Below are 113789 nucleotides of genomic sequence, written 5' to 3'. Positions count from 1 at the left end.
CAGCCGAGCAGGCTGAGTGCGAGGGCAAAACGACGGCCCATGCTAACCTCCGAAGGGTGAATGAAGTTGGGTTGCCGCCGAGAATATCAAGCCGGTGAAAAAAATGCACTGAGAATGAAAGCGATTATCAATTGCATTGGCTCTGGTGCTTTATTAGAGTATTCGCCATGACAGGAGAGGGATGCAGCACGCATCCCAAGGGAGAACCTATGAGCATTGCACAACGCATTCATGCGCTGCTGGAACAAGACCCCAGCGCCCATCCTTCCACCATTGCCAGCCAGCTGGCGGTCAGCGAGTGGGAGGTGGTACGCCACCTGCCTGCCGAGCTGGTGACCCTGGTGCCCGGCGAGCGGGCCGAAGCCCTGCTGGCGGATCTGGCGGATTGGGGTCAGGTGACCACCATCGTCGAATCCGATGGCTCCATCTTCGAGGTGAAGGCGCCGTTTCCCAAGGGCAAGAGCGCCCGTGGCTACTACAACCTGATGGGGCGCGATGGCGAGATGCACGGTCACCTCAAGCTCGACAACGTGGTCGGCATGGCGCTGGTCAGCAAGCTGTTCATGGGCAAGGAGGGGCACTCCTTCCAGTTCTTCGGCCACAGCGGCCGCTGTATTTTCAAGGTCTATCTGGGACGTGACGAGCAGCGCCAGCTGCTGCCAGCCCAGGTGGAACGCTTCATGGCCTTGCGCCACCAGTATCAAGAGGAAGTCAAAGCATGAGTGAACGTCAGGAGCGTCTGCAGAATCGCCTGCAACCGGAGATCCGCGAGTTTCGCGACGGTTGCCGCACCCTGCAGCTGGCGACGGTGGACAGTGAAGGCAACCCCAATGCCAGCTATGCCCCCTTCGTGCTGCAGGAGGATGGCTACTATGTGCTCATCTCCGAGATCGCCCGCCACGCCCGCAACCTGCAACAGGTGCCCAAGGTGTCGCTGATGCTGATCGAGGATGAAACCGGTGCCCGCGAGCTGTTTGCCCGCAAGCGGCTCACCTTCGACGCGCTGGCCGAAGTGGTGGCCCGCGACGACGTGCGCTGGGGCCAGGCGATCGCCGCGCTGGAAGGGCGCTTCGGCGACATCGTCAAGGGGCTCTCCAACCTCAAGGATTTCGTGCTGTTCCGCCTCAAGCCCGAGCAGGGGCTGTTCGTCAAGGGCTTCGGTCAGGCGTTTCGGGTCTCAGGTGACGAGCTGGTGGACTTCGTCCACTTGGTGGAAGGGCACAAACGGGTCGACAACGGTGCCGAGCTGACCAGTCCGGCCGATGCGCCAGTCTGACGGTAACCACATCGCATAAAAAACGGGCAGCCTGGCTGCCCGTTTTTTTATTGCGTGTCACCCCTGAGCGCTAGTCCTGCCAGGAGGCCTTGTTGGGGAAGGCATCCCGATCGGCCTGATTGGCGGTCTCGTTGCATTCGCCCCGGATCTTCCAGGAGGTCTGGCTGAGGACGATATAGCCATCGCGGCAATACTTCCGCTCGGCCAGGGTCTGGGTCAACTGTGCATCCTGCAGCGCATCACGCCGTTCCAACAGACTCTTGCTGCGGCTGAGGCGACTGCCGTCGTTCTCCTGCAGCCGGGTGGGCAGGGTGTCGAGCGGCGCGGCTTCGAAGGTGAAGCGCTTGCTCCCCTCTTCGTTGATATGGGTTCGAAACAGGGGGGCCGGGCCAGCCGGCTGCTGCCCCGGCAAACCGGAGCAGGCAGTGATTGCCGGTAACAACAGCATGAATGCAACGGCAGACAGTAGACGCACACAAGACTCCAATCGGGTGATCACTTCAAGAGAGGCAGATTAACACGCCAGCTCGGGCTGGATGGCCTCAAGCAGCTGATCCGTGGTGAGCAGGGTCACGGTTCTGCCCTTTGGCAGGCTCAGATGCTGCCACATCCAGTGGTGGTGCTCGATGATCTTCTCAGCGCTCAGGTGAGGGCGATCCGCCGTGGTGTGGGCATCCGTCACCGCAAACACGTCGAACCCCTGGGCTGCGGCGCTGCGCAGCGTGGTGTCGACGCAAAAATCGGTGGCACAGCCGCTGATCAGCAGCCTGTCCACTGCCTGCTCCGCCAGCAGGAAGCCGAGCTCGGTATCGAGGAAGCTGTCACAGGCGGTCTTGCGTACCCGGCTGTCGCCGCGGCCCGGGGTGAGATCGGCGTGAAGCTGCCAGCCTGCACTGCCGGGTTCCAGTTCAGAACCCGGTGCGTCGTGTTGCACATAGATGACACGCCCCTGATTGGCCCGCACGTTGTCTGCCAAGCGGTTGATGTTGGCGATGACCTGCGCGTCCTGATGGCGGGGGTCGGTAAACAACCCCTGTTGCATGTCGATGACCAGTAACACATCCATATGAAATCCTTAGGCAATTTTCAGGGTTGCAGCCACTGGCTGCAGTCACGGCTTCGGGATTGATGCAGTGCGCCCATATCTTGCTTCATTTCATCGGCATTTAGCCAGCGTTCTGGCAGGGGGCTGATCCGCACCCGGATGTCGGCGGTCCGCCCGGCGGGTGCCTGCGCATCGCTCTGCGGTTCTGTCTCTGGCACGACCAGCGCCACCTTGAGCGCCGGGTTGCGGCTGGCGATGCGGCTGGCGAGCCCCAGCCCCCCCTCGATGTGGAAGTTGCCGGCGATGTGCATGATGCGCTGGCCCGGATGGCTGCGCAGGTAATCCACCATGCTCTCGGCCATGGTGTCGTCCCAGCTGGTCTGGGCGGCGAAGCGGCGGGCATTGCCGTCGGCATCGCCGTGGTGGAGCGAGGCCATGAATTTCTGGCGGTAAGGATCGTCGGTGAGCGTGAGTTCGCGGGCGAGCTGGCTGCGGCGACTGGCGGGCAGCTTGTCCAGCCAGGCGGGCCCTTCCTGGCCGACACAGCTCACCAGCGGTTTGGGGGCGTTGGCGGCGATGACCGGCAGGTGCTGCTCCTTGGCGAACTCCACCAGCGGGCGATAGTCGCTCTGGTAGTTGGGCCAGGCGTTGCCATCGCGAATGAGGGCAGCCTCGCCGATGCGTCCGGCGAGATAGGCGTCCAGCACCGGCTGATCGGCGCGGCTGAACTGCTCCATGGAGAGTGCCAGCCCGCGACCATCGACCCGGGAGGTGTTGGCCAGCCCCGCCAGCAGGCGGGCCTGCAGCAGGTGCACGGCCGGATGGGTATGCAGCTCGCCCACCAGCACTATGTCGGCATCCGCCACCCTGGCCACCGCCTGGGTCAGCGTCAGTTCACCCTGGCCGGCATCGGTCTGGCCCGCGCTGAGCCGATAGTGGTAGAGGGTGCCGGCATCGTCATCGGGCACTGTCGTGCAGGCGGCCAGCAGCAGGGGAAGGGTGAACAGGGGCAGTAATCGAGTCATGGTATCTCACAACGAAGCAGAGCCAGAGCCATACAATGGCAGCATGGCGGGCCGGAAAACAGAGGGGAATAGTGTAGAACCTAATCACGACAAAAGAAAATGAGAATGATTCCGTTTATTATTGATCTTTGTTGCGGGCTGAGTAATATGCCAGCTGTTTGATAACAGTTCTCAATAAGGATTTGCAGTGGCCCATAACAACACCCTATCGCTGGTTGCCCTTGCCGTGGCAGCCGGTCTCGCTTCCCCGGTCTTCGCGGCGGACAAGAAAGCAGATGAAGTCATGGTCGTCAGCGGCTCACGGATGGAGCAAAAACTGGAGGATGTCTCCGGCCCCATTTCGGTGATCACGGCCGAACAGATTGAAGAGCAGGTGGTGAGCAACGTCGCCGACCTGTTCCGTTATGAACCGGGCGTCACCGCCCTCGGCGGCGCCGGCGATGCCCAGACCTTCATCATCCGCGGCATGGGTGAGAATCGGGTCAAGATAGTGCGTGACGGCGTGCGCCAGAACGACGCCTACAAGAACGGCGGCGTGGGCCAGAGCTATTTTGACACCGACATGATCAAGCAGATCGAGGTGGCCAAGGGTCCCGCCTCTGCGGCTTATGGATCCGATGCGCTGGGGGGCGTCATCGCCATCACCACCAAGGATGCCGGCGACTTCCTGAAGGGCCGCGACAGCTATCTGGATGCCACCACCGGCTATGCCTCCAGCAGTCACCAGAAGATGGCCGGCTTCACCGGCGCCCTGCGCAGCGGCGAGTTCGAGAACCTGCTGCGCTACACCTGGCGTGACGGCGGTGTGACCCAGAACTACGACGGCGACAAGAACGAATTCGACATCGCCAGCCAGGCCGTGCTGTTCAAGAGCAAGTGGAACCTGAGCGAGGATCAGTTCCTCAAGCTGACCGTCGACTACTTCAGCGAAGGGCAGGATCCGGATGCCGTCGATCTCACCAAGGCCGCCTCCGTCTTCAATCAGCCGATCACCGACAAGGACACGGACAACCTCTCGCTGGTGCTGGATCACGGCATCGCCCTGAACGCGCCCTGGGTCGATCGCATCGACAGCAAGCTCTACTACGCCCGCACCAAGCAGACCCTGGATCAGTACGCCTCGTCCAAGTACCCGGTCAAGCCGACCAACCCCTATGTGACCAAGAACTCGCTGGACAGCAACGGCTTCGAGCAAAAGAGCCTGGGCGCCCAGGTGAAATTCAGCAAGGCGCTGGCCAGCCAGCGTCTGGCCTGGGGCCTGGAGTATGAGCACACCGACAACGAGCGGACCCGCTTCAAGGCGCCGACCGTGCCGGGGGACTTCGTCGGCTACAACGAGTTGAGCTTCCCCTCCACCACCAGCGAGCACGGCGCCCTGTGGGCCTTCGACGAAATCAAGTTTGGCGAGCGCTGGGTGCTGACCCCGGGTGCCCGTTACGACTATTACCAGATGACGCCGGATGAGGATCCCGCCTACACGGGTGAGAAGCTCAAGCAGTTCTCCGAAGGGGAGTTCTCGCCCAAGCTGGGGCTGGTGTTCAAGGCGCACGAGGCGGCCAACCTGTTCGCCCAGTACAGCCACGGCTTCAAGGCGCCCATGTATGACAACGCCTTCTCCACCCTGAACCATCAGGCGTACGGTTATCGCATCGAGCCGAACCCGAACCTCAAGCCCGAGAGCAGCGACGGCATCGATCTGGGGGTGCGCGGCAGCGCCGGCGGTTTCAGCTATGAAGTGGCGACCTTCTACAACAAGTTCGATGACTTCATCGAGTTGACCGAGATCGGCACCGAGGGCCGAACCGCGCTGTATCAGTACCAGAATCTGGACAAGGCGACCACCAAGGGGGCCGAGGCCAAGGCGGATTACTGGCTCAATGATCTGGTCAACGTCTGGGGCAACCTGGCCTACATCGAGGGCAAGGATGGCGATGGCAACTACATCAACAGCCTGAGCCCGCTCAACGGCAGCCTGGGAGTACGGCTGGAACAGCCCAACTGGAACATCAACACGGCGCTGCGCTTTGCCGACGACATGGACAAGGTGGGCAAGGATGCCAAGGGCAACGACAACATCAAGAGCGCGGGCTGGGGCGTGGTGGACATCTATGCCCAGTTCAAGCCGATGCAGGATCTGCAGCTCAACGTCGGTGTCTTCAACCTGTTTGACAAGGAGTACGTCAGCTACGAGAGCATCACAGGTCAGAGCGCCAGCGCCAACACCAGCAACCAGACAGAGCCGGGCCGCAACCTGAGCGCACGGGTCAAGTACATCTTCTGATCCCACAGCACGGCAGTATATTGAGCAGGGGGCCGTCAGGCCCCTTTTTCATGGGGTGAAACCGGCCCATGCCAGCTAAATGGCAGCCAAAAAGAAACCCGCCGGAAGCGGGTGGAAGGATTGCAACACTAACCAGGAGGAGGTGTTACTCAATAGACACCGGTCTTGCGGCAATAGTTCAATTTTATTGATGTTTTTCATTTCGGCTTGCGCCTGGCTCGCAGGATCCCTGTCCTAAAATCGGTTATCATTTGTGCCCCTTCTGCTCGTTGTCGAGGATCTATGCCCGCCTTCTCCTGGTTAGCCCTGTTCTTTGGCGCCTTCTACTTCGTCTATGGCGCCTACCTGCCGTTCTGGTCGCTCTGGCTGGAGGGCATAGGTGTGAGCGCCGAGATGATAGGTCTGCTGCTGGGGGCAGGGATGGCGATCCGCTTTGCCGGCAACCTCTTGGTGATGGGGCAGATCAAGGGGGCCGGGCACCTGCTGCCGGTTACCCGGCTGCTCTGCCTGCTGAGCCTGCTGGCCTTCCTCGGCTTTTATCTGAGTCACAGCCTCTGGTGGCTGGTGGGGCTGACCCTGGTGGCGAACTTCATCTACCCGACCCTGATGCCGGTGGGGGAGGCGCTGGCCACCCGCATGGTGGTGCAGGCGCACCTCGACTACGGCAAGGTGCGGCTGTGTGGCTCCTTTGCCTTCATAGTCGCGTCGACCCTGGTCGGGGCCCTGGTGGGTAATTTTGGCAGCGACTGGGTACTGCATACCATGGTGGCAGGGCTGGTAATGATGTTGCTGCTCAGCTTGCTGCCGCTGCATCCGGCGCCGCGGGACATTCAGGGGGAGCGGGCGAAAGCCTCACTGCTCGATACCCTCAAGTCCCCCTCGGTGCGCCGTTTCCTGCTGATCTCGGCCCTGCTGCAGGGCAGCCATGCCGCCTACTACGGTTTCAGCGCCATGCACTGGAAGGCGGCGGGTTACAGCGGCACCACCATAGGCTATCTGTGGGCGCTGGGGGTGGTGGCGGAGATCGGCATGTTCGCCGCCGACAAGCGCTTCCTCAACCGGTTCGGCGCCCAGACCCTGTTTCTGGTGGGGGCGATCGGGTGCGTGGTGCGCTGGATCCTGCTCGGTGCCTCCACCGAGATCCTGGTGCTGGTGGCGGGCCAGCTGCTCCACGCGGTCACCTTCTGCGTCAGCCACCTCGGCGCCGTGCGCTTCATGACCCGCCAGCTGCCGGCCGAACAGCTGATCCCCACCCAGGCGCTCTATGCGGCGCTCGGCCTCGGCATGACGGTCGCCGCCCTGATGACCCTGTGCGGCCTGCTGTTCGAGCCGCTGGGTGGCGGCATCTTCTTCATCATGGTGCTGGTGGTGGCGCCCGTCTTCTTCCTGCGGCTGCGCCCTGGCGAGGCGGCGTCAGCCTGAACCGGATGGAAGATGAAGGCGCCAGCCGGAGAAAAGGGGAGCATGTGCTCCCCTTTTTTCATGGTACTTGCGTCACTCCTGTTCGCTCAGATAGCGGCGGATCAGGGATTGCCAGACCTCGTTGCCCAGGGTACCCGCCAGCAGGGTGCTGGAGGAGGCATCGAAGCGGCCGTCCTCTTGCCAGGAGAGGCGTGGCAAGAGTGCCGACAGGGTGCGGTGATGAGGTTGCAGGGCCAGCTCCAGCGCCTCCCAGAAGGCGCTCCCCTTGAGGTAGAAGAGGGGATAGTAGGAGAGATCCCCCGCCTTGACCGCATCATTGGCCCGATAGAGGCCCGCATCGGCATGGGGCAAGCGGGCGCCATGCTGCACCAGCTCGTCGGCGGCCGTGGTGCTGTGCAGGCGGAAGCGGCGCAGCGACTTGATGGCAAGGTACTCCGCCAGGCTCTCGGCGACCCAGGTCGGTCTGGCCCGGGTGTCGAGCATGTGCACCGCCTCGTGGGCACTGGTACGCAGCAGACGCAGTGGGGCATCGGCGGTGGGCTGGTTGTCGCTGACCGGATAGTTGGCGACAGCCGCCCCGGCCCCGGCGGCGCCCCCCAGCGAGTGGGTACTGATGTCGCGCGCCAGCCACACCAGCTGCCAGGGTTGGCGCGCGGGCGGGGCATCGAGCTGGAAGGCGAGGTAATCGACAATGGCCTCCAGCTGCTTTTGCAACTGTGGGATGTCCAGTGCGTCGGCCATCCGATCATGATGAATTTGCAGACGGGATCCCTGCCGCAACCGGGCTGTCGCGGGCAGGGCGAAGGGCAGGATCAGCGGCGGTTCCTTCATGCCGGGCAGGGGGCTGCACCGGCCATCCGGCAGACAGACCCGGCCCGGTTCTGCGCCCTGTTGGCGTGGAAAATCGCCCCATTCGGTGACCAGCCAGCCGCCTTGCGGAAAGTAGAGGTTCTGCTGTGCCGAGGCATCAGCCCCGCTTGCCGGCACGGGCTTGAGCGTTATCTGCCAGCTCAGCTCGCGGCACTTGATGGGCTGATCCGGCGTGACTCTGGCGCCGCTCTCCAGACAGGTGAGGGTAGGCAGCGCCCGCTATGCTGTGCCACTCAGGGTACGGGCGGGCAGCAGGGTGAACGGCTGCGTCCCTTCCGGGGTGAAGCGAACCAGCAGGGTGTCGGGCCTGGCGCCGGCCACGAGCTGGTAGCTTGGGCCAGGGATGCCCCCGGCGGCCGCTCCCCACAAGGGGAGCAGCAACAGACTCTGGATGACGGTATCAAGGGTCATGGCGGTATTCCTGCGGGTTAGCGCTCCTGCTCATAGCCCAGCAGGTCGCCCGGCTGGCAACCCAGCTCGCGGCAGATGGCTTCCAGGGTGGAGAAGCGGACCGCCTTGGCGTGGCCGTTCTTGAGAATGGAGAGGTTGGCCTCTGTGATGTCGACCCGCTGGGCCAGTTCACGGGCTGTCATCTTGCGCTCGGCCAGCAGGGCATCGAGCCGGATTATGATGGGCATGGGATCCTCACACCGTCAGTTGTTGTTCATCGGCCAGCTGTTTGGCCTCGCGCATCACCAGGGCCAGTGCCGAGACAATCAAGCCGGCCAGCAGTAACTGGAAGTCCGATGAGCCTATGTTGATAGTACCGTGCAGCTCGGGGCCTGGCAGGGTGAGCACTGTGTCCAGCAGCGGGGTCGTGATGATCTTGGTGACGAAGCTGGCACACAGCAGCAGGCCGATCAGCCGGTAGCGGCGGATCTGGCTGAAGGTGAACAGCATGGCGTGCCGATAGCCGCGAAACAGCTGGTGCAGTTGCCACAGGATCAGCATGAACACCAGATCCGGCAGCAGCATGACCAGGGTAGCCAGCAGGCGCGTGCCCAGGTCAAGCGGATAGTCGCTGAGCGAGGGGGTGGGGGCTGCCTGTTGGACGGCGGTAGCCTCCCCCATGGTCAGCGGCACGCCGTTGAGCACCTTGTCACCCTCCTGAGCCAGCGCACTGATCAGCTCGTCCTGCAGGTAGTCGCTGCCACCGAGCAGATGGGACCAGGTGCCCAGCACCGTCATGATCGGGGTGGCCAGCAGGGCGAACAGCAGGATCCATTCGATCAGGCTGCTCATGCGTTCGAGCTTGTTGTATTTCATCCTAACTACCTCGTGATAGATGCCATGGGCCGCACAGTGCGGCGTTTGCTTACTGTTTATCGATAACTTGGCGCCAATGTTTATCGTTTTTCGATATTCAGTCAAGGGGTTTTTTATTGAAAAACGATAAGGCGTGATGCACAAGAAGGAGATGACATTTTCCGGGCACCTCTCTAGACTGGCAGCTGCCGCGCTTAAATATTCAACATGGACAAGAGGTTACAGATGCACCAGGGATGGCTGCTGATCGGGTTGTCGCTCGCCTATCTGGGGCTGCTGTTTCTGATCGCTTACGTGGCGGACAAGAACAAGCGCCGCCGCCTCAAGGGGCAACCCCTGCTCTACAGCCTGTCGCTGGCGGTCTACTGCACCTCCTGGACCTTTTTCGGTACAGTCGGTCAGGCCAGCGAATCCCCCTGGTCGCCGGTGCCCATCTATCTGGGCCCCATGCTGGTGTTCCTGTTTGGCTGGCGACTGCTGGCCCGCCTCATCCTGGTGGCCAAGCGCGAGCACATCACCTCCATCGCCGACTTCATCGCCGCCCGCTACGGCAAGTCCCAGCGTCTGGCCATGGTGATCACCCTGATCGCCATCATGGGCATACTCCCGTATCTGGTGTTGCAACTGAAAGCCATAGTGACCGGGCTGGATCTGCTGATGGCCAACTCTGTGTCTGCCGGCCCCACCGGCAATACCGCCGGGCTGGCCCTCGGCGTGGCCCTGCTGCTGGCGCTGTTCAGCATACTGTTCGGTACCCGCAACCTGGATGCCACCGAGCACCACAGAGGTATGGTGGTGGCCATCGCCTTCGAATCCGTGGTCAAGCTGCTCGCCTTCGTGACTGTGGGGGGCTTCGCGCTCTGGCTGATCCTGAGCCAGCCGAGCCAGGCCCGCACCCTGGTGGCCAGCGACTTTCTCGATGCCGTGGTGGCGGTGACGCCGGGCGGTCTGCTGGAGCTCGCCATCTACACCCTGGTCGCCATGTGCGCCGTCATCTGCCTGCCGCGCCAGTTCCACGTGACCGTGGTGGAGAACAATCAGGGCCAGGATCTGCACTGGGCGCGCTGGCTGTTCCCGCTCTACCTGTTCGTGATGGGACTCTTCATCTGGCCGCTGGCGCTGGCGGGCAAGCAGTGGGTGGGGGCCGGCATGGCCTCGGATACCTATGTGATCAGCCTGCCCATGTCGCTCGGTTTCGACGGCATGGCGATGCTGGCGTTTCTCGGCGGCACCTCGGCGGCCACCGGCATGGTGATCGTCTGCACCATAGCCCTGGCCATCATGGTCAGCAACGATCTGGTGCTGCCTGTGCTGCTGCGCCGCTTCTGGCAGCAGGGGCGGGACGAGCGGCTGGTTAGGCTGCTGCTGCAGGTGCGCCGGGGCGCCATCCTGCTGATCCTGCTGGCGGCCTGGGGGCTCTACCTCTGGCTCGGGGATCTCACCAGCCTGTCGCGCATCGGCTATCTGTCGTTCGGCGCCGTGGCCCAGTTCGCGCCGGCCCTGCTGCTCGGCCTCTACTGGCGGCACGGCAATCGCAAGGGGGTCTATCTCGGCCTCGCCCTCGGGGTCAGCCTCTGGTTTGCGACCCTGCTGGCGGAGAGCGGCCTGCTGGCCGGTTCGCCGCTGGAAGCCCTGCTGGCGCCACCCGACTGGCCCGCGGTGCGCGATCTGAGCCTGGGGGCCTGGTGCATCTTCCTGAGCCTCTTGCTCAACCTGCTCGGCTATGTGGCGGGCTCCCTGCTGTCGCGGGCGGCGGTGAGCGAGCGACTGCAGGCGGCCAACTTCGTCGGCAAGCCGAGCCGCGACACCACGGCCCTCTATCAGGCGCGGGTCTCGGTCAAGGAGCTGGAGATGCTGGCGGCCCGTTTCGTCGGCTCGAGCCGGGTCAAGCGCGCCTTCGGCCGCTTCGCCGGCGAGCGGGGCGGCACCCTGGCACCCCAGATGCAGGCCTCGGCCGAGCTCATCGCCCACACAGAGCGGCTGCTGGCCGGGGTGTTCGGCACCTCGTCCGCCCGGCTGGTGCTGGCCTCGGCCCTGCAGGGGCGCAACATGCAGCTCGAAGAGATAGCCACCATAGTGGACGAGGCCTCGGACGTGTTTCGCTTCAACCGCGGCCTGCTGCAGGGGGCCATAGAGCACATGGGGCAGGGGATTTCCGTGGTGGACAGGGAGCTCAAGCTGGTGGCCTGGAACCGGCGCTACATAGAGCTGTTCCACTACCCGCCCGGCCTCATCCAGATGGGGCGCTCCATCGAGGAGATCATCCGCTACAACGCCGAACAGGGGTTGTGCGGCCCGGGCGATATCGAGGCCCATGTGGCGCGGCGGGTCGCCTTCATGCTGCGCGGCAGCCCCCACATCTCGGCGCGGGAGCGCCCCGATGGGCGGGTGATAGAGATGCAGGGCAACCCCATGCCGGCTGGTGGTTTCGTGATGACCTTTACCGACATCACCCCGTTTCGCGACGCCGAGCGGGTGCTGCGCGAGGCCAACGAACACCTGGAGGCGCGGGTGGCCGAACGCACCCACGAGCTCTCCGAGCTGAACCGTCAGCTGCTGCTGGTGAACCAGCAGGTGGAGCGGGCCAACCACTCCAAGAGCCGCTTCCTGGCGGCGGTGAGCCACGATCTGACCCAGCCGCTCAACGCCGCCAAGCTGTTTACCTCTTCCCTGCTGGAGATGCTGCCGCCCCGGGATGAGACGGCCCGCATCGCCCGTCACATCGACGATGCGCTGGGGGCGACCGAGGATCTCATCACGGATCTGCTCGACATCTCGCGGCTCGAGGCGGGCAAGTTCAAGGCTAAAAAGCTCGATTTCGCCCTGCACGACGTGTTCGACAACCTCAAGGCGGAGTTCGGGGTGCTGGCCCAGGCGGGGGGCATTCAGTTCTCTGTGGTTGAGAGCAAGCTGGCCGTGTACAGCGACGTGCGCCTGCTGCGACGGGTGCTGCAAAACTTCCTCACCAATGCGTTTCGCTACAACCCGGGCGGCCGTGTGCTGCTCGGTTGTCGCCGGTTGGGGGACAAGGTGCGCATCGAGGTGTGGGACAACGGTCCCGGCATACCGCTCGACAAGCAGGAAGCGATTTTCGACGAGTTCTCCCGCCTCGATCACTCCCGCACCGCCAAGGAGCAGGGGTTGGGGCTGGGGCTCGCCATCGCCCGCGGCATCGCCCTGGTGCTGGGCCACAACCTGACCCTGCGCAGTTGGCCGGGGGCGGGATCCGTGTTTGCCATCACCCTCAATCTGGCGACCCGCCCTGTCGCAACGACGCAAGTGGCTGCGCCTGCCCTGCGGGACAGCCAACTGGAAGGTGTTCGGGTGCTTTGCATCGACAACGAGGGCGACATTCTCATCGCCATGCACTCCCTGCTGGGGCGTTGGGGCTGCGAGGTGGTGTGTGCCCAAAGCCAGGCTCAGGCGGAGGATCTCATCGCCGGCGGCTTCCTGCCGCAGCTGGTGCTGTCCGATTACCACCTGGATGACGGCAAGACAGGGTTGCAGGCCCTGCACATGCTGCGCCTCGCCCATGGCAACGACATTGGCGGCATCATCATCAGTGCGGATCGCAAGAGCGAGTTGCAGGCACAGATCCGTGAACACGGCTACGGCTACATCAGCAAACCGGTCAAACCGCTCAAGTTGCGTGCGCTGATGAACAGCATATTGCGGCCTGCCAAACTTGATGATGATCACGAAACAAGTAATTCGTCTGATTTTTAATCTCAGCCCCGAGACGTCAAGATCGGCGCTTTCTTACACAACAAAGCGTCTTTTCTTCTCGTTTGGGGCTATTTTCCGATAAAAAGTGGCTTATTAATAACCTGCCAGGGGTTTGCCCTTCCTCGTTTAACTCCTTATATTCAACCGGCGATTATTTTTTGTCGCAAATCAAGTTGTGCAAAAGGCAAACCGGACGAAAGTCCGGGACGCAAAGCTTCCGGTCTAAGGGTCAGCAGTACCTAAGATAGCGGGGCCACCACAGGTTGTTTCGTCCATGGGCCAAGCCATGGCGCGATGTTGTCTGCGTTACCTGTCTGGTTGGCGTTGCCTTTTTCGTTGTTAATTCCAAGAACGAAATAAGGATATTCAACTATGTTAAGTCCAAAACCCTCAGTACTGGCGTTGTTGGTCGGGGGTCTGTGTGCCTCCTCCGCCTTCGCTGCCGCCCCCGGCAAACCCACCATCGGCTGGGGCGAAACCAAGTTCGCCATCGTCGAAGTCGATCAAGCCGCCACCTCCTACAACAAACTGGTCAAGGTACATGCCGATGGTGCGCCGGTCAGTGTGAGCTGGAACCTCTGGTCCGGTGACGTTGGCCAGACCGCCAAGGTACTGCTCGATGGCCAGGAGGTGTGGTCCGGCGCCGCGTCAGCCTCCGGCACCGCCAACTTCAAGGTGACCAAGGGAGGCCGCTACCAGATGCAGGTGGCCCTGTGCAATGCCGATGGTTGCACTCTCTCCGACAAGAAAGAAATTCTGGTGGCCGACACCGATGGCAGCCATCTGGTGCCGCTCAAGGCTCCGTTGCAGGAGAACAACAAGCCTTACGCCAACAAGTCCGGCAAGGTGGTGGGGGCCTACTATGTGGAGTGGGGCGTCTATGGTCGCAAGTTCACCGTGGACAAGGTCCCGGCCCAGAACCTGACCCACATACTCTACGGCTTTACTCCCATCTGCGGCGGCAATGGCATCAATGACAGCCTGAAAGAGATCGCGGGCAGTTTCGAGGCGCTGCAACGCTCCTGCGCCGGGCGCGAGGACTTCAAGGTCTCCATCCACGATCCCTGGGCCGCCATCCAGATGGGGCAGGGCAATCTCACCGCCTATGACGAGCCCTACAAGGGCAACTTCGGCAACCTGATGGCGCTCAAGAAGGCCTATCCGGACCTGAAAATTCTCCCCTCCATCGGCGGCTGGACCCTCTCCGACCCCTTCTTCTTCTTCGGTGACAAGACCAAGCGCGACACCTTCGTCGCCTCGGTGAAGGAGTACCTGCAGACCTGGAAATTCTTCGACGGGGTGGACATCGACTGGGAGTTCCCGGGCGGTCTGGGGGCCAACCCCAACCTGGGCAGCGCCTCCGATGGCGAGACCTATGTGCTCCTGATGAAGGAGCTGCGCGCCATGCTCGACGAGCTGAGCGCAGAGACCGGTCGCACCTACGAGCTCACCTCCGCCATCAGCGCCGGCGGTGACAAGATTGCCAAGGTGGACTATCGCGCCGCCCAGCAATACATGAATCACATCTTCCTGATGAGCTATGACTTCAACGGCGCCTGGACCAATACCGGGCTGGGCCACCAGACAGCGCTATATGAGGCGAGCTGGGATCCCAACACCAAGTACACCACCGACAAGGGGGTCAAGGCGCTGCTGGGTCAGGGCGTGGATCCGGGCAAGGTGGTGGTGGGTGCCGCCATGTATGGTCGCGGCTGGACCGGCGTCAGCGGGTATCAGGGCAACAACCCCTTCACCGGCACCGCCACAGGCCCGATTGCGGGGACCGAGGCGGAAGGGATCTGGGAGAAGGGGGTCATCGACTACCGTGGCATCGCCAAGGGCAAGATGGCCGGCGATTGGCAATACAGCTATGACGAAGTGGCCGAGGCACCGTCCGTGTTCAAGGCTTCCACCGGCGAGCTCATCACCTTCGATGACGAGCGCTCGGTCAAGGCCAAGGGGCAGTACGTGCTGGCCAACCAGCTCGGCGGCATGTTCGCCTGGGAAATCGACGCCGATAACGGCGACATTCTCAACGCCATGCACGAGGGGCTGGGCCACGGCGATAGCACACCGCCGGTCAACAAGCCGCCTGTGGCCAACGCCGGCACCGATCTCGCGGTGACCGGGCCAGCCCAGCTGGTGCTGGACGGCTCTTCTTCCCGCGATCCGGAAGGGGCCGTACTGAACTACAGCTGGACCCAGATCTCCGGTCCCAAGGCGACCCTGAGCGATGCCAGCCAGGCCAAGGCCAAGGTGAGCGTCGATGCGGTCAGCCAGGATGTGAATCTGGTGTTCGAGCTGACGGTGACCGACGATCACAACCTCAGTGCCAAGGATCAGGTGGTGGTGACCAACAAGGCGCCGCAACCCAACCTGCCGCCTGTGGTGACTGTGCAGGACAAGGTCTCGGTCCAGGCCGGCAAGCAGGTGAGCATCACAGCCAGCGCCACCGACCCCAACGGTGACACCCTCAGCTATCAGTGGAGCGTGCCGGCCGGGCTCACCGCCAGCGGTCAGAACAGCAAGACCCTGGTGGTGACTGGCCCTGCCGTGACAGTGGAGACCGGTTATGACCTCACCGTCACAGTGACCGACGGTGCCCTGGATGCCCAGGGCAAGACCCGCCTCACCGTGACCCCGGTCAGCGGTGGCGGCGACTGCAACGCCACCGATCCCGATGCCGCCAACTGGCCGGCCTGGAAGGCCGCGACCACCTACAACGGTGGCGAGAAGGTGAGCCACAACCAGCTGGTGTGGCAGGCCAAGTACTGGACCCAGGGCAATGAACCGAGCCGCACCGCCGATCAGTGGAAGCTGACAAGCCAGGTGCAGCTGGGCTGGGATGCCGGTGTGGCCTACAACGCCGGTGACCTGACCACCCACAACGGTCGCAAGTGGAAGGCCCAGTACTGGACCAAGGGCAATGAGCCCGGCAAGCACGACGTCTGGCAGGATGCAGGCGCCGCCAGCTGTAATTAACTTCTTTGTCAACTAGCCTTTCTGTGAACCAACCGGGGCATGCTTGCATGCCCCTTCTTTTTCCCACAACAACAGCGAGCGTCATGATGACCATACACACTACCCGTATTGCCAGCCTGATCACCGCAGTGCTGGCAAGCGGTTCTCTGCTGGCCGCTACTCAGGCTGTCCCTGCCCTGATCTTCGACGGCACCCAGCCACAGAACGATCTGCAAGGTTCGCTGGCCGCCAGGGTGCAGTTTGCCCAGAGCCAGATCCTGCCCGCCCATCCGCGTGAGGGGGACAATCAGCCCCATCTCACCGCCCTGCGCAAGAGCCTGTTGCTGGTCAGACCGATGCAAGCCGACAGCACAGCTCCCATGGTGGTGATGGCCTATGATGGGACGGGTAAGTTGCTTGGTTCTATGGGTCTCAATCCACCCTCTCGACTACCCAAAACCGCCTACTACCTGGAAGATTCTCCCGAGGAAGGGGTCGATTTCACTCCGGGCCCCGGTACCACGGGCGTCATCAACAGCAGCAGCGAACTGGCAAAGCTGGGTGATCCGGGCGGCGCCTTCCTGCTGAGCAAGTTGCGACTCCATGCGCTTGTGTCCATCCAGACCGCAGACGGGCGCTGGGTGCGCAACATGTATCTGCCAACGGATGGGACGCTGGAAGGCAAGATGGTGCGCCTCGCCTCCAATGCCGGCTACGACTCGACCGTCTTTTTCAGTGGCCGCCAGGTGACCCTCTCCCGCGGCCAGAGCCAGCAGTTCAAGTTCGTGCGTGGCCAGTGGATCCGCGATGGTGAGCTGGAAAACAACGGCATCACCTACGCCAGCGATGCCTGGAGCGGGGTATTGCCCTCCAAATGGATAGTACCTGGACTCAGCTTGTGGTTCAGTCATAACCAGCTTCACGGCGAGCTGACGGACCTCAAGGTGGGGGCGCCGGGTGAGCTGCTGATCCACACCATAGACATCGGCATGCTGACCAGTCCGCGCGACCAGTTTGCCTTTGCCAAGGACAAAGAGGCCCAGCGGGAGTATTTCCAGACCATTCCCGCCAGCCGCCTCATCGTCAGCCAGTACGCGCCCCTGTCGCTGCCGGAGGTGATGCTGCCGGATGGCACCCTGCTTACCGACTTCGATCCGAGCGAGGGGGGCTGGCATGAGGGCACCATGCGTCAGCGCATCGGCAAGGAGCTCATCTCCCTTGGCATCGACAATGCCAACTACGGCATCAACAGCACGGCCGGTGAGGGGGAGAGCAGCCATCCCTATGTGGTGGCCCAGCTGGCCGCCCACAACAGCCGTGGCAAGTACGCCAACGGGGTACAGGTACACGGCGGCTCCGGCGGGGGCGGCATAGTCACCCTGGACGCATCCCTTGGCAACGAGTTCAGCCACGAGGTGGGCCACAACTACGGCCTCGGCCACTATGTGGGGGGCTTTGCCGGCTCTGTGCATCGCAGCGCCGACCAGATCAATGCCACCTGGGGCTGGGATGGCGACAAGAATCGCTTCATCCCCAACTTCTTCGCGACCCGCAGCGGCCAGAGCACCTGCCTGGAGGGACAATGCCAGGCCCCCTTCCATGACCGCACGTTTGGCCTGGATGCCATGGCCGGCGGGGCGCCGCTCTCCGGTTTCAACCGCTTCACCCTCTACACCCCCAACTCGGCGGCTATCATCCAGCGCTTCCTCGAGAGCAAGGCGGTGTTCGATGCCGGCTCGCCCACAGGTTTCAGCAAGTGGAACGAGAGCCAGGCCAGGATGGAGCCTTACCGGCACAGGGTCGATCTCTCCGAGCAGATCACGGCACCTGTGAGCGATCTGGGCGAGGTGAGGCTGGCGGCCCTGCTGGCCGAATACGATCTGGTCAAGGTGGCCATGTGGGATGGCAACTGGACCCGCAACATCCAGTTGCCGCCGGCCTCGGCGGTCAATCGCGGCCGCGTCGTCAGCATCGATCACGACGCCGGCTACAACAGCACCCTCTTCGTCAATGGCCAGCAGATCACCGTCTCGCGCGGCTTCAAGAAGAGCTACCGCTCGGACGGCAGCCGCTGGAACGAAGGGCCGCCGGCGGACTTGGCGGTGGATCGCAAACCCGTGGCCTTCGGGGTACCGGTGACGACCCTGGTCGGTTATTACGATCCGCAGGGCCAACTGCCGAGTTACCTCTATCCGGCGCTGCACGGCGCCTACGGCTTTGCCTATGGCGATGACGGCGAGCGACTTGGGACGGGGGATTGCCAGCTGCAGGTGGAGACCCGCGATGGCCTGCTGCGCTTCCGGCTCGCCAATCACCGTCTGAGCGCCAACGTGATGAACAAGTTCCATGTCAACGTGCCCACCGCCAGCGAGCCGCGTAGTGCCAGCCTGCTGTGCCGCAACCAGCAGCAGAACGAGGCCCAGCTCGCGCCGGCACCGGCCGGGCTCGGCTACACGGTCAACGGCATGCCGCTGGCGGTGCGCTGAGACGTTTTTTTCTCGCGCAACGCGAGGTGCCACTGGCGGGGGCCAAGCCCCGCCTTTTATCTAGCAAGAGGTAACGATGATGATAAGAAAGTCCTCTGTGGCCAGCCTGCTGGCCGGACTCTGTCTGAGCGGTCAGCTGTGGGCCGCCGCCCTGTATGACATCAATCAGGGATACGGTGGCGGCAGCCAGGTCAGTTTCAACGGCAAGATCTATGAAGCCAAGTGGTACGCCAATCCGGGCCAGAGCCCTGGGCTGCAGGTCGCCAACGAGTGGGACTCTCCGTGGGCCCTGATGGGTGACGGCGAGGCGACCCCGCCCGATGGCGGCGCTGGCGTCACGCCCCCGGCGGAGGGGGGCAGCGGTGCCACCGAAGGCTCGCCCGTCTACCTGAGCCAGAGCGAGCTGGATGCCAAGGAGAAAGCGCTCACCGACTTCCCGGCCATGGCGGCAGTCAAGGCCTCCATCGCGACCCGTGACAACGCCGTGGTCGAGGCGGTGGCCCCAGGGTTGCCGCTCAATCCCGCCAACGTCAAGCGGGTCGAGGGGTTGATCAGCGAGTCGCAGTTCAACTTCCTGTTCCCGCTGCGGGCCCCGGAATACACCTATCGCGGCTTCCTGCAGGCGGTGGCCAAGTTCCCGGCCTTCTGCGGCGACTACAGCGACGGGCGCAACGCCGAGGCCATCTGCCGCAAGTCGCTGGCCACGATGTTCGCCCACTTCGCCCAGGAAACCGGCGGTCACGAGAGCTGGCGACCCGAGCCCGAGTGGCGCCAGGGTTTGGTGTGGGTGCGGGAGATGGGCTGGACCGAGCAGATGCGCGGCGGTTACAACGCCGAGTGCCGGCCGGATGTGTGGCAGGGCCAGCAGTGGCCGTGCGGCAAGTTCGAGAACGGCGAGTTCAAGAGCTACTTCGGCCGTGGCGCCAAGCAGCTGTCGTACAACTACAACTACGGTCCCTTCTCAGAGGCCATGTTCGGCACAGTGCGCACTCTGCTGGACAACCCGGAGAAAGTGGCGGACACCTGGCTCAACCTGGCCAGCGCCGTCTTCTTCTTCGTCTATCCGCAGCCGCCCAAGCCCTCCATGCTGCACGTGATCGACGGCACCTGGCAGCCCAATGCCCACGACCGGCAGAACGGCCTGGTGCCGGGCTTCGGGGTGACCACCCAGATCATCAACGGCGGGGTGGAGTGCGGCGGCGCGGCCGAGCACGCCCAGTCCCAGAACCGCATCAATTACTACCAGGCCCAGGCCCAGTATCTGGGGGTACCCGTGCCGGCAGACGAGGTGCTCGGTTGCAAGAACATGAAGTACTTTGACGAGGCGGGCGCCGGCGCCCTGCCCATCTATTGGGAGAACGACTGGAGCTATGTGCCGGGCAACCCCAACGGCGGCAAGAGCTACGCCTGCAAGCTGGTGGGCTACCAGACCCGCTTCAGCGCCTTCAAGGCGCGGGACTACAGCCAGTGCGTGCAGCACTTCTTCCCCGAGGTGGTGATCGAGGACAACGGCGGTGGCACCAACCTGCCGCCTGTGGCCAATATCAGCGGCCCGAGCGAGGCGCTGGGCGGTGCCACAGTGCTGCTCTCCGGCCAGGGCTCGAGCGATCCGGAAGGCAAGCCCCTCAGCTACGCCTGGACCCTGCCTGCCGGGGCCAGCGCCTCGGATCTGAGCCAGTCCACCCTGAGTGCCACCCTGCCGGCTACCCCGACCAGCGACACCCGCTACGGCTTCGTGCTCAAGGTGACCGACGAGAAGGGGCTCAGCCGCAGTGCGACCCACGAGATCCTGATCAAGGGCAGCGGCGGCACCACGCCGCCCGATGGCAACCCGCCCTACAAAGCAGGTACTGCCTACAAGGCCGGTGACAAGGTGAGCAATCTGGGGGGCAACTACCAGTGCAAGCCGCACCCCTACACCGGCTGGTGCGCGGGCGCTGCCTGGGCCTATGAGCCCGGCAAGGGCACGGCCTGGGGGGATGCCTGGATCAAGCTGTGACGTCTGTATTCGTTCAATAAAAAAGGCCCGTCAGGGCCTTTTTTCATGGGAGGGATGCGCCATCAGAGCGGTTTTTGCCACAGGCTCAGCAGCAGATCCTGTTCCAGCTCGTCCGGTCCCTGCTGGGTAAAGGCGTGGCGCTGTTCACCGCTGGCGCGCCAGCCGAGCCGGCTGGTTTCCAGGATGAAGCTGCGCAGGGACTGATCCATGGTCATGGCGAACTGGCAACGCTCCTGACCCAGGGGGGTGAGACCGCCGAGGGTGGGCCAGCTGAGGGGGTGTTCCATGCTCACAGGGTTGAGGCTGACCCTCAACTGCCACTGGTGGCGCGGGCCCGGTTGCAGGTAGAGCAGGTAACCGCCCGGTGCCAGCCAGCTGACCAGCTGCTCTGTCTTGACCTTGAGGTCGTTGACCAGCAGCACCTGGGCCGTACCCGGCAGGATAGGGGCGCGGGCCGGATCGGCGATGACGAACTGAGCGTCCGGCTGCGCCTTGTTGGCGGCGAAGATGGTGTTCTTGGCGATGTCGACGCCGGCAAATTGCCAGCCCGGCAGGCGCTCGGCCAGGGCGCGGCAGTAGTAGCCTTCGCCGCAACCCAGGTGGATCAGCTCGCGGGGGCCGAGCGGGGCGAGCAGGGCCGCCATGGCATCCACCAGTGGCGCCTGGTGACCCTGTTCCAGGAAGTTGCGCTTGGCGCGCATCAGGGCGCGGCTGTCACTGTCCTTGGGGTTCTTCTTGCCGGGAATGAGATCCAGATAGCCTTCCGGAGCCGGATCGAAATGGTGCTTGTTGTCGCAATAGACCCCGCGGGATGCTTCGTGAAGATGCAGGGGACTGCGGCAAAGGGGACATTGAAGATGCATACACACTCGCTTGGTTGAGGCCGGGGAAGGGCGTGCAGGATTATAGGGGAGACGATCAGAAAAGGCTGCCGTGGCAGCCTTTTTTATCCAACGGCCCTGTGCTGAGCCGTCAGGGAACCCTGTCAGCGGGTGCCAAACACCACTATGGTCTTGCCGTGGGCGGAGATCAGCTCCTGCTCTTCGAGCATCTTGAGGATCCGGCCTACGGTTTCGCGGGAGCAGCCAACGATCTGGCCTATCTCCTGACGGGTGATCTTGATCTGCATGCCATCCGGGTGGGTCATGGCATCCGGCTGTTTGGCCAGATTGAGCAGGGTCTGGGCGATCCGGCCGGTGACGTCCAGGAAGGCCAGGTTGCCGACTTTCTGACTGGTGTGCTGCAGTCGAGTCGCCATCTGACCGGAGAGACGCATCAGGATTTCCGGATTGACCTGGATCAGCTGACGGAACTTCTTGTAGGAGATCTCGGCTACTTCACAGGAGCCCTTGGCGCGCACCCAGGCGGAACGCTCCGGATTCTCGCTCTCCTCGAACATGCCCATCTCGCCCAGGAAGTCGCCCTGGTTCAGATAGGAGAGGATCATCTCCTTGCCTTCATCGTCCTTGATCAAGACGGCCACAGTGCCCTTGACGATGTAGTAGAGGGTTTCCGCTTTCTCACCCGCATGGATCAGGGTGCTCTTGGCGGGATACTTATGAATGTGGCAGTGCGACAAGAACCATTCCAGGGTGGGATCGCTTTGCGGTTTGCCAATGACCATGAGAATTCCTCTGTAGTGTCTTTTTATGGACTCGTGCGTCCGGGCAAGCTGCCAACCTTGCCATTCCTTGTATTAGTCGCAGTAGGATAAGAGCCTTTGTCTGTGCTGACAAGGCTTTGAGGGCTTTTGCCAGATCCCCTTGTTGCCTGCTGCGCTATCCCGCCCATTTTAGGGAAGATGGCGGCATCAGATGTTGATTTTGATCTAGTTCGCCTGCAAGTTCGCGAAAATGGCTGACATGTGCCGCTATAGCTCCGTCTGGGGTATGCTATGTCAGTCAGATCTGTCGTCATTAAGAGGAAATGTGAGATGAAAGCCAAGGTCAGCTGGGTGGAAGGCATGAAGTTTGTCGGCGAGAGTGAGTCCGGTCATCAGGTGACCCTGGACGGCGCCAACCCCGGCGAAGGTGCCAGCCCGATGGAGATGATCCTGCTGGCGGTGGGTGGTTGCAGCTCGATCGACGTGGTCTCCATCCTGGAGAAGGCGCGTCAATCCGTGACCGCTTGCCATGTGGAGCTGGAAGGGCAGCGAGTGGAGTCGGTGCCGCGGGTATTCGAGAAGATCCACCTCAACTTCGTCGTGACCGGCAAGGGACTGGCGGAGAAACAGGTGGCCCGCGCCGTGGATCTGTCGATGGAAAAGTACTGTTCCGTTTCCCTGATGTTGGAAAAAGCGGTAGAAATTACCCATAGTTATCAAATTCTTGAAGCCTGATAGCCGTGACTCTTCCGATTGAATAACACCATGACATAAGGAAAGTGCAATGAAAAACATGATCGTGTTACTTCCCCTGCTGGGGCTGGCGGCCTGCAGCATGCCGCAACCGACCCAGTACCAGTACAGCCAGTACCAGTGCGGGGAAGAGCTGTTGGCCGTGACCTATGATGCCCAGGCCGACATGGTGCAGTTCCCCTATGCCGGCGTGTATCACAAGCTGGGCCGGGTTGAAGCGGAATCCGGTGCCAAGTATTCCGACGGTGTCACCACCTTCTGGAATCAGGAGAAGCAGGCCCTCCTCACGCAAAAAGGGGTGACCCTGCTGACCTGTCAGCGCAAGTGATCGTCATGGTGTGATCGCAACGGCCTGCTCGCGCAGGCCGTTTTGTTTTATGGGGAAGGCGCTGTATCAGCGGGTCGGCAGGGCGTTCAGCATCTGGCTGGCCAGTTGCTGGCTCAGCTGGCGGCGTGACGCCTCCGGGATGGCCACGTCGCTGGCGAGTGAGATGGCGCTGCTCCACACCGCCTGCTGGGTGCGCCGGTCGAGCAGCACTATGGCCAGGGTACCCTTGCGATCGCCGGCCTTGGCCTGCAGCCCGGGCGTCATGCCGAGGCGGGCGAAGATCTCGCCATCACTCAGATCCTTGCTGCCCGCGACGCCGATGGCGACCCAGACATCGGCCTCGGCGAGCGGCACGCTCTGCCAGCCCTTGCTGCCCAGCTCCTGGTTGACCGCCTGCTGCACCGGCTCCAGCCAGCCCTCGGCACTGTCACCCGCATACTGGAACTGCTCGGCCAGCGCATAGCGCGGCGTCGCCCCGAACGGCCAGCTGGCCGCCGGTCGCACCACCATGGTGCCCGACTCGACGGTCGGGGCGGCGGGGCCGCTGCTGCAACCGCCCAGCAGGGCGGCCAATACCACAGAGAGAAACGCTAACCGCATCATAAACTCCTTGGCTCAGGTGATCTTGCCGGTTTCGAGCAGTTGCTGGATCAGCGGGCGCAGGATCAGCTCCATCGCGAAGCCCATCTTGCCACCCGGGACCACTATGGTGTTCATCCGTGACATGAAGGCGCCATCTATCATCGACAGCAGGTAGGGGAAGTCCACCTGCTTGATGCCACGAAACCGTATCACCAGCATACTCTCGTCCAGACTCGGGATCACCTTGGCACTGAAGGGGTTCGAGGTATCCACGGTCGGCACCCGCTGGAAGTTGATGTGGGTGCGGGAAAACTGCGGTGTGATGAAGTTGATGTAGTCGTCCATGGAGCGGACGATCGAATCGGTCACCGCCTCGCGTGAGTGACCCCGCTCCGAGGTGTCGCGAATGAGCTTCTGGATCCACTCCAGGTTGACGATGGGCACAACGCCGATGAGAAAGTCCACGTGGCGGGCCACGTTGTGATCCTCGGTGACCACGCCGCCGTGCAGCCCCTCATAGAACAGCAGGTCGGTGTCGGCTGACAGGTTTTGCCAGGGGGTGAAGGTACCCGGCATCTGGTTGAAGGGCACCGCCTCGTCGAAGCTGTGCAGGTAGCGCCGATACTGGCCGCTGCCGTTCTGGCCGTACTCCTGAAAGAAGCTCTCCAGCAGGCCGAAGTCGTTGGCCTCGGGGCCGAAATAGCTGATGTGGCGCCCCTGTTCGCGCGCCTTGCGGATCGCCACGTCCATTTCCGGTCGGGTGTAGCGATGAAAACTGTCCCCTTCCACCACCGCCGCTTTGTACCCCAGCTGATGAAACATGGAGCGAAAGGCGTTGGTGGAGGTGGAGGTGCCGGCACCGGACGAACCGGTAACCGCAATGATGGGATGCTTGGCCGACATAGAATTCTCTCTTCCTTGGGAGTTCCGTTATAAAGGCATGTTCCGAGTGCGGTCAAGTGCGCCGCTTGTCGGTACTGTCTTGCAACAGGCAGCCTGGCGTGACACTTGTCACCGGGTACTCAGTGATGAAGGGGGAGCGCAGGGGGAGTCGCGACACAAAAAAAGGGCTGACGATGCAGCCCTTATTGAGATGGCGCTGGCGCGCCGTCGTTTCGTATAGCCGGGGCTAGCTGGCGCCTTGCTTGCTCGCCGGTTTTATCCCCACCAGCACGGCCCCCAGCAGGATGAAGATCACCCCCACCGCCTTGCCCGGCTCCAGCGATTCGGCAAAGCTCGGTATGCTGACCGCCAGCAGATAGACCAGCGCATAGCTGGTGCTGAGCAGGGGATAGGCGATGTTGAGCGGAGTGGAATGCAGCGCCGCCAGCCAGCAGAGCAGCGACAGGGCGTAGCAACCCACCCCGGCGAGGATGACCAGCAGCGGCAGCGGATGGGCCAGCATGACGGCGAGATCCGCCTGCCAGGCGGGCAACTGGATCACCCCCCACTTCATGCCGAGCTGGGCCAGGGTCACCAGCAGTATGCTGCCGAGCACATAGAGATAGCCCTTGAGCGCGGGCTTCCCCGTCACCTCAGGTGCTTTGCCAACCCCACTCATAGCAAGCCTCCCAGCAAGAGGGCGCCAATGATGATGGCGCCAGCCCCCAGCCAGTTGTGATAGGTGATCTGCTCGTGAAAGAACAGCCGCGAGCCTATCAGCACCAGCACCAGATTGATGCTGAGCATGGGGTAGGCCATGCTCAGCGGCAGCCGCTGCAGCAGGTAGATCCAGAGCAGCATGCCGCTGCCGAGAGCCGCCACGCTGGCGATCAGCCAGGGTGACAACAGCTTCTGCCAGTGGCTGCAGGGCTGACGCTGCCAACTGATGACCGCCTGCTTTTGCAGCATCTGACCGCCGCAGGTCAGCAGGCACACCAGCAGCAGCAGCAGTATGTCCATCACTGGACCCCGTGATAGATCAGCAGGGTCAGCCGATGACTCACGATCGTCTCGTCAGCGGGGGGAACTGGGCCCGTGTTGCCGTCCCGATCCGTCTTCATCAACAGGGCAACCTGACCTTTTTTGCGCGCCTCTGCCAGCAAGGCAGGGAAGTCGGCGCGCGCCACGTAGCGCCCCTTGGCATCCGGGTAGCCCAGACCGTAATGCACCTCGCCCTTGCTGTCGAACAGGGTGATCTCGCTGCGCCGGGTTTCCCAGGCGAGGGAGGACGCCAGCCCCACATCGTTGGCCAGCAGGGTGGTGGACTGCATCAGCACGGCCTGGTTGGCCTCGATGAAGCGCTCCGGCAGCTTGGAGTCGATCAGGGATTGCGGCAGTGCCCAGGGCAGGCCTATGGCCAGCACCATGGGGCAGAGCGCGCTCAGGGTCCAGCGGCGGCTGACATCCTTCAACTGGATGAAACCGAGCAGAGCCCAGCCGGCAAAGATGACCATGGCCACCGCCAGCGCCCCATGATCCTCTTCGCCGTAGACGGCGTGGCTGGGGGAGAAGGCCAGCACGGCGAGCACCGCCAGGCAGATGAGGCCGAACAGGCCGTTCAGCCAGGCATTGACCCTGAAAGCTCGCTCTTTACCTTCCTTGAGCAGATCGACGGCGCTGGCGGCCATCAGCATGGCCAGCGGGGCGAAGCAGGGCAGAATGTAGGTGAGCAGCTTGCCCTTGGCGATGCTGAAGAAGAGGAACGGCAAGATGACCCAGGCCAGCAGATAGAGGGTCTCCGGGCTTATCTTGCGATCCTGCCAGCCCTTGCGCAGAGCACCTGGCAACAGGCCGAGCCAGGGCAGGGTGCCGAGCAGCCCCATGGGCAGGTAGTACCAGAATGGCGCCTTGTGCTGGGCGTTGTCCGCCGCGAAGCGCTGTATGTGTTCAATCCAGAAGAAGTAGTGCCAGTAGTCGGGCTCGCGCAGGTGCACGGCGATGGCCCAGGGGGCGGTCAGCAGGACAGCGCTCAGGATGGCCAGCGGCCCGAAGCGCACCAGCTCGAGCAGACGGCGTTGATAGAGGACGTAGGGCACTATGACGATGACGGGCACCGCCAGGGCGATGAAGCCCTTGGTGAGAAAGCCCATGCCGCAGGCGAGGCCGAACAGCAGGTAGCCGCCGATCCGGCTGCGTAGCGATCCCTCCTTGCGGATGATGTAGAAGCTGACCATGGCCGCGTTGAGCCAGAGGGTGACCATGGCATCGAGCACGCTGTAGGTGCCTATGCCGTAGACGATCAACAGCGACAGATAGATGAGGCTGGCGAGGAAGGCCTTGCGCCGGCACTGCCAGAGCTGCAGCGCGAACCAGAAGATCAGCACGGCGCTCAGGCCGGTGGCGGCAGCCGAGGCGAAACGCACGGCGAAGTTGGTGTCACCGAACAGCTGCTGGCTGATGCTGTTGAACCAGTAGCCGGCGATGGGCTTCTCGAAGTAGCGCAAGCCCAGGAAGTGGGGCACGACCCAGTCTCCTGTGCTCACCATCTCCCGGCTTATCTCGGCGTAGCGGTTCTCGTCGGGGCTCCATAGCGGCCGCTGGTCGAGCGGCAGCAGGTAAAAGAAGAGAAAGAACAGGGGCAGGGCCCACTTGGTCAACGTCATGACATCCTCTGTAGCATTGTGTGGTGAGCGCAATGGTTCATCATGCCGCCCTCAGGGGCCCGATGTGCTGCGTCATGGTTCATCCTGCCACTGTCTGGTGGCCTGACTTGTTGTGTCTGGTCTATGCGTCGGCCTTGCAGCCAAGCCAGCCCTCTCGCCCTGGCAGGGTGCCGCGTACCAGCCGCCCGGCGCCCAGCTGAGCGGGGTCGGATGGTAACAGATCCCCCAGCGGAACGAAGCGGATGCCGCGCTCCCTGGCTTCGCCGAGCAGGGCATCGAACTGCTCCGCCATCACGATCCCTTCCACTTCGGCGTGAATGGTGTAGACGTGAGGCGCCACCTGCGGCGGCGTGCAGAGCCTGCCCAGGATGAAAGCGTTGAACTGCGCCGCCGTCACCTCGGGGCCGACAACTTCATCGAAGGTGGGCAGATTGACCGGGATCTGCGGCGTACCGAGCCGCCCGTCCTGCAGCAGGGGCCGAAACAGGCCGCTGCCGCGACAGTCGCTGTTGTAGCGAAAGCCGAAATGTTCCTTGGCCTGGGTGGTGAGCGGGTCTGCCCGCCAGCCGGCGGCGGCGGAGCAGTCCACCTCCCGTCCCAGGATCTGGTTGAGCGCATCCACCCCGAGCCGGGTCTGGCGGATCAGTTCGGCCTCGCCCCAGCGTCCTGTGTTGGCCTGCCAGCCGTGGTGATCCCAGGCGTGCAGCCCCACCTCGTGGCGGGCGCTGTCGGTGTCGCGCATCAGGGAGCCCAGCTGTTTGCCGATGGACTTGCCGGGCCAGGCGGTGCCGGCCAGCAGTATGTCCAGCCCATAGAGGGATGCTGCGTTGGAGCGCAGCATCTTCAGCAAAAAGCGGGGTTTGAGCAGGCGCCACAGGTGGCGCCCCATGTTGTCGGGGCCGACCGAGAAGAAGAAGCTGGCCTTGACCTGATGCTTGTCGAGCAGTTGCAGCAAGCGGGGAACCCCGTCACGGGTCCCCCTGAAGGTATCAACGTCGATCCGCAGACCCACATCAATCATGCTCGACTCCCGTGGTGACCGCCCCTTGCAGGAAGAAGTCCAGGGTCTTGCCTATGGTCTCTTCCATTTCGATGGTCGGTTCCCAGTCGATCAGGCGGCGGGCATTCTTGATGCTCGGACGACGGTGGGAGACATCCTGATAGCCATCGCCGTAGAAGGACTTGCTCTCCACCATCTTGAAGCCGGCAAACGGCGGGAAGTGGTGGCGCAGCGGGTGTGCCTCGAACTTGGTGAGCAGCACCTCGGCCATCTGCTGGATGCTGGCCTCGTTGTCCGGGCTGCCGATGTTGATGATCTGGCCATCACAGCGGTTGCCCTTGTTCTCTATGATGCGGAACAGGGCCTCGATGCCGTCCTCTATGTCGGTGAAGCAGCGCTTCTGGGCGCCGCCATCCACCAGCTGGATCGGGGTGCCGTCCACCAGGTTCAGGATCAGCTGGGTGATGGCGCGGGAGCTGCCGATGCGGGCGGAGTCCAGGCTGTCGAGGCGCGGGCCCATCCAGTTGAAGGGACGGAACAGCGTGAAGCTGAGACCCTCTTTCTTGCCATAGGCCCAGATCACCCGATCCAGCAGCTGCTTGGAGACGGAGTAGATCCAGCGCTGCTTGTTGATGGGGCCGACGATGAGGCGGGATTCGTCTTCATCGAAGCTGTGATCGTCGCACATCCCGTACACCTCGGAGGTGGAGGGGAATATGATGCGCTTGTTGTACTTCACGCAGTAGCGAACGATCTTGAGGTTCTCTTCAAAATCGAGCTCGAATACGCGCAGCGGGTTGCGGGTGTATTCGATGGGGGTGGCGATGGCCACCAGCGGCAGGATCACGTCGCACTTCTTGATGTGATACTCGATCCACTCGGTGTGGATGCTGATGTCCCCTTCCACGAAATGGAAGTTGGGGTGGCCGATGAAGCGCTCCAGTGCGCTGGCGCCTATATCCAGCCCGTAGACCTCGTAACGGCCATCCTTGAGCAGGCGCTCGGTCAGGTGGTTGCCGATGAAGCCGTTGACCCCGAGGATCAGCACCCGGGTCAGGCGCTCCTTGCGCAGGGCATTGCTGGCCTTGGGGCCGAGCCGCATGCCGGCCACCAGACCCAGCTCACGGGCGAGCTGGGCGCCACGCACATAGAGGCCGCCTTCCGCCTGGCCGGCCACGATTTCCAGCACCCCTTCACCGCAGGCGATGCGCAGCGGATCCTGGCTGAGGATGGTGCCGGGCAGCTTGTCACTGGTCTGCTCGAGATGATTTGCCTTCCACACCGTCAGTTTGCGATCGCCGGCGAAGCTGAAGGCGCCCGGATAGGGCTGGGTGACGGCGCGCACCAGGTTGTAGAGCGCCTGGGCCGGGTTATCCCAGTGCAGCTCGCCATCGGCCGGGGTGCGGCGGCCATAGTAGCTGGCCTTGCTCTCATCCTGCGGGGTGAGCGAGATGTCGCCGGCGCGCAGTTTCGGCAGCTCGGCCTCCAGCAAGGTCCTGGCGGCGAGGCGCACCTTGCCGTGCAGGGTCAGCGCCGTGTCGGCGTCTTTTATCTCGACGGCCTGCTGAGCGACGATGGCGCCGGCATCGGGCCGCACCGTCATCTGGTGCAGCGTGATGCCGGTCTGGGTTTCGCCATTGACCAGACACCAGTTGATGGGCGCGCGGCCGCGGTAGGCGGGCAGCAGGGAGCCATGCAGGTTGAAGGCCCCGGCCGAGGGGATGTCCAGGATCGCCTGCTTGAGCATGTTGCGATAGTAGAAAGAGAAGAGGGCCTGGGGCGCCAGCTCCTTGATGCGCTCGACCCAGAGCGGATGGTTGACATCCTCGGGGGAGTAGACTGGCAGATCGTGCTCGGCGCAGAGCTGGGCTACCGAGCCGAAGAAGCGGTTCTCGCCGGGATCGTCGGCGTGGGTGAAGACGGCCTGGATCTCGTAGCCTGCCTCGAGGAGGGCCTCGATACCGGTACAACCGATATCGTGATAAGCAAAGACGACAACTTTCATTATTCAGCTTCCTGTTGCGAAGGGGTGGAGGCGGTGCGCACGACCTGATGGATGAAGTAGCGGGGACGGGCGCGCACGTCTGTGTACATGCGGCCTATGTATTCCCCCAGCAGCCCCATGCCCAGCAGCTGTACGCCGACGAAGGTGAAGAGAATGGCAAAGAGCGTGAAGACGCCATCGGCGGCCCAGTCTGCGCCCATCACGAAGCGCATCAGGATCAGCAGGATGGAGAAGGTGAAACCTATGCCCGCCACCACGCTGCCGACTATGCTGAGCAGCCGCAGGGGGGTGGTGGTCATGCAGGTGACCAGGTCATACATCAGGTTGATGAGGTGCATCAGGCCGTATTTGGATTCCCCGTGGGCCCGCTCGGCATGGCCGACTTCCAGTTCTATGGTGCGACGGGCGAAGCTGTTGGCCAGGATGGGGATGAAGGTGCTGCGCTCCTGGCAGCAGAGCATGGCGTCTATGATGTGGCGGCGGTAGGCCCGCAGCATGCAGCCGTAGTCGCTCATGTGCACGCCGGTGGCTCTTTGCACCGATTTGTTGATGAGGCGGGAGGCGGTCTTGCGGAACCAGGAGTCCTGGCGGTTGCGGCGCACCGTCCCCACCACGTCATAACCCTGCATGGCGGCCTCCACCAGACGGGGGATCTCCTCCGGCGGGTTCTGCAGATCCGCATCCAGGGTGATCACCAGATCCCCCTTGGCGGTCTCGAAGCCGGCCATGATGGCGGCATGTTGACCATAGTTGCGATTGAGCAGCACCCCGACCAGCTTGCTGCCGTCTTTGGCTGCGGCCTCGCTGATGATCTCGGTGGAGCCGTCGTGGCTGCCGTCATCGATGAGGATCACCTCGTAATCCTGGGGCAGGAGTTCGCAGGCGGCCGTGACCCGGCTCAGCAGCACGGGCAGGCTGGCCTCCTCGTTGTAGACGGGGATGATCACCGAAACCAGCTTGATGTCTGTGTTGTTCACGTGTCGTTACTCCAATATGTCGATGAGTGCCGCGACCACACGGTCAACGTCGGCCAGCGTCATGTCCGGGAAGAGTGGCAGGGTGCACAGGCGCGATGAGTTCCACTCGGTATGAGGCAGGCTGAGCGTCGGGTAGCGCTCGCGGTAGTATTTCTGGGTATGGGCGGCCCTAAAGTGCAGCCCTGTGCCTATGCCGCGCTCCTGCAGCGCCTGCATCAGCCGATCCCGGTCCAGACCACAGCGTTCGGGGTCGACCCGTACCATGAACAGGTGCCAGGCGTGCAGATGGGAATAGGCGGGCACGGCGAGCGGCATCAGCGGCAGGCCGGCCAGTTTTTCCTGATAGCGGGCCACCAGCTCGGCCCGTCTGGCATTGAGCTCGGGCAGACGCGCCAGCTGCACCAGGGCGATGGCGGCGTTGATGTCGGCCAGGTTGTACTTGAAGCCCGGGGTGATCACTTCCGCCTGCGGCTTGCGGCCCAGGCTCATGCGATCGAAGGCATCCACCCCCAGCCCGTGGAATTTGAGCATACGGGCCTTGTCCGCCAGCGCCTTGTCATCGGTCACCAGCATGCCCCCTTCGGCGCAGGTCAGGTTCTTGATGGCATGGAAGGAGAAGATGGCGGTGCCGGTGGCGCCAATCCAGCGCTCCCGGTAGCGGGTGCCGACCGCGTGGGCCGCATCTTCGATGACGGGGATGCCGTGCTGGCGTGCCAGGTCGAGGATAGGGTCCAGATCGACGGGGGCACCGGCGTAGTGGACCGGTATGATGGCTTTGGTCTTGGACGTGATGAGCGGGGCTATCAGCTCGGCGCTGGTCATCAGCGTGTCCCTGTCCACGTCGACGAAGACGGGTTCGGCGCCGAGCAGGGTGATGATGTTGATGGTGGAGACCCAGGTCTGGGAGGGGGTGATCACCTCATCCCCCGGGCCTATCCCCAGCGCCATCAGGGTGACGTGCATGCCGGCGGTGGCAGAGCAGAGTGCGACCGCATGCTGGCAGCCGAATGTGTCACAGAATTGCTGCTCCAGCTCGTGATTCTTCGGGCCGGTAGTGATCCAGCCCGATTTCAGCACCTCACAGACAGCACTTATCTCGGCATCGCCGATGGCGGGCCTCGAAAATGGCAGAAAATCTTGCATAAGCGATCCAACAATGAATATTAATCAGTGCCCAGCAGGCGGGGCAGCCCTAAAAATGATGCTCAACATATCGTATATAAAAGCGGGCCTGCAATGGGCCAGAAACAGCTGGTAACAATTAACTCATGCTGTCATCTTAGGTAATGTGGTAAATATTTATAACCCCCCAGATTCTTGTTTTTCCAAATTACATCATCTCTGACATTTTGGTTGTATCAATATGAATATTACTGTATTTGGAAGTGGCTACGTGGGCCTGGTCCAGGCCACAGTACTGGCCGATGTCGGCCACCAGGTTATCTGTGTCGATGTCGATGAACAGAAGGTGGCTGAATTGATGGCCGGCCAGGTTCCCATCTATGAACCCGGGCTGGAAGCCCTGCTTCAGCGCAATATCAAGAGCGGTGCCTTGGTGTTTACCACGGATGCCGTGCTGGCCGTCAAACACGGCGAGGTGCAATTTCTGGCGGTCGGCACGCCGCCGGGGGACGATGGTTCCGCCGATCTGCGCCATGTGCTGGCGGTGGCCGAAACCATAGCCCTGCATCGCGATACCCCCGTCGTCATAGTCAACAAGTCGACCGTGCCGGTGGGCACAGCCGACAAGGTGACGGCCAGGGTGAATGCCATCTTGCAGCAGCGAGATGTTTCCTTTGCCTTCGATGTGGTCTCCAACCCCGAGTTTTTGAAGGAGGGCTCCGCCATCCAAGATTGCCTGCGGCCGGATCGCATCGTGGTGGGCACTGCCAACGAGGCCTCTCGCCAGCTGATGCGCGAGCTTTACGAGCCGTTCAACCGCAACCATGACCGCATTCTGTTCATGGATGTGCGCAGCGCCGAGCTGACCAAGTACGCCGCCAACTGCATGCTGGCTACCAAAATCAGCTTCATCAACGAGATGGCCGGACTGGCCGAGCGGGTCGGTGCCGACATCGAGATGGTGCGCCAGGGCATAGGTTCGGATCAGCGTATCGGCTATCAGTTCATCTACCCTGGTTGTGGCTATGGTGGCTCCTGTTTTCCCAAGGATGTCAAAGCTTTGCTGGCAACGGCCCAGGAGCTGGAGTACGACACGCCGCTGATCCGGGCGGTGGAACGGGTCAATGAGCAGCAAAAATCGCGGCTTTTTCAGCTGCTGTCAGAGTTCTTCCGATCCGAAGGGGAGACCCTGTCCGGCAAGATAATCGCCCTGTGGGGGTTGGCGTTCAAGCCCAATACCGATGACATGCGCGAGGCGCCGAGCCGGGCCCTGATGGAGGCGCTCTGGCAAGCCGGTGCCACTGTGCAGGCCTATGATCCCGAGGCCATGCAGGAGGCCCAGCACCTCTATGGCAACTGTGACAACCTGAGGCTGATGGGCACCAAGGAGGCCGCCCTGTTCGGTGCGGATGCCCTGGTGATCTGCACCGAGTGGAACCACTTCAAGGCCCCCAACTTCGTCGCCATCAAGCAGGCGCTGACATGGCCGCTGATCGTGGATGGTCGCAACCTGTTTGATCCGGGTCGCATGAAGGAGCATGGTTTTCATTACTACGGCATTGGTCGCGGCGAGTCGGTAACGAAATAAGGGATGGGTGCGCCGATATGAGCGCCCGCCATTGCATCGCACGCCTGTGATTTACCTATCATCAGGACTCTGCTTGCCATCGATTGCAAATATGGGGGCTGGTGGTGCCGGGCCAGCCATAGATGGACATGAACCCTGTATTGATATGGGGGAATTGTCTTGTCATATTGCGGCAATATTGTGATGAGATTCTCTGTTTCTTAATTATATTTCCGCTATGGATTTTCCCGCCCAGCCGGGAAACATGAACACCCGTTTATATCAGCGTGAACGACATCTATTTTTATTTGGTGTGATCAAGGCTGGCTCTCTATTCATTCAAAATAGAACCGGGATCGCTGAATAAATTCCGCCGCCCAGGCACATAATTTGCCCCAAATGGCCCTCCGATGACTCGGCGGGCCATTTTTATATCCGGGAAATGCGCGGCTCCTGGGCGGGAACTGTCGGGTTCGTGGTGCCATCCTGCTGGTCGCGCTGGCAAGACCCAGATTGGGATGGAAATGGCAGGGCTATTCCGGTATATCGTCCACCGGAGCGCTGCTGAGGGTGGCCTTTGACACTATGTTCACGCTCTCGTGCAGCTCGCTGTAGACGATCACGGCCAGGCCTTGTTGCAACTGTTGTCTGACATCGTCGACCTTGTCAGCCAGACTGACATCATGCTCACCGTACTCGGTGCCTTCCCGCAGTACGAAGTGCTCGAGCAGGCTGTTGAGGGTATCGGAGTCCAAGTCTTGCCAGGGGATAATCATGGGTTCATCTTCAGTTACCAGAGAGTGGATATTGTCTATCTGTTGCCAGCAAGCGCAAGGGATTTATGGGGCTGTCAGCGGGTGTGCACATGCTGTCTGATGAACAACGCCGCCTCTCCACCCACTTCGATCAGCACCTGTGCGAGTCACGCCGTCTGGCCCTGAGCAAGGGGTTGCACTGGTTCTGGGCCGTCAACCAGCTGGCGATCCTGTTCCTGCTTGCCCGCTTCTATGTCTATCGCGATGCCCATCTGGTGATCGCCCGCGTGCTGCCCTGGAGTTACGAGGTGCAGGTTATCCTGATGACCCTGGTCTGCCTGCTGTTTCCGCTGTTCTGGCGCTGGCTGTCCCATCAACCCCTGACTGTCTGGCCGCCCTGTCTGCGGGCTGGCGCCCTGCTGTGGGGGATAGCCTGGGCGCTGCTCGGCTACGCCATCGCCCTGATCGAGCTGAGGGGAGGCTTCAGTCTGGCCTTCGATCTCATCAGCCTGCTGCTGATGGCGGCGCTGGTGGCCCTCTATTGCGAGGTGAGGCTGTTTTACTGTTTCAGTGTGCCTCCCCTGCTTTTCTTGTTGCTGGAGGCCTTGTTCGTCAAGGTTCCTTTCCCTGCGGTGCACTGGCTGGCGGTAGGCTGCCTCATCATCATGCTGGAGACGGGGCGCCGCATGCTGAACGGCTGGTTTGTGCTGGCGGTGTCTCGCGAGCATGAGAACCTGGCGCTGGCTCGTCAGCTCGATGGCATGGCCAAGCAGGATCCCCTGACCGGCTTGGCCAACCGGCGTCACTTTGCCAAGGTCAGCGAGCAGATCCTGGCCGAGGCGCAGCAGCGGCATGGCGAGTTTGCCATCCTGCTGCTGGATGTGGATTTCTTCAAACGTTTCAACGACCACTACGGTCATCTGCAGGGGGACAACTGCCTGATCGCGGTCGCCGATTGCCTGCGGGAGGCGGTGCGGCAGCCGGCCGATGTGGTGGCTCGCTATGGCGGGGAGGAGTTCGTGATCCTGCTGCCCGGCGCCGACGACGGGATCGCCGGACAGATTGCCGGGCGCATCGCCGCGGCCCTGGCCGTGCGCGCCATTCCCCATGCCCTGTCGGAGGTCTCTCCCTGCGTGACTGTGAGTCAGGGCATAGCCCTGTGGCGGGGGCAGGAGTCGGTCGCCGACATGCTGGTGCGGGCCGACGAGGCGCTTTATCGGGTCAAGGAGACGGGGCGCAACGGCTACCTGCTCGCCCCCTGAGTCTGCTCCTTCACCCACTGGCTGATACGCTCCTCCAGCCAGAAGCGGGGGCGCCAGGGCGTGCCGTGCAGGAAGCCCACATGGCCGCCCCGTCGGCTCAACTCGTAACGCACCATGGGTGAGAGCTGCTCCGGCCGCGGGATCACGGCTTCTGTCATGAAGGGATCGTCGGCGGCATGGATCACCAGGGTGGGAATGGGGATGCGGGCCAGCAGCCCCAGGCCGGAGCAGCGCTGGTAGTAATGGTCGGCGCTGGCAAAGCCGTGCAGCGGCGCCGTGACCTGCTCGTCGAAGTCGCGCAGGGTGGCAATCTGTTGCACCTGCTGTGGCTGCCAGCGTTTGCCAGCCTCGGCCTGGTGCCGGATCTTGTTTTGCAGGTTGTCGCGCATGGTGCGCAGCAGATAGCTCTGATACACCCGGGAGAAGCCCTGATTGACCCGATCGGCGCAGCTGTCCAGCCGCAGCGGTGCCGAGATCACCACGGCCGCCTGCAGCTCACGGGGGCAGGCCCGCGCCAGCAGATTGACCAGCATGTTGCCCCCCAGCGAATAACCGATGGCGATCAGTGGCTTGCCAGGAAAGCGCCGGCCCAGTTCAGCGATCAGCGCCTGTGCATCCTCGATGGCGCCGGAGTGATAAGCCTGCAGCAGGCGGTTCGGCTCGCCGCTGCAGCCACGAAAATGCATCAGCACGGCTTCGTCCCCCTGTCGTTGCAGATGGGCGAACAACCCCTTGGCATAGTGGGAGTGGATGCTCCCCTCCAGCCCGTGAAACAACACCATCAGTGGCCGCGCGTTCTGGCTGATGTCGCCGCTCCAGGCAAGATCGACGAAATCCCCGTCCGCCAGTTCGAAACGCTCGGCCACGAAGCGGGCCGGCGCCCGTCGCAGCCACTTTGGCAATATGGTTTGCAGATGGGGATTGCGCGCCCACCAGGGGGCGTGGAAGTGACTCTCTATGAGCATGATGGGGTCCGAAACAGGCATCAGGGCAGTCAAAAAGTGCGGCGAGAAGGGGGGCTTCTCGCCGGCTTGTCAGGCCAGCAGGCTGTCGTGGTGCTCGGCACCGCGCAGCATGGCCTGGATCAGTTCGTTGGCCTCAAACTTGGTCAGCGCCTCGTGGGCGCCCACCTGGTGGGCCCGCTCCACGCTGATCTCGCTGGAGAGCGAGGTGTGCAATATGATGTAGGCCCCCGCCAGCGTCGCGTCGCTCTGTACCTCGAAGGCCAGCTCGTAGCCGTCGAGCCCCGGCATCTCGATATCGCTCACCAGGATATCTATGGGGGTCTTCTGGCTGGCGCGAGCCTGCATCAGGGCCAGCGCATCCTTGCCGTTGGTGCACACCTCGTAGGGGATGTTGATGTAGTCCAGCGCCGCCATCAGCTGGCGGCGGGCGACGGAGGAGTCGTCCACCAGCAGGATCCGCATCGGCTTGATCCGCTCACGCTGCACGTCGGTCAGCACAGGATAGAGGTGGCTGGGATCGTCCGGGTAGACCCGCGACAGTATCAGCTCCACGTCCAGCAGCTGGATCAGCTGGTCGTTGACCCGGGTCACCCCGGTCACGAACACGTTATGGCCGAGCGCGGCGGGCGGGGATTCGATGTCGCGCCAGTTGCACTCGGTGATCTTGTCGATGCCGCGCACCAGAAAGCCCACCAGGGTACGGCGGCAGTCGGTGATGATGATGAAGCAGTTCGGCATCTCCTCCTTGCTGATCGGGCGATAGCCCACCGCCATGGCCATGTCGATCACCGGGATTGTGGTGCCCCGCATGCTGGCTGCGCCGAGCACGGTCGGGTGTGAGTGCGGCATGGCCGTGAGCTGGGTGTAAGGCACTATCTCCTTCACCTTGAGGGTGCCGATGGCGAAGGATTGTTTGGCCGAGAGATGAAACAGCAACATGCCCTGGGATTGGTTGGCTTTGCTTTTCATGGCAGATGTCCTGTGAGTCAAAACGGTATCAGTCAATTCAGGCCCCTAGCATAAAGGATTATAGGAGAAATGACCCTCCCGTTATTAGCGGCCGTTTGCCGCAAAACTGGACTCATTTCCCCCATTTTTCGCCTGGCCGGCCCGGTTTTCGGCCCGCCGGGTCAGGCGGCTTGCTGTGCATCCAGGTTGGCGCCAAGCCAGCGTTGGCAGGCCTGGGCGAGGGCCTCTTCATCCCGGTAGCCGAGCTTGCTCACCACCTGTGCCCGCTTGCTGCCGCTCTTGAGCAGGCGTACCGCCTGCAGCAGCTGCCACTGGGCGCTCAGGGTATCGGCCGCGAGGCCAGGATCCGTGATCCCGCGCTGGGAGAGACAGGCCTGCCAGGCGGCGTCACTGCCCGCTTGCTGGCTGATCAATGCGCGCCAGGCGCCTTGCAGCGGCTGATCCGCGTGTTGCGACAGAGGGCAGGCCTGCAACTCGTCGAGCATCACCTGCAGGCGATGACCATAGGCCCCTTGCCAGTCGCGGGGACGCTGCCACTGGGCCAGGCTGTCGAACAGGGCATCCAGCAGCGGGGTGGGTTGCAACCAGCCCGCCTGGGCTGGCTGGGCAACCCGCAGGGAACAGGTCAGCAGATCATGGTGGCAGCCCGCCAGCGGGCTGAAGGCGGCGAGGGCATCGGCGCAGAGCCAGAAGCTGTTGCCCGCCGTCAGCAGCAATTCATGCTGGCCGAGTCGCAGCAGTGCCGCGCCCCGGGTTATCCGCAGCAACTGGCCCACCGGCGTGCGTTTGCGGCCGCCGACTTGCAGGTACGGAGAGGAAAAATGCTGGCATTCGATGGCGTGATGCATGTAAAAACCCTGATATGATGCTGCCTGGAGGTAACAAGAATGGAAACCAGACGTAAAAAACGCTTCATTGCCGGTGCGGTTTGTCCGGCGTGCGGCAAAATGGACACCATGATGCTGTATATGGAGCATGGAGTCGAGAAGGTGACCTGTGTCGACTGCGGTGATACCCAGGTGCAGACCCAGGCCGAGGTGGACAAGGTGACCCGGGAGACGGAACAGGTGATAGGCGTGTTTCGTCCCGAATGAGGGTCCCACCGCAATACCCGGGGGCGAGGTGCGGGTCAGGCCCATGCCGCTTCACATTGATGACTTTTTCATCACGACTGAGCCGGACCTGCCATATGCTTGGCCGCCTTTTTGAGGTATTCTGGGCCCGTTTTTTTCTATCCGCAGGATCCCTGACATGAAAGTAGCTCCCCTGAGCGTGGTTACGCTGGAATACACAGTCACCGACGAACACGGTGAAGTCATCGACACCACTGTCGGTAAAGAGCCTCTGGTGTATCTGCACGGTACCCGTTATCTGGTCTCCGGCCTCGAAGCCGAGCTGGAAGGCCGTAGTGTGGGCGAGGCGTTCGACGTCACGCTGGCACCGACCCAGGCCTATGGCGAATACGACGAAAGCCTGGTGCAAGAAGTACCTGGCGAGCTGTTTGACGGCATGGAAGTGTCTGAAGGGGATACTTTTGTGGCCGAGACTGACGATGGCCACCGCCCTGTGACCGTCATCGAAGTGTCCGAAGAGTTCGTCAAGGTGGATGGCAACCATCCGCTGGCTGGCGTGACCCTGGGCTTCAAGGTCGAGATCAAGGACGTGCGTGCCGCCACGGCCGAAGAGCTGGCTCACGGCCACGTTCACGGTGCCGGTGGTTGCGGTCACGATCATGGTCATGACCACGACCACGGTCACGACCATGAGCACGGCGGTTGCTGCGGCGGTGGCCATGGCCACGATCACGGTCATGACCACGGCGACGAGCAGGGTCATGGCGGTTGCTGCGGTGGCGGCGGCTGCGGTGGCAAGGGTCACCAGCACTGATCTGTGCCCTGGGCATAGCCCGATAAAAAAAACCGCGCCTGGCTTATATATAGTGCCATAAAGTGTGTACTTATAAGAAAGAGGCAGAGAAATCTGCCTCTTTTTTGACATCTGGAGAATGAGGACTAATAGTGTAAATAGAGTACGTTGTACAATGGAGAATCCAAGTGGTTACATCTGTTAGTGTCAGAGCCACAATCATTGACGACAACACTGGGATCAAGACCCAGTTGCCCATTGTATTGACTGAAGAGGGTGAGTTATCAATAGTCACTGAGTACCTTCTGAAAAGACGTGCAGAGGGGGCTAGTGACTCAACACTCCGCCGTTGTGTTCAATCTGTATGCCTACTCATAGATTACTTGGATGCTAATCACGCTTGTTTTAGTGATCCGAAAAGGTTGTTTCAGTCCTTCGTGCAGCGTCTCTATGGAGGGACTATTGGTAGTGAGAGCGGATTAGATCCATCAGGTTTATATTGGGTTCCATCATCTGAGGCGACTACCGACAAACTGGTTCTCAGCCTAGTCAAATTGAGTGATTGGATCGCTAATAAATTGGGAGTTGAACCCCTAAATCCATTATGTAATGCCACTTCTCACGAACAGAGACTCAATTACGCTGCGTGGTTTCGGCGCAATCAAAATGACTATCTCGGCCATATTAAAGATAAAAGCCAAGAACCGGTTGTGAAAAGAGCGCGCACTCTAAGACAACGCCATTCACGCAATTCCTTCCATTCAAATGAAGATACCCCCGCCTTCCCTGAAAAGGAATGGCCTCAATTCTTCAAATCTGGAATCGGAGAGACGAAAGACCCTCGTGTTGCATTGAGAGATAAACTGGTCTTATTACTAATGCATGGAGGTGGTCTACGTGAGAGCGAGGCACTAACCCTTTGGGTTACTGACGTTTTTGAAAACCCTGAAGAGCCTGACTCTTCTATTGTTAGAATACATCATGAGATTGATGGTACGGCACCTAATGACTGGAAAAGCCGCCGGGGTGTATGTACTCGTCAGGCATATTTACAGGAGGAATTTTCTCGTGTTCCTCGGATCAATATGGTGGGAACACAACATCTGGGGTGGAAATCACGGATATTTGACAATAGTGATGATAGGTACATTCAAGTTCAATGGTTTCCTACTGTGTATGGGAAATTATTTATGATGTTATGGAGGGATTATTTAAAATATCGTGCCAGTATCCCATGCGAGCACCCCTATGCATTCATCTCATTTCATACTAAAACTCTGGGTACGCCATATACGCTAAACGCATTTAATTGCAACTATCGAGCAGGCTTAGGCCGAATTGGGCTAGCACCAAACAAAACACATGGGCTTAGCCCGCACGGACATAGGCATAATTACGGCAGACGACTTAAGCAGGCTAAATTAGGTCCGTTGATGATAAAGCGTTGTATGCACCATTCCAGCCTGGACTCTCAATTAATTTATACCCAGGAAAGCCAGCGTGCTATATCCCTCGCACTAAATGAGGCATCTCAACAGTTAGAGAATACTGAAAGTAGCGAACAGCCATTAAGCTGGAAATCATTGCTCCAATACGGTTTTGAAGACATAGACCCACAGGGATATTTTAGTGGAAAGAGCCCTCTTTTGAGGAGTAGATAATGGGCACAAAAAAAGGACAAAAAAAGATGGTCGAAGCACGGACATAAAATTCAGTTGGTTAACAAAAACGATGGGGATTGAGTACAAATGGTGGCAAGGACTAGCCTCCAAATGGATGGAGAAACAGGAAGTTTCTATCAGTGATAAACTTTCTGCTTTAAGTTGGCTTTTCACGGCTTATATACCTAACTGCGCACCATATGCATCCTCAGATATTCTTAGCTTTTTTAGCGGGAGAAATTGGCACATTAGCTCTGCTGATGAAATGCAGCGTTATCTAAAAGAAAATGGCGTGATTGACAGTAATGAAATTACTAGGCGAATAAATATTTGCTGTGATTTTATTGATTCAGTTATTTTACAGAGCTTTAGTGAACTAGATGATTACAATAATATCTGCCCAGTGGTTAACAACCCACTAAACAAACTTAGATATTCAAAGCAAAGAAATGAAACAGTTCGCATACCGCTTCCTTATCGATATATTCAAGAGCTTCGCCAGATAATTTGCCCAGTACCCAAAAGTCGTGAGCCAAAGCAATCAGGCCTACAAAATGACGCTCACTTTCCACCATATAGACAATGCCATTTCAGGGATTGGAAATGGGCACAAGAAAATACAGGTAATTCTGTACTCATCAATTCAGCTACTCGATGAATGATGCTAGGAGCTACGCCAGCCACGATCCATAGATGCGCCCCTAATGAGTCAATCGGTATGCTAAGGGAGCTAAAGACATCATTGGCAGAAGCTACTGTCTCGCCAGGATGATAAGCAGCATAGGACATAGTGACATCTCCACTGAAATTGCAATACGCGATTACCTCATCCTATCTGTTCAGTGCGGCGGTGGCGATGTGTCTGAGAACAATGTTGGATGAGGCACTGGATGCAGAGGTTGAAGAGCCCCATTCGGGCAATACCAACTTTTTCGTGAATCTCTGGGCATAATTCTATCTGAGGTCTTTATGAGGCCCTTCTTATGATGTATTGACTATGTTCTAACCATCATACTAGCTAGCGCCGCATACAGAGGATGACGTCATGAGTAAAGAACCGTCCGCACATGAACTGAAACAGACGTGGGAACTACCTGCTCACGCAAAAATGCTGGGGTGGCTACTGCATGACCCCTACAAGGACGAGTTTCTGGTTAAGTACACATCAAACTCTGATATGGCGGGTATGTGGTGGGGGTTGAGCCCTGAAACAGCAAAAGCCTTCAAAACGCTAAAGAAGGCAACTGCCGTCCTCGAATCATTGGATCTTGCAGGGCGAGCTGTTGCTGCCCCAGCTTTTGATATTGGAAAGCAGATCATCGTTCTGACGGATGATATTGGTGTTGAAAATCCGCTGAGAAAAGTGACTCGTTTAATGCAAGAAGCTGAGCGTGATGATGCTAATAACTAAACATCCGGTCGAGAGAAACATCAATGGCTATCAATTTTGATTATCGTTGTGGAATCTTAGAGGCAGCCGACACAAAAACTGGCCGAGAATGGTGTTGGTACAGGGGGGATCCCGAGGTTACCAGAACTGAAAATGGCGAGTTATTGAGTTCGATATGTGTTCCCATCGGAGCCACTGTTGTTGAGGTGAAAACCCTTATTCGCATGGATACCAAAAAGTAACCAAAAACAGGTTGCACCATATATAGTCAGTCCGCGTATGATAACTCCTATTCTCATCAGATTAGGAACTTAGCATGCTCGTAAAAGAAATTGTGCCAACAGAACAGGTAGTTGACATTCTCTGTGATGTCTGTGGTTGTAGTACAAAAACGAATTTTGGAACCAATCAATACGGCTCGTTATCGGCGGATTTTGGCTATGGTTCCCGTCACGATGGTGAGCGTTATCAGGTGCATCTTTGTGAAATGTGTTTTTTCGGTATACTCGCAACAATGAGGGAGATGCATCGCGGAAATCATATGTTTGACGATGACTATGAGGCTGCAAACCCAGATACATTTGGGCGTGATGAATCTAATAGGGAGATCATATAAATTATATGTTCTCCTAATCTAGTTTGTGTGGAGAGAAATATTTCTTATCATCGACTCATTCTGTGAGCCAATGATATTCTCCAATCGGCTCATTTCGTGAGCCGATCAAGATCGTTCATCGGCTCATCTGGTGAGGTGGTCTCAACGCTCACTACCACCTAGATTTAATTTTTGGCTACATAGTTTCATAGCAGGTTGGAGCTAGGCCACTAAACATCTCCAAACACCATTTAGCTCACGATTTTTAAAATATGCTATTTTTCGAATCCTCTTGGTGCCAAAAACAGTGGTGCTAATGCTGGGGTTGAGAGATAATTTCACTGATATAAAAATGTGATACATGAGGATAAAAATGAACGATTTTTTAAAAACTTTGTTGAATATCCGTAGTCTGCGAGCTGCATTGCGTGAGTTGTCATTTGAGCAACTGGTCGAAGTTAAAGAAAAATTGGATGAGGTTTTTGCTGAGCGTGAGCAGCACGAGACCAAATTGAGAGAGGAATCTGCCGAGCGCCTGCAAAAATTGGCTGAGTTTACCGAGATGCTGAAAGAAGCGGGCATCGATCCGAGCGAGCTGGTTGGTACTGCGGCTCCGGCGAAGGCTGACGGTTCAGCTAAAGCCAAGCGCGCTCCTCGTCCTGCAAAATACAAATACACCGAGGATGGTCAGGTGAAGACCTGGACTGGTCAGGGTCGCATGCCTAAGGCCATCGCGGCAGCGGTTGAGGGTGGCAAGGATCTGGAAGATTTCCTGATTTAATGTTTAGAGCCCATGCAGTATTGCGTGGGCTTTTCATTTCTGTTTTTTAGTAGGAACATGTATGGGGAGGAAATTAGAAGACATCATCTCGTCTGAATCATCAGTGGTTTTCATACTATTCCAAGATGTTCAAGGAGTTCAATTAGCCATTTTTTGCAACGGTTTATATTGTGATATCAAATCTAGTTATATTAAACTCAGAGCCATTATATTTTTACAGCATTAATGATGGTAATTTAAAATAAGCAAGATTAAGATAGTTTTATCTTGAAATAGTCTGTTGTTTTATGCTTGTAGTTTTTCCTTAGAAATCTCCAATGATGTTTTCTATAAAAACTAACCGCCCTTTTATTAGTATTGCTGACGGATAAAACAGCTTGGTGACATCCTGCCTCCAAGAGTTTATTAAGGATGAATCCATGCAATTCATCCGCTAAGCCAGAACCTCTAAACTGTGGCTCTATATAAATTAGATAAATATATCCAACATTCATCTTTTCCCAAGTCGAGCAAAACTCTAACTGTCCAACTATTTGATCGTTTAACCATACGTGATAATAATGAAACCCAGGTGTTTTTAACCTCATTTTAATGCGATTCTTATATCCACATATTATTTTATCAAAACCTATTAAGTTGCCAAAGCTGCAATAAAAGGACTCTCGCCTTGCTTTTACGCAAAAATGATAATTGTTATCCAAATTTATTTCTTTAATAATCATTTTTGATCCTAAAAATTGAGAAATTCAGATAACATCAGATTGTTAAACTTTATGATGTAGACCCAATAATTTTGCCAAACACGCTACCGAGCATAAGACCAGTTCCCCCTGCATAATTTTTAATGTGCACCCCCCCCATGCATTCGCCACAAGCATATAAATTTCGCACAAAGTTACCATTTATCAACCTAACGTTGCCATGCTTATTAACTTCCATTCCACCATATGTAAATGTTAGGCCTGTTTGAATTGGTGCAACGTAAAATGGATTGCCATCAAATGGCTCAGCCCAGTTTGACTTGTTGACATCTAGGCCAATAGTGTTGTTTCCGTCCAGAGAATTAATGTCTATTGGGTTGGATATGTGCTTAAGCGAGTCATTAAATTTTACTAGTGTAGTGGCAAGCCCATCTTTTGATATTCCTAACTTTTTTGAAAGTGACTCTAATGATCTTGACGAAAACAATCCACCTTGTACAAAATAACCATTGCTCAATTTATTTATATGCTTTTTATCCAAGATTTGAAAGGCTATTTCACCATCTTGTTCAACGATGAGTTCACCAATCTTTGAATAAATAAAGTTAGGATAGTCTCCGCCTTCGTCAAAGAAACGTTCACCATACTTATTCACTGTTATGCCTAAGTTAAAGAGATATCTAGAACTGTTTTGGCTATCATCATTATCGCCAGGGAGCCGATGTTTTTTTATATTAGCACCTTGAGGTGTTGCGTGACAGCCCCCAAAACCAGAAGATAAACTTATACCATTTCTGAGTGCAATATCATGCCAATCACCTGTATTGAATGGAACGCCTCGTAGAGGAACATTACCCCATTTATCTCCCAGATATTTTCTAACTAGTTTTTTATTTGCTTGATATCCACCACAAGCAATAACAAGACTCTTTATGTATGAAGTAAAAATTTTACCGTCATATTCAATCGTAATATCGGATACAACATCATCATCCAAGTGGAAGTCAATGAGAGCACAATTGTATAAAAAATTAACGCCCAGTTTCTTACATAAACTAAAATTAATTGCTTGTAAGCCAGCACCACGCCCCTTAATCCTAACAGGTACAGAGCGAGGAAGAATATTCCCACTATCTTTATAAATCCACTGGTGACCTAGCCTGCGCATCCACTTTATGGTGCTAAGAGAATTCTCTACTAAGGTCTTTGATAATTCAATTGATGACTGATGGTCATTAACTTTCATGATATCGTTTAAAAAGTCAAACTCCGAGTAAGGCTGGTACTTTTCCTTCAGCTCTTTTGTCTTCTCTGAGCATTTGTCATTATCATCAATCAAATCCAGTAGCTCATCTACACTCTGATGAGAAAATCTAAAATTCATTGTCAGAGAACTATTCCCTCCCTTATAAATTTCCTTCGCCTTTTCAATAACCAACACTCGCTTTCCCATTTCAGCTGCGGCAATGGCGCACGTTAGACCAGCATTCCCAGCCCCAGCGATGATAACATCATAGCTTTCTAATCTCATTACCCCCCCCTAATTACTTATAATTGTTAATCTCTTTTCACTACAATGCAAGTATATGTATAAGAGAGAAAAGAGCGAAATAATTGTGGACATAATATAAGTATATTGATATCCGAAAGATGTAAATAACCCCCCTCCCATAATCGCGCCAATTACACCCGCGATTGAAACCAGCATTTTTCTTGTCGCACCGACAATTTTCCATTCATTCTCAGATGAGATTTCCTGAAACATATCCTGCCATAATCCAATACAGAATGAGTGTAATAAGTTAAAAGCAGAAAATATTATCATGTATGCATATACTGAATCTGCAAATATGGATGCAAAGAACAATGAAAAATATATAAACCTAAATGCCGGAGCCTTAGAGAATGAAATTCCAGACTTACTGGTAGTAATTGATAGTAGTAGTGAGCCAGCAATGGCGCCAACGGATGATAAAAGATAAAATGTAGTTAAATTTGATTCAGTTCCTTGGAAATGCCCGAGTATCGCGACTATAGTAGTGCAATTGAAAATATTAAGAGATATAGACATTAAAAAATGTGATATCGTTAAATTCTTAAACCTACTAGTCAATAATATGGATATGCTAGTCTTCCGAGGTACACCATTATATTTATGCTCCAGTTTTAAAGGGGCAATGAGAATTAGCAACGTAGATATAATGTAAAGAAACGAAACTGTGGCAAAAAAAACATTTTTACTAGTGCTTGCTAGTAATGGTATACTTATATATAGGCCTATCATTGAGCCAATGTTGCTTAGGGATTTTATTTGCCCAATAATGCTTTGTCGATTAACCTGTACGTTTTTACACAAGAAACCAATAAGACTCTCCGTGTAAGAGCTTTTTATGGTGGATAGAAATGACTCAACGATAGTAATGCAAAAAACCAATATGAAACCATCCTCAACAAAAATATACAATGAAATTATGCATAGTCCAGTTGTGCATTCGGATATTGCTATATAATATTTATCACTTATTCTCAAGCTTAAATAACTTACAATAGCTGTCGCAATGTATGTGCTGATCAATGCGATTGCAAATTGTGAGGCGGTGTATATAGCTGAGCCAGACTCAATATATATTATATATGGCATGGAAATCTTCATCATACTTGATGCAGCATTTCCAAAAAATGAATGACCATATATTAATGTTCTTGGCATTCTAACAGAATGGGTCATGGAGAATATGCCCTCGCTCTTGCCTACAACACTCTTTGCTTAGCGCATTATGTAAAAATGATTTCGTTATAAAGAATCCTTCTTCATCCCGTACGATAGCATAGCTCGCATCATTTAAACTGAAGCCAAATGCATGTAGTTGTGACTCAATATCTAGTTTTTTAAATATAACTGAACCATCATTAAAATGTACCTTTAGATCGAAATGTTCATTTATGATTTTAGCGTCCAATCCAACCAAGCGTTTAATATTCTCTGCCGATGATTTTCGAACACCTTTAAGGTTATGTAACTCTCCATTATAATAGTTATTAATTAGCATGAACGCTTCATTTCTTGACTTCTCTATAGATTTTTCCATCTCATCAGAAATGGCGGAACCAGAGAAAAACATTGTGTTATCATTATTCCTTAGCACCGATATACAGAAGTTACTGGGTACAGCGGTACTATATGAGCTTATTGTTAATCCATCACCTGCTGGCTCATTGATCTGAATAGGATGTAATATAAGATCCCCATACCACATTGAAGATAGAATATGACGTTCTAATACTTCATAGAGGCCATGCTCTTTTGCCTCGCAGATTGATTTATGGCATGACAATCCAGTTGCACCTATATCACTGACTCCACGTAATGATATGTCCTCTCTGTTAACATGACCGATTTTAATATTATTAGAGTACCGATATAAATTATAAGTTGAAGTGTGCATTAATATATCACAACAAAATATCCGTTCTAAAACTTCATACTTGGAAGATTGCACTGCACGATTAATATCTTTAGATACGGAATGCCCATAAAAAACCTCGCATTTATCCTTGTAGTGTAACTTAACACCTGTAACTGCACATTTAAGATGAGGGTTTAATATATGAGAATATACGAAAGTCCTCAAATTAATATTGTTTATACAATCTTCATAGCTTGCTATAATGTGCGGTTTCATCTAATGTCCTTATGATTCCTTTTCCTATTTCGCTGAATGAAGCCATTGGGTGTTTCAACGATTCTTTACCTATATCATATTGTAATTTACATAATTGTAATCTGTCCCTAAATCTCTTATGCATTTTTGCTTTTGTGGATATCAAATAAAAAGCCATTATCATTCTAGATAACACAAAAGTTGCATGAAAAATGCCCTTCATGGGCCTGAGGTCATTTCTAATTGGAGCTTTAAATACTTTCTCTTCTGCGCTGTTCAGAACAATCTTATCCATTAAGAAAAGATGCTCAAGACGAATATGAGATGTTTCATGTACTATGTGTTCAATCCAGTATCCTACTTGATCATCTTCCTGCTCAGGAACTCTAATCCACATAGCTCCAAGAACTCTTGCGGATGTATCCCCTCTTAAAACCTCCCCCTTAAACAACTTAATATGGGTGACAAAGCTATCTATCTCTTGATGAAGCTCAGGGACATATTTTTGAATTATTTCAATAGCCTTAATTATATTGTTTTTATGATAGTAAAGTTCATATTCATCTATAGGGAGTACTACAGTTGTGTTTCCACAGATGTCTTTTTGATCATATTCTCTGAGGTGAGCAACGTATTCGTCCTCCCAGTCCTCGGACAAAATGGAAGTTATTGACATATCGATATTTGACTGTTTCGATATGATAGAGTCATATAATTTAGCGAGATTGATTTTTAAATCTTTAATTATTCCATATTTAACTGATTCTTGAACCTCACGGAAATACAAATATATACTAGGATGGAATTTCTTACTGTTATCGAGGCTAGTTACTTTTTTTTTAAAATCTTGAAGATCAACTTTTAAGTTCTTTTCTATACATATCAAATAATCTGTAACAATAGACTTAAAATTCTGATTTGATTTTATAATAGTGTTTTTTGATGCATTTTCGCTAGGCACTGATGTATATATAGTCATGTCTTGTCGGCTTCTATTAATGATAAGTCTAACTGTAACTTGATTTGTTTAAGATTGGTCTGACCAAGTAATTATCTGGTTGCCATGCATTATTAATATCACTTACAAGGTGTAGCGGTATCAGATGTAGATTATTAATCTGAGAAAGATGGGTAAAGTGCTTTACCCATCTCAATTACTAATGAATTAATCTTCTTGCATGCCACCAGGACCGATAGCTTCATGTTCCGGGATTGACTCAAAAGTCACAACTTCAACATCATCAACTACGTCAAAATTCAAAAAATCCATATCACTCTCTCCAGTTAACTTTGTTTAAACATTAAGTGCTGTAATGAGATGCAAAAGCTAAACATTTTTGCAACGACGAGGATGGTTCCATTTGGGGGTGCTCTTGTCAATGGCCTGATAATATATTTACGTGACGTTCGTCACAAAAGCAAAGATTCAAATGATCCCCACACTGTTGCGGTGAACCTTTCCCAAGAATGTTGAATCGCCCCTATTTCTTTCCTAGACACCTCAAGAACCTCAAACTGAAGTCATTCAGGAGGTATTATGAGCAAGCGGCAACATTACATAGACGAGTCCAAACTAGCCGCTGTCAAGCAGGTGACTGAGCGCAATTATCCTGTGGCAGAGATTGCCGAGCAAATTGGTGCTTCAAACTACAGCCATTACACCTAGCTCAAGCGTGATAGCCAAACTCGAAGCGCAGCCAGCAGCCTCAATGCCGAGCTGCGCGCGCCACCTATGAGCGAGATATCTTAAAAAAGGCCGTTCGCGTACTTTGCAAGCAGTCTGGATAAGTTACGCCTTCTTCCCTGAGCACGTATCCACACATCCCATCCACAGACTGTGCCGGATGATGAATTTTCATCAGAGCGGGTAGTATGCTTGGCTACGCCAGCCTTTATCTGCCCGAGTTCAGGAAAACCAATCTCTTCTTTGCCAGATCAGGCTATGTTGCCTAGAAAGCGGCTGTGTCAATGGCTATCGCAAGATCTGAGATGACCTGCTAGACATGTGGTAAACACTATGTGGCGCGATTAATGCTGCATGATAGGTTACCGACTATTCCCCCCGTCCAAACAATTACTGTGGCCGCCCAACGCTGGTTGCACCGAATCATCTAGAACGCCAGCTCGACGTGACCGTGTCAAATACAGTCTGGGTAACTGACACCACCTATATTCACCCTCATGAGGCTTATATCTATCTTGCTGCTTTTTCTCACAGCAAGTAATTGATTGACCGATGGGGCAACGGATCAACCGAGATCTAGCTGTCAGCACATAACTAATGGCTGGGCGGCGATCGCGGTCAGAGTATGAAGTGCTGGTTCATTCCGTTCAAGGAGGTCGGTTTAGCGCTATATTTATAGTAGTTTTTTTTGCAGGAACATCGGGTTTGAGCAAACGTGGTAATTATCATGCCAATACAGTGGCAGATAATTTCTTCTAGCACCTAAAACGCGAGCGTATCCGTTGTAAAATCTATGTGGATAGCAAGGAAGTTCGGCAGGATATGTTCGATTACATAAAATAGTGTACAATCCCAAACGCCGACAAAGCTTCAACAATGTGCTATCGCCAGTAAAGAGTGAAATGAAATATTTCAAACAGCTCAATAATGTCTAGATATGTTGGGCAACTTCAGCTTTTAAAAAATGAAAATAATTTTTGGCTAAAAACTTTAGGGCAGCAAGTCTCGAATGTCACACCCCAGTACCCTAGCAAGGCGATAAGCCTTATCTAAAGTGACATTCACCTCACCACGTTCAATCCTTCCTACATAGCTTCTATCAATCTCGGCCACATGTGCGAGCGCATCTTGTGATACACCCAATTGAAGCCGTCTATCACGTACAGCATCACCAAATTTTTTTGCTAGATCTTGCATGTCTCGCCTCTCTCAGGCGAGCACTATCTCTGGTTGTCTGGCTTACGGCCACGGACTATAATCCGCAAATTGATTTAGATTCCTACAAATTATTGTCGTTCGAGACTGAGGATTACTTATGAGCTCCCAGACTGTGTGGCTTCCAACCGCACTCTACACAGCACTCATTCGATTGCAGTTGAACGATTTCACTGCACAGGAGTGCGTAAGCGCTGTATTTGGTGACAAGATTGAACACCTGTCACAACAGAGACGCTATGGACTCATATATCGCAATCTGAACAAGCTAGTCGATATGGGTCTTTTGAATAGGCGAAGTATTGGAAGGAAATGGTTTCGCCCAAATTACGTCAAAACACCGTTGTTTGATGAGGTTACCTTTCGGGAATACCTATTAGATCCAGAGGTTCCAGTGACTCAGGTCGAGCAAAAGGCAGTCGTGGAAGTGAGGAATGAAGGGCTAAAGGAGCTGGATGATCTAGAGGCCAAGGCACGCGCTTATCGATTTGAGATCCAGGAATACCAGGCCACGTTCACCGAATACAGTGAGCTGCGAGCAGACTTCCCCGCGCTACAAACGACCATCGAGAATGTGCTTAGGCACTCCTGTAAGGAATATCGCGTCTTACGAGGCCGGTTGGCAGCCGTGGAGGAGGTGATGAGGGCGTTGGGTAAATAAAATTTTTCAGTGCTTTTCGAAAGCACATGGCAATTTAAGTACAAAAAAATCGTACACACTAAAATACATAGTGTGTACGATTTGAATTTAGTAAAAAACCTTTCAAATATAGTTAGTTAACTACTAATTTAATGAAAATACATGGTTTTTACTATAAATAAGCCCACGCGGGTTTTTTTATGGCCGGGTGGCGAGGCGCGTTGCGGCTCAGTAGTGCGGGGGCGGCGTCTCTTCGGCCATGCTGGCGATCTGGCTCGGCTGCACGCTCTGCAGCTTGTCCACCAGCAGCTGGATCTGATGCTTGAGTCGATCCAGCTCGCGGCCCTGGGTGGTGACCTCGTCGTTGAGCTGCTCCACCGTGTATTCGGCGAAGGCGAGGCGGCTTTCCAGGGTTTCGAGGCGATCGTTAAGTTGCTGACTCATGGGCCTTTGGGTCCTTACTTGATAGTCCAGATTTCGGCCAGGCCACTGGAGCTGGCGCTGACAAGGTGGCTATTGTCGCGCAAAGCCACGCCGTAGACCACTGCGCTCGGCGGTTTCACCCTGGGATGGGGCGAGACGCGCCAGCTTTGCAGCAGGCTGCCATCGCTCACCCGCCACAGGGAGAGCTGACGGGAGGGAGCGCCCGTGATAAGCCAGTTGCCGTCGTTGGCAAAGCGCGCCGTGGTGTAAACCTCGAAGCGGTGATCAAACTGCAGCCGGCTCACCTCCTTGCCGGTTTTCAGATCCCAGATGCTGGCTTGGCGGCTGTCGGCGGTGAAGGCGAAACGGCCCTGTGGATCCAGCCTCGCCATCACCACCCGGCCGGCGTGGTTGAATCGCCACACCACCTGGCCGGAGCGGGTATCCCACAGATAGGCGCTGTAGTCGTTGCCGCCGGTGAGGGCGTAGCGGCCATTGGCGGAGAGATCCACCGTATTGACCTGCTCGGTGTGACCGAGGAACTGCAGCCTGCGGCCGGTGCGGGTATCGACCAGCTCCGCCTTGCCATCTTCGCGGCCGATCAGCACCTGACGGCCATCGGCCGACAGGGCTATGTCCCTCAGCCTGGATTCAGGAAGCGAATAGTAGCCTTGGGATTGACCATCTTGCAGGCGCCAGATGGCGAAGGTATCCAGGGTGGCGGTCACGGCATGGCTGTTGTCTGCCGAGAAGCGGGTGATGATGACGAAGTTGTCCTGATTGTCGGACTGGCGCCAGCGCCAGCGCTCCTTGCCCTGTTCCAGGTCCCACACCACTGTGCCCTGGCTCAGGCTGGAGACGATGGCCTGCTTGCCGTCGCTGGCGAGATCGGCGCTCAGCAGTCCCTGGTTGGCGAGGGTGACTTGTCGATCCGGCAGTGAGCTCTGTTCGCAACCTGTCAGTATCAGGCAAATACCGATGAGATAAATGGCACTTTTTATCATTTTTCCTGTCTCATGCTTTCGTTACCTGCGATCACGGCGTTAGTATAAGGCGCTTATCACGATAAACCTCTCATTTCACGAAGGAACCGAGAGCGGTATTTAGAGTTTTGGAGAAACTGATGAACAATTTTCTGAAGGTGTCCCTGTTGGCTGCGGCAGTTGCCGTGAGTCTGACTGCTTGCCAAAAAGACGAGAAGACTGCTGCGAATACCGCAGAGGTCAAGGCAGAAGCCAGCAAGCCGGCAGAGGCCCCCAAGGCTGATGCCAAGAGCTTTGAAGAGCAATCCGGCTATGCAATTGGCCTCTCCATGGGTCGTTATATCGCCAATACCCTGGAACGTCAGCAGGAACTCGGCATCAAACTGGACAACGGCGTCATCCTCAAGGGTGTGACCGATGGCCTGGGCAAAGAAGCCAAGATGACTGACGAGGAAATCCAGAAGGTTCTGCAGCAGTACGATGCCAAGATCAACGAGTTGACCAAGGCCAAGGCTGACAAGGATGCCGTGGATAACCAGAAGAAGGGTGAAGAGTACCTGGCTGCCAACGCCAAGAAAGAAGGCGTGAAGAGCACCGAATCCGGCCTGCAATACCAGGTCGAGAAGATGGGTACCGGCGCCAAGCCGAAGGCTACCGACATCGTCAAGGTTCACTACACCGGCACCCTGACCGACGGCACCAAGTTCGACAGCTCCGTCGATCGCGGCGAGCCGGCCACCTTCCCGCTCAACCAGGTGATCCCGGGCTGGACCGAAGGCGTGCAGCTGATGCCGGTGGGTTCCAAGTTCAAGTTCTTCCTGCCGTCCAAGCTGGCCTATGGCGAGCACGGTGCAGGCTCCATCCCGGCCAATGCCGTGCTGGTGTTCGATGTTGAGCTGCTGGCGATCGAGAAGCCGGCTGCCGATGGCGACAACGCCAAGAAGTAAGCGCTCATCGTTGAAAAAACGGCTCCTTAGGGAGCCGTTTTTACTTGTATCTCCCCGCGAATGGCGGGATAAAAGAGAGAGTCGCCAACTGTGCTAACATGGCGTACAAGACCCGAAATAGACAACAAAATCAATTGCAAGGATGGCTCCCGTGGCTGAAAGCAAACCTCGAGTCCTGTTGGTGGAAGATACCCGCAGTCTGGCGGTGGTCTATGAACAGTATCTGGCCCAGGATGGCTATGAGGTAGTGCTGGCCGATTGTGGTCAGCAGGCGTTGGCGCAGCTGCTGACCAGCCCGCCGCCCGTGGTGCTGCTTGACCTCGAACTGCCCGATATGTCCGGCATGGACATTCTGCAGCAGATCACCGAGCAGCAACTGCCCTGCTCGGTGGTGGTGATCACTGCCCACGGCTCGGTGGACGTGGCGGTGGAGGCGATGCGCCTCGGCGCCTTCGACTTCCTGACCAAGCCGTTCGACGGCAAACGGCTGTGCGCCACCGCCCGCAATGCCCTCAAGCATCAGCAGCTGAGTTCGCTGGTAGCCCAGTACCGGGAGAACTTCGAGCGCAGCTCGTTCGCCGGTTTCATCGGTGCCTCCATGCCGATGCAGGCCGTCTATCGCATCATAGAGAGCGCGGCGCCGAGCAAGGCGACCGTGTTCATCACGGGGGAGAGCGGCACCGGCAAGGAGGTGTGCGCCGAGGCCATTCACCAGTGCAGTCCCCGCAGCGAACAGCCCTTCATCGCGCTCAACTGCGCCGCCATTCCCCACGACCTGATGGAGAGCGAGATCTTCGGTCACGTGAAGGGCTCCTTTACCGGCGCGCAGGGGGATCGCAAGGGGGCGGCCAGTCTGGCGGACGGTGGCACCCTGTTTCTGGACGAGATCTGCGAGATGGATCTCGACCTGCAGAGCAAGCTGCTGCGCTTCATCCAGACCGGCACCCTGCAGCGGGTCGGCAGCGGCAAGCTGGAGACGGTGGACGTGCGCTTCGTCTGCGCCACCAACCGGGATCCCCTGGTGGAGGTGAAGGCGGGGCGTTTTCGCGAGGATCTCTACTACCGGTTGCACGTGATCCCCCTCAGCCTGCCGCCGCTGCGCGAGCGGGGCGAAGATATACTGCTGCTGGCCCGCAACCTGCTGCAGAGCTACGCCAGGGAAGAGAACAAGCGCTTCAAGGATTTCGATGCCGAGGCGGCGCGGGTGCTGCTCGATTACCCCTGGCCCGGCAACGTGCGCGAGCTGCAAAACGTGGTGCGCAATATTGTGGTGCTCAACGATCGCGAGCTGGTGAGCCCGGACATATTGCCGCCGCCGCTCAGCGGCCGCAGGGGCCTGACGGCGGCCATGGCGCCAGCCAGCACGGCCAGCGGCAGCGCCGCACCTTTGCTCAATACGCCGATCCGCCCGCTCTGGCTGGTGGAGAAGGAGACCATAGAGCAGGCCATCGCCAGCTGTGACGGCAATATCCCCAAGGCGGCGGCCCTGCTGGAGATCAGCCCATCCACCATCTATCGCAAGAAGCAGAGCTGGGAAGAGGCTAGCCTGGTTTGAATGGCGGGGCATGTGGTCAATGCCTCGCCATAGAGCAGGCCATCGCCAGCTGTGACGGCAATATCCCCAAGGCGGCGCGGCTGGAGATCAGCCCCCCAATCCTCCCATCTATCGCAAGAAACAGAGCTGGGAAGAGGCGAGTTTGGTCTGAGATGGGGGCCGATATGGTATTCGTCACTCTGGGAGTGAAGTGTTCGGGGCGGCCAACTGGCCGCCCCGCTGTTTTGCTAGAGGCTGTTTGCTAGAGCTTGGCCAACTGCTTGAGCCTGGCCAGCCGCTCCGCCTCGTTAGCCTTGAGCCAGCGATCCTGTGACAGCAGAAACCAGGCGCGGGCGAAGTATTCGGCCGCGGCCGGGTCAGCCAGTACCAGTGCATTTTCCCCCAGCTCCTCGAACAGATAGCCATCCTCCGGCTCGCCGGCTTCCACCATCTCCGCCTGCAACTGCGTCAGTTCGGCCAGCGCCTGTTCGTGCAAGCCCTGTGCCCGGGTCAGCCGCGCCAGGCTCCAGCGGGCGATGAAGGCCTTGGCCGGGTTGTTGTGCTGTTCGTGCCAGGCCAGGCATTTTTGCTGACACTGGCGGGCCTCTTCCAGGCGGCCCAGTTCGAACAGGGTCCAGCCCTGATTGTTGTAGAGGCTGGGCAGCCAGCCGCGCACTTTTTTATCCTGGCTGCGCTCCGCCAACTCCATCGCCAGCTGGTGCCAGCGGCTCTGCTCCTCCAGCGGTGCGGCTATGGCCACCATGTGGGCCGCATCGATGGCGAGATAGAGCTCCTTGCTTTTGAGCCCCTGCTGCCAGGCCTGCTCGAACAGGGTTCTGGCACTGGCCTTGTCGCCGGCGGAGTTGAAGGTGCGGCCGCGCTCCAGCAGGGCGCGAAGGCGGGCTCGCGGGGTGGCATCGGTGAGGCGGGGCTCTATTTCGTCGAGCAGCTGGTGCGCCTCGGCAAACTGGCGTTGCAGCGAATGGGTGCGGGCTATCTGGGTGAGCAGCTCCAGTTCGAGTTGCAGGTCGGCGGCGGCACGCGCCTCGGGCAACAGAGCATGAAAGCGCAGGGCGCTGGCGGCGGGATCCTTGTAATCCCACTGCGCCATGAAATCGGGCGGATTGTCCATTTGGCCTCCTTGCTGGCTATCCACTCACCAAGATGCCTGCAGGCCATTGTTTGTACAAGGGGCACCCGTCACAGAGTGCCCCTTGAGTCATGTTCGCACCAGCGGCCAGCCGGTCAGTAGACCATGGCCAGGCTCATCAGCATCAGGCCGAGGGCGGCAAAGGCCCCCTCCTTGATCGCCAGGCGCGGCACCAGTGCCTTGGGCAGGGCCGGAAACAGGCTGAGCGCAAAGCCGAGCCCCGGCATCAGCCAGTGAAAGGCCGGGTTGCGCAGGCTTGGATCCGCCGCCCCATTGATGATGATCAGCAGGATAAACAGGGTGAAGGCGGGCAGGATAAACCAGCGGGCGCTGCCGGCGGCGACGGCCCGCAGCGGCGAGATGCGATAGAGCACCAGAGTCACGATAAACAGCACCAGAGGTGCCAGCAGATAGAGCGGAGCCGGGTTCATGGCGGGTGTTCTCCAGACGGTGGGTAAATGGGGTCGGGGTTCAGTGATTGTACAGGGCCGGTGCGATGACGATCCGCGGCGGTATGGGATCAGCCCTGGCCGGCGAGGCGCCGTGGCGCGGGTTCAAGCTTTGGAAGCGATCCCGGGCAACGCCTTGCCATCGGGGGATCAGCGCAACCAGAACCAGGCGGCGGCAAAGCCCAGCCAGCTCAGCAGCAAAAGGATCCAGGGCAGGGGATGCTGGCGGGAGACCTCGACAAGTTCGATCTCGCTCTCCTCTACCTGTTCGGTGTGCGGTTGCTGCTTCGCCTTGCTCTGCAACTTCTTCTGGCGACTGGCCTCCCGGGCCCGCGCCTTCATCTGCTTCTTGTACTCGTCTATGCCTTTCTGGATCCCCTGGGCGATCAGCTGGGTCTGCTCCTTGGTCTGTCCCGGCTTCTGGTTGGCGCGGGCGATCTTCAGCGCATCCTGCTGGGTCTCGGGGGATATCTTGTCGTACTTCGCCATCAAAGGGTCTCCTCGGCATCGATTGGCGGGGAGTATGCCATAAAAACGGCGCCCTCAGGCGCCGTTGTAGCAGGTTGTGAGCCGGATCAGGGCTTGTTGTAGGTCACGGTCGCATAGGGCAGCGGATTGAGGGTGCCCTGGGACTCGGCGTACTCCATGAACATCTCGTTCTCACCGACGCCGGAGTCGACATAGTCACCCTTGTTGGGCAGCTCTTCACGCTTGAGCAGGCCGTTGTAGCCATCCTTGCCGGAGGCGATATAGGTGTTGGCACCGACCCGGTACACCTTCTCGTCGTCCAGCGGCAGCCACTGGCCGTTGGCATCCAGCAGCTCCAGCTTGGTGATACGGGAACCCTTGGCCAGTTTGCCGTCATAGCTGTAGCTCAGGTGACCGACGTAGGGGAAGGCACCGCTGGAGGCGCCGATCCCGGTCTCCAGGCCGATGGAGTAGTCAACGGCGTACTCCAGGGTTGCGCGCACGTCCTTGCCCTTGAGGTTGAAGGCGGCAATCTTGTTGCCAAACGGCAGCAAGGTGCCCATCACGTAACCGACCGAGAGCGGGCCCGCGTTCACATCGGCGCGCACACCACCGGCGTTCTGGATGGTGAAGTCGACCTTGGTGTTGAGCTTGTTGAGCTTCCAGTACAGGGATTCGGCCACCAGGGGATCGATCAGACCCGCGCCATCCGGGGTGAGCGGCACGCGCACGTGGGGCAGCTTGGTCGGCACCTCGGCGATGATCTTGGCCTCGAGCTCGGCCACGGCCGGCTTGTACTCTGTGTCGATCACATCGCGCATGGCGGTGTTCTCCGGCACGATTTCGATGACGGGTGACTTGGTGATGAAGTCGACCACGTTGGTCTGCTCGCTGCCGGTCAGGGGCACCTTCTTCTTGGCCACTTCCTTGGTGAAGTCGTCGCCCGTCATCAGGGTGTTGCGACCCTCGCACTTGGTGATCTGGCCTTCCTTGCTCAGGGATACGTTGACCAGGCCATAGCCCTTGGCCCATTCGCCGGCCTGCACGATACAGGTCTTGCCGCCGTCCGGATTGTTGATCAGCTGGGCATAGGTGTTGTCGTCGGCCGGGTTCTGGTTGTGGGCCGTGTAGCCGACGCTGTTGATCTCGTTGATGTCGCCGAGGAAGGTCTGGGAGTGGCCGCCGACGATCAGGTCGATACCGTTGACCGCCTTGGCGACGGCCTGGTCATTTTGCAGCCCGATATGGGTGACCATGATGATCTTGTTGGCGCCTTTTGACTTGAGGGTATCGACCATTTTCTGGGCGGTCTCAATCATCGGCAGGAATTGGGTATCGGTATCCGGTGAAGAGATGTCATGCATATTTTCCAGCACCAGCCCGAAAATACCCACGCTCTCGCCATTTACTTCCTTAATGACATATTCATGAATATTTTCACTGTCTTTCAGGGTGGCGCTACTGGATTTCACCATATTGGAAGCCAATACAGGGAAATTCACCCGTGAGACGAAATCTTTAATAGCCTGGTTGCCCAGATCGAATTCGTGATTGCCCAGCACCATGGCATCTATGCCCATGTCGGAGAGCAGACGAGACTCCTCTTCCCCCTTGAACTGGGTGAAGTAGAGGGTGCCCTGGAAGGCATCGCCACCGTTGAGCACCATGAAGTTGCGGCCTTCATTGGCAGCCTGGCTGCGCAGCTCGTCCAGCTTGAACTTCAGGCGGGGATAGCCGCCCAGCTTGGCGTTGAACTTGAACAGCTCCTGGCCGGTGGGCTGGATGGCCAGCGCATTTTCGGTCGGGTCCAGGTGGGCGTGGGTATCATTGATGTGGGCAATGGTCAGATCCAGCGGAATATGTTCCTTGCTGCTGTTTTCTGAATTGCAGGCGGTCAGCCCGAACAGGGTAATAGAGACGGTGACGGCCAGTAGCGTCTTCTTCATCGGTAATAATCCTCTTGTTGTTATTGTCCTGTATATCGTTCCTGCATGACAGGAGTGTGGCGATTCTAGGCAAAAAGCAATAATTGGAAATAAAGAGAGCTGATTCCTTTGAGCTACTGCACATTAATAAAGCGAACAAACGTTTGCGAGATTGCGCAACGCCATGACTACAGACTAATGACAAGTTTCACATCACCGTATCTGCGGCTGGCTGTATCAGGGATCAGGCTCTGCCGGGCCGGGCCGCCGGCTCTGTGGTGACGGCGGGCAGCAGTCGCAGAAACTGCGCCGGGGTGAGCGGGCGGCCATAGAGATAGCCCTGCAGGTAGTTGACGTTGCGCTCGGTCAGGAAGTCCGCCTGCTCCTGGGTCTCGACCCCTTCGGCTATGGTCTCCAGCCCCAGCCGGGTGGCCAGGCTGATGGTGCTGTCAAGAATATGACGGGAGAGGGCATTGGTGCCTATCATGGCGACGAAGCTCTGATCGATCTTGAGATAATCCACGTGAAACTGCTGCAGATAGGTGAGGCTGGAGTGGCCGGTGCCAAAGTCGTCCAGCCCTATCTTTACCCCCATCTGCCGCAGCTCGCCAAACAGCTGGTCGGTCAGCTGGCTGGGGGGGATCAGTTCCCGCTCGGTCAGCTCCAGCACCAGGGTTATCGGATTGCCGGCGAAGGCGGCGAGGAAGACGCGGCAGTCATCGATCAGGCTCAGATCCTGGCAGTGCTGGGCGCAGATGTTGAAGCCGAAGTGAAAGCGGGTCGGCAGCTGAGCCGCGTGGGGGGCGAACTGCAGGCGTACCTGCTGCATCAGGGTCTGGGTCATGAGTATGATGAGGCCGCTCTCCTCCGCCAGCGGGATGAAGAGATCCGGCCGGATCAGTCCCTGGCGGTGGTGTTGCCAGCGCATCAACACCTCGCAGCCATGCAGCTGGCCACTCTTGCTGAAGACGATGGGTTGCAGATAGGGGATGAACTCCTGCTTGATGATGGCGCGCTTGAGTTCCAGGGTCGGGGTCGAGATATGGCTCCACCAGCGGTAGGTGGCGAGGCCGGCCAGACCGCCCAGCGTCAGGATCAGTATGATGAGGGAGCCCTGTTTTTGCAGGGTCAGGGCCAGCACGGCATGCAAGGGAAACCCTTGGTTGAGGTTGTAGTCGAACGCCGCCGAGCTGAGCCGATAGTTGAATCCCCGCAATCTTGGGGGCTGGCCGTCGTGGATCTTGCCCTGGAGGTCGAGCCACTGTTCGCCGATCTGCACCCAGCTATGGGCGCCGGCGAGCCGCCACTGCAAAGGTTTGCTCAGGTGGTAGGGGTTGATGGCGACCATCACCGAATGATCCCCTTCACTCAGGTGATAGAACAGCAGCGAGGGCTTGCGCCCGAGCCGGGTGATGGCGCTGAGCTTGAACCGCTCGTGCTGGCCGTCTTGCAGCTCATCACTCAGGTCTATCTCGTCGAAGATGGAGGAGCAGTAGAGGCGGCCGTGGCGGGAGAGGTTGACCGAGCGCACATAGGGGGAGGTGGCGACCAGCACCCGCAGCTCGCGGGCAACCTCGGCACAGGGCCGGCTCGCCAGCGGCAGGGCGGCCCTTGCCGCCTGGGTCGAGTGGCGCAGTGCGCTGTCGATCTGCACCATGGCGCGCTCGGCGGCGGTCTGTGCCTGCTGGCGAGTCAGAGACCAGGTCTGCCAGTAGAGGGTGGCGAGGGAGACGAGGATCAAGGAGGCGCAGCACAGCAGGCTGGCCAGCAGACGAGGCAGGTTGCTGTGACGCAGAAAAGAGAGAGCCATGGACCACGCCTCGGTGAACGGAAATTGAACAAAAAAAGGTCGGTCATACTACACAATCAGGCACCATTCTCATAGCCACCACGGGGTGTCAATGGCAGGGGGGGCCAGGGGGAGGGAGGCGGAGAGGGGAGATGGGGACTCAAAAATAACAGAGGCGGCCCGGGGCCGCCTCTGTTGTCATCGCAGACAAGGGAGTGCTTACAGCTGCTCGATGCCGACTATGTGCCAGGGCGCATTGTCCTTGGCCAGGTTGCGTTCGAGGTGCCACACCTCCTTGATGTCCTCCTCGACCTGCTCCTGGCGATCCATGTAGCGGCCGCTGAAGCGCACGCTGACCTGGGCCCAGTCACTGCCGTAGTCGGCACGTACCAGCTGGGTATCCACATACATGACTTCGGTATGCTGTTCACCGGTCAGCTCGGCACGTTCGGCTTTGAGCTGCTCGAACAGCTCGGGGCTCACGTACTCGCGTACCTTTTCCAGATCGTTTTTATTCCAGGATTCTTGCAGGGTGCGGTAGTGATCACGGGCACCTGACAGGAAACCGTTCATGTCAAAACCTGGCGGCAGACGGAAGGGCACGTCACTGTCGGCAAAGCCGGTTGCTTGCGGTGCACTATTGCTCTGCTCGAACTGCTGGGGGGCGGCCGACGGCGGCTGATAGCCGGCGTAGGCTGCCTGTGGCTGGGGCGAGGCAGCCTTGCTCCTGCGCATGGCACGGAACAGGAAGACGGCGCCCAGCGCCAGGGCGGCGATCAGCAGCATGTCCATGCCTTGCAGACCTTCGAAGGCGCCGCTACCCAGCAGGTAGGCGAACAGGCCACCGGCCAGCAGGCCGCCGAGCAGACCGCCCATCATGCCACCCTTCTTCGGTGCGGCCTGAGCCCCGACCGCCGGGTTCTTGGTGTCGACGGGCTTGGCCGCCGGTTGGGCCGGAGCCGTCTTGTAGCTCTTGCCAAAGGATTTACCGCCGCCAAACTTCTTGGCTTCGGCAATGGGTGCCCCCAGGCCAATGGCCAGGATCACGGCAAACAGGGTCAGCATCTTTTTCATTTTGACTCTTTTCACTCTCATCAGTGGGTGGGGCATGCTCTGCTTTGGCAAGCTCAGCGAGGCGCATGGCAGGCTGCCTGTCCCTCGTTGTATTGCAGCTTGCGACTATGATTAACATGGTTGGCATGAATTATTCATGAACAGATTGTCCCGATCGGGGGCATCAGAGGAGCAGCGCAATGAAAAGTCGACGACCGAGCCGCAAGGAGCGCAAGCTGCGCAACAAGGCGAGAGCCAAGCCCCATGACCAGACCCTGGTCTGGCCCTTCCTCATGGTATGAAGCCGGGGTGATCCCCTGGCACAGTTCATCGGCAAGCGGTGCCAGCCACCATCAGGAGGAGGGTTGCACCAGACAGAAGTGAATAGCGTGCATTAGCACTCGCGATGGCGGGGTTTCTTTTGTAAAATTCCCGTCCCCTTCCCGCTGCGGTTTTTATGTGTATGGCAGAGCAAGTGACGGCGAAAAAAGACGCCAAGACACAACAGCTGAAAGTCCCTCCCCACTCTTTTGAGGCCGAACAGTCCGTACTGGGCGGCCTGATGCTGGATAACGACGCCTGGGATCGGGTCGCCGAACGGGTGATCGACAAGGATTTCTACAGCCGTCCTCACCGGCTTATCTTCCAGGCCATGACCCGCCTCTCCAATGTGGGCAACCCCATCGATCTCATCACGCTGCAGGAGGAGCTGGAACGCTCGGAGCAACTGGAAGAGTCCGGTGGCTTCGCCTATCTGGTGGAGATCGCCAAGAACACCCCGAGTGCCGCCAACATCAATGCCTACGCCGAGATCGTGCGTGAGCGGGCGGTGGTGCGGGAGATGATCTCGGTCGCCAACGAGATAGTCGAAGCAGGCTACGAGCCGCAGGGACGCACCTCGGGCGATCTGCTCGATCTGGCCGAAAGCAAGGTGTTCCAGATCGCCGAGCAGCGCACCAGCGCCAACGAGGGGCCGCAGCCGCTCAAGCTGATCCTCGAGCAGACGGTCGACAAGATTGAAGAGCTGTTCAAGACCCCCCACAACGGGGTGACCGGGGTCTCCAGCGGTTACGGGGATCTCGACAAGATGACCGCCGGTCTGCAGCGCTCGGATCTGATTATCGTGGCGGCCCGTCCCTCCATGGGCAAGACCACCTTTGCCATGAACCTGTGCGAGCACGCGGCGCTCACCGCCGACAAACCGGTACTCATCTTCTCGCTGGAGATGCCCTCCGAGCAGATCATCATGCGTATGCTCGCCTCGGTCGGGCGCATCGACCAGACCAAGGTGCGGACCGGTCAGCTCGACGACGAAGATTGGGCGCGCCTCTCCTCCACCATGGGGCTGCTGCTCGAGAAGGGCAAGATGTACATAGATGACGCCTCCGGCCTGACCCCGACCGACGTGCGCTCCCGCGCGCGCCGCATCGCCCGTGAGCACGGCGGCCTCTCCATGATCATGATCGACTACCTGCAGCTGATGCGGGTGCCGTCACTGTCTGACAACAGAACCCTGGAAATAGGTGAAATCTCCCGCTCCCTCAAGGCGCTGGCGAAAGAGCTGCAGTGCCCGGTGGTGGCGCTCTCCCAGCTGAACCGAAGCCTGGAACAGCGCGCCGACAAGCGCCCGGTCAACTCGGATTTGCGGGAATCCGGCTCCATCGAGCAGGACGCGGATTTGATCATGTTTATCTACCGTGATGAGGTGTATCACGATGACAGTCCCGACAAGGGGATTGCCGAGATCATCATAGGCAAGCAGCGTAACGGCCCGATCGGAAGAGTACGGCTTACCTTCCAGGGGCAGTTCTCCCGGTTCGACAACTATGCCGGCCCGGCGTTTGATGACGATTACTAAGTAGGGAGGGGCCGGTCTGCGCACCCATATAGGTGACTATGCCCCCCAGATCCAAGACACAGTTTTCCCGGTTCGACAATTATGCCGGTCCGGCCTTAGACGATGACAATTAAGGGCTGACACCACACGGTGCCTGGCGCATTCAAGCGCCATCATGCCCTCGTAAGGGAAAACAGATGAAAGCGGCAATTGCTCAAATCAATACAGCGGCCCTGCGCCACAACCTCGCCGTGGTCAAACGGCACGCCCCCGATTGCAAGATCATCGCCGTGGTCAAGGCCAACGCCTATGGCCATGGCCTGCTGCCGGTCGCCCGCACCCTGGTGGATGCCGACGCCTATGCGGTGGCCCGCATCGAAGAGGCGCTGATGCTGCGCTCCTGCGCCGTGGTCAAACCGATCGTGCTGCTGGAGGGCTTCTTCTCGAGTGCCGATCTGCCGGTGCTGGCGGCCAACAACCTGCAGACGGCGGTGCACACCTGGGAGCAGCTCGAAGCGCTGGAGCAGGCAGAGTTGCCCGCCCCCGTGGTGGCCTGGCTCAAGCTCGACACCGGCATGCACCGGCTCGGGGTGCGCGCCGATGAGATGCCCGCCTTCATCGCGCGTCTCGCCAGGTGCAAGAACGTGGTGCAGCCGTTCAACATCATGACCCACTTCAGCCGCTCCGATGAGCTCGAACAAGCCACCACTCGCGAGCAGATCGACTTGTTCAGCAAGTTGACCGCCCCGCTGGCGGGCGAGCGGGCCATGGCGAACTCGGCGGGCATTCTGGCCTGGCCCGATTCCCACTGCGACTGGGTGCGCCCCGGCGTCATCTTGTATGGCGTATCCCCCTTCCCCAATACGGTGGCGGCGGATTACGACCTGCAACCCGTGATGACCTTGAAGACCCAGCTCATCGCGGTGCGGGATCACAAGGCGGGCGAACCTGTGGGCTACGGTGCCAACTGGGTGTCTGACCGGGATACCCGGCTCGGCGTCATCGCCATCGGCTACGGCGATGGCTACCCGCGCATGGCGCCCAACGGCACCTCAGTGCTGGTCAATGGTCGCATAGTGCCGCTGGTGGGCCGCGTCTCCATGGACATGACCACAGTGGATCTGGGGCCGGGCGCCACCGACAAGGCCGGCGACGAAGCCGTGCTCTGGGGCGAGGGGCTGCCGGTGGAGCGGGTCGCCGACGAGATTGGCACCATCCCCTACGAGCTCATCACCAAGCTCACCTCCCGGGTCTTTATGGAATACGTCTAGGCTCGGCCAGCACCAAACGTAAAAAAGCCCCGCATGCGGGGCTTTTTTTATGACGCTGTTGCTACCGGCCGACCGTTTACTGCCGGTGCATCCGCACAAACTGCTCCAGCAACTGCTCTTCGGTCTCCACGTGGGCGGGATCCCGGATGATGCAGTCTATGAGTCGCAGACGCTGATGCTACTGCCGGTGCATCCGCACAAACTTCTCCAGCAGCTGCTCCTCGGTCTCCACGTGGGCGGGATCCCAGATGATGCAATCGATGGGGCAGACGCTGATGCTACTGCCGGTGCATCCTGACAAACTTCTCCAGCAACTGCTCTTCGGTCTCCACGTGGGCGGGATCCCAGATGATGCAATCGATGGGGCAGACGCTGATGCAGGTCGGCTTCTCATAGTGACCGACGCACTCGGTGCAGCGACTGGGATCTATCTCGTAGATCTCCTCCCCCAGGCTGATGGCCTGGTTCGGACATTCGGGATCGCACATGTCACAGTTGATGCACTTGTCGGTGATGAGCAGGGACATATCAGGCCGCCGAGTGCGGCTGACGGGTGTCCTGGCGATCGCCGAGGTTGCGCAGCAGTATGCCGTAGTTGATGTCGATCTCTTTGGGGACAGGCACATAGACCACGTGGCCGTTGCCCGGCGCCGTGTCGATGAGCTCGCCCTTGCGGTTCTGCATCTGCTCCAGATTGAAGCTGACGTTGCCCTGCGGCGTCATCAGCTCCAGGCTGTTGCCCACCAGGAACTTGTTCTTCACTTCCACTTCCACCATGTCGCCCTGGCGACCGGTGATCTCGCCGACGAATTGCTGGGTGTCGGAGACGGAGTAGCCGTAGTCGTAGTTCTGGTACTCGCTGTGGTTGTGACGGCGCAGGAAGCCCTCGGTGTAGCCACGGTGGGCCAGGTTCTCGAGGGTGCCCATCAGGGTCGGATCGAACGGACGACCGGCGACCGCGTCGTCGATGGCCTTGCGATAGACCTGGGCGGTGCGGGCGCAGTAGTAGAAGGACTTGGTGCGGCCTTCAATTTTCAGGGAGTGCACACCCATCTTGGTCAGGCGCTCCACGTGCTCGACGGCGCGCAGGTCCTTGGAGTTCATGATGTAGGTGCCGTGTTCATCCTCGAACGCCGTCATGTATTCACCGGGGCGGTTGGACTCTTCCAGCAGCACCAGCGCATCGGAGGGCTTGCCGAGCCCCAGGGTGTTGTCCGGGCGCACGGCGATGGGCTCCTGACGGTGGACTATCTGGCCCACGTCATCTTCCTTGCCCTCGTGCACCTTGTACTCCCAGCGGCAGGAGTTGGTGCAGGTACCCTGGTTGGGGTCGCGCTTGTTGATGTAACCGGAGAGCAGGCAGCGACCTGAGTAGGCCATGCAGAGGGCGCCGTGGACGAAGACTTCCAGCTCCATCTCCGGCACCTGCATGCGGATCTCTTCGATCTCGTCCAGGGACAGCTCGCGGGAGAGGATGGCACGGGTCAGGCCCATCTGATGCCAGAACTTCACCGTGGCCCAGTTGACCGCGTTGGCCTGCACCGAGAGATGGATGGGCATGTCCGGGAAGGCTTCGCGCATCATCATGATGAGGCCGGGGTCTGACATGATCAGCGCGTCCGGCTTCATCTCCACCACGGGGCGCATGTCGCGGATGAAGGTCTTGAGCTTGGAGTTGTGGGGCTGGATGTTGGCCACCACGTAGAACTGCTTGCCCAGCGCGTGGGCTTCGTTGATGCCGAGCTGCAGATTTTCGTGATCGAATTCGTTGTTGCGTACCCGCAGGCTGTAGCGCGGCTGGCCCGCATAGACGGCGTCGGCGCCATAGGCATAGGCGTAACGCATATTCTTGAGGGTCCCGGCGGGGGAGAGCAATTCTGGTCTGAACATGTTGGACTCTTAGTATCTGATTGCAAATCAGGACGGCGCCACCTGATGGCGCCGGATTGGTTGAGCCGTGGTGCGAGACGGCGCTCGCGTCACAACTACCCGATGGCGTACATCATTATGCAGGATCACAGGGGATGCACCTGATATACGGGGTGCGAGATTGTACTCGCCCCCACGCCATCATGCAATTTGGCAGGCAATGGTTGCCGGCGCGAGCCGCGATGAATGTCCGGTCCGATCAGGCCCAGCGGGAGAGGGGGGAGGGCATGGCGTAGGCGTAGCCCTGCTGGTAGTCGCAACCGAGCCGGTTGGCTATCTCAATATGTTGCAGTGTCTCGACTCCTTCACACACCACCTTCATGCCGAGCCGCTGCAGGTACTCCACCAGACCGGTCAGCATCTTGAAGGCATGGGGCGTGCGCGCCGCTTGCAGCAGCAGGGAGCGATCCAGCTTGATGATCTCGTAGGGCAGCGCCATCACCCGCTGGAAGTTGCACTCCTGGGTGCCGAAGTCATCGCAGGCGATGTGGGCGCCATGAGCGCGCAGCACCTCGATCAGCGCCCTGTGCTTGCTGTGCAGCGGGGCGTGTTCCAGCACCTCGAACCAGATCTCCATGCCCACCTTGTGCGCCTGGATCAGCACCAGCAGCAAGAGGTTCTGATAGGTCGGGCTGCACAGCGTCGGGTTGAGGTTGATGGAGAGCAGATAGGGGCCAGCCTTCGCCAGGGTCGGCAGATCGCGCATGATGGCCCTGAGCATGACGATGTCCAGATGCAGGGATTCATCCTGGCTGAGGGAGAGAAAGTCGATGCCCTGATAACTCTGCTGCGCCGGCTCCCAGCGCCGGGCCAGTACCTCATAGCCTTTGACCTGACGGTCGCGGCCTATGATCGGCTGGTAAAAGGGCACGGCCACCTCGGCCACCGCCACGGTTGCCATGTCACTCATCGGATACTCTTCTTTGAACGCAAACATGGCACTCACCTGATAGACGGATATGGCTGCGCATAATACAGGAGGGACAGGGGGATGCTATGTAGGAATCCTCTGATAATTCGGCTGAATTTGCCAAGTCAATATAGGACTATTCTGATTAACTTCCCCCCTGGTTCTACATAAACTGGCTCCAATGATATGCAGCCAGTTTGTCTGTTGTTAATCAATCATCGTAACAAGACAAACCTCTGCATGTAAAAACCAGTCTGGAATCGTCATGAAGAAAATATATTTTATCCTGTCGCTGATATTCAGCGGCAACGCGCTGGCATCGGCCGAAATCAGCATAGGCACGCTTTATGACTATATGTCTGGTCAGCAGGGAACCTATTTGAAGCGGATCCGAAATCAGGGCGATACCACCGCCTTCGTCAAGGTGGCCATTCACGAAATAACCTACGACGGCGCCGGCCAGCCCCGTGAGTCAGCGGAGCTGACCGAAGGCAACCGGGCCCTGATCGCCAGCCCGTCGCGCCTGATCATCCCGGCCAAAGGGGTACAGGCGACCCGCTTGCTCTATATGGGGGTGCGAGACAAGGAGCGCTATTTCAGGGTCCGCTTTATTCCAGTGCTGCCCAGGAAAGAGGATGGATTCGATATGGATGACCAGAGTATTGATGGTCAGCAACAAGTCTCTGCCGGCGTAAATATATTGACCGGATTCGGCGCCATTATTTTTGTCATGCCAAAAGAGACTCGCTTTGATACGAAATTGATAGAGACCGACACCATGACCACTGTCGTTAATAACGGCAATGCCACCATAGTGCTGGACTTTTTCGAGGAGTGTGATGGACGGGCAAAAAACTGTTCAACACCAGGAAAAATTCATCTGTTGCCGAATATGAAGAAGCAACTTGTGAAACAGAAAGATCACCTCTATCGCTTTGTGCTGATTGAGGGTGACCAGAGTAGAAACATGGTGATTGGACACTGATGTTTCTTGTTTATGACCGAGGAGAGAGTAATGAAAGTATGGATTGTTGCGCCCCTGGCGATGCTGGTATCGGCCCATCTGATGGCGGCAGAACGCATTGAACATCAGGTCACAGTGACCGCCCAGATCCCGAGCGAGGCCTTCTATGTGCAGCCGACCGGTGGTGACAACTGGATGAGCGCGCCGCAGAAGCTGGCCTACAACCCCTACACCAAGAAGCTGGACACGCTGAGCAAGCAGCTGGATGCCAAGAGCACCATAGGCGCCATCACCGGCTACCTGACCAACCCGGCCGTGATGGCCAGCGGCAACGACAACATTCCCCTGACCGTCAAGGTGGGTGGTGTCGCCCTGTCGACCACCTCCGTCGAGGTGATGAAGGCAGAGGATGCCAAGACCGGCAAGTTGCTGGGACTGGAAGTGATCCCCGCCGACGCCCCTGTGGCTGGCTATCAGCCCGGCAACTATCAGGGCGTGGTGAACATGATGTTTGAATCGGAAGCGCCCAAAAAGCCCTAAGCAAATGACGGCGATTAAGTTCGGCTCCCTGTATCGGGGGAGCCTTTTTTGTTTGCGCTGATGCCAAGAGTGAGATGACCCGTGCCCTATTTCTCTTTCCTGCTGGCGCTGGCCCTGCTGGTCCAGCCTGCCTGGGCGACTGAGGGTCGCGCCACCCAGCCCCTCGATGTATTGCAACAAGCCCAGGACTTGCCTGATGGCTTTGCCGATCACTTCTTCGACGTCCCGCTGGCGGTGCGCATCCTGGTGGATGGGCAACTGCTGGGGGAGGGCGAGATAGTGCTGGGCAAAGACACCAGCGTGCAACTGCTGACCCTGACCGACGGCCACGAGAGTGAGCTGGACGAGCGCACACGCCAGCGCTGGGTCGAGGTGCTGGCCGTGCCTCACCGTCTGGGCCCGTGCCAGGGCGAATGCGCCAATGGCGTGCTGGCCCTGGAGTACAGCCTGGAAAACTCCCAGCTCTCGGTGCTGACTACCCGGGTGGAGAGCGGATCACAGCAGGCCCGCTACCACCAGTTGCCTGCCGCGGGCAGCTATGGCGCCCTGATGCGTCATCAGCTGAACCTGACCCTGGGGGAGGAAGAGCAGCGCAGCGGCCGCTACAACCTGACGGCCCAGGGCAGCCTCGGCCAGTGGACCCCCTTGCTGGAAGGGGAGCTGAGCCAGTTTTCCGGCCAGCCTGCCCAGCACCATGTGCAGCAGCTCTATGCCGAGCATGAGGGGGAGGGGCGCTTCTACCGGCTGGGCTATTTCTCCCCCTATGCCCAGGGGCTGGTGCGCCAGCCTGCCCAGTTTGGCGGCGGTACGCCGACCGTGCTCGGAGTCATGCTGGGGGATTCGGACACCCTGCTGGTGGAGCAGGGCAAGGCCAGCACAGTCCCGCTCTATGTCACCCCGAGTCGGCCCGGCATGGTCGAGATCTACAAGGATGGGTTGCTCATCAACTCCCAGCAGGTGGGCTCGGGGCTGCAGGCCCTGGATACCCGGGTGCTGCCCACCGGCATCTACGAGGTGGAGCTGCGGGTGCTGGAAGATGGCCAGGTGACCGAGCGGCGGCGGGAGATGATCTACAAGCCGGGCAACTGGCAAAACCCGGAGGAGGCCTGGCGCTTCAACCTGTTTCTGGGCCAGCAGACCCGGCTGCTCAGCGACCGGGACGAGAAGCGCCCCGAGAGCACGAGTGGCGGCGTCATGCTCAACCACCTGCTCACCCCCTCGGTGATCCTGGGGGCGTCCAGCCAGTACATAGACCAGCGCTGGCAGCATGGTCTCTCGGCGGACTGGAGCCCGGGCAACCAGTGGCGGCTGTTTGGCAACCTGATGGCGACCCAGGGGGTGGGCAGCGGCTTCGATCTGCAGGCGCTCTATCACTATGGGGATGGCAGCCTGGTGCTCAGTCATCAGCAGCAGCGCTATCAGGGGCTGCGGGAGGGGGAGGCGCGTGACCTTGCCCAGAGCAACCTGTCGTTGCAGCAGCGGCTCGATGAGCACCACTCCGCCAACCTCTATCTGGCGCATCGGGAGGGGCAGGGGCTGGGGGCCGATCTGGGCTGGCGTTACAACGGCGAGCTGCTCGGCCAGGGGGTGAGCTGGAACCTGACGGTGTTCGACCGCCCGGGCAGCATCAGCACCGACAATGCGCGGGACAGGGGCAGCATGCTCTCCCTGAGCATGAATCTGGGGGGAGAGCGCAGCCAGCTTGCCATCGGCATTGGCAGCCGGACCTCCCGCTCCGGCGGGCAGGAGCGCAATGCCTCCCTCGGTTACCAGCAGTGGCTGGAGTGGGGCGCCTTGCAGAGTGTCGGGGCCAACCTGACCACAGACAGCTATGGGGTCGGGATGGCGGGCCATGCCCGCTTTCAGGGGGCGCTCGCCAGTGGCGACGCCCACCTGCTCTCTTCTTCCTACAACCGGGCCCTGAGCGGCGGGCTCAACCTCGACAGCACCCTGGCCTTTGGCGATGAGGGCAGCCTGACCCTGACCGGTCAATCCCAGGGGTATGAGGCGGGCATGATAGTGGATCTGGAGTCTGACCTTCCCGAGCTGGCCCTGCGCGCCTATGACGATCAGGGGGGGAATGTGATGCTGAGGCCCGGCCGCAACCTGGTGCCGGTCACTGCCTATCGCGGTGGTGCCGTGCAGCTGGACATGGCGGGTGCCGGAGCGCCGTCGGTGACCATTCGCCCCAACCTGCTGCCCTATCACCTCAACAAGGGGGGAGTGGCCTATCACAGGGTGCGGGTGATGAAGACGGTGACAGTGATAGGTCGCCTGCTGGATGGGCAGGGAACGCCGCTCAAGGGGGCCATGGTGGTCAACCACGCGGGGCGTACCGTCAGTGAGGCCGATGGCTTCTTTGCGGTGGAGATGAGCGAGCGAAACCCCAGCTTGCAGGTGGAATTCCATGGTGCGCAGCAGTGCGATCTGGCGCTGGATACGGCCCGTACCGAACGTCAGCAGGATCTGTTGTTGCTGGGGGATCTGGTGTGCAGCCCCGAGATCTGGGCCAGTCAATAGGCCCTCGAACAGGAGTCGAAGATGAGAGTAAAGATGATGCGGTGGTGGTGGCTGGCCCTGTTGTTCGGGGGGGCCGCCCAGGGCGCCACCCTGAATGTGACGGCGGAATATAACCCGGCGGCCTATGAGGCGGGGGGGGCCAAGTTTATCAACACCACCCCCTGCACCCAGTTTCCGGACTCGCCCGGCTTCTGGTGCAGCACCACTGCCACTGTGGAGACGCCCCAGGCCGTTCGGTTCGATGCCAATATCAAGCGAAAGGTGAAGGAGAGCGGCGACAGCCGGGAGGGGGTGCACTATCTCGGTTTCCCGGGCGCCCGTGACGTGAGCCTGGTCAAGCAGGGGGGAGGCGCATCCTACAATCTCAAATTTATCGTGACGGCGGTCGGTTCCGAGATGAATGTGGGCTCGGTGCCTGCAGACACCACTATCTCGGAAAAAGGGGATTGTGCTTACGCCAGTGCATGGAAGAACAACTCGTCTCTCTTCGTCTATCGCAACGTCAAAGAGTCCACCAGCGCATCCGGTGGCCGCTGCCATGGACAAAACGCGGGCTCGGTAGGCAAGGATCTCAATATCAGTTCGATTTACCTGGGGTATAAGTTGAAAGCCCCCAATCCACTGGCGATGGAAAATGGCACCTATACCGGCAAGCTGACATTATCCATGGGGCATAACCTGGACTTCGATTTCGGCGCCGGAACTTATACGGATACTCAGCTGACCGTTAATTTCACCATCAAGGTTCGCCATCAGATCAAGGTTGATTTTCCGGCTGGCGGGAATCGCGTCGTCTTGCAGCCCCCGGGAGGATGGTTTCACTGGATTTATCGTACCCCTGATTATCTGGATGCCGTGCTGCCGGCGCGCTTCTGGGTGGCAGTGCCTTATCGTGTCAGCCTGAGTTGCCAATATTTGAATGCGCGAGGGGATGGCTGTCAGATAAAGAATGACAAGAGTGACCATAAAGTACCAGTCAAGGTGTATGGCACCGGCATTCGAAATCAGGAATGGCCTGTCTATGCTGGAAAAACTGATATATATGCATACCATAAAGTATTGTCTGACATTAATAGACCATTCAGATTCGTCGTGGAAAAGAAATCCGTGCAAGAGATGATGAAATATCCAGGCAGTACCTATAGAGGTGATATCACCATCATCATCGATGTGACCATCAATTAACCCTTATTACAGTCCCATCTCTTTTGCATAGTGAAACAGGGCGCTATCGCTTTGCAGGCCGAGCCGCAGCATGGCGCTCTTTTTCTGGGTGCTGATGGTCTTGACGCTGCGATTGAGGTACTCCGCCACCTGAGTGACCGACATGCCGCTGGCAAGCAGGCGTACCACCTCGTTCTCCCTGGGGGTGAGCTGCACCGCGGGGGGCTGGTGAAGCAATCCGGCCTCGGCCAGCACGGTGTTGACCGAGTTGCCTATATAGTGCCGGCCTGTCTTTATCTGGCGAATGGCGTCCGTCAACTCATTGAGCACGGCCTTCTTGAGAATGATGCCGCGCACCCCCGACTGGGCAAGTGATTGCAAGATACCGGCGTTGTGTATCTGGGTCAGCACTATAATGGGCAGCTCGGGATATTCCCGTCGCAATTGCTGGATCATGGCCAGACCATCGCAGCGTTCATCCCCCGGCATGCTGAAATCGGTGATCAGCAGATCGCAGTTATGTTGCTGCAATGTTTTCAATAATTCAGAAACCTGATGGGCTTCGGCAACAATATCGCAACCGATGTGACTCTGGGTAATGAGGCTGCGGATCCCGGCCAGTATCAATGGATGATCATCGGCGAGAATGATTTTGAAAGACATGATTGAGCCTCATATAAATCAATGAATAATATTCAGGGTGTTAAACATGTGGATTATATAATACTTTATGTGCCGATTTTTTCCGAGCAATAAAATGAAACATGTTTTCCAGCTTGCTGACAGGGTGAAGTGTTACCCATCGATTTTATTCAGACTTGCCACCTTAGCACTGCTATTTAATTTCATCTTATATTGCCACTCTGCTATTGCCGCCAGAAAGCTCCCTTTGCAAGTGATAAAGGTGGGGGTGCTGAAGGGTGGCTGGGGGCCATTTCAGCAATGGGATGGAAATAATGGCAGCGGCTTCAGTGTGGAGCTGATGGCCTTATTGGCCAAGAATCTTGACTATCGCATCGAATGGAAAGTCTATTCGGACTGGCGTCATCTATATAAGGCGAGCTGTCGCGGTGATGTCGATATTTTGCTGGATGCCTTTCGCGCCGACGAGCGCAAGTGTATCTCCTACAGCCGCCCCTACTATTCATCCCCGACCGTGGTCGTGGTTCGCCACGACAGCCCTCTCTTTCGGGATGTCAGCGGCCTGAGCCAGGCCAGGATCGCCATCGAGATCGGGTTTCTGACGGACAAGCTGGTCCGGCTGCACTATCCGTCGGTTTCCCGCATCCTGTTTTCCGATTCGAGCTCGGCCCTGCGCGCCGTGCTGGAGGGGAAGGCCGATGCCTATATTGGCAATCTGCATGTCACCAACGAGTTCATCGGGCAGCACCCTGAGCTGGCCGTGGTGGCCCAGTCCCCCCTCCTGATGGAGAGCCTCCATCTGGGAGTCAGCAGGCATAAACCCAGTCTGGGGGTGCGGCTCGATACCGCCATCCAGGCCCTGACGGTGGAGGAGCGCACCGAGCTTGAACGGCGCTGGCTGGGGGGGAGCCGCCTGAGCTTTCAAGGCCATAGCGGCTTCTTGCTGCGACCGGATGAGCGGGAGTGGCTCGCTCAGTTGCCTCCGCTCAGAGTCGGCCTGCTCGAGGGTTGGGCGCCCTTCTCGTTTTTGGACAGCCAGGGGCGGGTAAGCGGGCTCATCGGCGACTACCTCGGCCTGTTCAAGGAAAAACTGGGTCTGGCCTATCGCCATCGAACGGACCCAAGCCGTTCGGCTCTGTTGCAGGCGCAGCTCCATCAGGAGGTGGACCTGATAGTGTTGCCCCTTCGCGTCAGCCAGCGGCTCACCGGCTGGCAGGTGAGCCGGCCTATCGCCTCCTTCCCCGTGGTCATCGCCACGGCGCGGGGCAACCACAGCATAGGGGGCTTTGCCGAGCTGGCGGGCAAGCAGCTGCTCGTGACCGATCGCATGCTGGTGGCCGAGCTGAAGGCACGTATCCCCCATGTCATCGTCACTGTGGTGTCCGGCCCTGAGGAGGGGCTGGCGATGGTGGCCGCCGGTCGTGGGGATGCCTATATGGGCAACCTGGCCGTGCTCTCCCGGGTGATTGATGAGCGCTTCGGCGACAACCTGCACATAGTCGCCCCCACCCCGTTTCGGGACGAGCTGGTGATGGCGGTGCGCGAGTCCTATGCCCCCCTGCTGCCTCTGATCAACCGGGTGCTGGCGAGCATGAGCGACAAGGAGAAACAGCAGATCCGCAATACCTGGCTGGCCTTGAACTACAGCGAAGGTATCCCGTGGCATAAGCTGCTGCGCACCCTGATCCCCATCGGGGCCGGCGTCCTGCTCGCCATCCTCATCCTCAGCATCGCCTACTGGCGTCTGCATCGGGAGATAAGGCGCCGCCGCGAGGTGGAGGCGGCACTCGCCCATGCCAAGGAGCTGGCAGAGCGGGCTGCCAGCAAGAAAGCCGAGTTTCTGGCGACCATGAGCCACGAGATCCGCACCCCCATGAACGGCATCCTCGGCATGGCGGAGCAGTTGAGTTTTACCCCGCTGGATCTCGAGCAGCGCCAGATGGTCGCCATCATCAACCAGGGGGCTGAGGGGCTGCTGCAGCTCATCGGCAATGTGCTGGATTACGCCAAGCTGGATGCAGGCAAGATGCAGCTAGCGCCCACCTCCTTCCTGCTGCGGGAGCTGGCCGACAATGTGCTCACCATGATCAGCAGCGAGGTGGAGCGCAAGGGGCTGCAGATCTATCTGCGGGTGAACGATGAGGTGGGGGCGCGCTTCAACGGGGATGTTCTCAGGCTCAAGCAAATCTTGTTCAATCTGGTGAGCAATGCGGTCAAGTTCACCGAGCGTGGTTTTATCGAACTGTCGATAAGCCAGGAGTGGCAGAGTGCCGGTGAACAGCGGTTGCTGTTCGGGGTGCAGGACACCGGCATCGGCATGAGCGCCGAGGTGCAGGCCCGTATCTTCAATGCGTTTGAACAGGCCGACGGCGCCACCACCCGCAACCATGGCGGCACCGGGCTTGGGCTCAGCATCAGCCACACCCTGGCGGAGTTGATGGGGGGTACGCTCAGGCTGGAGAGTGCCCCCGGGGTGGGGACCTTCATCGGCCTCTCCGTCACTCTGGGGCTCGAGCGGCAGGAGGAGTGTGATCCTCTCCTGGCCGGATTGCGGGCCTTCCTGGCCGTGGATGATGACAGGTTGCGTCATACCCTGCGCCAGCACCTGCTGTCACTGGGGGTGCAGATGTGGGAGGAACCGGGAGGGGCCGATCTCATCTTCGGCGAGGCGCGGGATCTGCCGGACAACGGCATCTGCATCGCCCCCCTTGGCAATGTGCTGGGCTATCAGCGGCGAGACGGAGTCTACTGGCTCAACAGCAATCCTCTGACCTGGCAGGCGGTGCGGGAGGTCTGTCATCGTCAGCTCGGCCTGGGCGAGGTGGCCCCCTTGCCTGCGGCTTCGCCCCTGACAGAGGCCTCCCTGCCGCTGCCCGCTCGGGTGCTGGTGGTGGAAGACAATCCCCTCAACCAGACCCTGATCCGGCGTCAGCTCAGGCAGCTGGATCTGGGGTGCGATCTGGCTGAGCATGGCGGGCAGGCACTCCTCATGCTGGAGCAGCAGCCATATGAGCTCATCCTGTGCGACTGCCAGATGCCGGTGATGGATGGCTACGACTTTACCCGAAGGGTGCGCGCCACCCGGGACCTGGCCTCCCTTCCCATCATCGCCATGACCGCCAATGTGATGCCGGAGCAGGGGCAGCGTTGTCTGGCTGCCGGGATGAACGATGTGCTGGGCAAGCCGGTGCTGCTGGAGGGGCTGCGCGGCATGCTGATGAAATGGCACCTGCTGCCGTCCCCCGGCCTGCTTGACCTGGCCGCGTTGCAGCGCCTGTTCGGGACGGGTGAGCCCTTAGCGCAGATGCTGGGCCAGTTTTGCGAGGAGCTGGTGCAATCCCTGGCACAGGTGCAGGAGAACGACAAGGCGCTGGCAGACTGGGTGCATCGCCAGGCGGGCACCATCTCCATGATGATGGCCGAGGATCTGGCGCAGCAGGCCTGGCATCTGGAGGAGAAGATCCGCCAGCAGGGGGCGAGGGAGTGCGAAGCCGAATTGAGGGAATTCAGGGCACTGCTTGGACGTATAGTCGAGGAGCTGAGGGGGCTTCTCCCTCGTGCCTGAGGCGGCCTCAGCGGGCCGCCATGGCCTGCTGGGTGTGCTGGCTCGGAACCGCGTGCATGGCCTGGGCCAGCCACTCCCAGTCGAGTTTGGGGGATCCTGCCTTGAAGCGCTGGTAGGCCTGGCCCTGCGCAACGGTCAGGAACAGGGTACTCGGCAGGCCGAGGCGGTTGAGATAGCGCACCATGACGTCACCCTGATAATGGCGCAGCCGTTGTTGCAGCTCGGGCAGCGTCAACCCTTGCTCCCGGCCCTTTTCATCCCAGATTTCAAACATGTGAGGGCGCTCCTTGCGATTCGAGGCATTCACTGTTTCGAAAAAGCGGGGGCAGGGCAATTGTCAGATCTGACAGTGTCAAATGACCACTGACCATAAATGCGAAAACCCGGCGCCAGGCCGGGTTTTCTGAAGGATGGTGGAGGGAGAAGGATTCGAACCTTCGAAGGCAGAGCCGTCAGAAGAACAGTCTGATCCCTTTGGCCGCTCGGGAACCCCTCCACAGGGGTACTACTTTTTACAGGCCTTTCACGCAATGCAGGAAGATGGTGGAGGGAGAAGGATTCGAACCTTCGAAGGCAGAGCCGTCAGATTTACAGTCTGATCCCTTTGGCCGCTCGGGAACCCCTCCACAGGGGTACTACTTTTTACAGGCCTTTCACGCAATGCAGGAAGATGGTGGAGGGAGAAGGATTCGAACCTTCGAAGGCAGAGCCGTCAGATTTACAGTCTGATCCCTTTGGCCGCTCGGGAACCCCTCCACAGGGGTACTACTTTTTACAGGCCTTTCACGGAATGCAGGAAGATGGTGGAGGGAGAAGGATTCGAACCTTCGAAGGCAGAGCCGTCAGATTTACAGTCTGATCCCTTTGGCCGCTCGGGAACCCCTCCACGGGGTATTTCCTGATTGTCACTACTTTTGCACTTGAATGGTGGAGGGAGAAGGATTCGAACCTTCGAAGGCAGAGCCGTCAGATTTACAGTCTGATCCCTTTGGCCGCTCGGGAACCCCTCCACGGGGTATTTCCTGATTGTCACTACTTTTGCACTTGAATGGTGGAGGGAGAAGGATTCGAACCTTCGAAGGCAGAGCCGTCAGATTTACAGTCTGATCCCTTTGGCCGCTCGGGAACCCCTCCCCAAGTGCGAGGCGCATACTATCAGATCCGGCAGCTTTGTGAACCCCTTCTGGTGATATCTGGCGACAAAAAAGTGCGAGTCGGTCATTTTTTGATATCTCTCGCTCATTTTTCATCCTTATCAACGACTTCTATGCCGATTCCCGGCATGAATACGACGAGAGACCCGTGCCGGCAGGCACTGATGGGGCGGGTGGGCCATGTGCGACTCCTCAGCATTTTCTACTGAAAATATGGCCTCATCTTGTAACTGTGATGGTTGACCGGTTCACGGATGGACATTGCTGCTGCACCATTTTACTCTCACCATGTTATTCAACTGTTAACATGGACTGTGGACTCTTCTATGCAGGCTCTCGATATCGCCGTGTTGCGCGGCCAGTTTCCCGCCCTCAATCAACTGGTTGATGGCAAGACCCCCATCTTCTTCGACGGCCCGGGCGGCGCTCAGGTGCCTCGCCCCGTGCTCACGGCCATGACCGACTATCTCGGCCATTTCAACGCCAACCTGGGAGGTCCCTTTTTCTCGGCCCGCGCCACGGAGCAGCAGGCACAGCGAGCAAGGCAGGCCGTGGCGACCCTGCTGGGGGCGGATCGGGCTGAAGAGATCGTCTTTGGTGCCAACTTCACCACTCTGACGTTTGCGGTCAGCCGTGCCCTGTCTCGGGAGTGGCAGGCGGGGGACGAGATCATCGTCAGCGCGCTGGATCACTACTCCAACGTGTCGAGCTGGCAGCAGGCGGCGGCCGATCGCGGCGTTGTGGTGCATCAGGTACGGGTGGATGTGGCGAGCGGCGGGCTCGACTATGCGCATCTGCTGACGCTGCTGGGCCCCAAGACCCGGCTGGTGGCGGTGACTGCGGCATCCAATACCACGGGCACCCTGGTCGATATCCCCCGCATCGCCGATGCCGTGCACGGGGTCGGGGCTCTGCTGTATGTGGATGCGGTCCACTTTGCACCCCACGAGCGCATCGACGTGCAGGCCTGGGATTGTGATTTCCTCGGCTGCTCCGCCTACAAGTTCTTCGGCCCGCACCTCGGCATCCTGTATGGCAAGCACCGTCATCTGGAGCGGTTCACGCCCTACAAAGTCGAACCGGCCAAGAATGTGGCGCCCTACAAGTGGGAGACCGGTACCCAGAACTGGGAAGCCCTGGCCGGGGTGGAGGCGACGGTCGAATATCTGGCTTCGCTGTCCGGGCTGGACGCCGCCGAACATGATCTGGAGGCGCGTCTCGATCTGGCATTTGCCCGCAGCCGGGCCCATGAGCAGCAGCTCGGCGCCCATCTGCTGGCCAGGCTGGCCGAACGGCCCTGGTTCACCCTGCACGGCATCAACGACAGCAAGGGGCGCACCCCGACCTTCGCCATCACCTCGAGCCGCCATACGCCGACCGAGATGGCCGAGTATCTCGGCCAGCATCAGGTATGCAGCTGGGCCGGCCACTTCTATGCGCTGGCGCTGGTGGAACAGTTGGGGGTAAGTGAGGGGGTGTTGCGGGTGGGCTGCATGCACTACAACACGCAGGCCGAGATCGATCGGCTGTTCGCGCTGCTCGACGACATGCCGTATTAAAACAGCACAGCCCGGGGATGCCGGGCCGTGTCGCCTCATATGGCTGCTGCCTGCTAGCGACCCACTATGGCGTGGTGAATATCCTGCAGCGGCAGTATGTGACGGGCGGCCCCGAGCTTGATGGCCTCCTTGGGCATGCCGAACACCACGCAGGAGGCCTCATCCTGGGCGAAGGTGTTGGCGCCTGCCTCCAGCATCTCTCTTAGCCCGCGCGCACCATCATCCCCCATCCCCGTCATTATGATGCCGGTGGCATTGCCACCGGCAAACTTGGCCACGGAGCGAAACAGCACGTCCACCGAGGGGCGATGACGGTTGATGAGGGGGCCGTCCATCACATCGACGTGATAGTAGGCGCCGCTGCGCTTGAGCAGCATGTGCTTGCCCCCCGGCGCTATGAGCGCCAGACCCGGAATGACCCTGTCATTGCTCTTCGCCTCCCTGACTTCGATCTGGCATATATTGTTGAGCCGCTCGGCGAAGGAGGCGGTGAACTGCTCCGGCATGTGTTGCACTATGACGATGCCGGGACAGACGCGAGGCAGGGTCGTCAGCACGGCTTCCAGCGCTTGGGTGCCGCCGGTGGAGGTGCCGATCGCCACGATCCGCTCCGTAGTCTGGGCCATGGCATGCTGGCTGGCCGCGGGCATGATGGCGTCGGCGTTGAGTTTGGCGGCGACTGTGGCCACAGGCGCCTTGCCCAGTCGTTTGACATTGGCCTGGGCGGCGGCGCGCACCGCCATGGCCAGCGCTTGCGCCGACTCCTGCAGAAAGCTTTTGAGGCCGACCGTGGGCTTGGTGATGATGTCCACTGCGCCGGCGGCCATGGCCTGCAGCGTGGTTTCCGCCCCCTTCTCGGTGAGGGAAGAGCAGATCACCACTGGGGTGGGGTGCTCGGCCATGATCTTGGTGAGAAAGGTGATGCCATCCATGCGTGGCATCTCCACATCCAGCACTATCACGTCGGGCCACTCTTTTTTCAGCTTCTCCAGTGCAAACAGCGGGTCAGACGCGGTGGCAATCACCTTGATATCAGGCTCCTGTTCCAGAATGGCCTGCAATACCTGCCTGACCACGGCGGAGTCATCCACCAGCATGACCTTGATCTGTTTCATAGCCCAGTTCCCTTAACGATGCGGCAGCCGGTGATGGCGTACCCAGACATTGCCGTTGGCCAGTTCAAAAATCAGGCTTCTGTGTCCTGCATGTCCGAGATGATGAGCCTTGATCGACAGCCCCAGGTGCTGCGTCAGTTGCCAGGCCGCCTTGATGTTTTTAATGGCCACATTCATGGTGTTGAGTGTCTGCTGTTCGATAAACATGTTGCCGCCGCCGAACAACTTGACCTCGTATTCGTGAATGGGGGCGGGGTACTTGCTTATTTCATTGATAAACAACTGGATTGCCTCATCCGCATAGCGGCCATCCAGCCCGTCATCGTTGTGGCCACGGCTGGGCAGCATGTAGTGGCACATGCCACCCCGTTTCTGCTCAGGGTGCCACATGGTAATGGCCACGCAGGAGCCCAGGTGGGTGCGGATGATGGTATCGTCCTGACCAAAAAAGAACTCTCCTGGTTGCAGCACTATCTCTTTCATCTTGAAACCCTCAGGGTTTCAGGTAGATGGAGGGCGACACCAGTTGCAAACCGTGGGGCAGACCGTTCAGGCTCTCCGCATGGCTGACGATGAGGTAGCCTCCCTTCTTCAAGCGTGGCACCAGGCGCTGCAGCACCTGCCCCTTGGTTTCCCGATTGAAATAGATCATCACATTGCGGATCAGAATGATGTCGAACATGCCGATGTCGGGCAGTTCCTGATTCAGGTTGATGTGATGAAATTGCACCTTGTCCCTGAGTTTGCGATCGATGATGAAGGTCCCCTCCTGAAAGCCGACGCCCTTCAGGCAGTACTTCATCAGGAAGGAGAGCGGAATATTATGGGCCCGCTCGATGGGGTATTGCCCCGACCTGGCCTGCTCCAGCACCCGGGTCGAGATATCCGAGGCAATAACCTCCCAATTGCCCTGGCTCAGCGTGTCGGCCAGCGTCATGGCCAGACTGTAAGGCTCTTCGCCGGACGAGCTGGCCGCGCTCCAGATGCGCACCGCCCGCTCTTTTGGCAGTCGTGCCAGCACCTTCTCGCTGAGAAATTCGAAGTGCTTTGGCTCCCGGAAAAAGTAGGTCTCGTTGGTGGTGAGCAGATCCAGCGCGATCTGCAGCTCTGGCCCCCGGTTGTTCATGATCAGGCTGAAATAGTCGCCATAGCTCTCCAGTTCGTAGTGACAGAGCCGTTTTGATAGCCGGCTGGCAACCAGCGCCTTCTTCGCCGGTGACAGATCTATGCCCGCCGTTTGGTGGATCCAGCGTTGAAACTGCGTAAATTCATCATCATGCAACTGGGTCTGATACACGGACGGACTCCCTGTGGTGATAGGGGCGTACCGGGTGAGCATGACTCACCCGGTACCTTGCTTAGAACCGGACAAAATCAGCGTCGTTGTGGGGGCGAGGGGATCCATTGAAGCCATCTTGTCCATTGCCGTCGGTGATGAAGCGCCCTCGGGTCGCGGTCCGGGGGGCAGTGGTCTTCTGACCCGTGCCGCCCTTGTGTTGCTCCAGGGTAAAGAACTCCATGGCCAGTTGCAGTTGCTCGGCCTGGCTGCTCATCTCCTCTGCCGTGGCCGCCAGCTCCTCGCTGCAGGAGGCATTCTGCTGGGTCACCTGGCTCAGCTGATTCATGGCGATGTTGATCTGGCTGACGCCGGTGGATTGCTCGGCGGAGGCGGCGCTGATCTCCTGCACCAGATCCGAGGTCTTGTTGATGGAGGGCACCATCTGATCGAGCAGGCGACCCGCTTTTTCCGCCATGTCGACGCTGCTGGAGGCCAGCTCGCCTATCTCCTGGGCCGCTACCTGGCTGCGCTCCGCCAGTTTGCGAACCTCGGCGGCGACCACTGCAAAGCCCTTGCCGTGATCCCCCGCACGGGCGGCTTCGATGGCGGCGTTGAGGGCCAGCAGATTGGTCTGGTAGGCGATGTCATCTATGATGCCGATCCGTTTGGCAATCTGCTTCATGGCATCGACCGTGAGCTTGACTGCCTCACCCCCTTCCACCGCCTCCTTGGCGGCCTTGCTGGCCATGCCGTCCGTGACCTGGGCGTTGTCTGTGTTCTGGTTGATGCTGGCACTCATCTGTTCGATGGAGGCGCTGGTCTCTTCCATGCTGGATGCCTGCTCACTGCTCGACTGGCTGATGGATTGGGCTGTGGCGCTGACTTGTTCCGAGGCGCTGGAGAGGTTGTCGGACGCGCTCCTTACCTCGGTCACTATGTTGGTCAGCGAGATGATGGTTTGATTGAGGGAGTCCTTGGTGGTGCCAAATACCCCGGGGTAGTCGGCCACGATCGTTTGGGTCAGGTCTCCCCGAGCCAGGCATTGCACCACCCGGATCACGTCGTTGAGACTGGTGTCTATCACCTCTGCGATGCGGTTGATGCCTTCTCCCAGAGTCTGGAAGAAGCCACTCTTGCCCACCAGATCCATGCGTCTGTGCAGCTCCCCGTTGATCACCGCCTGCACTATTTCCGACATCTCCCGTTCGATCGCGACCTCCTTGGTGCGATCAGACCACTCGACCACAGAGCCCAGCCGCTCGCCATCGTCGCTGAACACAGGGTTGGCAATGAGCGAGAAGGTGCGTCCACCGAGCAGGATCTGGGTCTTGTAGGTGTTGTTCAGCTTGGCCAACATGCTGCGCTGATGGCCGGGATTCTTGTGGAAGCTGTCGATGTTGGCCCCCATCAGGGTGGACGAATTGAAGCTGAAGAGTTCCTTCCTGATGTCGGACTCGGCCAGGCTCAGCATCTCTTTGACCGACTCGTTCATGTAGATGATGTTCAAATCTGTGTCGGCAATCATCACGTTGGTAGTGGCACCATCCAGTGCCCTTTTGACTCGCAGGCTCTCGGCGGCGGCGAGCTTGGCCGCGGCGTTGGCCGCTTTCACCTCATTCTCGATGGCGATCTCCTTGGTGCGATCGGCCCACTCCACCACTGAACCGAGCCGCTCCCCGCTGTCGTTGAAGACAGGGTTGGCGATCAGGGAGAAGATGCGGCCACCGACCGAGATCTGCGCGCGGTAGGTCTTGTCCAGCTTGGCCAGCATGCTGCGCTGGTGGGACGGATCCTTGTGAAAGGTATCTATGTTCTTGCCCATCAGATGTCTGGTGTCGAAGTTGGGCAGATCCTTGCGGATGTCGGATTCCGCCTGCCCCAGCATGGCGAGCACGGCTTCATTCATGTAGACGATGTCGAGGTTGGTATCGGCGATCATCACATTGGTCGAGGCGCCATCCAGAGCCTTGCGCACCCGCAGGTTCTCGTCATACAGGGCCTGGTTTGCGCTGATGGCCGCCAGCCCGCTGCTGAGCCGCTGGCCCAGCAGCGTGATGACCTGGTTGAACTCCTGACAGAGTTCCCGCAGCGGGCCGTCCAGTGTGGCCAGTTCCAGCAGGGTCGGCTGTTCACCCTGCGCGATCCCCTGCGAAATGGTGCGAGTGGCGCCGATCAACTGGGTCAGTTGTGCTTGTTGCAAGGTATGAGCGCTACCGTTGCCGAAGAGATTGCCAAAGAATGATTGAGTCATGGGCCTTATCCTTGTGCGACATGTCATTGCTGTGTGGTGTGAGCGACACTCTCGTTGTTGTTGACGCCGGGGTTATGGCGTTGGCTGTTTCTGTTCAAGCAGCCGTTCCTGCTGCTGGGTCAGTTCACTGAGCTGTGTCATCTCGTCGATGGAGAGCACCTTCTCGGTATTGATGAGGATGACGAATTTGCCGTTCACCTTGCCCATGCCGCTGATGAAGTCGGCCCGGATACGGGCGCCAAAACTGGGTGGCGGCTCTATCTCGTTGCAGGGAATGGTCAGCACTTCCGAGACCGAATCCACCACGACCCCTATGTCCTGATTGCCGTGCTCGGGATCATCCGGGTGCATTCCTTCGATGATGACGATGCAACTGCGACGGGTGATGCTGGAGGGGGCATTGCCAAAGCGGGCGTTGAGATCCACCACCGAGACCACGGCACCCCTGAGGTTGATCACGCCGCGGATGAAGCTCGGCATCATGGGGATGGGGGTGATGTTGCCGTATTCGATGATCTCTTTGACCCCGAGAATGTTGATGGCAAACATCTCACCCTTGATCAGGAAGGTCAGGTACTGGGCATCGCCCTGATTGTCATGAGCCAGCGTGACTGGCTGTGGGACCACTTCGGTTGACATGCTCATGAGTCTCTCCGGTTAAAAGCGGACAAAATCGGCTTCGTCAACCTGGGGTTGCGGTGCCGTGTTGCCGTGCAGCGGGTGTTGGGCAGGCATGACAAACTTGCCTCTGGGGGGGGCGCCCCTGTGCGTGCCCTCGCTGAATTTTGAGGGCCTGACCAGGTTCTCCAGCGAGAAGAAGTCCATGGTCTGCTGCAGTTCGTTGGCCTGGGAGCTCATCTCCTCGGCGGTGGCTGCCAGCTCCTCGCTGCTGGCCGCGTTCTGCTGGGTCACCTGATTGAGCTGGTTCATGGCCATGCTGATCTGGTTCGCTGCACTGGCCTGCTCGCCGGACGCCGCGTTGATCTCCTGGACCAGATCGGATGTCTTGCGAATGGAAGGCACTATCTTGTCGAGCAGGCTGCCCGCTTTCTCTGCGGTATCGACGCTGCTGGAGGAGAGTTCCCCTATCTCCTGGGCCGCAATCTGGCTGCGTTCGGCCAGTTTGCGCACCTCTGCGGCCACCACCGCAAAGCCCTTGCCGTGTTCACCGGCGCGGGCCGCCTCTATGGCGGCATTGAGCGCCAGCAGATTGGTCTGGTAGGCAATGTCATCGATGATGCTGACCTTGCGGGCGATCTGCTGCATCGCGGCCACCGTCTGCTGTACCGAGCGGCCCCCTTCGGTCGCTTCGAGGACGGCGCTGCTCGCCATGTTGTCGGTCACCTTGGCGTTGTCCGTGTTCTGGTTGATGCTGGCACTCATCTGCTCGATGGAGGCGCTGGTCTCTTCCACGCTTGCGGCCTGTTCACTGGTGGCCTGACTCAGGGACTGGGCCGTGGTGCTGACCTGGCTGGAGGCATTGGTGAGGTTGTCGGCGGCGTTGCGTACCTCTTCAATGATGGCCGTCAGGGCGTCTATGGTGCTGTTGAGACCATCCTTGGTCTGACCAAAAATCCCCGGGTAGGGTTGGTCTATCTTCTGGGTGAGATCCCCCCGTGACAGGGCGGTGGCGATGCGCATGACATCCTTGAGGCTGGTATCTGTGACGTTGGACAAGCGGTTCAGCAGTTCTGACAGGCGCTTGATATAACCCTGCCGATCGTCCAGCGCTATCTTGTAGCTGAAATCCCCTTGCTCGACGGCTGCCGTGACCAGGGTTTCGATGTCGTTGATGAGGGCCGTCAGCTTGTTGACCATGTTCTGCATGGCCATCAAGAGTTGGCCCGCTTCATCGTTGGCCCCTATGGTGATGGTGACGTCGAGGTTGCCCTCCGCCAGATGGTTGGCCACCTGCAGCGCCTGATTGATGGGGGCTATGATGCTGCGGATGAGCACTATGCCAAACCAGGCCGCGGCCACTATGCCCGCCGTGACCACCACCATCATGGTGAGCAGCATGGCGTCGTACCAGGATTGGGCCTGTTCATATTCGGCTTTGGCCACATCGAGTTGCAGACTGACCAGCTCGGTTATCTTGTTGCCGATGGGATCGATGGAACCGTAAAGCTTGCCGTCAAAATCATTGAGGCTGCCGGCGATGACGCCACGCTGGGCCGCGAGAAACTGCTCCAATCTGGTGATGTCGCGATCCGCCGCGCTGAACAGGGTGCCCGCCTCGGCCGACAGTTTCTGCTCGGCTGCGGTCAGCTTGGTGGACTGATAACGCTGCCACTCCTGCTTGATCTGCTGCTGGGCCCGCTGGATCTGTTGCAACGCCTCTTCGGCGCTGATGAGGCCTGCATTGGCCTTGTTGACATTGTCGATGACGGCGACGGCGTAGTTGTCTGAGATGGTTTTCAGCTGTTTGAGCGGCACCACGCGGTCGTTATAAACCCGTTGCAGGCCCTGGTTGCTGCTCTGCATGTTGTAAAGTCCCAGCCCGCCGACGCCCAGCAGCAGCACGCATAGCAGGCAGAGCAGTATGGTGAGTCGCATTTTAATGGTGGAGTTTCTGAACATGACGGGCTCCTGGCGTTAATTGACTCTGGGTTGAGTTTGCTGGCGAGGAAGGGCGTACTGGCTCAGCTGGCTCAGTTCCTGATCGATGGCATGTTGAATGAGGGAGGGAATATCCAGGATGAGGGCAACCTCGCCGCCGCCCAGAATGGTGGAGCCACTGATCCCTTGCAGGCGTTGAAACAGCTTGCCGAGCGGCTTGATGACGGTCTGAAATTCCCCCAGCAATTCATCGACCACCAGCCCGGATTTCTTGCCGCCGTGACTGACGACCACTATGTTTTCCCTGCGTCCTCTCGCCCTTTCGACATCGAAGTAGTGCTGGAGCCGGACGAACGGCAGCACCTCGCCGCGCAGGTTGAGGTAGTTGCGCCCCTGGGTATCGGCCAGCGCACTCTGGGTCAGCTCCACGCACTCGATCACCATGTCGAGGGGGATGACGTAATGGGTGGTGCTGACCCGGACCAGAAAACCGTCGATGATGGCCAGGGTCAATGGCAACCTGATCTGCACCCGGGTGCCTTGTCCGGGCTTGCTGTCCAGCTCGACGCTGCCGCGCAGGGCCTGGATATTGCGTTTGACCACGTCCATGCCGACTCCTCGACCCGAGAGATTGGTGATGGTCTCTGCGGTGGAGAAACCGGGCTCGAAGATGAGCTGGTAGATCTCCTGATCCGTCAATACCGCATTGGCGGCGACCAGGCCCCGCTCTTGCGCCTTTTGCAGAATTTTTGCCTGGTTGAGGCCGGCGCCATCGTCCTTGATCTCGATGACGATACTGCCGGAGTCATGATAGGCATTGAGGGTCAAGGTACCCCTCGCCGGTTTGCCGGCGGCGAGGCGCTGCCCCGCCGATTCGATGCCGTGATCCATGGAATTGCGAACCAGATGCATCAGGGGATCGCCTATTTTTTCCACCACGGATTTGTCGAGTTCGGTGTCACCGCCTGTGATGACCAGTGCAATGTCCTTGTTCAGCTCGTGGCTGACGTCGCGCACGACGCGCTGGAAGCGGTTGAAGGTGTCCCCGATGGGCACCATGCGCAGGCGCAGGGCGCCATCCCGGATCTCCTCGACCAGCATGGCGATGGTGGAGTTTGCCTCCTGCAGCTGGCTGTCCCGTGAGCGCTGGGCCAGCAGGCTGGCGCCCGAGCTGGCGACCACCAGCTCGCCGACCAGATTGATCAGATCATCCAGCTTGTCGGCATGCACCCGGACGTAGCGCCCATCCTTGGTTTTATTCTCCTTGTTCTGGTGTTGTTTCTTGAGCGCCGCATCCACGACCACCTCGTTGACTGCGCCCTGAGCAATCAGGATCTCCCCCAGCTTGCTGCTGTCAGTCTGCGGGTTGTCATGCTGGGTTTGCAGGCCTAGCACCAGCTCGCTGGCGGTCAGAGCCCCGGTTTTGACCAGCAGTTGCCCCAGCATGTCGTTGTCTTCTGGTAGGTCATGGATGAGCGCTATGTACTCGACCAGCTTGCTGTGAGGGGGCAGTATGGTGATGCGGCAGTCATCGCGAACGAATTCGAATACATCGCTCAGGGCTCCCTTGTCGGCCTGGGTGTCGACATCGAGCTCATAACCTAGGTAGCAGCTCTCGGGATCGAAATGTTCCCAGTCGGGCAGGGCGTCGTGAAGGGTTTCGATGGCGCAGAGGGTGCCCATGGTGCCGAGGTAGCGCAGAAACGAGGCGGGATCCATGCCATTGCGCAGCACATCCGGGCCAAAGCGCAGGGATATGTGCCACAGCGAGGTGGCGCTGACATGACCCTCTTCCTTGCTGACCGGCTCTGGGCCTGCTGATGGGGTACATTCCGGCAACCCGGTCTGGCGTGCCGTCTGATGGCGCGCCAGATTGAGCCGCAACAGGGAGTCCAGTGCCTGTTCGTCATCTCCCAGTGATGCGCCCTGCTCTGCGACCAGACGGACCAACCGCTCGATGTGATCCCGGCTCTCCAGCAGATCCTTGATAAGCGTCGTGGTGATCGCCAGTTGTTGATTGCGCACCTGATCGAGCAAGTCTTCGACTATGTGGGTGAAGCTGACGATGGGCTGCAAGCCAAACAGGCCGGCGGAGCCCTTGATGGTATGTGCCGCCCGGAAGATGGCGCCTATCAGCTCGCTGTTGTCCGGGTCGTTTTCCAGCGTCAGCAAGGCGGATTCCATCTCTTCCAGCAGTTCGCGTGCCTCGGCTATGTAGGTTTGCAGGGCCTGATCAAGATTGATGCTCACGAATGACTCCTTGTCACTGGGACTGCCTAGGCGTGATCAGCGTGGGGCATGAGGGTGGGATCGCCAAAGAAGGCTGTCAGCTGGCACAGCTCCAGCGCGTCCAGCACCGCATGGCTGTGCATGATCAGGTGCAGCGGATAGCCGCTCTGTTGCGCCGTTTTCTTGGCTGCCAGCAACAGCTGCAAGCCGGCGCTATCCATCTCGGACACCTGGGACAGATCCAGCTCAAGTGCCTGCTGGCGGTAGAGCAGGGGGGTGAGTGCCAGCTTGAGTTCGGCGGCTGTGTAGATGGTCATCTCCCCCGATACCTTGACCAGCGTCTTGTGTTCACCCGTCTCTATGTGCAGCGGCATGGGTGGCTCCTGACTCAGGGCATGATGAGCTTGGCGACGGCCGCCAGCATCTGATCGGGCTGAAATGGCTTGACCACCCAGGCTTTGGCCCCTGCCGCCTGTCCCTCCTGTTTCTTGCTGTCCTGGGATTCCGTGGTCAGCATGATGACGGGGGTGAACTTGTAGCTGGCCAGTTTCTTGGCCTCCTTGACGAAGCTGATGCCATCCATGTTCGGCATGTTGACGTCGCTGATGATGAGGTTGATCTTCTTGCCGTCGAGTTTCCTGAGGGCATCCTTGCCATCGCAGGCTTCCATCACCTCGTAACCGGCTCCCTTGAGCGTCATGCCGACGACTTGGCGAATGGTTGCCGAGTCATCCACGATCAGGACTGTTTTGGCCATATCTGTCTCCTAGAAAAAAGTAACGTCTGCACTGCTGGAGGAATTCATCATGGGTTGCTGGCGGCGGCCATGATGAATGTTGCGTTGTTCATCAGTGGCATAGGAGAGTTCCATGTCTGCCAGCCAGCTCTCCGCATCTATCTGGATTGGGCCGGACTGGTGTGTTCTGTTGCGTGATGAAATCAGGTGGTCATTGAGGCTGTCCATGTTCTGGCGTACATGGTTGAGGATTTGACTGACCCTATCCTGGAACTGTAACGAAACGATGACATCGGAGATCTCGCGGTGGATCCCCGAGCTTTCGCTCTGCAGCAGGGCGGCCGACTCCGCCAGGCTGGTGGTGGCCATGCGAAAGCGCTCCAGCACCTGCTCGATGGCGTGCTCCGAGTCACTGACGGCGGCTTGATCCCGTGCGGCTGCACTTTCTGCTATCTGGAAGGCGCGGCCAATGCCGGTGTTGATGGTGTCGACCTTGTCCGTCATTTTCTGGGCCGTTTCGCTGGAGAGGCGCGACAGGGTGCGCACCTCATCGGCCACCACGGCGAAGCCGCGACCTGCCTCGCCAGCCCGAGCCGCTTCTATGGCGGCATTGAGCGCCAGCAAGTTGGTCTGGGAGGCAATCTTGGCCACGTCAAGCGCCATGGTATTGAGCTCTATGGTGTAGGCGGTAAGCGTCTTGATCTCCGCCAGCATGGCATCGCGATTGGCTTGCGCAGAGTGCATGATGGCGAGCACCTGGTTGAGCTGGGCCTGGCTCTCGGCCAGTACGGCGGCCATGCCCGCGGATTTTGTCCCTCCCAGATCGCCGGCGGCATCGTGAGAGGCGGCTACCGCCTCTTCCAGCTTGGTGGTGAGCCCGGCGAAGCGCTGGGTCAGATCGATCATGGCTCCTTCGGTCTGCTGACGGGAGTTCTCAATCTGCTGTGACCAGATGGGGACGGCTTTCTCGCACACTTGCTCGAGCCCTATGATGGAGTGGCTGAGCTGGGCGGCAGACCAAGTATGGGCCGCCTCCTCGTCGTGATGGCTCGCCGCCGGCTTGCCGTGATAGTGATGGGAGCACCAGAGGGCTGCGCCCAGTGCCAGCACGCCGTTGGCCAGCAGATAAGGCAGCGGGCTGCCTGCGAGTGTCAGCAGCAGGGTGCTGAGCAGGCCTGTGCCCAGGCAGCATGCCCAACTCACGGGGTCCCAGAATGCAATGGTCTCTGCCGTCTTGTGATCTGTCATACGCAAACTCATCCCTGCACGTGAGTCGGGGCGGGAACAAGCTGCTATCCCACTGGTGACAGAGAGGATGATCCACGCCCGAACCCGTTAGTTACAAATGGCTCAGTAAGGTTAGCGCAAAAAAATAACTTGGTTACAAATCGGTCCTGTTCGGGGGGATCTACTGATAAAACTGGAATATGGAGGCAGCAGACGGGGCTCTGGCTAGACGAGAGCTCGGTGAAGTGGCGGATAACGAAGCGTGGGGATAGCGCGGAGGCAAGCGCAGATAAAAAGCAGATAAAAAGGAGCCTGATGACCCAGGCTCCTGCTGAGGATTAGGCCTCGTTGGCGTGGGCCTTCTGGCACCCTTCGACCGCATGGGCAATCAGCTCAAGCGCGCTCTTGTCGCACGGGGGCAGCTCGGCATCGCATGAGTTGATGGGGGTGACGCGATCGCCCCACTTGATGATGGCGGCGCCCCAGGTCAGACCGGCACCGAATGCGGCGGTCAGCAGATAGGAGTTTGGCTTGACGCGGCCCTGTTCCAGCGCCTCGCACAGGGCGATGGGCACGGTAGCGGCGGAGGTGTTGCCGTAGTTCTCGATGTTGACCATCACCTTCTCCATGGGCGCGTTCATGCGCTTGGCCAAGGTTTCGATGATGCGGATGTTGGCCTGGTGCGGCACTATGAGATCGACCTGCTCCGGGGTGATGCCGGCCTGGCTCAGCACTGTGCCTGTGGCTTCACCCATGCCGCGCACGGCGCGCTTGAAGATCTCCGGGCCTTCGAAGTTGAAGGTGAAGAGCCCATCCACATCGGCAAAACGCACCCGATCGGTACCAAAGTTCGGGACGTGCAGTATCTCCCGCGCTTCGCTGTCACAGCCGAGCTTGTTGGCAATCAGCCCGCACTCCTGCTCGCTCGCCTCTATTACCACGGCCCCGGCGCCATCGCCAAACAGCACTGCGGTATCGCGGCGCGCCCAGTCCAGCAGATAGGTCAGGCGTTCGGCACCTATCACCAGCACCTTCTTCATCATGCCGGTCTGCACCAGAGAGGTGGCGACGGAGAGGGAGTAGACAAACCCGGTACAGGCGGCGTTGAGGTCGAACACGGCGGCGTTGACGGCACCGAGCTTCTTCTGCACCGCAGAGGCGGCATTGGGCAGCAGGTTATCCGGAGTAGCGGTCGCCAGTATGATGCCATCGAGATCGCTCGCTTCCAGGCCTGCACAGGCCAGGGCGCGGCGACCGGCCAGGGTGGCGAGATCCGAGGTGCTGACGTGGGAGATCCGGCGGGCCTTGATACCGGTACGCGGATAGATCCATTCATCCGACGTATCCATGATGGTACTGAGGTCATCGTTGGTCAGCACTGAGGGGGGCAGACATTTGCCCCAACCGGTGATATTGGCGTATTTCATCTTGTTACCGCTTCTCAAAGTGGATCGCCCGCAGGCGGAAAATCGCGCAATTATGCCGCACGGAGCAACCACTGTCATCTTGTGGTCATGGTTATCTGGCGGGGAAGAGGCGTAAAACCGCCGAAAATAGCGGGAAATTTTGCTTAAAATCGAGGACTCGCCTGCCCTAAGATAGGGCTTTCCACCATCCAACGGGGCCGCCCCTTGCACAAAGCCAACCTCAACTTGCTGCCCACCCTCAAGGTGCTGCTGGAGACCCGCAACATCAGCCGGGCGGCTGAGCTGCTGCACCTGAGCCAGCCCTCCATCAGCAAGCAGCTAAGCCAGCTGCGCAGCGAGTTTGGCGACGACTTGCTGGTGCGGGAGGGGCAGCGCTGGCTGCTGACGCCACGGGCCGAGACGCTGGCGGCGGCCTTGGCGGATTCCCTCGGTGCGCTGGATCGGCTCTACGAGGCACCGGGTTTCGACCCCGGTCGCTGCGAGCGGGTGTTTCGGCTTGCCTCGTCCGACTATGTGGCCCAGCACATCCTGCCCGATATCTGCGCCGCGCTGGCCAAAGAGGCGCCGCTTGCTGCGCTGGAATACAGCCTGTGGGACAAGCGCCAGCTGCCCCAGCTGTGGCAATCCGAGCTGGATCTGGTCTCCACCATCACGGAGCTGGTGCCGGAGCAGATCCGTGGCCTGCATCAGGGGGAGGACAGGCTGGTGGTGCTGATGGGCCGTCATCACCCCTTGGCGGGCAAGCCACTCAGTCTGGATGACTACCTCGCCTGGCCCCATCTGCAGGTGAGCGGCGGCGGTGACAAGGACAGCCCGGTGGAGCTGGTGTTGGCGCCGCAGGGGCTTAACCGGCGCTGGTTTGCCAGGGTGCCCTTCTTTCAGGCCGCGGTGGAGGTGTTGCTGCGCACCGACTGCCTGATGACCACCCCGGCCCATATCGCCTGGCAGCTCTCCCGCGAGCAGGATCTCGCCTTTTGTGATCTGCCGTTTGCCACCCGTACCCAGCAGTATCATCTGTTGTGGCACCAGCGCCATCATCAGGATCCGGCTCACAAATGGTTTCGCGAGCTGGCCTATCCCTTCTTGCGCGAACACCTGCAACGCACGGTCGCCGAGAGCCGCAAGCTGCTGGCTGGCGTCCGCTAGCCGCAGTCGGTTGTGCCAGCCTATAGCCGTTGGCTATGGGATCTATTCATAACTTTCACTTCTGGCATAACTGGTCGCCCCTTACCCTGAGATCTGCTGCTGATATTCGGCTTACAGGTAGGGAAATATATGGAATTGACGAGTTGGCTGGCACTGGCCGCAATCTGCGTGATGGGGGCCATCAGCCCGGGGCCGAGTCTGGCGCTGATCATCCGCAATACGGTGCAGGGGGGGCAGGGGCACGGAGTGGCGACGGCCTTGGGTCACGGCCTTGGCGTTGGCATCTATGCACTGATTACCGCGCTGGGGCTCTCCGTGCTGATCACCCAGACCCCGCTGCTGTTTGACGTTATCCGCTACGGCGGCGCGGCGTTTCTCGCCTGGCTAGGCATCAAGGCGCTGCTTGCCAGGCCCGCCAGCGAGTCGGCCGAGGAGGTGGTCCACCAGTTGCGTGGTCGTCAGGGGGCCTTTGAAGGCTTTATGGTCGCCTTTCTCAACCCCCAGCTTGCCATCTTCTTTATCGCCCTGTTCAGCCAGTTCGTACGGGCCGACACCGGCTGGAACGAAGGGGGTATCATGATGCTCACCGCAGGTGGCATAGATGCGCTCTGGTACGTGCTGGTGGCGCTGGTGCTCTCTCGCGGCCCAGTTCTTGCGTGGCTCAAAGCCAAATCCTTCGTGATCGACAAGGTGAGTGGTCTGGTGCTGCTGGGGCTGGCGCTCAAGGTAGTGCTCTGAGGTTCGTTTGTCAGCGGCTCGCGCCATGAGGGCAGGGCCGCTGAACGTATACCCGGCTCCACGGGCGGGACTGCGATCTCCGGACTTTTAATCCTGTATCTTGCGGTGATCTTAAGCGGGATCAAGGCAAGCAAAGGGCGACTGACCTAGAGTGACGGGCATTTTCTGTCTGCCGATAGACTCAGAGACCATGCACCCACAGACCCATAGCCACGCACTGAACCGCCTCGAACTGCTGGCGCCAGCCAAGAACCTCGCCTACGGCATCGAAGCCATCAACCATGGCGCCGATGCCGTCTACATGGGCGGCCCCGCCTTTGGTGCCCGCAGTGCGGCGGGCAACTCCCTCGACGATATCGACGCACTGGCGCGCCACGCCCACCGCTTCGGCGCCCAGGTCTTCGTTGCCTTCAACACCTTGCTGCACGACAGCGAGCTGGAACAGGCCCGGCGCCTGACCCACCAGATTTACGAAGCGGGGGCCGATGCGCTCATAGTGCAGGACATGGGGCTGCTGGCACTGGACTTGCCCCCCATAGCGCTGCACGCCAGCACCCAGACCGACAACCGTACGCCAGAGAAGGTGAAGTTTCTGCAGGATGTGGGCTTCTCCCAGGTGGTGCTGGCGCGCGAGCTCTCCTTGGCACAGATCCGCGAAATAAGCGCGGCGACCAATGTGCAGCTGGAGTTCTTTATCCACGGCGCGCTCTGCGTCTCCTACAGCGGTCAGTGCAACATCAGCCATGCCCGCACCGGCCGCAGCGCCAATCGCGGCGAGTGTGCCCAGCTCTGCCGCTTGCCCTGCTCGCTGCAAAAGCCGGACGGCGAAGTGCTGGTGGAGGGCAGTCACCTGCTCTCCTTGAAAGACATGGATCAGACCGACAACCTGGAGGCGCTGATCGCGGCGGGCATTCGCTCGTTCAAGATCGAGGGGCGGCTCAAGGGGCTGGATTACGTCAAGAACGTCACGGCCTGGTATCGCCAGAAGCTCGACGCCATTCTGGATCGCCGCTCCGATCTGGTGGCAGCCTCGGCGGGGCGTTGCAGCTACAGCTTCGAGCCGGATCCGAAAAAGAGCTTCAACCGTGGCTCAACCGACTACTTCCTCAATGGCCGCCAGCAGGGGATCGACTCCACCCTAAGCCCGAAATACGTGGGTGAGCCGCTGGGTCGCGTCACCAGGGTGACCCGCGATGGCATAGAAATCGACGGCAAGTCCGTCACCCTCAACAACGGCGACGGTCTGGGCTTCTTCAAGCCGAACAAGGAGCTGGTGGGGATGCGCCTCAACAAGGTGGAAGGCAAGCAGTTACTCCTGTCGGAGCGCATGCCGGGCTTGACGGTGGGCACAGAAATCTACCGCAACCACGATCAGGCATTCAGCAAGATGCTGGAAAAGGCCAGCGCGGATCGCCGCATCCGGGTCGATATGCAGCTCTGTGAGTGCGATGAGGGATTGCGCCTCATACTCACCGACGAGCAGGGCATCAGCGCCGCGGTGACGCTCCCTTGCGACAAGCAACCTGCCGACAATCCGGAACGGGCGCTGCAACAGGCGCGTGACCAGCTTGGCAAACTCGGCAATACCCTGTTTGTGGCGCGCAAGATTGAGTTGGCAGTAACGAGGCCGCTATTCATTGCGGCATCACAGCTCAACGGGCTGCGACGGGATGGCATAGCCGCGCTGGAGGCCGCGCGTCTGGCCAGCTACCAGCGCCCCGAGCGGCGCATAGCCCTGCGCGATGTCAGCTATCCGCAGCACCGCCTCTCCTACCTTGGCAACGTGCTGAACTCGGCCGCCGAGCAGTTTTTCCGCGAGCACGAGGTGGAGCGCATCGCCCCCGCCTATGAGGCGAACAAGGAGGAGGGGGAAGTGGTGCTGATGATCACCAAACACTGCATCCGCTACAGCCAGAACCTCTGCCCGAAAGAGGTGCCAGGTCTCAAGGCCGAGCCGCTGGAGCTCAAGATGGGCAAGGACACCTTCCGGCTGCGCTTTGATTGCAACCGCTGCGAAATGCAGGTGATGGGGAGCCTCAAGCGTTAATGACCTCTGCGGCCCCTTTCCGGGCATAGGGCGGCCGCGGATTCGATGGCAGTATAGGGAGGATAGAGAGGGGGCTTGCCCGAGCACGTATACCCCGCCGGGATAAGCGAATGTCCTCGGGCTCTCCGTGAGTAGACAAAGGAACTGTCATGAAAATCAATGCATTGCCATTTTGCACGACCCGCTGGGCCGATATAGAGCCGACCGAGCACAAGGGGGAAACCGGCGTCGCCCGCTGGCATACCCAGAGCTTTGGCGAGCTGCGGGTGCGGATGGTGGAGTACTCCCCTGGCTATCTGGCGGATCACTGGTGCAGCAAGGGGCATGTCCTGTTGTGCATTGAGGGGGAGCTGCACACAGAGCTGCAGGATGGCCGCGTCTTCACCCTGACGGCGGGCATGAGCTATCAGGTGGCCGATAACGCCGAGCCCCATAGATCCTTCACCGAGCAGGGCGCCAGGCTCTTTATCGTCGATTGAGCCATTCACCTTCTTTTGCTGCCACCGAGGCCAACCACCATGCTCGAACTCAGACCCAACTGTGAATGCTGTGACCAGGATCTGCCCGCCGACACGGGCCTTGCCTATATCTGCTCCTTCGAGTGCACCTTCTGCGCCGATTGCAGCGAGCACTATCTGCAACTGATTTGCCCCAATTGTGGCGGCGAACTGGTCAGGCGTCCCCGCCGCCCCATGGCCAAGCTGGCGGCCAATCCCGCCTCCACCAAGCGCGTCTTCAATCCGGCCCTGAAAAAGCAGCCTTAAGAAAAAGGAGTGGCAGTTCGAGCATCTGGTGCTGATGGGCGCGGCTGCATGCCCTGGCCTTGTGTTTGTCTCTTCTTCCTGAATGGGGAGGGTCAATACGAAGGGAGCGGCTGGAGTGTCTGCAATGTCTCTTTACGAACGCCTGATGAGGCTTGGTTAATCAAGCCTGCCTTGCTGTGCCGGTGGGCGAGTGCCCACCGGTAGATTCTGTTGCAACCATGGTAAGTTGCCAACGACACACTATGGTTTGGCGAATTGATCGGCGCTGAGCACCTCGATGCCAACGAAGGGTTGCTCGCCCTCGACCCAGGCATCGTGCCCCGGCGGTATGGTGTAGGACTCGCCGGCGTTGATGGTCTTGAGGGTGCCGTCCGTCAGGCGGACAGTAAGTGACCCCGAGACGGCGTAACCCACGTGCGAGAGCTGGCATTGCTCCGTCTTGACGACAGGTTTGATGCAGTCAGACCAACGCCAGCCGGGGGCAAAGTTGAACCGCCCTATGGTGTAGCCATTGAGTTTAACGACCTCGACCCGGGTCTTGTCGGGAGTGCGCACCTCGTCGGGGGCACCGTGGGACCTCACCTGGAATTGAGTGACTGTGACTGGAGTGGACATGTTTTCTCCTCGTTTCAAACGGATTGCAGCCGATGGCTGCGATCGGATCGCCAGGAAACACGCCGTGATCTCGATAGTCAGCAAGCTGCCAACGCGCAGCGTCATCCCGGTCTTCGAAGTATTCGCCCAAACTCCCGTCGGCGCCCTGGTTTGCTGCCGTTATGGGCAAGTTTTCACCCCATGTCAGGCGCGCGCTGCACTGGAACGGCCAGCCTTGCCGGGTCTATCGAAAAACATGGTTGTTCTTCAATAGCTTGGCTGATGAGGGCGAGATGAGCTGGCATTGGGTTACGTCTGGCGCCGAGTGCGACCAGGGCCTTCCTGGCAGGGCAGACGGCAAGGGCCGGGCTACCCCCTGGCGTGGCGGCAGGGATCCGGGGCTCAATGCGCGATCCCCTCGAGGCGCAGCAGCTCCTGCTTGATGGGCAATCCCCCCGCATAGCCGGTCAGGCTGCCGTTTTGGCCTATCACGCGATGGCACGGCACTATGATCGACAGCGGATTGCGGCCGTTCGCGGCGCCGACCGCACGGCTCGCACTCGGTTTGCCGATGACGCGGGCAATCTCGCCGTAGCTGCGGGTCTCGCCATAGGGGATCTCGCACAGCGCCTGCCAAACCGTTTGCTGAAAAGCCGTGCCATTGGCGGCGAGCGGCAGCGTGAAGCGCTGCAGGCGCCCGGCGAAATAGGCGTCAAACTCGGCAAGATAGGGGGCGAGCGCCTCACCGTCTTGCTGCCAGCCGCTCATGTCGGGCAGCGCCCGCAGGCCTGCCACAAAGTCCACGTGTACCAGGCCGTGCGCGTTGATGGCGACCAGTAGTTCGCCGCAGCTCGTTGGCAGCATGTCATAGCGGATCATGGGTTATCTCCTCGTCATGGCTTTGGGGCGCCTTGCTCCCCGTTGTGGGTGACAGCGGGTTTGCGATGGCACTCGCTGTGGTGGTCAATGGCTGCTTGATCAGCAGGGCCGGTTGTTCGCTCATGGCGTGCCACAGCCAGCTCGCGGCATAGCCGCGCCACGGTTGCCACGCCGCGCTTTGCGCCAGCACCTCCTTCACCGGCAGCTTGTCGCCGCCCCCCAGCGCCTTTTGCAGCACGAGATCGGAGGCGGGGAAGGCGTCGGGATCCTGTCCGCAGCGCAGCCGCCAGTAGGCGACCGTCCAGGGACCTATGCCCGGCAAGGCCAGCAGTTGCTCGTCGCTGGCCGTGGTCAGGGAAAGCGCACCGCTCGCGAGCGCGGCGGCGAGCCCCTGCAGCGTGCGAATGCGGCTGCCGGGCATGCCGATGCCGTCGAGATCCAGTGTGCACAGCTGCGCCGGGGCGGGCAGCTGCGCCACCCCGAACTGCGCCTCGGTACGCGCCACCAGTCGCCCCATGATGGTGATGGCGCCCTTGACCGACACCTGCTGGCCGACGATGGCGCGCAGCATCACCTCGTACTCATCCCAGCCGGCGGGCAAGCGCACCCCGGGCCAGCGCGTCTGCAGGCGTGCCAGCAGCGGATCCTGCCCGAGCCGCTCACCGATGCGCAGCATGTCGGCGTCGAGATCCCACATGCGGCGCACGCGATACAAGAGATCAGGCAGCGCCGCGGGCGGCAGATCATGCACAGTAAGCCTGATGCTATGGCCCTTGCCCTGCTCGATGCGGATCCAGCCCGCGTGATCGCCGACGCTATGGCGCCGCTCATACGCATCGCCATCGACCCGCTCCAGCCCGGGGATGGCCCGCAGCCGGTAAAACGCCAGCATGGCCGCCACGTCATAAGGCGGGCGATAGGACAGCTGCAGCGTGAGCGCCGCGCCGCTCTCGGTGACGTCGGCCCTTCCTTCACGCTGGCGCAGCACCCGGGGCGCCAGGTCATACGCCTGGCTCCAGGCATCGTTGAAGCGGCGAATGCTCGCAAAGCCCGCCGCAAACGCTATGTCCGTGATGGGCAGTGCAGTTTCGGTCAGCAGCCGTTTCGCGAGCAGCAGCCGGCGTGTCTGCTCCACCTGTTTCGGTGACGCACCTAGGTGCTGCTCGAACTGGCGGCGCAGCGTACGCTCGCTTATTCCGGCCTCTGCCGCCAGTGCGGCGAGCGAGCCGTCCGCCAGCTCGCCGCGATCGATCCGCGCCAGCAAACGGGCGAGTTCGGGCGGCAGATCGCCGCGTGCGGCGGGAGCCAGCTCGGGGCGACAGCGCAGACACGGGCGCAGGCCATGTTGCTCGGCCGCGGCAGCGCTTTGGAAGTAGCGCACGTTGTGCTCGTGCGGCGGCCGCGCGGGGCAGACGGGGCGGCAGTAGATGCCGGTGGAGAGCACGCCGGTAAAGAAGCGGCCATCGAAACGCGCATCGCGGGCGAGCCGGGCGGCGTGACATTGCTCGCGGCTGAGGCTCGGGATCCCCTCATCCTGATGGTGGTCACTGGCTGGTGGCGAGTTCATGGTCCTGGCGCTCCGTTCTGGGTGCATGGATGAGAGAGTAAGGGGGAGGGAAGGCGGTGACTAGCCAGAAACGGACAGCAATTGAAATAAAAACGTCGCCGGGAGAGCCCCTGTGGCGAGGTTGAAACCGGTCGAACCGGGCGGGCAAGTGTGAGAATCTGGGGTGACAACATCCAAGGAGGATAGCACCATGCCAGGACCCGCCCGCGCCGGCGCCCTGATCTACGCCAGGGATCTCGGCCTGCTGACCCACTTCTACCGCACCCTGCTGCAGATGGACATTCGCAGTCAGGATGACGCTTTTGTCGTGATGGAGAACGACGATATCCAGCTGCTGATCCATGCCATCCCCGAGTCGATTGCCTGCGATATTGATATCCAGGTGCCACCGCAGCTGCGCGAACAGGGGGCGATAAAATTGTTCTTTACCGTACCAAGCCTCGCCTGGGCCGAGGCCAGGGCGGCCGATCTCGGTGGCGGCCTGTTGCCGCAGCAGTGGCCGGGGCCTGGCTTCGTGCTGCGCAATGCGTTTGATCCGGAAGGCAATATCCTGCAATTGCGCGAGTTTTTGAGTGCCCCGGATCCCCTCTGAATCCGGTTGTTTGCCAATGAAAAACGGGGCAGTCAAGCTGCCCCGTTCCCCTCTTCACTCGCTGGCGCAGCAGCTGTTATTTCAGGTAGCGCTGCTCCAGATGCTGGCGCAGCCAGCGCGGGTTCAGCGCCTCGCCGGTCGCGCGGCGAATGAGCTCGTCCGTGCTGTGCTGGCTGCCCTGTGACCAGATGTGGCGACCAAGCCACGCGAGTATCTCCGGCAGGCGGCCCGCCTCGATCACGCTGCTCATGTTGCCCAGTTCCCGCTCCAGCGCGAAGCGCAACTGCGCCGCATACATGGCGCCGAGCGTGTAGCTCGGGAAGTAGCCGAACGAGCCATCCGTCCAGTGAATGTCCTGCATGCAGCCGTTCTGGTAGTTGCCCCTGGTGGAGAGGCCGAGCCACTGCTGCATCTTCGCATCCCACAGTTCGGGCAGATCGGCCACCTCGATGTGCCCTTCGATGAGGTCGCGCTCCAGCTCGTAGCGCAGGATCACGTGCGCCGGGTATGTCACCTCGTCCGCCTCTACGCGGATAAAGCCGGGCTCGACCCGGTTGTAGAGCTTCGCCAGGTTCGCCGGCGCAAACGCCGCCTGCTCGCCAAAGTGTGCGCGGATGCGCGGCACCAGCAGCGCCAGGAAGGCGGGATCGTGGCCGAGCTGCATTTCGCAGAACAGGCTCTGGCTCTCGTGAATGCCCATGGAGCGCGCCTCGCCCACCGGCTGGCTCATCAGCTGGCGCGGCAGCCCTTGTTCGTAGCGCGCGTGACCCGTCTCGTGCACGATTCCCATCAGGCTGGAGACGAACTCCCGCTCGTTGTAGCGCGTGGTGATGCGCACGTCGGTCGGCACGCCGCCGCAGAACGGATGGCTGCTCACATCGAGCCGGCCGTGGGCGAAATCAAAGCCGAGCACGCCCATCACCTCCTGGCCGAGCGCCTGCTGGCTCGCGATGGGGAAGGGCCCCTGCGGGATCAAGATGGCGTCATGCTTCTGCTGTTTACTCACCTGCTGTATGAGGGACGGCAGCCAGCCGGTGAGATCGCCGAAGATCTGATCGAGCCGCGCACTCGTCATGCCGGGTTCGTACAGCGCCAGCATGGCGTCGTAGGGGCGTACACCGAGTGCCTCGGCGCGAAGGCGCGCCACTTCCCGCGACAGCGTCACCACGTCCTTGAGATTCGGGGCGAAGCCTGCCCAGTCGTTGTTTTTGCGCTGGCCGCGCCAGGCGTGCTCGCACTTGCTGCCGGCCAGCGACAGCGCCTCGACCAGATCGCTTGGCAGCAGGCTCGCATCCTGCCAGTGGCGCTTTATCTCGGCGAGGTTCGCGTGCTGGATCTCATCCAGTGGTTCGCTCTCGGCCTTGGCGATCCAGTCGCCGAGCTCGGGGGCGGTACGCTTTTGATGGATCAGCACGCCGAGTTCGGCCATGGCCTCGGCACGTGCCTCGTTGCCGCCCTCCGGCATCATGGCTGCCCGATCCCAGCCGCAGATGGCGCTGAGGTGGGAGAGCCGGTGCAGCTGTTGCTGATGTTGTTCAAGTTTTTGATATGACATGGGATTGTCCTTGTTATCGTCCCTGATGGTATGCCCCGTACCTGGCATGATCGGGGCCGATCGATGCTAACACTGCCCTCGTGCGTTTTACCACCCTGGCCTGGGATGACTGACCAGATGACGGGGGCTGGCTAGCCGAGCCGCTTCTGGTGTCGCTCGCGGTTCTCCGCCTTCTTGCGTTCGCTTTTTCGCAGCAACACATAGAGGGCGCCACTGCCGCCGTGGCGGCGCTCGGCGCTGTGCATGGCCATCACGGCCGGCAGTTGCGGCAACCAGGTGCTGACATGGCTTTTCAGCTGGGCGCGCGGTGTGCTGCGCTCCCCCTTGCCGTGCAGGATCAGCAGGCAGCGGATGTCCCGCACCTCGCAATCTGCAATGAACTGCACCAGGCTCTGGCGCGCCTCGTTGAGCGTCTTCTGGTGCAGATCCAGGCTCGCCTGCAGCTCGTATTTGCCGAGCCGCAGCTTCTTGTAGACCCCCTCCTGCACACCGTCGCGCTTGAAGCCGACGATGGCGTGGGGATCGAGCAGCTCGACCGCCTCCATGCTTAGGTGATCCAGGGTCAGTTGCTCGGCGGTCGCGGCCTGGCGACGGGCCAGTTGCGCCTCGGTCGGGGCGGATGTGCCCGTGAGGGAGAGGGTGTTGTCGCTGCGAATGGGCCGCACGTCGGCCACTTCCTGCAGAAACAGTGAGAGTTCGTCGTCATGAGACACGGCAGGCTCCCCGCATTGGAATGAGCGGGCATTATAGCGGGGGAGTCGGGGTCAGAAAATGGGGGTAGCCAGTCAGACGGCCCTGTCAGTCGGGCCGGGCAGGCGACAACAGGCGATCGGGGGATCGCCTGACGAGATGTGTTACTGCTCCTCTTTCGGCGGCTTGGCGTTCATCACCTTGTAGATGAAATAGGCCGCGTAGGAACTGATCAGCAGGAAGGTACCGATAATCACCAACATGGACATGAGCCCCACGCTGTTGCCGAACATCAGGTTCATCCAAAATTCCATCTCATGCACTCCTGTCATCCCATTGATGACAGGCATGATAGATACCTCTTTGGGAGTGACGAGATGATCTCGATCAAGTCCCGTGGTGGTTATTTAACCGGCAGCCGGATCTGTGAGCGGCCTCGCACTCGGCCAAGCCGCCGGGCAGATCAGGCGCACGGATGGAGCATCACTTGGCGGCCGTGCCTGGGCCAGGCGTTGTGAGCGGTGTGATGCGCCATCCCTGCTGCTCCAGCAGGGCGATCAACCCCTGGTCGCCATAAAGGTGCAGAGCGCCTACCACGATAAAGCTCTCGTTCGGCAGGGTCGGCCACTTCTTCAGCCAGTTGCGGTTGCGCTCCGCCAGCAGGGTCTGCTCCAGCCAGGCTTGCAGCTTGGGCGGCGCCATCTCGGCTTTGAGCAGTTTGACCAGGGCGGCCTGATCCCCCTCCTGCCACGCCTTCATCACGTCGCGAAAGCCGGTTTCAAGCTGGGGCAGCTCATCCAGGGTGCTCTCCAGCATCAGGGTCTGGTTGTCACCGACGCTGGCGAGGTAGCCGAGCTGTTCGAGCAGGGTCTCGAAGCCGATGATGGGCTTGCCGCTCTCGGTGGCGCGCTTGGCGAAGTGTTGATCCACCCCTAGCGCGCTGCTGAAACCGGTGCGTTCCAGCGCCGCCTGGGTCAGGGTGATGGCCGCAAACCAGGGGCGCAGCGGGGCCAGCATGTTCTCGGTCAGGCCATTCTGGCCGGCGGCTATGATGGTGCGCCGATACAGATCGAGCGGCACGTGATCCTTGAGGGTCTTGCCATCCACCAGCCGGGTGATGGCGCCCATCTCCTGCCACTGCGTCTGGCTGATGTGGGTCAGGTCGGCCTCCATCACCAGGGCGCGGCTCTGTTGCCAGGCGCGCTCGACGGGATCGGGCAGCGGATAGAGCGAGGGTTTGCCCGCATGAATGGAGCCCAGAAGCCAGTGCTGCTGGTCACCCTTGCTCACCCGATAGAAGGCGGGGTCGGCAAAGGCGGTCAGCGGCAGCAGCAGGCAGAGCAGGAAGGAAATCAGCGTGCGATGAAATCTCATGAGGCACCTTATGTTGGCGGGATGGCTTCTCTTCATAACAATAAGCCCTATGATAAGTCCTCATTCGTCACAGCCAAGAGGTTTCCCATGCCCCATCTTCGTTTTCGGGCCGTCTCCGTCGATACCCTGCAGCAGATAAGCACGCCCCTGCTGGCGGATCTGTGCGCCCTGACCGGTGGCAAACCGGAGTTCGTCACCATGGAGTGCATAGACAGCCACTGGGTACGCGGCGGGGTGATCGAAGCCGGTTTTCCGTTCGTGGAGCTGGTCTGGTTCGAGCGACCACAGGAGCTGCAAGACGCCGCCGCGGCGCTCATCACCCGCCATCTGAAGGCGGCGCTGGGGGAGCAGAGCTATGTGGTGGTGCAGGTGCTGCCCATCGTCAAAAGCCACTACTACAGCAACGGTCAGCACTATTGAGGTGAGGGTAAACAGGGTTGATGCGTCGGGTTACGCCGCTACGCGGCCAACCCGACCTGGGTTGCTGATGCCCATCGCCTCCAACGGGATCAGGCCGACTTGGCCAGGATCCTGTCGAGCCAGCGGCTTGGCAGCAGGCGGCGCAATACCGCAAACAGCCGGGTCGGAAAGGTGACCGGGTAGCGATGCTTTGGCCGCTTGCTCTGCAACGCATGCAGCAGCGGCGGTATGCAGGCTTCGCTTGGCAGCGTGAAACCGCTGGTGGCTCCCTCTTTTTCCAGCCGGGTCAGGGTCTGGCGATAGGCGCCCTGATGGCGGCTCTGGGCCGGATCTATATGGCGCACGAAGGCGGCGCGGGCATTGGCGCGAAAGCGGGTATCGATGGGGCCCGGCTCGATCAGACTGATGTGCACGCCGCTGCCTTCGAGTTCCAGGCGCAGTGTGTCTGTATAGCCTTCCAGCGCAAACTTGCTGGCGTTGTAGGCGCCGCGATACTTCATGGCCACCAGCCCCAGCACAGAGCTGTTCTGAACTATCCGTCCCTCTCCTGCCGCCAGCATGGCCGGCAGTATCTGGCGGATCAGGTGGTGCCAGCCAAACAGGTTGGTGTCGAACTGGGCACGCAGTGCCTCCGTGGGCAAGTCCTCCAGCGCGCCGGGCTGGCCATAGGCGCCGTTGTTGAACAGGCCATAGAGACGGCCCCCCGCCAGCGCCAGCGCCTCTGCCGCCCCCCGCTCTATGCTGGCGGTGTCAGCGAGATCCAGTTTAACGGCCAGCAGACCCTGCTGTTGCAGCTGTGCCACATCGTCGGCCTTGCGGGCGGAGGCGATCACTGTGAAGCCGTGAACCCCGAGCGCCTTGGCGGCGGCGAGGCCGATGCCGCTGGAGCAGCCGGTGATGAGCACGAAGGGGTGGGGCATAAAGGTCATCCTTGTTGGCGACCAGAGTCTGGCCGAAGCAGGCATGGTAGCCCGAGCGCGACAAAAAAGAAAACCGGGCCACGTGGCCCGGTTTGCTGAGGTTCTACCACCTGCTTACAGAATGGTGAACGGCATTATGATGTGGAACTTGACGTCATGCTCGGAGGCGAAGATGTTCGGGTATTCGGTCCAGCCGCCGCCCTGGCTGATGTCGTTGTTGTAATCCGTGTAGTGCAGTTTGAACAGGGTGCCTTTCAGCTTGCCATCCTGCACCGTGTACATGACGTCGAAGTTGGCTGCCCATTCGGTATCTTCACCGTTGGTGGCCTTGGTGCCGTCGCCTTTCTGGATATCCCAGCCGTAGGCGCCGGAGACACCGACGGACCAGCCAGGTGCACCCACCAGATCATCCAGGGAGCGGGTCACGCCGAAGAACAGTGCTTTTTCGTTGTTCGCGTTCCAGTCGGAGCGGGAATCCCACCAGATTTCGTTCGCGCCCTGAGAGTTGCCGTAGCCACGGGTCAGACGGGGCAGGTAGTTGCCTTCGTTACCCTCGGCCTTGGTCCACAGACCTTCCAGACGGAAGCCGTACGGGCCTGTGCCCCAGGCGGCGGTCAGCGCTTGTTGCCATGCCATGCCGTCATAGGTCTCGATGTCGGCACCACCCTTCTGATAGGTGTCGGTTTCGGAACCGTAGAACTGATAGCTGGTGGAGAGGCCGTTCAGCACGTCGAATTTATGGGCCAGCTTGAAGTGGTAGCTGTCCATGTATTTTTCGGAGTTACCGTAGGAGCCGGTGATGGCGGTGCCATTTTCGAAGGTATAACGTGCGGCTACACCCTGGATGTAGTCGATGACGTTTTCATCGGCGAACGGATCCATCCATGCCTTGGCACGGGAGAACTTCTGGGTCTCCTTGTACCAGGGGGACTTGTACTCGTCGGCGATGGCGTAGGTCAGGTAGAGGCCACCGAAGTTACCCTCGATCTGGCCACCACGGTAGGTACCCGGCTGATAGGACCAGTTCACACCGATCACGCCCGGTACGTAGAGCTGGGTCAGACCGCCCTTGGCGGTGATGGCACCGTCCAGTGCTTTCAGTTTCAGCGAGGCGTTGGCCAGGCTGAAGCCACCTTCGGGGGAGCCATCCTTGTAGTTTTCGCCCCACTTGTTGCCGGCGAAGGAGAATTCGTTCTCCTGGTTGACCGCATGGTTCTCGGTCACGGCCAGGTCATAGGCACCGAAGCCACCCACGTCGATACCGACGATGTCCCAGGCATAACCCGAGTTGAAGTTAAGGGAGGCCTGGGTGGTGGCGTGGCTCAGGTTGGATTGATATTTGCCTTCTTTCTTGGCGGCAGTCGGGTCGCCATCGATACGCTGACGATCACGCTGGAAGTAGAAGAGGCCACCGTTGAGTTTGCCTTCTTCATAGAATTTGCTGGCGGCGGCAGCATAGGCAGGGCCGGCTTCGTCGGCAGCGAATGCCATACCGGGGGCGACCAAGGCGGCAACAACGGCTGCGCTCAATGCGGCACGCTTGAAGATCACTTTTTCCATTTTGTATTGCTCCTGATTTTATGGACTTAGCTTTTTTGTCCGGCAGTCAGGCGATGGCCCGCCGCTCGGTATTGGCATTGCAATCAAAACCCCGTAGGGCAAAAAATTTCTGGTAGCTCGTCTGCGGCCGCGACGTCTTGGCACATCTGCGGTGGGCAGTTCTGTTCATCACATCATTTTATTTTTTGTGTTCCGATTCTTGGCTATCGGACAATTCCAAGAGTACGTTCGCGGTGCGAAATATCAATGAAAAGTTCCCACCAAGTTTCAAAAATATGACCGAGTGCAAATAATCATGGATCTTGTTGTGGACACTCCCAGCCCGCTCATATCGGCGCTGATAGCGTTTTCAGGTGAAATTGACCAGCGATGCGGGCGGATCTCTCACAAGGGGCATAACTTTTTTCGTTAACCTGTATGCAACAGATAATTTTGTGGCACAAAAAAAGATATGCCCCCGCGTTGGGGGCGGGGGCAGGGGACTCGGAAGGGGATCTGGACGGGAGATTCAGGCCTGATGGCCGAGGATGCGCGGGATCTGGCTGGCCTGGTGATGGATGTGCTCCGACACCTGCACCGAGAGGCGGCTGCCCTGGCGGGCGTGCTGGCTGATGCGCGCGATGAGATCGGCGAAGCTGGCCAGCTTGTGTTCCTGGCTCTTGGCGTTGTCGGCCCCCTGCAGCGCTATGACGGCTGTGCTGCGCGCCATCTCCCGCACCGCCTGGGTGGTCTGGCGCAACTGCTCCGCCTGCTGGCGCTGGGCGGCAGCCTCCGAGGTGATCCGCGCCAGCACAGTGCCGAGCAGATCTCCCGCCTGGGTGAGCCGCGTCAGGATCTCGGTGATCTGGCCAAGGGATCGCTGGGTGTCGGCGGAGAGGTGGCGCACCTCGTCGGCCACCACCGCAAACCCGCGCCCCTGCTCCCCCGCCCGGGCAGCCTCTATAGCTGCATTGAGCGCCAGCAGGTTGGTCTGCTGGGCTATGTGACCTATCACGTCGACGATGGCGGTGACATCGTCCACCGAACGCTTGAGCTGGGTCAGGGCGCCACTGCTCTCGTCGATGGCAAGCCCGGTCTGGGCCGTGGCCTGCAACATGCCCCCCACCAGTTGCTCGCTCTGGCTCATGGAGTGCTCGTTGTGCTGGGCGTGCTGCGCTATCTCTGCGGCCACCTGATGCACCTCGCCAGCCAGCTGGTTCAGCTCGTTCATCATCAGATCGCCCTCGTCCACCGCCTGTTCCGTGGTGCGCGTGCTGTGGTGGATCTCTTCGACCTGATTGACCATGCCCTGCAGGCTCAGTGAGACCGCCGACAGCTGCCCCTCCTTCTGCTGTTGATCCTGTTGCAGGCGCATGATGAGGCGGTTGTAACTGGCGACTATGTCGCCGAGCTCGTTGCGCTCGCGCCCCTGGGGCAGGGTCTCGGCCTGACCCGTCTCGTCGAGTTGCAGGAAGGCGGCGCGCAGGCGCAGCAGCGGCGTGACCAGCCAGCGGCGCTGCACCAGGGCAAACAGCAGCGCGACCAGCACCAGACAGAGCGCCAGGCTGCCGAGTATGGCAGCCAGCCGCTGGTTGACCGCCTGCCGCTCGGCGGCAAGCTCGGCCCCCATCTGGCCGGTGGCTTGCAGCATCTGGCTGATGTCCTGCTGCACCGCCTGGCGGGCAGTCTGCTGCTGTTGCAGCGCCTTGCGGCTGTTTTCCAGCTCTTGCGGGTAGCGCGTGAGCAGGGAGAGCAGTTCGGCTTTGGGCAGATCGCCCAGCTCCTTGTGCTCTGGCTCACCCAGGGTGAACTCGTCGGCAGGCGGCGCAGCAAACAGGCCGAGCAGCGGCAGGGCGGCCAGTTGCTGCGCCTGCTTTTGCATGGCAGCCAGCTCGAACGTCAGTCCCTCCAGCAGCTTGGGGCTGGCCTGTTCCATGTAGTTCTGGCGCAGGTGGCCGAGTCCGGGCAGGGCCGCCAGTATGTCGGTGGCACCCTGGCGGTATCGATCCGCGCTGGCCGGATCTGCGCCCGTCGCCCCCTGCTGGCCATAACGCAGCAGCGCCCTGGCCTGGGCGGTCAGCTCGTTTTCGGCGTTTTGCAGCAGCCACTGGCTGTTGCCGGAGAGCTTGCCCGCCGCCAGATAGTCGCCGTCGATGCGAGTGCCCATCCGTTCGAGCAGGGCGCGCAGCGGGGCGGTGAGCGCAGCATCCTGCTGCGCCAGCTGGGCGAGCGCCTGCTTGCGTAGCGCCTGGGCCTCAGTCAGGCGCAGGGGATCGCCGCTGGCGAGGTAGTCGCGCAGGGTGCCCTGCAGTGTGCCGGTCAGCCGCTGTTGCAGCCGTTCGTGTTGATGCTGGGCCTGTTCGGCCCGGTTCAACTGCTGCCAGCCATGAAACAGGGCGCCGGCTTGCACGGCGGCGACCAGCAGCAGTACCAGGGAAGAGAGGGAGGCGTAATGGGCTATTTTCACGTCAGGATTCCTGCTTGAGCCACTGGAATGGAAGTCGGCGTGAGCTTAAGCAGGAGATATGGCGTTTTTATGACAGCCGCTGCATGGCGGCGAGGTCATGACAACGAAGGCGCGGCGGGCTCCTTCTGCTTGCCGGCGGCAGGCGACTTGCCCAGCATGCCGAGCAGGGCGCCTCCCATGATGAAGGCCCCGGCCAGCAGGTGACGGGGCGTCAGCTGTTCGCCATTGAGCAGCACCAGCAACAGGGTGCTCAGCAGCGGGGTCAGGTAAGCCAGCGCCCCGATGCGACGGGGATCTCCGTCTCGCAGCGCCAGATACCAGGTGACGAAGGCCGCCCCCATGGGCCCGAGCGCCAGCCCCAGGATCAGCCACCAGTCGCCGGCGGGGATCTGTTCGAGGGGCAGCGGCCCTTCCAGCCAGAGTGCCAGCAGCAGTGCCAGCAATCCGGCGGGCAGGCAGGCCGCCGCCGTCACCACTGCCGGGGCGGGGGGCAGCCGGCGGGAGAGCACAGAGTAGGCACCCCAGATGATGGCGGCGCCGAGCGCCAGCAGGTAGCCGGGCAGATAGGCCTGCTGCAGCTGCAACTCGCCGTTGACCATCACCAGCACGGAACCCGCCAGCCCGAGCGCGCCGGCCAGCAGGTGGCGGGCATGGAGCGGATGGCCCGGCAGCAGCAGGGGAGTGAACAGTATGATGCACAGGGGCCAGAGATAATTGATGAGGTTCGCCTCCAGCACGGGGGCGTGGCGAAAGCTCATGAACAGCAGCAGATGGTAGAACAGCAGCGCCGCCACCGTGACCAGCCAGGTGATGGGGCGAGCCCGCCACTGGCGCCAGAACGGCAGGGCACCGGCGCCGCAGAAGAAGAGCACCAGCCCCACCAGCACCAGAGGCGACACGCTGGTGATCCGGGAGGTGAGCGCCGCCAGCGAGGCCCACAGCAGTATGGTCAGCAGCGCAAAACCGGTGGACCTGTCCCACCAGGAAGAAGCAGACATCCAACACTCCTTTGCAGATGAATGAACAAAAAGAGGGCCAGTCTAGCAGACCGGCCCTCCCTGAGGTGCAGTGGTTTTGAGCGCGGCATCGCCATAAGCCCCGCTGGCAGGGCCTATACCGGCCGCTTGCTACAGACCGAAGGTTTCCTGCAGCGCCTGCATGTCCTGTGGGCTGACCCCTTCCGGCTCGAAACCGCTGGCGAGACACATCAGGTGCAGCTTGGCCCCCTTGTTCGCCACATCGACGAAGTCAAAGGCCATCAGTGCATCCGTCCCTGTGGCCACGGCACCATGTTTTTCCCAGATGGCCACATCGTGCTGGCGCAGGGCGGCCGTGGTGCCATCCGCCATGGTCTGGCTGCCGGGCATGCAGTAGGGCACCACACCTATGCCGCGTGGCACGAAGGCCCGCACCTCGGGCAACATCTTCCAGCAGGCGTGGGTGTAAGCGGCGCTGTCACGGGCATAACGGGGATGGTGAGAGAGCGCAATCAGCTCGAGCGGATGTGTGTGTACCACGCAGCGATCGGCTGCGCCCCGGCGCTGCTTGTCCATGACGATCTCTACGTGGGAGATGAATTCGCTGGTGGGCTGGTAGTCGTGCAAGCCACGGCCTCCCCACAGGATATGGTAACCCCGGGCCTCGTCATCGATCCGCAGGACGCAGCCCGCGAGCTCCGGGCTGCGCAGCTCGCGTATGCGTTCCCCCGTGCCCTTGACGAAGAAGACATGACCGGCGCTGTCGGCCGGGAAGGCGCCTTCCCCCCCTACCATGGACAGGGGGCAGTGGGGATACTGGCTCAGGTCGGCGGGCGCCTGCCCAAAGATGTCGGTGAGATCGACGGAGATGTTGCCGCCGTTGCGTTCGGCCCACTCTCGTTGCCACAAATAGGCGGATACCTCGACGACCTTCTCGATTTCAGCCCGCACGGCTGCGTTGAATTCAATCTGCTGCATCATTCCCTCTACCTTGCGTTGAAGAGCCATTGTGAGTGGGGCCACTGTAACCAGTGGCGCGGCGTCGAGCCTCAACGGGGGCGCCAAGCCAGGAGCGGAGTTGGCCGGATTTTCAAGAAGTGCACAAAGGGGCGGAGGGCTGGATGCAGGCTGTTGAAAACAGAGAGGCCGCCAGGGGGCGGCCGCTTGTCGTGTCGGGTTCGGGGTCAGAACGCGGCTTGATAGAGGGCCAGCAGCTCTGTCTTGCTGGCCACCCGGGGGGCACAGCCGGAACAGGGATCGGCGGCGGCGGCATCGACCCAGCCGGCGAGATCCCCAGGCTGTATACCGAGTTCATGCAGGCCACCGGGAATACCCACCCGGGCGGAGAGTGCGCGAATGGCCTGGATGGCGGCAACGGCGGCACCAGCCTTGCTCATGGCACTGGTATCTACCCCCATGGCGGCGGCTATGTCGGCGAAGCGATCCTCCCTGACGGCCAGATTGAACTCGCAGACCACCGGCAGCAGGATGGCGTTGCACACGCCGTGCGGCAGGTTGTGGGTGGCGCCGGGCTGATGAGCGAGAGAGTGCACGTAGCCAAGCCCTGCGCTGTTGAACGCCATGCCGGCCAGGAACTGGCCGTGGGCCATCATCTCGCGAGCGGTCAGATCCTGGCCGTTCGCCACCGCTTGCGGCAGATATTCGGCAATCACCCGGATGGCGGCGAGGGCCGAGTGATCGGTCAGCACATGGGCACCGATGGAGACATAGGCCTCAATGGCATGGGTCAGGGCATCCATGCCGGTGGCGGCGGTAACGGCCGGGGGCAGTCCCACCATCAGGGTGGGATCGTTGACTGCCACTGTCGGTATCAGTGCAGCGTCTATGATGACCATTTTGACCTTGCGCCGGGTGTCGGTGATCACCGCATTGCTGGTCACTTCGGCGGCCGTGCCCGAGGTGGTGCTGATGCAGG

104 protein-coding genes, 6 tRNA genes, 2 pseudogenes and 1 riboswitch (2 of these 113 running past the window's edge) are annotated in these 113789 nt (G+C 59.4%); of the genes and pseudogenes, 40 read left to right on the top strand and 72 right to left on the bottom strand.

What is annotated here, in order from left to right; all coding sequences use genetic code 11:
• Positions 1-41 carry the 5' portion of a heme/hemin ABC transporter substrate-binding protein gene (locus tag ACM3N8_RS07275; RefSeq protein WP_416015809.1) on the bottom strand. 799 nt of this gene lie to the left of the window's left edge, so 41 of the gene's 840 nt are visible here — the first part of the coding sequence; the start codon lies at positions 39-41; its stop codon lies beyond the left edge, outside the window.
• A gap of 168 nt (positions 42-209) precedes the next feature.
• On the opposite strand from ACM3N8_RS07275, the gene hutX reads away from it, so the two are divergent.
• Positions 210-722 carry a heme utilization cystosolic carrier protein HutX gene (gene hutX, locus ACM3N8_RS07270; RefSeq protein WP_043135106.1) on the top strand — a complete coding sequence of 171 codons (513 nt, stop codon included), beginning with the start codon at positions 210-212 and terminating at the stop codon, positions 720-722.
• Positions 719-1276 carry a heme utilization protein HutZ gene (hutZ, locus tag ACM3N8_RS07265; RefSeq protein ID WP_043554664.1) on the top strand — a complete coding sequence of 186 codons (558 nt, stop codon included), beginning with the start codon at positions 719-721 and terminating at the stop codon, positions 1274-1276. The genes hutX and hutZ overlap by 4 nt, the downstream gene beginning before the upstream one ends.
• A gap of 70 nt (positions 1277-1346) precedes the next feature.
• Here hutZ and ACM3N8_RS07260 read toward each other — a convergent pair whose 3' ends face one another.
• The 3 genes from ACM3N8_RS07260 to ACM3N8_RS07250 are packed head-to-tail and all read right to left on the bottom strand — an operon-like array spanning position 1347 to position 3346.
• A complete protein-coding gene (locus ACM3N8_RS07260) occupies positions 1347-1751 on the bottom strand; it encodes a hypothetical protein (RefSeq protein WP_416015807.1) in 405 nt (134 codons plus the stop codon).
• 39 nt (positions 1752-1790) lie between these two features.
• Positions 1791-2342, bottom strand: coding sequence for a cysteine hydrolase family protein (locus ACM3N8_RS07255; protein ID WP_043554665.1), 552 nt, complete (start codon positions 2340-2342; stop codon positions 1791-1793).
• A gap of 20 nt (positions 2343-2362) precedes the next feature.
• On the bottom strand, positions 2363-3346 hold the full coding sequence (locus tag ACM3N8_RS07250) for a ChaN family lipoprotein (RefSeq protein ID WP_416015805.1): 984 nt from the start codon (positions 3344-3346) through the stop codon (positions 2363-2365).
• 187 nt (positions 3347-3533) lie between these two features.
• Between ACM3N8_RS07250 and ACM3N8_RS07245 the strand changes: the two genes are divergently transcribed.
• Both ACM3N8_RS07245 and ACM3N8_RS07240 read left to right on the top strand, forming a co-directional pair.
• On the top strand, positions 3534-5627 hold the full coding sequence (locus ACM3N8_RS07245) for a TonB-dependent hemoglobin/transferrin/lactoferrin family receptor (RefSeq protein ID WP_416015804.1): 2094 nt from the start codon (positions 3534-3536) through the stop codon (positions 5625-5627).
• A gap of 282 nt (positions 5628-5909) precedes the next feature.
• Positions 5910-7049: a 3-phenylpropionate MFS transporter gene (locus ACM3N8_RS07240; RefSeq protein ID WP_416015802.1), complete on the top strand. Its 1140-nt coding sequence runs from the start codon at positions 5910-5912 to the stop codon at positions 7047-7049.
• Between the two features lie 72 nt (positions 7050-7121).
• On the opposite strand, the gene ACM3N8_RS07235 is transcribed toward ACM3N8_RS07240, so the two are convergent.
• From ACM3N8_RS07235 to ACM3N8_RS07220, 4 genes are all read right to left on the bottom strand, one after another.
• Positions 7122-8036: a hypothetical protein gene (locus tag ACM3N8_RS07235; protein ID WP_416015800.1), complete on the bottom strand. Its 915-nt coding sequence runs from the start codon at positions 8034-8036 to the stop codon at positions 7122-7124.
• Between the two features lie 102 nt (positions 8037-8138).
• Positions 8139-8330 (bottom strand): hypothetical protein, encoded by a 192-nt coding sequence (locus ACM3N8_RS07230; protein WP_416015798.1) that lies wholly within the window; start codon positions 8328-8330, stop codon positions 8139-8141.
• A gap of 17 nt (positions 8331-8347) precedes the next feature.
• On the bottom strand, positions 8348-8557 hold the full coding sequence (locus ACM3N8_RS07225) for a helix-turn-helix domain-containing protein (RefSeq protein WP_005311752.1): 210 nt from the start codon (positions 8555-8557) through the stop codon (positions 8348-8350).
• Positions 8558-8564: 7 nt separating this feature from the next.
• Positions 8565-9185: a DUF2975 domain-containing protein gene (locus tag ACM3N8_RS07220; RefSeq protein ID WP_103471508.1), complete on the bottom strand. Its 621-nt coding sequence runs from the start codon at positions 9183-9185 to the stop codon at positions 8565-8567.
• 225 nt (positions 9186-9410) lie between these two features.
• Here ACM3N8_RS07220 and ACM3N8_RS07215 point away from each other — a divergent pair, with 225 nt between their 5' ends.
• The 4 genes from ACM3N8_RS07215 to ACM3N8_RS07200 all read left to right on the top strand — a co-directional run bounded on the left by ACM3N8_RS07215 (position 9411) and on the right by ACM3N8_RS07200 (position 20357).
• The gene (locus tag ACM3N8_RS07215; RefSeq protein ID WP_416015796.1) at positions 9411-12911 is read left to right on the top strand and encodes a NahK/ErcS family hybrid sensor histidine kinase/response regulator; all 3501 of its coding nucleotides are present in this window, start codon (positions 9411-9413) and stop codon (positions 12909-12911) included.
• Positions 12912-13084: 173 nt separating this feature from the next.
• Positions 13085-13172, top strand: a riboswitch (cyclic di-GMP riboswitch).
• A 111-nt stretch (positions 13173-13283) separates the two neighbouring features.
• Positions 13284-15893, top strand: a complete 2610-nt coding sequence (locus ACM3N8_RS07210; RefSeq protein WP_416015794.1) for a glycosyl hydrolase family 18 protein — start codon at positions 13284-13286, stop codon at positions 15891-15893.
• Between the two features lie 86 nt (positions 15894-15979).
• On the top strand, positions 15980-18358 hold the full coding sequence (locus ACM3N8_RS07205) for a M66 family metalloprotease (RefSeq protein WP_416015792.1): 2379 nt from the start codon (positions 15980-15982) through the stop codon (positions 18356-18358).
• 76 nt (positions 18359-18434) lie between these two features.
• A complete protein-coding gene (locus ACM3N8_RS07200) occupies positions 18435-20357 on the top strand; it encodes a glycoside hydrolase family 19 protein (RefSeq protein WP_416015790.1) in 1923 nt (640 codons plus the stop codon).
• Between the two features lie 62 nt (positions 20358-20419).
• Here the strand turns inward: ACM3N8_RS07200 and ACM3N8_RS07195 are convergent, their stop codons facing one another.
• A complete protein-coding gene (locus ACM3N8_RS07195; RefSeq protein ID WP_098980613.1) occupies positions 20420-21220 on the bottom strand; it encodes a putative RNA methyltransferase in 801 nt (266 codons plus the stop codon).
• Between the two features lie 122 nt (positions 21221-21342).
• Positions 21343-21981, bottom strand: coding sequence for a cAMP-activated global transcriptional regulator CRP (gene crp, locus ACM3N8_RS07190; RefSeq protein ID WP_042870085.1), 639 nt, complete (start codon positions 21979-21981; stop codon positions 21343-21345).
• A gap of 309 nt (positions 21982-22290) precedes the next feature.
• Between crp and ACM3N8_RS07185 the strand changes: the two genes are divergently transcribed.
• Entirely contained in the window at positions 22291-22695 is a 405-nt protein-coding gene (locus tag ACM3N8_RS07185) for an OsmC family protein (protein WP_005311765.1), read from the top strand.
• Positions 22696-22744: 49 nt separating this feature from the next.
• Positions 22745-23041, top strand: a complete 297-nt coding sequence (locus ACM3N8_RS07180; RefSeq protein WP_042870087.1) for an MliC family protein — start codon at positions 22745-22747, stop codon at positions 23039-23041.
• A gap of 66 nt (positions 23042-23107) precedes the next feature.
• On the opposite strand, the gene ACM3N8_RS07175 is transcribed toward ACM3N8_RS07180, so the two are convergent.
• From ACM3N8_RS07175 to arnB, 9 genes are all read right to left on the bottom strand, one after another.
• Positions 23108-23641 carry a DUF4136 domain-containing protein gene (locus tag ACM3N8_RS07175; RefSeq protein ID WP_043135095.1) on the bottom strand — a complete coding sequence of 178 codons (534 nt, stop codon included), beginning with the start codon at positions 23639-23641 and terminating at the stop codon, positions 23108-23110.
• 15 nt (positions 23642-23656) lie between these two features.
• Entirely contained in the window at positions 23657-24526 is an 870-nt protein-coding gene (locus ACM3N8_RS07170) for a phosphoribulokinase (RefSeq protein ID WP_042870090.1), read from the bottom strand.
• A 226-nt stretch (positions 24527-24752) separates the two neighbouring features.
• Entirely contained in the window at positions 24753-25184 is a 432-nt protein-coding gene (gene arnF / locus ACM3N8_RS07165) for a 4-amino-4-deoxy-L-arabinose-phosphoundecaprenol flippase subunit ArnF (RefSeq protein WP_043135092.1), read from the bottom strand.
• Entirely contained in the window at positions 25181-25525 is a 345-nt protein-coding gene (locus ACM3N8_RS07160) for an EamA family transporter (RefSeq protein WP_043135091.1), read from the bottom strand. Before ACM3N8_RS07160 ends, arnF begins: the two co-directional genes overlap by 4 nt.
• On the bottom strand, positions 25525-27168 hold the full coding sequence (gene arnT / locus ACM3N8_RS07155) for a lipid IV(A) 4-amino-4-deoxy-L-arabinosyltransferase (protein ID WP_274452506.1): 1644 nt from the start codon (positions 27166-27168) through the stop codon (positions 25525-25527). The genes ACM3N8_RS07160 and arnT overlap by 1 nt, the downstream gene beginning before the upstream one ends.
• A gap of 121 nt (positions 27169-27289) precedes the next feature.
• Complete coding sequence (arnD, locus tag ACM3N8_RS07150) at positions 27290-28189, bottom strand: 4-deoxy-4-formamido-L-arabinose-phosphoundecaprenol deformylase (RefSeq protein WP_274452505.1); 900 nt, start codon at positions 28187-28189, stop codon at positions 27290-27292.
• Positions 28182-30173, bottom strand: a complete 1992-nt coding sequence (gene arnA, locus ACM3N8_RS07145; protein ID WP_416015785.1) for a bifunctional UDP-4-amino-4-deoxy-L-arabinose formyltransferase/UDP-glucuronic acid oxidase ArnA — start codon at positions 30171-30173, stop codon at positions 28182-28184. The genes arnD and arnA overlap by 8 nt, the downstream gene beginning before the upstream one ends.
• Positions 30173-31150 (bottom strand): undecaprenyl-phosphate 4-deoxy-4-formamido-L-arabinose transferase, encoded by a 978-nt coding sequence (arnC, locus tag ACM3N8_RS07140; RefSeq protein ID WP_043135086.1) that lies wholly within the window; start codon positions 31148-31150, stop codon positions 30173-30175. Before arnC ends, arnA begins: the two co-directional genes overlap by 1 nt.
• A gap of 6 nt (positions 31151-31156) precedes the next feature.
• The gene (gene arnB / locus ACM3N8_RS07135; protein WP_290063807.1) at positions 31157-32293 is read right to left on the bottom strand and encodes a UDP-4-amino-4-deoxy-L-arabinose aminotransferase; all 1137 of its coding nucleotides are present in this window, start codon (positions 32291-32293) and stop codon (positions 31157-31159) included.
• A 220-nt stretch (positions 32294-32513) separates the two neighbouring features.
• Between arnB and ACM3N8_RS07130 the strand changes: the two genes are divergently transcribed.
• Positions 32514-33860 (top strand): UDP-glucose dehydrogenase family protein, encoded by a 1347-nt coding sequence (locus ACM3N8_RS07130; protein ID WP_416015783.1) that lies wholly within the window; start codon positions 32514-32516, stop codon positions 33858-33860.
• A 512-nt stretch (positions 33861-34372) separates the two neighbouring features.
• Here the strand turns inward: ACM3N8_RS07130 and ACM3N8_RS07125 are convergent.
• Positions 34373-34615, bottom strand: coding sequence for a YheU family protein (locus tag ACM3N8_RS07125; RefSeq protein ID WP_042870108.1), 243 nt, complete (start codon positions 34613-34615; stop codon positions 34373-34375).
• A gap of 89 nt (positions 34616-34704) precedes the next feature.
• Here ACM3N8_RS07125 and ACM3N8_RS07120 point away from each other — a divergent pair, with 89 nt between their 5' ends.
• A complete protein-coding gene (locus ACM3N8_RS07120) occupies positions 34705-35856 on the top strand; it encodes a membrane-associated sensor domain-containing protein (protein ID WP_416015781.1) in 1152 nt (383 codons plus the stop codon).
• Here ACM3N8_RS07120 and ACM3N8_RS07115 read toward each other — a convergent pair.
• The 3 genes from ACM3N8_RS07115 to ACM3N8_RS07105 all read right to left on the bottom strand — a co-directional run bounded on the left by ACM3N8_RS07115 (position 35838) and on the right by ACM3N8_RS07105 (position 38638).
• Positions 35838-36821: a hydrolase gene (locus ACM3N8_RS07115; protein WP_241279966.1), complete on the bottom strand. Its 984-nt coding sequence runs from the start codon at positions 36819-36821 to the stop codon at positions 35838-35840. The genes ACM3N8_RS07120 and ACM3N8_RS07115 overlap by 19 nt on opposite strands.
• A gap of 69 nt (positions 36822-36890) precedes the next feature.
• Positions 36891-37790, bottom strand: a complete 900-nt coding sequence (locus ACM3N8_RS07110) for a chemotaxis protein (protein WP_042870112.1) — start codon at positions 37788-37790, stop codon at positions 36891-36893.
• A 161-nt stretch (positions 37791-37951) separates the two neighbouring features.
• Positions 37952-38638, bottom strand: a complete 687-nt coding sequence (locus ACM3N8_RS07105; protein WP_416015779.1) for a hypothetical protein — start codon at positions 38636-38638, stop codon at positions 37952-37954.
• A 39-nt stretch (positions 38639-38677) separates the two neighbouring features.
• On the opposite strand from ACM3N8_RS07105, the gene ACM3N8_RS07100 reads away from it, so the two are divergent.
• The 7 genes from ACM3N8_RS07100 to ACM3N8_RS07070 all read left to right on the top strand — a co-directional run bounded on the left by ACM3N8_RS07100 (position 38678) and on the right by ACM3N8_RS07070 (position 44083).
• Entirely contained in the window at positions 38678-38884 is a 207-nt protein-coding gene (locus tag ACM3N8_RS07100) for a YheV family putative zinc ribbon protein (RefSeq protein ID WP_042035019.1), read from the top strand.
• 157 nt (positions 38885-39041) lie between these two features.
• A complete protein-coding gene (locus ACM3N8_RS07095; protein ID WP_241279964.1) occupies positions 39042-39677 on the top strand; it encodes an FKBP-type peptidyl-prolyl cis-trans isomerase in 636 nt (211 codons plus the stop codon).
• Between the two features lie 167 nt (positions 39678-39844).
• Positions 39845-41317, top strand: coding sequence for a gamma-mobile-trio recombinase GmtY (gene gmtY / locus ACM3N8_RS07090; protein ID WP_416015776.1), 1473 nt, complete (start codon positions 39845-39847; stop codon positions 41315-41317).
• 115 nt (positions 41318-41432) lie between these two features.
• Positions 41433-41975, top strand: a complete 543-nt coding sequence (locus ACM3N8_RS07085) for a VPA1269 family protein (protein WP_290019529.1) — start codon at positions 41433-41435, stop codon at positions 41973-41975.
• Positions 41976-42362: 387 nt separating this feature from the next.
• On the top strand, positions 42363-42728 hold the full coding sequence (locus ACM3N8_RS07080) for a hypothetical protein (protein ID WP_416015774.1): 366 nt from the start codon (positions 42363-42365) through the stop codon (positions 42726-42728).
• A 295-nt stretch (positions 42729-43023) separates the two neighbouring features.
• Complete coding sequence (locus ACM3N8_RS07075; protein WP_290019527.1) at positions 43024-43323, top strand: hypothetical protein; 300 nt, start codon at positions 43024-43026, stop codon at positions 43321-43323.
• Positions 43324-43675: 352 nt separating this feature from the next.
• The gene (locus ACM3N8_RS07070) at positions 43676-44083 is read left to right on the top strand and encodes an H-NS family nucleoid-associated regulatory protein (RefSeq protein ID WP_290019526.1); all 408 of its coding nucleotides are present in this window, start codon (positions 43676-43678) and stop codon (positions 44081-44083) included.
• Between the two features lie 251 nt (positions 44084-44334).
• Here ACM3N8_RS07070 and ACM3N8_RS07065 read toward each other — a convergent pair whose 3' ends face one another.
• Both ACM3N8_RS07065 and tcuA read right to left on the bottom strand, forming a co-directional pair.
• Positions 44335-44805, bottom strand: coding sequence for a GNAT family N-acetyltransferase (locus ACM3N8_RS07065; RefSeq protein WP_290019525.1), 471 nt, complete (start codon positions 44803-44805; stop codon positions 44335-44337).
• Between the two features lie 49 nt (positions 44806-44854).
• Positions 44855-46315: an FAD-dependent tricarballylate dehydrogenase TcuA gene (gene tcuA, locus ACM3N8_RS07060; protein WP_290019524.1), complete on the bottom strand. Its 1461-nt coding sequence runs from the start codon at positions 46313-46315 to the stop codon at positions 44855-44857.
• 292 nt (positions 46316-46607) lie between these two features.
• On the opposite strand from tcuA, the gene ACM3N8_RS07055 reads away from it, so the two are divergent.
• Positions 46608-46766: a hypothetical protein gene (locus ACM3N8_RS07055; protein ID WP_290019523.1), complete on the top strand. Its 159-nt coding sequence runs from the start codon at positions 46608-46610 to the stop codon at positions 46764-46766.
• A gap of 729 nt (positions 46767-47495) precedes the next feature.
• On the opposite strand, the gene ACM3N8_RS07050 is transcribed toward ACM3N8_RS07055, so the two are convergent.
• Both ACM3N8_RS07050 and ACM3N8_RS07045 read right to left on the bottom strand, forming a co-directional pair.
• The gene (locus ACM3N8_RS07050; RefSeq protein ID WP_290019522.1) at positions 47496-48467 is read right to left on the bottom strand and encodes a hypothetical protein; all 972 of its coding nucleotides are present in this window, start codon (positions 48465-48467) and stop codon (positions 47496-47498) included.
• Positions 48439-49425, bottom strand: coding sequence for an aKG-HExxH-type peptide beta-hydroxylase (locus ACM3N8_RS07045; protein WP_290019521.1), 987 nt, complete (start codon positions 49423-49425; stop codon positions 48439-48441). The genes ACM3N8_RS07050 and ACM3N8_RS07045 overlap by 29 nt, the downstream gene beginning before the upstream one ends.
• Before the next feature lie 558 nt (positions 49426-49983).
• Between ACM3N8_RS07045 and ACM3N8_RS07040 the strand changes: the two are divergent.
• Positions 49984-51065, top strand: a pseudogene (locus ACM3N8_RS07040) (IS3 family transposase).
• A gap of 55 nt (positions 51066-51120) precedes the next feature.
• On the opposite strand, the gene ACM3N8_RS07035 reads toward ACM3N8_RS07040, so the two are convergent.
• Positions 51121-51327, bottom strand: a complete 207-nt coding sequence (locus tag ACM3N8_RS07035; RefSeq protein WP_139396431.1) for a helix-turn-helix domain-containing protein — start codon at positions 51325-51327, stop codon at positions 51121-51123.
• Positions 51328-51445: 118 nt separating this feature from the next.
• On the opposite strand from ACM3N8_RS07035, the gene ACM3N8_RS07030 reads away from it, so the two are divergent.
• Positions 51446-52006, top strand: a complete 561-nt coding sequence (locus ACM3N8_RS07030) for a hypothetical protein (protein ID WP_290019520.1) — start codon at positions 51446-51448, stop codon at positions 52004-52006.
• Between the two features lie 207 nt (positions 52007-52213).
• On the opposite strand, the gene ACM3N8_RS07025 is transcribed toward ACM3N8_RS07030, so the two are convergent.
• Both ACM3N8_RS07025 and ACM3N8_RS07020 read right to left on the bottom strand, forming a co-directional pair.
• Complete coding sequence (locus ACM3N8_RS07025; protein ID WP_011704936.1) at positions 52214-52429, bottom strand: SlyX family protein; 216 nt, start codon at positions 52427-52429, stop codon at positions 52214-52216.
• 14 nt (positions 52430-52443) lie between these two features.
• A complete protein-coding gene (locus ACM3N8_RS07020; protein ID WP_043135080.1) occupies positions 52444-53412 on the bottom strand; it encodes a WD40 repeat domain-containing protein in 969 nt (322 codons plus the stop codon).
• 119 nt (positions 53413-53531) lie between these two features.
• On the opposite strand from ACM3N8_RS07020, the gene fkpA reads away from it, so the two are divergent.
• Both fkpA and ACM3N8_RS07010 read left to right on the top strand, forming a co-directional pair.
• Complete coding sequence (gene fkpA / locus ACM3N8_RS07015) at positions 53532-54338, top strand: FKBP-type peptidyl-prolyl cis-trans isomerase (RefSeq protein ID WP_043554684.1); 807 nt, start codon at positions 53532-53534, stop codon at positions 54336-54338.
• 151 nt (positions 54339-54489) lie between these two features.
• On the top strand, positions 54490-55893 hold the full coding sequence (locus tag ACM3N8_RS07010; RefSeq protein ID WP_241279963.1) for a sigma-54-dependent transcriptional regulator: 1404 nt from the start codon (positions 54490-54492) through the stop codon (positions 55891-55893).
• 241 nt (positions 55894-56134) lie between these two features.
• On the opposite strand, the gene ACM3N8_RS07005 is transcribed toward ACM3N8_RS07010, so the two are convergent.
• The 6 genes from ACM3N8_RS07005 to ACM3N8_RS06980 all read right to left on the bottom strand — a co-directional run bounded on the left by ACM3N8_RS07005 (position 56135) and on the right by ACM3N8_RS06980 (position 62727).
• Positions 56135-57004 (bottom strand): tetratricopeptide repeat protein, encoded by an 870-nt coding sequence (locus ACM3N8_RS07005; protein ID WP_290019519.1) that lies wholly within the window; start codon positions 57002-57004, stop codon positions 56135-56137.
• Between the two features lie 113 nt (positions 57005-57117).
• Positions 57118-57453: a hypothetical protein gene (locus ACM3N8_RS07000; RefSeq protein WP_042035006.1), complete on the bottom strand. Its 336-nt coding sequence runs from the start codon at positions 57451-57453 to the stop codon at positions 57118-57120.
• A 168-nt stretch (positions 57454-57621) separates the two neighbouring features.
• Positions 57622-57960: a DUF2956 domain-containing protein gene (locus tag ACM3N8_RS06995; protein WP_065403304.1), complete on the bottom strand. Its 339-nt coding sequence runs from the start codon at positions 57958-57960 to the stop codon at positions 57622-57624.
• A gap of 86 nt (positions 57961-58046) precedes the next feature.
• Positions 58047-59885: a bifunctional metallophosphatase/5'-nucleotidase gene (locus tag ACM3N8_RS06990; protein ID WP_098984927.1), complete on the bottom strand. Its 1839-nt coding sequence runs from the start codon at positions 59883-59885 to the stop codon at positions 58047-58049.
• 223 nt (positions 59886-60108) lie between these two features.
• Positions 60109-61674 carry an EAL domain-containing protein gene (locus ACM3N8_RS06985; RefSeq protein ID WP_290019518.1) on the bottom strand — a complete coding sequence of 522 codons (1566 nt, stop codon included), beginning with the start codon at positions 61672-61674 and terminating at the stop codon, positions 60109-60111.
• Positions 61675-61872: 198 nt separating this feature from the next.
• A complete protein-coding gene (locus tag ACM3N8_RS06980; protein WP_042867014.1) occupies positions 61873-62727 on the bottom strand; it encodes a Tim44 domain-containing protein in 855 nt (284 codons plus the stop codon).
• A 442-nt stretch (positions 62728-63169) separates the two neighbouring features.
• Here ACM3N8_RS06980 and dnaB point away from each other — a divergent pair, with 442 nt between their 5' ends.
• A complete protein-coding gene (dnaB, locus tag ACM3N8_RS06975) occupies positions 63170-64564 on the top strand; it encodes a replicative DNA helicase (protein ID WP_100858215.1) in 1395 nt (464 codons plus the stop codon).
• Positions 64565-64740: 176 nt separating this feature from the next.
• Positions 64741-65814: an alanine racemase gene (gene alr, locus ACM3N8_RS06970; RefSeq protein ID WP_043135075.1), complete on the top strand. Its 1074-nt coding sequence runs from the start codon at positions 64741-64743 to the stop codon at positions 65812-65814.
• Positions 65815-65890: 76 nt separating this feature from the next.
• Here alr and ACM3N8_RS06965 read toward each other — a convergent pair.
• The 4 genes and pseudogenes from ACM3N8_RS06965 to ACM3N8_RS06950 all read right to left on the bottom strand — a co-directional run.
• Positions 65891-65974: pseudogene (locus ACM3N8_RS06965) on the bottom strand (ferredoxin); the annotation flags it as partial.
• A gap of 118 nt (positions 65975-66092) precedes the next feature.
• Positions 66093-66341: a YfhL family 4Fe-4S dicluster ferredoxin gene (locus tag ACM3N8_RS06960; protein ID WP_021140912.1), complete on the bottom strand. Its 249-nt coding sequence runs from the start codon at positions 66339-66341 to the stop codon at positions 66093-66095.
• 1 nt (position 66342) lies between these two features.
• Complete coding sequence (yegQ, locus tag ACM3N8_RS06955) at positions 66343-67704, bottom strand: tRNA 5-hydroxyuridine modification protein YegQ (protein ID WP_005311829.1); 1362 nt, start codon at positions 67702-67704, stop codon at positions 66343-66345.
• A gap of 238 nt (positions 67705-67942) precedes the next feature.
• A complete protein-coding gene (locus ACM3N8_RS06950) occupies positions 67943-68680 on the bottom strand; it encodes an EAL domain-containing protein (RefSeq protein ID WP_043554692.1) in 738 nt (245 codons plus the stop codon).
• Positions 68681-68918: 238 nt separating this feature from the next.
• Between ACM3N8_RS06950 and ACM3N8_RS06945 the strand changes: the two genes are divergently transcribed.
• From ACM3N8_RS06945 to ACM3N8_RS06930, 4 genes are all read left to right on the top strand, one after another.
• Positions 68919-69638 carry a hypothetical protein gene (locus ACM3N8_RS06945; protein WP_290019517.1) on the top strand — a complete coding sequence of 240 codons (720 nt, stop codon included), beginning with the start codon at positions 68919-68921 and terminating at the stop codon, positions 69636-69638.
• Between the two features lie 30 nt (positions 69639-69668).
• On the top strand, positions 69669-70157 hold the full coding sequence (locus ACM3N8_RS06940) for a CS1 type fimbrial major subunit (RefSeq protein WP_025328050.1): 489 nt from the start codon (positions 69669-69671) through the stop codon (positions 70155-70157).
• Positions 70158-70238: 81 nt separating this feature from the next.
• Positions 70239-72677 (top strand): fimbrial biogenesis outer membrane usher protein, encoded by a 2439-nt coding sequence (locus ACM3N8_RS06935; protein WP_290019516.1) that lies wholly within the window; start codon positions 70239-70241, stop codon positions 72675-72677.
• A gap of 21 nt (positions 72678-72698) precedes the next feature.
• On the top strand, positions 72699-73862 hold the full coding sequence (locus ACM3N8_RS06930) for a hypothetical protein (RefSeq protein ID WP_290019515.1): 1164 nt from the start codon (positions 72699-72701) through the stop codon (positions 73860-73862).
• Between the two features lie 6 nt (positions 73863-73868).
• Here ACM3N8_RS06930 and ACM3N8_RS06925 read toward each other — a convergent pair whose 3' ends face one another.
• A complete protein-coding gene (locus ACM3N8_RS06925) occupies positions 73869-74504 on the bottom strand; it encodes a response regulator (protein WP_290019514.1) in 636 nt (211 codons plus the stop codon).
• Positions 74505-74598: 94 nt separating this feature from the next.
• On the opposite strand from ACM3N8_RS06925, the gene ACM3N8_RS06920 reads away from it, so the two are divergent.
• Positions 74599-78048 (top strand): transporter substrate-binding domain-containing protein, encoded by a 3450-nt coding sequence (locus tag ACM3N8_RS06920; protein WP_416015764.1) that lies wholly within the window; start codon positions 74599-74601, stop codon positions 78046-78048.
• A gap of 7 nt (positions 78049-78055) precedes the next feature.
• On the opposite strand, the gene ACM3N8_RS06915 is transcribed toward ACM3N8_RS06920, so the two are convergent.
• The 7 genes from ACM3N8_RS06915 to ACM3N8_RS06885 all read right to left on the bottom strand — a co-directional run bounded on the left by ACM3N8_RS06915 (position 78056) and on the right by ACM3N8_RS06885 (position 79182).
• Positions 78056-78322 (bottom strand): hypothetical protein, encoded by a 267-nt coding sequence (locus ACM3N8_RS06915; protein ID WP_262111469.1) that lies wholly within the window; start codon positions 78320-78322, stop codon positions 78056-78058.
• A gap of 137 nt (positions 78323-78459) precedes the next feature.
• Positions 78460-78544, bottom strand: a tRNA-Asn gene (locus ACM3N8_RS06910).
• Positions 78545-78589: 45 nt separating this feature from the next.
• Positions 78590-78674 (bottom strand) — tRNA-Tyr (locus ACM3N8_RS06905).
• Between the two features lie 45 nt (positions 78675-78719).
• Positions 78720-78804: transfer RNA gene (locus ACM3N8_RS06900), tRNA-Tyr, on the bottom strand.
• 45 nt (positions 78805-78849) lie between these two features.
• A tRNA-Tyr gene (locus tag ACM3N8_RS06895) sits at positions 78850-78934 on the bottom strand.
• A gap of 39 nt (positions 78935-78973) precedes the next feature.
• Positions 78974-79058: transfer RNA gene (locus tag ACM3N8_RS06890), tRNA-Tyr, on the bottom strand.
• Between the two features lie 39 nt (positions 79059-79097).
• Positions 79098-79182 (bottom strand) — tRNA-Tyr (locus ACM3N8_RS06885).
• 346 nt (positions 79183-79528) lie between these two features.
• Between ACM3N8_RS06885 and ACM3N8_RS06880 the strand changes: the two genes are divergently transcribed.
• On the top strand, positions 79529-80761 hold the full coding sequence (locus ACM3N8_RS06880) for a cysteine desulfurase-like protein (RefSeq protein ID WP_416015762.1): 1233 nt from the start codon (positions 79529-79531) through the stop codon (positions 80759-80761).
• 53 nt (positions 80762-80814) lie between these two features.
• Here ACM3N8_RS06880 and ACM3N8_RS06875 read toward each other — a convergent pair whose 3' ends face one another.
• The 11 genes from ACM3N8_RS06875 to ACM3N8_RS06825 form a co-directional block, all read right to left on the bottom strand.
• On the bottom strand, positions 80815-81876 hold the full coding sequence (locus ACM3N8_RS06875; RefSeq protein ID WP_416015760.1) for a protein-glutamate methylesterase/protein-glutamine glutaminase: 1062 nt from the start codon (positions 81874-81876) through the stop codon (positions 80815-80817).
• Positions 81877-81888: 12 nt separating this feature from the next.
• Positions 81889-82359, bottom strand: a complete 471-nt coding sequence (gene cheD, locus ACM3N8_RS06870) for a chemoreceptor glutamine deamidase CheD (RefSeq protein ID WP_043135062.1) — start codon at positions 82357-82359, stop codon at positions 81889-81891.
• 10 nt (positions 82360-82369) lie between these two features.
• Positions 82370-83173, bottom strand: coding sequence for a CheR family methyltransferase (locus ACM3N8_RS06865; RefSeq protein ID WP_098984921.1), 804 nt, complete (start codon positions 83171-83173; stop codon positions 82370-82372).
• Between the two features lie 61 nt (positions 83174-83234).
• Positions 83235-85406: a methyl-accepting chemotaxis protein gene (locus tag ACM3N8_RS06860; protein WP_274452491.1), complete on the bottom strand. Its 2172-nt coding sequence runs from the start codon at positions 85404-85406 to the stop codon at positions 83235-83237.
• 72 nt (positions 85407-85478) lie between these two features.
• A complete protein-coding gene (locus tag ACM3N8_RS06855) occupies positions 85479-86051 on the bottom strand; it encodes a chemotaxis protein CheW (RefSeq protein WP_042034988.1) in 573 nt (190 codons plus the stop codon).
• Positions 86052-86063: 12 nt separating this feature from the next.
• Positions 86064-87986, bottom strand: a complete 1923-nt coding sequence (locus tag ACM3N8_RS06850) for a methyl-accepting chemotaxis protein (protein ID WP_274452490.1) — start codon at positions 87984-87986, stop codon at positions 86064-86066.
• A 15-nt stretch (positions 87987-88001) separates the two neighbouring features.
• A complete protein-coding gene (locus tag ACM3N8_RS06845) occupies positions 88002-90215 on the bottom strand; it encodes a chemotaxis protein CheA (protein ID WP_290019512.1) in 2214 nt (737 codons plus the stop codon).
• Positions 90216-90241: 26 nt separating this feature from the next.
• Positions 90242-90568, bottom strand: a complete 327-nt coding sequence (locus tag ACM3N8_RS06840) for an STAS domain-containing protein (protein WP_098984917.1) — start codon at positions 90566-90568, stop codon at positions 90242-90244.
• Positions 90569-90582: 14 nt separating this feature from the next.
• Entirely contained in the window at positions 90583-90951 is a 369-nt protein-coding gene (locus ACM3N8_RS06835) for a response regulator (protein ID WP_042867032.1), read from the bottom strand.
• A 9-nt stretch (positions 90952-90960) separates the two neighbouring features.
• Positions 90961-92178, bottom strand: coding sequence for a methyl-accepting chemotaxis protein (locus tag ACM3N8_RS06830; protein ID WP_043135055.1), 1218 nt, complete (start codon positions 92176-92178; stop codon positions 90961-90963).
• Between the two features lie 317 nt (positions 92179-92495).
• Positions 92496-93584: a ketoacyl-ACP synthase III gene (locus ACM3N8_RS06825; protein ID WP_043135054.1), complete on the bottom strand. Its 1089-nt coding sequence runs from the start codon at positions 93582-93584 to the stop codon at positions 92496-92498.
• 204 nt (positions 93585-93788) lie between these two features.
• On the opposite strand from ACM3N8_RS06825, the gene ACM3N8_RS06820 reads away from it, so the two are divergent.
• From ACM3N8_RS06820 to ACM3N8_RS06800, 5 genes are all read left to right on the top strand, one after another.
• Entirely contained in the window at positions 93789-94730 is a 942-nt protein-coding gene (locus ACM3N8_RS06820; RefSeq protein ID WP_290019510.1) for a LysR family transcriptional regulator, read from the top strand.
• A gap of 129 nt (positions 94731-94859) precedes the next feature.
• A complete protein-coding gene (locus ACM3N8_RS06815) occupies positions 94860-95468 on the top strand; it encodes a LysE family translocator (RefSeq protein WP_103471469.1) in 609 nt (202 codons plus the stop codon).
• A gap of 190 nt (positions 95469-95658) precedes the next feature.
• On the top strand, positions 95659-97515 hold the full coding sequence (locus ACM3N8_RS06810) for a peptidase U32 family protein (protein ID WP_290019508.1): 1857 nt from the start codon (positions 95659-95661) through the stop codon (positions 97513-97515).
• Between the two features lie 149 nt (positions 97516-97664).
• A complete protein-coding gene (locus ACM3N8_RS06805; RefSeq protein WP_290019507.1) occupies positions 97665-97994 on the top strand; it encodes a DHCW motif cupin fold protein in 330 nt (109 codons plus the stop codon).
• Between the two features lie 39 nt (positions 97995-98033).
• On the top strand, positions 98034-98279 hold the full coding sequence (locus ACM3N8_RS06800; RefSeq protein ID WP_290019505.1) for a DUF1272 domain-containing protein: 246 nt from the start codon (positions 98034-98036) through the stop codon (positions 98277-98279).
• A 240-nt stretch (positions 98280-98519) separates the two neighbouring features.
• Here ACM3N8_RS06800 and ACM3N8_RS06795 read toward each other — a convergent pair whose 3' ends face one another.
• The gene (locus ACM3N8_RS06795) at positions 98520-98894 is read right to left on the bottom strand and encodes a cupin domain-containing protein (protein ID WP_043135046.1); all 375 of its coding nucleotides are present in this window, start codon (positions 98892-98894) and stop codon (positions 98520-98522) included.
• Between ACM3N8_RS06795 and ACM3N8_RS06790 the strand changes: the two genes are divergently transcribed.
• Positions 98893-99147, top strand: coding sequence for a hypothetical protein (locus ACM3N8_RS06790; RefSeq protein ID WP_131245223.1), 255 nt, complete (start codon positions 98893-98895; stop codon positions 99145-99147). The genes ACM3N8_RS06795 and ACM3N8_RS06790 overlap by 2 nt on opposite strands.
• Before the next feature lie 128 nt (positions 99148-99275).
• Here ACM3N8_RS06790 and ACM3N8_RS06785 read toward each other — a convergent pair whose 3' ends face one another.
• Both ACM3N8_RS06785 and ACM3N8_RS06780 read right to left on the bottom strand, forming a co-directional pair.
• Complete coding sequence (locus ACM3N8_RS06785) at positions 99276-99752, bottom strand: methylated-DNA--[protein]-cysteine S-methyltransferase (protein WP_241279926.1); 477 nt, start codon at positions 99750-99752, stop codon at positions 99276-99278.
• Positions 99739-101319: an AlkA N-terminal domain-containing protein gene (locus ACM3N8_RS06780; RefSeq protein WP_241279924.1), complete on the bottom strand. Its 1581-nt coding sequence runs from the start codon at positions 101317-101319 to the stop codon at positions 99739-99741. Before ACM3N8_RS06780 ends, ACM3N8_RS06785 begins: the two co-directional genes overlap by 14 nt.
• A gap of 190 nt (positions 101320-101509) precedes the next feature.
• On the opposite strand from ACM3N8_RS06780, the gene ACM3N8_RS06775 reads away from it, so the two are divergent.
• Positions 101510-101911: a VOC family protein gene (locus ACM3N8_RS06775; protein ID WP_241279922.1), complete on the top strand. Its 402-nt coding sequence runs from the start codon at positions 101510-101512 to the stop codon at positions 101909-101911.
• Positions 101912-101987: 76 nt separating this feature from the next.
• Here the strand turns inward: ACM3N8_RS06775 and ACM3N8_RS06770 are convergent, their stop codons facing one another.
• From ACM3N8_RS06770 to ACM3N8_RS06755, 4 genes are all read right to left on the bottom strand, one after another.
• Positions 101988-103466 (bottom strand): carboxypeptidase M32, encoded by a 1479-nt coding sequence (locus ACM3N8_RS06770; RefSeq protein ID WP_416015753.1) that lies wholly within the window; start codon positions 103464-103466, stop codon positions 101988-101990.
• 131 nt (positions 103467-103597) lie between these two features.
• On the bottom strand, positions 103598-104179 hold the full coding sequence (gene smrA, locus ACM3N8_RS06765) for a DNA endonuclease SmrA (RefSeq protein ID WP_043554716.1): 582 nt from the start codon (positions 104177-104179) through the stop codon (positions 103598-103600).
• A 141-nt stretch (positions 104180-104320) separates the two neighbouring features.
• Positions 104321-104506 carry a DUF3149 domain-containing protein gene (locus ACM3N8_RS06760; protein ID WP_098984905.1) on the bottom strand — a complete coding sequence of 62 codons (186 nt, stop codon included), beginning with the start codon at positions 104504-104506 and terminating at the stop codon, positions 104321-104323.
• Positions 104507-104639: 133 nt separating this feature from the next.
• On the bottom strand, positions 104640-105530 hold the full coding sequence (locus tag ACM3N8_RS06755; protein WP_416015750.1) for a TraB/GumN family protein: 891 nt from the start codon (positions 105528-105530) through the stop codon (positions 104640-104642).
• Positions 105531-105617: 87 nt separating this feature from the next.
• Between ACM3N8_RS06755 and ACM3N8_RS06750 the strand changes: the two genes are divergently transcribed.
• Entirely contained in the window at positions 105618-105950 is a 333-nt protein-coding gene (locus tag ACM3N8_RS06750; protein ID WP_416015749.1) for a DUF1904 family protein, read from the top strand.
• An 89-nt stretch (positions 105951-106039) separates the two neighbouring features.
• On the opposite strand, the gene ACM3N8_RS06745 is transcribed toward ACM3N8_RS06750, so the two are convergent.
• The 6 genes from ACM3N8_RS06745 to ACM3N8_RS06720 form a co-directional block, all read right to left on the bottom strand.
• Complete coding sequence (locus tag ACM3N8_RS06745) at positions 106040-106870, bottom strand: SDR family oxidoreductase (RefSeq protein ID WP_416015747.1); 831 nt, start codon at positions 106868-106870, stop codon at positions 106040-106042.
• A gap of 114 nt (positions 106871-106984) precedes the next feature.
• Positions 106985-108430, bottom strand: a complete 1446-nt coding sequence (locus ACM3N8_RS06740) for an OprD family outer membrane porin (protein ID WP_043554719.1) — start codon at positions 108428-108430, stop codon at positions 106985-106987.
• A 508-nt stretch (positions 108431-108938) separates the two neighbouring features.
• Positions 108939-110876: a methyl-accepting chemotaxis protein gene (locus ACM3N8_RS06735; protein WP_416015745.1), complete on the bottom strand. Its 1938-nt coding sequence runs from the start codon at positions 110874-110876 to the stop codon at positions 108939-108941.
• Between the two features lie 95 nt (positions 110877-110971).
• Positions 110972-111874 carry a DMT family transporter gene (locus ACM3N8_RS06730; RefSeq protein ID WP_098984901.1) on the bottom strand — a complete coding sequence of 301 codons (903 nt, stop codon included), beginning with the start codon at positions 111872-111874 and terminating at the stop codon, positions 110972-110974.
• Positions 111875-112003: 129 nt separating this feature from the next.
• A complete protein-coding gene (rhaD, locus tag ACM3N8_RS06725; protein WP_205619597.1) occupies positions 112004-112834 on the bottom strand; it encodes a rhamnulose-1-phosphate aldolase in 831 nt (276 codons plus the stop codon).
• 203 nt (positions 112835-113037) lie between these two features.
• Positions 113038-113789, bottom strand: partial view of an iron-containing alcohol dehydrogenase gene (locus ACM3N8_RS06720; RefSeq protein ID WP_098984898.1) — the 3' portion only. Its footprint extends 400 nt past the window's final position; 752 of the gene's 1152 nt are visible here — the last part of the coding sequence; its start codon lies beyond the right edge, outside the window; the stop codon is at positions 113038-113040.

It is taken from the genome of Aeromonas sp. A04, assembly GCF_047780465.1.
Lineage (GTDB): Bacteria > Pseudomonadota > Gammaproteobacteria > Enterobacterales > Aeromonadaceae > Aeromonas > Aeromonas bestiarum.
Note: the sequence above shows the minus strand (reverse complement) of the source record. Positions and strands in the feature narration are given on the sequence as shown.

Coding starts and splice junctions, on each gene's coding strand:
- hutX (WP_043135106.1), top strand. CDS start 210: ATGAGCATTGCACAACGCATTCATGCGCTGCTGGAACAAGACCCCAGC.
- hutZ (WP_043554664.1), top strand. CDS start 719: ATGAGTGAACGTCAGGAGCGTCTGCAGAATCGCCTGCAACCGGAGATC.
- ACM3N8_RS07255 (WP_043554665.1), bottom strand. CDS start 2,342: ATGGATGTGTTACTGGTCATCGACATGCAACAGGGGTTGTTTACCGAC.
- ACM3N8_RS07250 (WP_416015805.1), bottom strand. CDS start 3,346: ATGACTCGATTACTGCCCCTGTTCACCCTTCCCCTGCTGCTGGCCGCC.
- ACM3N8_RS07240 (WP_416015802.1), top strand. CDS start 5,910: ATGCCCGCCTTCTCCTGGTTAGCCCTGTTCTTTGGCGCCTTCTACTTC.
- ACM3N8_RS07230 (WP_416015798.1), bottom strand. CDS start 8,330: ATGACCCTTGATACCGTCATCCAGAGTCTGTTGCTGCTCCCCTTGTGG.
- ACM3N8_RS07225 (WP_005311752.1), bottom strand. CDS start 8,557: ATGCCCATCATAATCCGGCTCGATGCCCTGCTGGCCGAGCGCAAGATG.
- ACM3N8_RS07220 (WP_103471508.1), bottom strand. CDS start 9,185: ATGAAATACAACAAGCTCGAACGCATGAGCAGCCTGATCGAATGGATC.
- ACM3N8_RS07215 (WP_416015796.1), top strand. CDS start 9,411: ATGCACCAGGGATGGCTGCTGATCGGGTTGTCGCTCGCCTATCTGGGG.
- ACM3N8_RS07210 (WP_416015794.1), top strand. CDS start 13,284: ATGTTAAGTCCAAAACCCTCAGTACTGGCGTTGTTGGTCGGGGGTCTG.
- ACM3N8_RS07205 (WP_416015792.1), top strand. CDS start 15,980: ATGACCATACACACTACCCGTATTGCCAGCCTGATCACCGCAGTGCTG.
- ACM3N8_RS07200 (WP_416015790.1), top strand. CDS start 18,435: ATGATGATAAGAAAGTCCTCTGTGGCCAGCCTGCTGGCCGGACTCTGT.
- ACM3N8_RS07195 (WP_098980613.1), bottom strand. CDS start 21,220: ATGCATCTTCAATGTCCCCTTTGCCGCAGTCCCCTGCATCTTCACGAA.
- crp (WP_042870085.1), bottom strand. CDS start 21,981: ATGGTCATTGGCAAACCGCAAAGCGATCCCACCCTGGAATGGTTCTTG.
- ACM3N8_RS07185 (WP_005311765.1), top strand. CDS start 22,291: ATGAAAGCCAAGGTCAGCTGGGTGGAAGGCATGAAGTTTGTCGGCGAG.
- ACM3N8_RS07180 (WP_042870087.1), top strand. CDS start 22,745: ATGAAAAACATGATCGTGTTACTTCCCCTGCTGGGGCTGGCGGCCTGC.
- ACM3N8_RS07175 (WP_043135095.1), bottom strand. CDS start 23,641: ATGCGGTTAGCGTTTCTCTCTGTGGTATTGGCCGCCCTGCTGGGCGGT.
- ACM3N8_RS07170 (WP_042870090.1), bottom strand. CDS start 24,526: ATGTCGGCCAAGCATCCCATCATTGCGGTTACCGGTTCGTCCGGTGCC.
- arnF (WP_043135092.1), bottom strand. CDS start 25,184: ATGAGTGGGGTTGGCAAAGCACCTGAGGTGACGGGGAAGCCCGCGCTC.
- ACM3N8_RS07160 (WP_043135091.1), bottom strand. CDS start 25,525: ATGGACATACTGCTGCTGCTGCTGGTGTGCCTGCTGACCTGCGGCGGT.
- arnT (WP_274452506.1), bottom strand. CDS start 27,168: ATGACGTTGACCAAGTGGGCCCTGCCCCTGTTCTTTCTCTTCTTTTAC.
- arnD (WP_274452505.1), bottom strand. CDS start 28,189: ATGATTGATGTGGGTCTGCGGATCGACGTTGATACCTTCAGGGGGACC.
- arnA (WP_416015785.1), bottom strand. CDS start 30,173: ATGAAAGTTGTCGTCTTTGCTTATCACGATATCGGTTGTACCGGTATC.
- arnB (WP_290063807.1), bottom strand. CDS start 32,293: ATGCAAGATTTTCTGCCATTTTCGAGGCCCGCCATCGGCGATGCCGAG.
- ACM3N8_RS07130 (WP_416015783.1), top strand. CDS start 32,514: ATGAATATTACTGTATTTGGAAGTGGCTACGTGGGCCTGGTCCAGGCC.
- ACM3N8_RS07125 (WP_042870108.1), bottom strand. CDS start 34,615: ATGATTATCCCCTGGCAAGACTTGGACTCCGATACCCTCAACAGCCTG.
- ACM3N8_RS07120 (WP_416015781.1), top strand. CDS start 34,705: ATGCTGTCTGATGAACAACGCCGCCTCTCCACCCACTTCGATCAGCAC.
- ACM3N8_RS07115 (WP_241279966.1), bottom strand. CDS start 36,821: ATGCTCATAGAGAGTCACTTCCACGCCCCCTGGTGGGCGCGCAATCCC.
- ACM3N8_RS07110 (WP_042870112.1), bottom strand. CDS start 37,790: ATGAAAAGCAAAGCCAACCAATCCCAGGGCATGTTGCTGTTTCATCTC.
- ACM3N8_RS07105 (WP_416015779.1), bottom strand. CDS start 38,638: ATGCATCACGCCATCGAATGCCAGCATTTTTCCTCTCCGTACCTGCAA.
- ACM3N8_RS07100 (WP_042035019.1), top strand. CDS start 38,678: ATGGAAACCAGACGTAAAAAACGCTTCATTGCCGGTGCGGTTTGTCCG.
- ACM3N8_RS07095 (WP_241279964.1), top strand. CDS start 39,042: ATGAAAGTAGCTCCCCTGAGCGTGGTTACGCTGGAATACACAGTCACC.
- ACM3N8_RS07085 (WP_290019529.1), top strand. CDS start 41,433: ATGGAGAAACAGGAAGTTTCTATCAGTGATAAACTTTCTGCTTTAAGT.
- ACM3N8_RS07080 (WP_416015774.1), top strand. CDS start 42,363: ATGAGTAAAGAACCGTCCGCACATGAACTGAAACAGACGTGGGAACTA.
- ACM3N8_RS07075 (WP_290019527.1), top strand. CDS start 43,024: ATGCTCGTAAAAGAAATTGTGCCAACAGAACAGGTAGTTGACATTCTC.
- ACM3N8_RS07070 (WP_290019526.1), top strand. CDS start 43,676: ATGAACGATTTTTTAAAAACTTTGTTGAATATCCGTAGTCTGCGAGCT.
- ACM3N8_RS07065 (WP_290019525.1), bottom strand. CDS start 44,805: ATGATTATTAAAGAAATAAATTTGGATAACAATTATCATTTTTGCGTA.
- tcuA (WP_290019524.1), bottom strand. CDS start 46,315: ATGAGATTAGAAAGCTATGATGTTATCATCGCTGGGGCTGGGAATGCT.
- ACM3N8_RS07055 (WP_290019523.1), top strand. CDS start 46,608: ATGTATGCATATACTGAATCTGCAAATATGGATGCAAAGAACAATGAA.
- ACM3N8_RS07050 (WP_290019522.1), bottom strand. CDS start 48,467: ATGAAACCGCACATTATAGCAAGCTATGAAGATTGTATAAACAATATT.
- ACM3N8_RS07045 (WP_290019521.1), bottom strand. CDS start 49,425: ATGACTATATATACATCAGTGCCTAGCGAAAATGCATCAAAAAACACT.
- ACM3N8_RS07035 (WP_139396431.1), bottom strand. CDS start 51,327: ATGCAAGATCTAGCAAAAAAATTTGGTGATGCTGTACGTGATAGACGG.
- ACM3N8_RS07030 (WP_290019520.1), top strand. CDS start 51,446: ATGAGCTCCCAGACTGTGTGGCTTCCAACCGCACTCTACACAGCACTC.
- ACM3N8_RS07025 (WP_011704936.1), bottom strand. CDS start 52,429: ATGAGTCAGCAACTTAACGATCGCCTCGAAACCCTGGAAAGCCGCCTC.
- ACM3N8_RS07020 (WP_043135080.1), bottom strand. CDS start 53,412: ATGATAAAAAGTGCCATTTATCTCATCGGTATTTGCCTGATACTGACA.
- fkpA (WP_043554684.1), top strand. CDS start 53,532: ATGAACAATTTTCTGAAGGTGTCCCTGTTGGCTGCGGCAGTTGCCGTG.
- ACM3N8_RS07005 (WP_290019519.1), bottom strand. CDS start 57,004: ATGGACAATCCGCCCGATTTCATGGCGCAGTGGGATTACAAGGATCCC.
- ACM3N8_RS07000 (WP_042035006.1), bottom strand. CDS start 57,453: ATGAACCCGGCTCCGCTCTATCTGCTGGCACCTCTGGTGCTGTTTATC.
- ACM3N8_RS06995 (WP_065403304.1), bottom strand. CDS start 57,960: ATGGCGAAGTACGACAAGATATCCCCCGAGACCCAGCAGGATGCGCTG.
- ACM3N8_RS06990 (WP_098984927.1), bottom strand. CDS start 59,885: ATGAAGAAGACGCTACTGGCCGTCACCGTCTCTATTACCCTGTTCGGG.
- ACM3N8_RS06985 (WP_290019518.1), bottom strand. CDS start 61,674: ATGGCTCTCTCTTTTCTGCGTCACAGCAACCTGCCTCGTCTGCTGGCC.
- ACM3N8_RS06980 (WP_042867014.1), bottom strand. CDS start 62,727: ATGAAAAAGATGCTGACCCTGTTTGCCGTGATCCTGGCCATTGGCCTG.
- dnaB (WP_100858215.1), top strand. CDS start 63,170: ATGGCAGAGCAAGTGACGGCGAAAAAAGACGCCAAGACACAACAGCTG.
- alr (WP_043135075.1), top strand. CDS start 64,741: ATGAAAGCGGCAATTGCTCAAATCAATACAGCGGCCCTGCGCCACAAC.
- ACM3N8_RS06960 (WP_021140912.1), bottom strand. CDS start 66,341: ATGTCCCTGCTCATCACCGACAAGTGCATCAACTGTGACATGTGCGAT.
- yegQ (WP_005311829.1), bottom strand. CDS start 67,704: ATGTTCAGACCAGAATTGCTCTCCCCCGCCGGGACCCTCAAGAATATG.
- ACM3N8_RS06950 (WP_043554692.1), bottom strand. CDS start 68,680: ATGTTTGCGTTCAAAGAAGAGTATCCGATGAGTGACATGGCAACCGTG.
- ACM3N8_RS06945 (WP_290019517.1), top strand. CDS start 68,919: ATGAAGAAAATATATTTTATCCTGTCGCTGATATTCAGCGGCAACGCG.
- ACM3N8_RS06940 (WP_025328050.1), top strand. CDS start 69,669: ATGAAAGTATGGATTGTTGCGCCCCTGGCGATGCTGGTATCGGCCCAT.
- ACM3N8_RS06930 (WP_290019515.1), top strand. CDS start 72,699: ATGAGAGTAAAGATGATGCGGTGGTGGTGGCTGGCCCTGTTGTTCGGG.
- ACM3N8_RS06925 (WP_290019514.1), bottom strand. CDS start 74,504: ATGTCTTTCAAAATCATTCTCGCCGATGATCATCCATTGATACTGGCC.
- ACM3N8_RS06920 (WP_416015764.1), top strand. CDS start 74,599: ATGAAACATGTTTTCCAGCTTGCTGACAGGGTGAAGTGTTACCCATCG.
- ACM3N8_RS06915 (WP_262111469.1), bottom strand. CDS start 78,322: ATGTTTGAAATCTGGGATGAAAAGGGCCGGGAGCAAGGGTTGACGCTG.
- ACM3N8_RS06880 (WP_416015762.1), top strand. CDS start 79,529: ATGCAGGCTCTCGATATCGCCGTGTTGCGCGGCCAGTTTCCCGCCCTC.
- ACM3N8_RS06875 (WP_416015760.1), bottom strand. CDS start 81,876: ATGAAACAGATCAAGGTCATGCTGGTGGATGACTCCGCCGTGGTCAGG.
- cheD (WP_043135062.1), bottom strand. CDS start 82,359: ATGAAAGAGATAGTGCTGCAACCAGGAGAGTTCTTTTTTGGTCAGGAC.
- ACM3N8_RS06860 (WP_274452491.1), bottom strand. CDS start 85,406: ATGACTCAATCATTCTTTGGCAATCTCTTCGGCAACGGTAGCGCTCAT.
- ACM3N8_RS06855 (WP_042034988.1), bottom strand. CDS start 86,051: ATGAGCATGTCAACCGAAGTGGTCCCACAGCCAGTCACGCTGGCTCAT.
- ACM3N8_RS06850 (WP_274452490.1), bottom strand. CDS start 87,986: ATGTTCAGAAACTCCACCATTAAAATGCGACTCACCATACTGCTCTGC.
- ACM3N8_RS06840 (WP_098984917.1), bottom strand. CDS start 90,568: ATGCCGCTGCACATAGAGACGGGTGAACACAAGACGCTGGTCAAGGTA.
- ACM3N8_RS06835 (WP_042867032.1), bottom strand. CDS start 90,951: ATGGCCAAAACAGTCCTGATCGTGGATGACTCGGCAACCATTCGCCAA.
- ACM3N8_RS06830 (WP_043135055.1), bottom strand. CDS start 92,178: ATGACAGATCACAAGACGGCAGAGACCATTGCATTCTGGGACCCCGTG.
- ACM3N8_RS06825 (WP_043135054.1), bottom strand. CDS start 93,584: ATGAAATACGCCAATATCACCGGTTGGGGCAAATGTCTGCCCCCCTCA.
- ACM3N8_RS06815 (WP_103471469.1), top strand. CDS start 94,860: ATGGAATTGACGAGTTGGCTGGCACTGGCCGCAATCTGCGTGATGGGG.
- ACM3N8_RS06810 (WP_290019508.1), top strand. CDS start 95,659: ATGCACCCACAGACCCATAGCCACGCACTGAACCGCCTCGAACTGCTG.
- ACM3N8_RS06805 (WP_290019507.1), top strand. CDS start 97,665: ATGAAAATCAATGCATTGCCATTTTGCACGACCCGCTGGGCCGATATA.
- ACM3N8_RS06800 (WP_290019505.1), top strand. CDS start 98,034: ATGCTCGAACTCAGACCCAACTGTGAATGCTGTGACCAGGATCTGCCC.
- ACM3N8_RS06790 (WP_131245223.1), top strand. CDS start 98,893: ATGTTTTCTCCTCGTTTCAAACGGATTGCAGCCGATGGCTGCGATCGG.
- ACM3N8_RS06795 (WP_043135046.1), bottom strand. CDS start 98,894: ATGTCCACTCCAGTCACAGTCACTCAATTCCAGGTGAGGTCCCACGGT.
- ACM3N8_RS06785 (WP_241279926.1), bottom strand. CDS start 99,752: ATGATCCGCTATGACATGCTGCCAACGAGCTGCGGCGAACTACTGGTC.
- ACM3N8_RS06780 (WP_241279924.1), bottom strand. CDS start 101,319: ATGAACTCGCCACCAGCCAGTGACCACCATCAGGATGAGGGGATCCCG.
- ACM3N8_RS06775 (WP_241279922.1), top strand. CDS start 101,510: ATGCCAGGACCCGCCCGCGCCGGCGCCCTGATCTACGCCAGGGATCTC.
- ACM3N8_RS06770 (WP_416015753.1), bottom strand. CDS start 103,466: ATGTCATATCAAAAACTTGAACAACATCAGCAACAGCTGCACCGGCTC.
- ACM3N8_RS06760 (WP_098984905.1), bottom strand. CDS start 104,506: ATGCCTGTCATCAATGGGATGACAGGAGTGCATGAGATGGAATTTTGG.
- ACM3N8_RS06755 (WP_416015750.1), bottom strand. CDS start 105,530: ATGAGATTTCATCGCACGCTGATTTCCTTCCTGCTCTGCCTGCTGCTG.
- ACM3N8_RS06750 (WP_416015749.1), top strand. CDS start 105,618: ATGCCCCATCTTCGTTTTCGGGCCGTCTCCGTCGATACCCTGCAGCAG.
- ACM3N8_RS06745 (WP_416015747.1), bottom strand. CDS start 106,870: ATGCCCCACCCCTTCGTGCTCATCACCGGCTGCTCCAGCGGCATCGGC.
- ACM3N8_RS06740 (WP_043554719.1), bottom strand. CDS start 108,430: ATGGAAAAAGTGATCTTCAAGCGTGCCGCATTGAGCGCAGCCGTTGTT.
- ACM3N8_RS06730 (WP_098984901.1), bottom strand. CDS start 111,874: ATGTCTGCTTCTTCCTGGTGGGACAGGTCCACCGGTTTTGCGCTGCTG.
- rhaD (WP_205619597.1), bottom strand. CDS start 112,834: ATGATGCAGCAGATTGAATTCAACGCAGCCGTGCGGGCTGAAATCGAG.